At 51.8% G+C, this 115,343-nt stretch carries 113 protein-coding genes and 1 pseudogene (2 of these 114 only partly in view); 34 read left to right on the forward strand and 80 right to left on the reverse strand.

Going from position 1 to position 115,343, the window contains the following annotated elements:
* Window positions 1–341: the 3' portion of a GNAT family N-acetyltransferase gene (locus BM025_RS11245; RefSeq protein ID WP_085848137.1), read on the forward strand. Its footprint begins 118 nt before the window's first position; only the last 341 of its 459 coding nucleotides appear in the window; its start codon lies off the left edge, out of view; its stop codon occupies window positions 339–341.
* On the opposite strand, the gene BM025_RS19200 is transcribed toward BM025_RS11245, so the two are convergent.
* Window positions 342–506, reverse strand: coding sequence for a hypothetical protein (locus BM025_RS19200; RefSeq protein WP_170842178.1), 165 nt, complete (start codon window positions 504–506; stop codon window positions 342–344).
* Between the two features lie 79 nt (window positions 507–585).
* Between BM025_RS19200 and cobN the strand changes: the two genes are divergently transcribed.
* Window positions 586–4,260 (forward strand): cobaltochelatase subunit CobN, encoded by a 3,675-nt coding sequence (gene cobN / locus BM025_RS11250; protein ID WP_085848136.1) that lies wholly within the window; start codon window positions 586–588, stop codon window positions 4,258–4,260.
* Here the strand turns inward: cobN and BM025_RS11255 are convergent.
* The 5 genes from BM025_RS11255 to BM025_RS11275 all read right to left on the reverse strand — a co-directional run bounded on the left by BM025_RS11255 (window position 4,252) and on the right by BM025_RS11275 (window position 8,087).
* Entirely contained in the window at window positions 4,252–4,524 is a 273-nt protein-coding gene (locus tag BM025_RS11255; RefSeq protein WP_085848135.1) for a hypothetical protein, read from the reverse strand. The genes cobN and BM025_RS11255 overlap by 9 nt on opposite strands.
* Before the next feature lie 102 nt (window positions 4,525–4,626).
* The gene (locus tag BM025_RS11260) at window positions 4,627–5,445 is read right to left on the reverse strand and encodes an MOSC domain-containing protein (RefSeq protein WP_085848134.1); all 819 of its coding nucleotides are present in this window, start codon (window positions 5,443–5,445) and stop codon (window positions 4,627–4,629) included.
* Window positions 5,446–5,662: 217 nt separating this feature from the next.
* The gene (locus tag BM025_RS11265) at window positions 5,663–6,313 is read right to left on the reverse strand and encodes an HAD family hydrolase (RefSeq protein ID WP_085848133.1); all 651 of its coding nucleotides are present in this window, start codon (window positions 6,311–6,313) and stop codon (window positions 5,663–5,665) included.
* On the reverse strand, window positions 6,310–6,870 hold the full coding sequence (gene rsmD / locus BM025_RS11270; RefSeq protein ID WP_085848132.1) for a 16S rRNA (guanine(966)-N(2))-methyltransferase RsmD: 561 nt from the start codon (window positions 6,868–6,870) through the stop codon (window positions 6,310–6,312). The genes BM025_RS11265 and rsmD overlap by 4 nt, the downstream gene beginning before the upstream one ends.
* Window positions 6,870–8,087, reverse strand: coding sequence for an NAD(P)/FAD-dependent oxidoreductase (locus BM025_RS11275; protein WP_085848131.1), 1,218 nt, complete (start codon window positions 8,085–8,087; stop codon window positions 6,870–6,872). Before BM025_RS11275 ends, rsmD begins: the two co-directional genes overlap by 1 nt.
* Window positions 8,088–8,164: 77 nt before the next feature.
* Between BM025_RS11275 and BM025_RS11280 the strand changes: the two genes are divergently transcribed.
* Window positions 8,165–8,653 (forward strand): peroxiredoxin, encoded by a 489-nt coding sequence (locus BM025_RS11280; protein ID WP_085848130.1) that lies wholly within the window; start codon window positions 8,165–8,167, stop codon window positions 8,651–8,653.
* Between the two features lie 63 nt (window positions 8,654–8,716).
* Here the strand turns inward: BM025_RS11280 and BM025_RS11285 are convergent, their stop codons facing one another.
* Genes BM025_RS11285 through BM025_RS11315 form a run of 7 tightly spaced genes read right to left on the reverse strand, consistent with a single transcriptional unit; the run spans window position 8,717 to window position 15,447 of the window.
* Entirely contained in the window at window positions 8,717–9,565 is an 849-nt protein-coding gene (locus BM025_RS11285; RefSeq protein WP_085848129.1) for a mechanosensitive ion channel family protein, read from the reverse strand.
* Window positions 9,558–9,866: a 4a-hydroxytetrahydrobiopterin dehydratase gene (locus tag BM025_RS11290; RefSeq protein ID WP_085848128.1), complete on the reverse strand. Its 309-nt coding sequence runs from the start codon at window positions 9,864–9,866 to the stop codon at window positions 9,558–9,560. Before BM025_RS11290 ends, BM025_RS11285 begins: the two co-directional genes overlap by 8 nt.
* On the reverse strand, window positions 9,859–11,046 hold the full coding sequence (locus BM025_RS11295) for a GNAT family N-acetyltransferase (RefSeq protein ID WP_085848127.1): 1,188 nt from the start codon (window positions 11,044–11,046) through the stop codon (window positions 9,859–9,861). Before BM025_RS11295 ends, BM025_RS11290 begins: the two co-directional genes overlap by 8 nt.
* Before the next feature lie 42 nt (window positions 11,047–11,088).
* A complete protein-coding gene (locus BM025_RS11300; protein WP_085848126.1) occupies window positions 11,089–11,847 on the reverse strand; it encodes a glycerophosphodiester phosphodiesterase family protein in 759 nt (252 codons plus the stop codon).
* 3 nt (window positions 11,848–11,850) lie between these two features.
* On the reverse strand, window positions 11,851–12,315 hold the full coding sequence (locus BM025_RS11305) for a RidA family protein (RefSeq protein WP_085848125.1): 465 nt from the start codon (window positions 12,313–12,315) through the stop codon (window positions 11,851–11,853).
* A gap of 25 nt (window positions 12,316–12,340) precedes the next feature.
* On the reverse strand, window positions 12,341–13,720 hold the full coding sequence (locus BM025_RS11310) for an HlyD family type I secretion periplasmic adaptor subunit (RefSeq protein WP_085848124.1): 1,380 nt from the start codon (window positions 13,718–13,720) through the stop codon (window positions 12,341–12,343).
* Entirely contained in the window at window positions 13,717–15,447 is a 1,731-nt protein-coding gene (locus BM025_RS11315; RefSeq protein WP_085848123.1) for a type I secretion system permease/ATPase, read from the reverse strand. The genes BM025_RS11310 and BM025_RS11315 overlap by 4 nt, the downstream gene beginning before the upstream one ends.
* 200 nt (window positions 15,448–15,647) lie before the next feature.
* Here BM025_RS11315 and BM025_RS11320 point away from each other — a divergent pair, with 200 nt between their 5' ends.
* Together BM025_RS11320 and BM025_RS11325 are read left to right on the forward strand one after the other, a co-directional pair.
* Entirely contained in the window at window positions 15,648–16,397 is a 750-nt protein-coding gene (locus BM025_RS11320) for an MlaA family lipoprotein (RefSeq protein WP_244515623.1), read from the forward strand.
* Window positions 16,390–17,004, forward strand: coding sequence for an MlaC/ttg2D family ABC transporter substrate-binding protein (locus BM025_RS11325; RefSeq protein ID WP_085848121.1), 615 nt, complete (start codon window positions 16,390–16,392; stop codon window positions 17,002–17,004). The genes BM025_RS11320 and BM025_RS11325 overlap by 8 nt, the downstream gene beginning before the upstream one ends.
* An 84-nt stretch (window positions 17,005–17,088) precedes the next feature.
* Here the strand turns inward: BM025_RS11325 and BM025_RS11330 are convergent, their stop codons facing one another.
* Window positions 17,089–19,311, reverse strand: coding sequence for a transglycosylase domain-containing protein (locus tag BM025_RS11330; protein ID WP_085848120.1), 2,223 nt, complete (start codon window positions 19,309–19,311; stop codon window positions 17,089–17,091).
* Between the two features lie 266 nt (window positions 19,312–19,577).
* Here BM025_RS11330 and BM025_RS11335 point away from each other — a divergent pair, with 266 nt between their 5' ends.
* From BM025_RS11335 to BM025_RS11345, 3 genes are all read left to right on the forward strand, one after another.
* Window positions 19,578–19,916, forward strand: a complete 339-nt coding sequence (locus BM025_RS11335) for a P-II family nitrogen regulator (protein WP_085848119.1) — start codon at window positions 19,578–19,580, stop codon at window positions 19,914–19,916.
* A 34-nt stretch (window positions 19,917–19,950) separates the two neighbouring features.
* Window positions 19,951–21,270: an ammonium transporter gene (gene amt, locus BM025_RS11340; protein ID WP_085848118.1), complete on the forward strand. Its 1,320-nt coding sequence runs from the start codon at window positions 19,951–19,953 to the stop codon at window positions 21,268–21,270.
* A gap of 177 nt (window positions 21,271–21,447) precedes the next feature.
* A complete protein-coding gene (locus BM025_RS11345; protein WP_085848117.1) occupies window positions 21,448–22,263 on the forward strand; it encodes a lysozyme family protein in 816 nt (271 codons plus the stop codon).
* Window positions 22,264–22,319: 56 nt separating this feature from the next.
* Here BM025_RS11345 and BM025_RS11350 read toward each other — a convergent pair whose 3' ends face one another.
* The 4 genes from BM025_RS11350 to smpB form a co-directional block, all read right to left on the reverse strand.
* Window positions 22,320–23,504, reverse strand: coding sequence for an amino acid aminotransferase (locus tag BM025_RS11350; protein ID WP_085848116.1), 1,185 nt, complete (start codon window positions 23,502–23,504; stop codon window positions 22,320–22,322).
* The gene (sseA, locus tag BM025_RS11355; protein ID WP_085848115.1) at window positions 23,504–24,358 is read right to left on the reverse strand and encodes a 3-mercaptopyruvate sulfurtransferase; all 855 of its coding nucleotides are present in this window, start codon (window positions 24,356–24,358) and stop codon (window positions 23,504–23,506) included. Before sseA ends, BM025_RS11350 begins: the two co-directional genes overlap by 1 nt.
* A gap of 167 nt (window positions 24,359–24,525) precedes the next feature.
* Window positions 24,526–24,825, reverse strand: a complete 300-nt coding sequence (locus tag BM025_RS11360; protein WP_085848114.1) for a hypothetical protein — start codon at window positions 24,823–24,825, stop codon at window positions 24,526–24,528.
* A 144-nt stretch (window positions 24,826–24,969) separates the two neighbouring features.
* Window positions 24,970–25,449: an SsrA-binding protein SmpB gene (smpB, locus tag BM025_RS11365; RefSeq protein ID WP_085848113.1), complete on the reverse strand. Its 480-nt coding sequence runs from the start codon at window positions 25,447–25,449 to the stop codon at window positions 24,970–24,972.
* Window positions 25,450–25,541: 92 nt separating this feature from the next.
* On the opposite strand from smpB, the gene BM025_RS19205 reads away from it, so the two are divergent.
* A complete protein-coding gene (locus BM025_RS19205) occupies window positions 25,542–25,691 on the forward strand; it encodes a hypothetical protein (RefSeq protein WP_170842180.1) in 150 nt (49 codons plus the stop codon).
* 184 nt (window positions 25,692–25,875) lie between these two features.
* On the opposite strand, the gene dapA is transcribed toward BM025_RS19205, so the two are convergent.
* Window positions 25,876–26,748, reverse strand: coding sequence for a 4-hydroxy-tetrahydrodipicolinate synthase (gene dapA / locus BM025_RS11370; protein ID WP_085848112.1), 873 nt, complete (start codon window positions 26,746–26,748; stop codon window positions 25,876–25,878).
* A gap of 191 nt (window positions 26,749–26,939) precedes the next feature.
* Between dapA and BM025_RS11375 the strand changes: the two genes are divergently transcribed.
* A complete protein-coding gene (locus BM025_RS11375) occupies window positions 26,940–28,865 on the forward strand; it encodes a lytic transglycosylase domain-containing protein (protein ID WP_085848111.1) in 1,926 nt (641 codons plus the stop codon).
* Between the two features lie 2 nt (window positions 28,866–28,867).
* Here the strand turns inward: BM025_RS11375 and BM025_RS11380 are convergent, their stop codons facing one another.
* Window positions 28,868–29,749 carry a DMT family transporter gene (locus tag BM025_RS11380; RefSeq protein ID WP_244515626.1) on the reverse strand — a complete coding sequence of 294 codons (882 nt, stop codon included), beginning with the start codon at window positions 29,747–29,749 and terminating at the stop codon, window positions 28,868–28,870.
* Window positions 29,746–30,435 carry a tRNA (5-methylaminomethyl-2-thiouridine)(34)-methyltransferase MnmC2 gene (mnmC2, locus tag BM025_RS11385; RefSeq protein ID WP_085848110.1) on the reverse strand — a complete coding sequence of 230 codons (690 nt, stop codon included), beginning with the start codon at window positions 30,433–30,435 and terminating at the stop codon, window positions 29,746–29,748. Before mnmC2 ends, BM025_RS11380 begins: the two co-directional genes overlap by 4 nt.
* Window positions 30,436–30,511: 76 nt before the next feature.
* Between mnmC2 and BM025_RS11390 the strand changes: the two genes are divergently transcribed.
* Complete coding sequence (locus tag BM025_RS11390; protein ID WP_085848422.1) at window positions 30,512–31,570, forward strand: NAD(P)/FAD-dependent oxidoreductase; 1,059 nt, start codon at window positions 30,512–30,514, stop codon at window positions 31,568–31,570.
* On the opposite strand, the gene BM025_RS11395 is transcribed toward BM025_RS11390, so the two are convergent.
* The 4 genes from BM025_RS11395 to sfsA all read right to left on the reverse strand — a co-directional run bounded on the left by BM025_RS11395 (window position 31,567) and on the right by sfsA (window position 34,474).
* Window positions 31,567–32,100 carry an NADPH-dependent FMN reductase gene (locus BM025_RS11395; protein ID WP_085848109.1) on the reverse strand — a complete coding sequence of 178 codons (534 nt, stop codon included), beginning with the start codon at window positions 32,098–32,100 and terminating at the stop codon, window positions 31,567–31,569. The genes BM025_RS11390 and BM025_RS11395 overlap by 4 nt on opposite strands.
* Before the next feature lie 15 nt (window positions 32,101–32,115).
* Window positions 32,116–32,724 (reverse strand): cob(I)yrinic acid a,c-diamide adenosyltransferase, encoded by a 609-nt coding sequence (gene cobO / locus BM025_RS11400; RefSeq protein WP_085848108.1) that lies wholly within the window; start codon window positions 32,722–32,724, stop codon window positions 32,116–32,118.
* 147 nt (window positions 32,725–32,871) lie between these two features.
* Entirely contained in the window at window positions 32,872–33,714 is an 843-nt protein-coding gene (gene map, locus BM025_RS11405) for a type I methionyl aminopeptidase (protein WP_085848107.1), read from the reverse strand.
* 67 nt (window positions 33,715–33,781) lie between these two features.
* On the reverse strand, window positions 33,782–34,474 hold the full coding sequence (gene sfsA, locus BM025_RS11410) for a DNA/RNA nuclease SfsA (protein ID WP_085848106.1): 693 nt from the start codon (window positions 34,472–34,474) through the stop codon (window positions 33,782–33,784).
* A 45-nt stretch (window positions 34,475–34,519) separates the two neighbouring features.
* On the opposite strand from sfsA, the gene BM025_RS11415 reads away from it, so the two are divergent.
* Genes BM025_RS11415 through BM025_RS11425 form a run of 3 tightly spaced genes read left to right on the forward strand, consistent with a single transcriptional unit; the run spans window position 34,520 to window position 36,997 of the window.
* Window positions 34,520–35,251 carry a competence/damage-inducible protein A gene (locus BM025_RS11415; RefSeq protein WP_085848105.1) on the forward strand — a complete coding sequence of 244 codons (732 nt, stop codon included), beginning with the start codon at window positions 34,520–34,522 and terminating at the stop codon, window positions 35,249–35,251.
* A complete protein-coding gene (locus BM025_RS11420; RefSeq protein WP_085848104.1) occupies window positions 35,251–35,964 on the forward strand; it encodes a GNAT family N-acetyltransferase in 714 nt (237 codons plus the stop codon). The genes BM025_RS11415 and BM025_RS11420 overlap by 1 nt, the downstream gene beginning before the upstream one ends.
* A gap of 4 nt (window positions 35,965–35,968) precedes the next feature.
* Window positions 35,969–36,997, forward strand: a complete 1,029-nt coding sequence (locus BM025_RS11425) for an OmpA family protein (protein ID WP_170842181.1) — start codon at window positions 35,969–35,971, stop codon at window positions 36,995–36,997.
* A 20-nt stretch (window positions 36,998–37,017) separates the two neighbouring features.
* Here the strand turns inward: BM025_RS11425 and BM025_RS11430 are convergent, their stop codons facing one another.
* The 5 genes from BM025_RS11430 to BM025_RS11450 form a co-directional block, all read right to left on the reverse strand.
* Window positions 37,018–37,926, reverse strand: a complete 909-nt coding sequence (locus tag BM025_RS11430) for a LysR family transcriptional regulator (protein WP_085848102.1) — start codon at window positions 37,924–37,926, stop codon at window positions 37,018–37,020.
* Between the two features lie 175 nt (window positions 37,927–38,101).
* Window positions 38,102–40,120 carry an NADPH-dependent 2,4-dienoyl-CoA reductase gene (locus tag BM025_RS11435; protein ID WP_085848101.1) on the reverse strand — a complete coding sequence of 673 codons (2,019 nt, stop codon included), beginning with the start codon at window positions 40,118–40,120 and terminating at the stop codon, window positions 38,102–38,104.
* A gap of 89 nt (window positions 40,121–40,209) precedes the next feature.
* Window positions 40,210–40,596, reverse strand: a complete 387-nt coding sequence (locus BM025_RS11440; RefSeq protein ID WP_085848100.1) for a hypothetical protein — start codon at window positions 40,594–40,596, stop codon at window positions 40,210–40,212.
* Between the two features lie 10 nt (window positions 40,597–40,606).
* Complete coding sequence (locus BM025_RS11445; protein ID WP_085848099.1) at window positions 40,607–41,380, reverse strand: DUF6478 family protein; 774 nt, start codon at window positions 41,378–41,380, stop codon at window positions 40,607–40,609.
* Between the two features lie 187 nt (window positions 41,381–41,567).
* Entirely contained in the window at window positions 41,568–42,200 is a 633-nt protein-coding gene (locus BM025_RS11450; protein ID WP_085848098.1) for a hypothetical protein, read from the reverse strand.
* A gap of 183 nt (window positions 42,201–42,383) precedes the next feature.
* Between BM025_RS11450 and BM025_RS11455 the strand changes: the two genes are divergently transcribed.
* The 3 genes from BM025_RS11455 to BM025_RS11465 all read left to right on the forward strand — a co-directional run bounded on the left by BM025_RS11455 (window position 42,384) and on the right by BM025_RS11465 (window position 45,679).
* Window positions 42,384–43,277 carry a CPBP family intramembrane glutamic endopeptidase gene (locus BM025_RS11455; protein ID WP_085848097.1) on the forward strand — a complete coding sequence of 298 codons (894 nt, stop codon included), beginning with the start codon at window positions 42,384–42,386 and terminating at the stop codon, window positions 43,275–43,277.
* A 63-nt stretch (window positions 43,278–43,340) separates the two neighbouring features.
* A complete protein-coding gene (gene accD, locus BM025_RS11460; RefSeq protein ID WP_085848096.1) occupies window positions 43,341–44,288 on the forward strand; it encodes an acetyl-CoA carboxylase, carboxyltransferase subunit beta in 948 nt (315 codons plus the stop codon).
* 125 nt (window positions 44,289–44,413) lie between these two features.
* Window positions 44,414–45,679 carry a bifunctional folylpolyglutamate synthase/dihydrofolate synthase gene (locus BM025_RS11465; protein ID WP_085848095.1) on the forward strand — a complete coding sequence of 422 codons (1,266 nt, stop codon included), beginning with the start codon at window positions 44,414–44,416 and terminating at the stop codon, window positions 45,677–45,679.
* Window positions 45,680–45,688: 9 nt separating this feature from the next.
* Here BM025_RS11465 and zapE read toward each other — a convergent pair whose 3' ends face one another.
* Window positions 45,689–46,777, reverse strand: a complete 1,089-nt coding sequence (gene zapE / locus BM025_RS11470) for a cell division protein ZapE (protein ID WP_085848094.1) — start codon at window positions 46,775–46,777, stop codon at window positions 45,689–45,691.
* A gap of 113 nt (window positions 46,778–46,890) precedes the next feature.
* Between zapE and BM025_RS11475 the strand changes: the two genes are divergently transcribed.
* On the forward strand, window positions 46,891–48,144 hold the full coding sequence (locus BM025_RS11475; RefSeq protein ID WP_085848093.1) for an MFS transporter: 1,254 nt from the start codon (window positions 46,891–46,893) through the stop codon (window positions 48,142–48,144).
* On the opposite strand, the gene BM025_RS11480 is transcribed toward BM025_RS11475, so the two are convergent.
* The 4 genes from BM025_RS11480 to BM025_RS11495 all read right to left on the reverse strand — a co-directional run bounded on the left by BM025_RS11480 (window position 48,141) and on the right by BM025_RS11495 (window position 50,838).
* Window positions 48,141–48,764 (reverse strand): HAD family hydrolase, encoded by a 624-nt coding sequence (locus BM025_RS11480; RefSeq protein ID WP_085848092.1) that lies wholly within the window; start codon window positions 48,762–48,764, stop codon window positions 48,141–48,143. The genes BM025_RS11475 and BM025_RS11480 overlap by 4 nt on opposite strands.
* Entirely contained in the window at window positions 48,761–49,252 is a 492-nt protein-coding gene (locus BM025_RS11485; RefSeq protein ID WP_370738054.1) for a YaiI/YqxD family protein, read from the reverse strand. The genes BM025_RS11480 and BM025_RS11485 overlap by 4 nt, the downstream gene beginning before the upstream one ends.
* Window positions 49,253–49,274: 22 nt before the next feature.
* The gene (gene mbfA / locus BM025_RS11490; RefSeq protein ID WP_085848091.1) at window positions 49,275–50,252 is read right to left on the reverse strand and encodes an iron exporter MbfA; all 978 of its coding nucleotides are present in this window, start codon (window positions 50,250–50,252) and stop codon (window positions 49,275–49,277) included.
* Window positions 50,253–50,406: 154 nt separating this feature from the next.
* Window positions 50,407–50,838 (reverse strand): c-type cytochrome, encoded by a 432-nt coding sequence (locus BM025_RS11495; protein ID WP_085848090.1) that lies wholly within the window; start codon window positions 50,836–50,838, stop codon window positions 50,407–50,409.
* Window positions 50,839–51,332: 494 nt separating this feature from the next.
* Here BM025_RS11495 and BM025_RS11500 point away from each other — a divergent pair, with 494 nt between their 5' ends.
* Complete coding sequence (locus tag BM025_RS11500; RefSeq protein ID WP_085848089.1) at window positions 51,333–51,674, forward strand: DUF2794 domain-containing protein; 342 nt, start codon at window positions 51,333–51,335, stop codon at window positions 51,672–51,674.
* On the opposite strand, the gene BM025_RS11505 is transcribed toward BM025_RS11500, so the two are convergent.
* The 3 genes from BM025_RS11505 to BM025_RS11515 all read right to left on the reverse strand — a co-directional run bounded on the left by BM025_RS11505 (window position 51,671) and on the right by BM025_RS11515 (window position 54,287).
* Complete coding sequence (locus tag BM025_RS11505; RefSeq protein WP_085848088.1) at window positions 51,671–52,483, reverse strand: C40 family peptidase; 813 nt, start codon at window positions 52,481–52,483, stop codon at window positions 51,671–51,673. The genes BM025_RS11500 and BM025_RS11505 overlap by 4 nt on opposite strands.
* Window positions 52,476–53,861: a leucyl aminopeptidase family protein gene (locus BM025_RS11510; protein ID WP_085848087.1), complete on the reverse strand. Its 1,386-nt coding sequence runs from the start codon at window positions 53,859–53,861 to the stop codon at window positions 52,476–52,478. Before BM025_RS11510 ends, BM025_RS11505 begins: the two co-directional genes overlap by 8 nt.
* Window positions 53,862–53,963: 102 nt before the next feature.
* A complete protein-coding gene (locus tag BM025_RS11515) occupies window positions 53,964–54,287 on the reverse strand; it encodes a hypothetical protein (RefSeq protein WP_244515641.1) in 324 nt (107 codons plus the stop codon).
* A 219-nt stretch (window positions 54,288–54,506) separates the two neighbouring features.
* On the opposite strand from BM025_RS11515, the gene BM025_RS11520 reads away from it, so the two are divergent.
* The gene (locus BM025_RS11520) at window positions 54,507–55,154 is read left to right on the forward strand and encodes a carbonic anhydrase (protein WP_085848085.1); all 648 of its coding nucleotides are present in this window, start codon (window positions 54,507–54,509) and stop codon (window positions 55,152–55,154) included.
* Between the two features lie 5 nt (window positions 55,155–55,159).
* On the opposite strand, the gene BM025_RS11525 is transcribed toward BM025_RS11520, so the two are convergent.
* The 7 genes from BM025_RS11525 to BM025_RS11555 all read right to left on the reverse strand — a co-directional run bounded on the left by BM025_RS11525 (window position 55,160) and on the right by BM025_RS11555 (window position 61,922).
* Complete coding sequence (locus tag BM025_RS11525; protein WP_085848084.1) at window positions 55,160–55,462, reverse strand: hypothetical protein; 303 nt, start codon at window positions 55,460–55,462, stop codon at window positions 55,160–55,162.
* Between the two features lie 64 nt (window positions 55,463–55,526).
* Window positions 55,527–55,742: a hypothetical protein gene (locus BM025_RS18940; protein ID WP_139204564.1), complete on the reverse strand. Its 216-nt coding sequence runs from the start codon at window positions 55,740–55,742 to the stop codon at window positions 55,527–55,529.
* Between the two features lie 363 nt (window positions 55,743–56,105).
* The gene (locus tag BM025_RS11535; RefSeq protein ID WP_085848082.1) at window positions 56,106–57,746 is read right to left on the reverse strand and encodes a DUF4139 domain-containing protein; all 1,641 of its coding nucleotides are present in this window, start codon (window positions 57,744–57,746) and stop codon (window positions 56,106–56,108) included.
* Between the two features lie 208 nt (window positions 57,747–57,954).
* Window positions 57,955–58,977, reverse strand: a complete 1,023-nt coding sequence (locus BM025_RS11540; protein WP_085848081.1) for an aspartate-semialdehyde dehydrogenase — start codon at window positions 58,975–58,977, stop codon at window positions 57,955–57,957.
* Between the two features lie 82 nt (window positions 58,978–59,059).
* Window positions 59,060–59,692 (reverse strand): glycosyltransferase family 29 protein, encoded by a 633-nt coding sequence (locus BM025_RS11545; RefSeq protein ID WP_090875350.1) that lies wholly within the window; start codon window positions 59,690–59,692, stop codon window positions 59,060–59,062.
* A complete protein-coding gene (locus BM025_RS11550) occupies window positions 59,689–60,723 on the reverse strand; it encodes a glycosyltransferase family 4 protein (protein ID WP_085848080.1) in 1,035 nt (344 codons plus the stop codon). Before BM025_RS11550 ends, BM025_RS11545 begins: the two co-directional genes overlap by 4 nt.
* Before the next feature lie 8 nt (window positions 60,724–60,731).
* Window positions 60,732–61,922 (reverse strand): MFS transporter, encoded by a 1,191-nt coding sequence (locus BM025_RS11555; RefSeq protein ID WP_085848079.1) that lies wholly within the window; start codon window positions 61,920–61,922, stop codon window positions 60,732–60,734.
* Window positions 61,923–62,221: 299 nt separating this feature from the next.
* On the opposite strand from BM025_RS11555, the gene BM025_RS11560 reads away from it, so the two are divergent.
* Entirely contained in the window at window positions 62,222–62,416 is a 195-nt protein-coding gene (locus tag BM025_RS11560) for a hypothetical protein (RefSeq protein ID WP_085848078.1), read from the forward strand.
* Between the two features lie 129 nt (window positions 62,417–62,545).
* On the opposite strand, the gene BM025_RS11565 is transcribed toward BM025_RS11560, so the two are convergent.
* From BM025_RS11565 to leuC, 22 genes are all read right to left on the reverse strand, one after another.
* Window positions 62,546–63,253 (reverse strand): YjbF family lipoprotein, encoded by a 708-nt coding sequence (locus tag BM025_RS11565; protein WP_170842182.1) that lies wholly within the window; start codon window positions 63,251–63,253, stop codon window positions 62,546–62,548.
* Window positions 63,250–65,337: a YjbH domain-containing protein gene (locus BM025_RS11570; RefSeq protein ID WP_085848076.1), complete on the reverse strand. Its 2,088-nt coding sequence runs from the start codon at window positions 65,335–65,337 to the stop codon at window positions 63,250–63,252. The genes BM025_RS11565 and BM025_RS11570 overlap by 4 nt, the downstream gene beginning before the upstream one ends.
* Window positions 65,338–65,525: 188 nt before the next feature.
* The gene (locus tag BM025_RS11575; protein WP_085848075.1) at window positions 65,526–67,421 is read right to left on the reverse strand and encodes a polysaccharide biosynthesis protein; all 1,896 of its coding nucleotides are present in this window, start codon (window positions 67,419–67,421) and stop codon (window positions 65,526–65,528) included.
* A gap of 171 nt (window positions 67,422–67,592) precedes the next feature.
* Window positions 67,593–68,204, reverse strand: coding sequence for a sugar transferase (locus tag BM025_RS11580; protein ID WP_085848074.1), 612 nt, complete (start codon window positions 68,202–68,204; stop codon window positions 67,593–67,595).
* The gene (locus BM025_RS11585) at window positions 68,201–69,127 is read right to left on the reverse strand and encodes an NAD-dependent epimerase/dehydratase family protein (RefSeq protein WP_085848073.1); all 927 of its coding nucleotides are present in this window, start codon (window positions 69,125–69,127) and stop codon (window positions 68,201–68,203) included. The genes BM025_RS11580 and BM025_RS11585 overlap by 4 nt, the downstream gene beginning before the upstream one ends.
* Window positions 69,128–69,130: 3 nt before the next feature.
* Window positions 69,131–69,460 (reverse strand): hypothetical protein, encoded by a 330-nt coding sequence (locus BM025_RS11590; protein ID WP_085848072.1) that lies wholly within the window; start codon window positions 69,458–69,460, stop codon window positions 69,131–69,133.
* A gap of 132 nt (window positions 69,461–69,592) precedes the next feature.
* Window positions 69,593–70,036, reverse strand: coding sequence for a cyanase (gene cynS, locus BM025_RS11595; RefSeq protein ID WP_085848071.1), 444 nt, complete (start codon window positions 70,034–70,036; stop codon window positions 69,593–69,595).
* A 25-nt stretch (window positions 70,037–70,061) separates the two neighbouring features.
* A complete protein-coding gene (locus BM025_RS11600; RefSeq protein ID WP_085848419.1) occupies window positions 70,062–71,801 on the reverse strand; it encodes a bifunctional protein-serine/threonine kinase/phosphatase in 1,740 nt (579 codons plus the stop codon).
* 53 nt (window positions 71,802–71,854) lie between these two features.
* The gene (locus BM025_RS11605; protein WP_085848070.1) at window positions 71,855–72,691 is read right to left on the reverse strand and encodes a formate/nitrite transporter family protein; all 837 of its coding nucleotides are present in this window, start codon (window positions 72,689–72,691) and stop codon (window positions 71,855–71,857) included.
* A 37-nt stretch (window positions 72,692–72,728) separates the two neighbouring features.
* Window positions 72,729–73,049 carry a nitrite reductase small subunit NirD gene (gene nirD / locus BM025_RS11610; RefSeq protein ID WP_085848069.1) on the reverse strand — a complete coding sequence of 107 codons (321 nt, stop codon included), beginning with the start codon at window positions 73,047–73,049 and terminating at the stop codon, window positions 72,729–72,731.
* The gene (nirB, locus tag BM025_RS11615; protein ID WP_085848068.1) at window positions 73,046–75,496 is read right to left on the reverse strand and encodes a nitrite reductase large subunit NirB; all 2,451 of its coding nucleotides are present in this window, start codon (window positions 75,494–75,496) and stop codon (window positions 73,046–73,048) included. The genes nirD and nirB overlap by 4 nt, the downstream gene beginning before the upstream one ends.
* A gap of 356 nt (window positions 75,497–75,852) precedes the next feature.
* On the reverse strand, window positions 75,853–76,056 hold the full coding sequence (locus BM025_RS11620; protein WP_085848067.1) for a formate dehydrogenase subunit delta: 204 nt from the start codon (window positions 76,054–76,056) through the stop codon (window positions 75,853–75,855).
* Window positions 76,043–76,825, reverse strand: coding sequence for a formate dehydrogenase accessory sulfurtransferase FdhD (gene fdhD, locus BM025_RS11625; protein ID WP_085848066.1), 783 nt, complete (start codon window positions 76,823–76,825; stop codon window positions 76,043–76,045). The genes BM025_RS11620 and fdhD overlap by 14 nt, the downstream gene beginning before the upstream one ends.
* A 9-nt stretch (window positions 76,826–76,834) precedes the next feature.
* On the reverse strand, window positions 76,835–79,741 hold the full coding sequence (fdhF, locus tag BM025_RS11630; RefSeq protein ID WP_085848065.1) for a formate dehydrogenase subunit alpha: 2,907 nt from the start codon (window positions 79,739–79,741) through the stop codon (window positions 76,835–76,837).
* Window positions 79,738–81,255 (reverse strand): formate dehydrogenase beta subunit, encoded by a 1,518-nt coding sequence (locus BM025_RS11635; protein WP_085848064.1) that lies wholly within the window; start codon window positions 81,253–81,255, stop codon window positions 79,738–79,740. Before BM025_RS11635 ends, fdhF begins: the two co-directional genes overlap by 4 nt.
* Complete coding sequence (locus BM025_RS11640) at window positions 81,252–81,728, reverse strand: formate dehydrogenase subunit gamma (protein ID WP_085848063.1); 477 nt, start codon at window positions 81,726–81,728, stop codon at window positions 81,252–81,254. The genes BM025_RS11635 and BM025_RS11640 overlap by 4 nt, the downstream gene beginning before the upstream one ends.
* A gap of 150 nt (window positions 81,729–81,878) precedes the next feature.
* Window positions 81,879–82,823 carry a DMT family transporter gene (locus BM025_RS11645; RefSeq protein ID WP_085848062.1) on the reverse strand — a complete coding sequence of 315 codons (945 nt, stop codon included), beginning with the start codon at window positions 82,821–82,823 and terminating at the stop codon, window positions 81,879–81,881.
* 339 nt (window positions 82,824–83,162) lie between these two features.
* Window positions 83,163–84,266, reverse strand: coding sequence for a 3-isopropylmalate dehydrogenase (leuB, locus tag BM025_RS11655; RefSeq protein WP_085848060.1), 1,104 nt, complete (start codon window positions 84,264–84,266; stop codon window positions 83,163–83,165).
* A gap of 169 nt (window positions 84,267–84,435) precedes the next feature.
* The gene (locus BM025_RS11660; RefSeq protein ID WP_244515643.1) at window positions 84,436–85,500 is read right to left on the reverse strand and encodes an endonuclease/exonuclease/phosphatase family protein; all 1,065 of its coding nucleotides are present in this window, start codon (window positions 85,498–85,500) and stop codon (window positions 84,436–84,438) included.
* Window positions 85,497–86,378, reverse strand: coding sequence for a hypothetical protein (locus tag BM025_RS11665; RefSeq protein ID WP_306455979.1), 882 nt, complete (start codon window positions 86,376–86,378; stop codon window positions 85,497–85,499). Before BM025_RS11665 ends, BM025_RS11660 begins: the two co-directional genes overlap by 4 nt.
* Window positions 86,379–86,814: 436 nt before the next feature.
* Window positions 86,815–87,420: a 3-isopropylmalate dehydratase small subunit gene (gene leuD / locus BM025_RS11670; protein ID WP_085848059.1), complete on the reverse strand. Its 606-nt coding sequence runs from the start codon at window positions 87,418–87,420 to the stop codon at window positions 86,815–86,817.
* An 11-nt stretch (window positions 87,421–87,431) separates the two neighbouring features.
* Complete coding sequence (gene leuC, locus BM025_RS11675) at window positions 87,432–88,841, reverse strand: 3-isopropylmalate dehydratase large subunit (protein ID WP_085848058.1); 1,410 nt, start codon at window positions 88,839–88,841, stop codon at window positions 87,432–87,434.
* 286 nt (window positions 88,842–89,127) lie between these two features.
* On the opposite strand from leuC, the gene BM025_RS11685 reads away from it, so the two are divergent.
* From BM025_RS11685 to BM025_RS11715, 7 genes are all read left to right on the forward strand, one after another.
* Complete coding sequence (locus BM025_RS11685) at window positions 89,128–90,453, forward strand: mechanosensitive ion channel family protein (RefSeq protein WP_085848057.1); 1,326 nt, start codon at window positions 89,128–89,130, stop codon at window positions 90,451–90,453.
* A gap of 175 nt (window positions 90,454–90,628) precedes the next feature.
* Window positions 90,629–91,027, forward strand: a complete 399-nt coding sequence (gene rsfS, locus BM025_RS11690; RefSeq protein ID WP_085848056.1) for a ribosome silencing factor — start codon at window positions 90,629–90,631, stop codon at window positions 91,025–91,027.
* A 9-nt stretch (window positions 91,028–91,036) separates the two neighbouring features.
* Complete coding sequence (gene rlmH, locus BM025_RS11695; RefSeq protein ID WP_085848055.1) at window positions 91,037–91,507, forward strand: 23S rRNA (pseudouridine(1915)-N(3))-methyltransferase RlmH; 471 nt, start codon at window positions 91,037–91,039, stop codon at window positions 91,505–91,507.
* A 92-nt stretch (window positions 91,508–91,599) separates the two neighbouring features.
* On the forward strand, window positions 91,600–93,126 hold the full coding sequence (gene gpmI, locus BM025_RS11700; protein WP_085848054.1) for a 2,3-bisphosphoglycerate-independent phosphoglycerate mutase: 1,527 nt from the start codon (window positions 91,600–91,602) through the stop codon (window positions 93,124–93,126).
* Window positions 93,123–94,253 (forward strand): murein hydrolase activator EnvC family protein, encoded by a 1,131-nt coding sequence (locus tag BM025_RS11705; RefSeq protein ID WP_085848053.1) that lies wholly within the window; start codon window positions 93,123–93,125, stop codon window positions 94,251–94,253. Before gpmI ends, BM025_RS11705 begins: the two co-directional genes overlap by 4 nt.
* 72 nt (window positions 94,254–94,325) lie before the next feature.
* A complete protein-coding gene (locus BM025_RS11710) occupies window positions 94,326–95,657 on the forward strand; it encodes a S41 family peptidase (RefSeq protein ID WP_085848052.1) in 1,332 nt (443 codons plus the stop codon).
* 57 nt (window positions 95,658–95,714) lie between these two features.
* A complete protein-coding gene (locus tag BM025_RS11715) occupies window positions 95,715–96,191 on the forward strand; it encodes an RNA pyrophosphohydrolase (protein ID WP_085848051.1) in 477 nt (158 codons plus the stop codon).
* Between the two features lie 24 nt (window positions 96,192–96,215).
* Here BM025_RS11715 and BM025_RS11720 read toward each other — a convergent pair whose 3' ends face one another.
* The 5 genes and pseudogenes from BM025_RS11720 to dapE all read right to left on the reverse strand — a co-directional run bounded on the left by BM025_RS11720 (window position 96,216) and on the right by dapE (window position 101,655).
* A complete protein-coding gene (locus BM025_RS11720; RefSeq protein ID WP_090875356.1) occupies window positions 96,216–97,373 on the reverse strand; it encodes a lytic murein transglycosylase in 1,158 nt (385 codons plus the stop codon).
* 191 nt (window positions 97,374–97,564) lie between these two features.
* Window positions 97,565–99,820, reverse strand: coding sequence for a ribonuclease R (gene rnr, locus BM025_RS11725; RefSeq protein ID WP_085848049.1), 2,256 nt, complete (start codon window positions 99,818–99,820; stop codon window positions 97,565–97,567).
* Window positions 99,821–99,939: 119 nt separating this feature from the next.
* Window positions 99,940–100,076 (reverse strand): annotated as a pseudogene (locus tag BM025_RS19750) (TIGR04282 family arsenosugar biosynthesis glycosyltransferase); the annotation flags it as partial.
* A 14-nt stretch (window positions 100,077–100,090) separates the two neighbouring features.
* Window positions 100,091–100,516, reverse strand: coding sequence for a GNAT family N-acetyltransferase (locus tag BM025_RS11730; RefSeq protein WP_085848048.1), 426 nt, complete (start codon window positions 100,514–100,516; stop codon window positions 100,091–100,093).
* Window positions 100,513–101,655 (reverse strand): succinyl-diaminopimelate desuccinylase, encoded by a 1,143-nt coding sequence (gene dapE, locus BM025_RS11735; RefSeq protein WP_085848047.1) that lies wholly within the window; start codon window positions 101,653–101,655, stop codon window positions 100,513–100,515. The genes BM025_RS11730 and dapE overlap by 4 nt, the downstream gene beginning before the upstream one ends.
* Window positions 101,656–101,920: 265 nt before the next feature.
* Here dapE and BM025_RS11740 point away from each other — a divergent pair, with 265 nt between their 5' ends.
* On the forward strand, window positions 101,921–102,979 hold the full coding sequence (locus BM025_RS11740) for a transporter substrate-binding domain-containing protein (RefSeq protein ID WP_085848046.1): 1,059 nt from the start codon (window positions 101,921–101,923) through the stop codon (window positions 102,977–102,979).
* A 1-nt stretch (window position 102,980) separates the two neighbouring features.
* Here BM025_RS11740 and BM025_RS11745 read toward each other — a convergent pair whose 3' ends face one another.
* Together BM025_RS11745 and dapD are read right to left on the reverse strand one after the other, a co-directional pair.
* A complete protein-coding gene (locus tag BM025_RS11745; protein ID WP_085848045.1) occupies window positions 102,981–103,331 on the reverse strand; it encodes a hypothetical protein in 351 nt (116 codons plus the stop codon).
* 61 nt (window positions 103,332–103,392) lie between these two features.
* Complete coding sequence (dapD, locus tag BM025_RS11750; protein WP_085848416.1) at window positions 103,393–104,220, reverse strand: 2,3,4,5-tetrahydropyridine-2,6-dicarboxylate N-succinyltransferase; 828 nt, start codon at window positions 104,218–104,220, stop codon at window positions 103,393–103,395.
* 135 nt (window positions 104,221–104,355) lie between these two features.
* Between dapD and BM025_RS11755 the strand changes: the two genes are divergently transcribed.
* On the forward strand, window positions 104,356–105,222 hold the full coding sequence (locus BM025_RS11755) for an LOG family protein (RefSeq protein WP_085848044.1): 867 nt from the start codon (window positions 104,356–104,358) through the stop codon (window positions 105,220–105,222).
* Between the two features lie 46 nt (window positions 105,223–105,268).
* On the opposite strand, the gene BM025_RS11760 is transcribed toward BM025_RS11755, so the two are convergent.
* The 6 genes from BM025_RS11760 to serB all read right to left on the reverse strand — a co-directional run bounded on the left by BM025_RS11760 (window position 105,269) and on the right by serB (window position 109,618).
* Window positions 105,269–105,466, reverse strand: coding sequence for a hypothetical protein (locus BM025_RS11760; RefSeq protein WP_085848043.1), 198 nt, complete (start codon window positions 105,464–105,466; stop codon window positions 105,269–105,271).
* 34 nt (window positions 105,467–105,500) lie between these two features.
* Entirely contained in the window at window positions 105,501–105,932 is a 432-nt protein-coding gene (locus BM025_RS11765) for a hypothetical protein (protein ID WP_085848042.1), read from the reverse strand.
* A 43-nt stretch (window positions 105,933–105,975) separates the two neighbouring features.
* Window positions 105,976–107,154: a dual-specificity RNA methyltransferase RlmN gene (rlmN, locus tag BM025_RS11770; RefSeq protein ID WP_085848041.1), complete on the reverse strand. Its 1,179-nt coding sequence runs from the start codon at window positions 107,152–107,154 to the stop codon at window positions 105,976–105,978.
* Between the two features lie 120 nt (window positions 107,155–107,274).
* On the reverse strand, window positions 107,275–107,805 hold the full coding sequence (locus BM025_RS11775; RefSeq protein ID WP_085848040.1) for an invasion associated locus B family protein: 531 nt from the start codon (window positions 107,803–107,805) through the stop codon (window positions 107,275–107,277).
* Between the two features lie 181 nt (window positions 107,806–107,986).
* On the reverse strand, window positions 107,987–108,745 hold the full coding sequence (locus BM025_RS11780) for a TSUP family transporter (RefSeq protein ID WP_085848039.1): 759 nt from the start codon (window positions 108,743–108,745) through the stop codon (window positions 107,987–107,989).
* Window positions 108,746–109,618 (reverse strand): phosphoserine phosphatase SerB, encoded by an 873-nt coding sequence (gene serB / locus BM025_RS11785; RefSeq protein ID WP_085848038.1) that lies wholly within the window; start codon window positions 109,616–109,618, stop codon window positions 108,746–108,748.
* 244 nt (window positions 109,619–109,862) lie between these two features.
* On the opposite strand from serB, the gene BM025_RS11790 reads away from it, so the two are divergent.
* From BM025_RS11790 to BM025_RS11805, 4 genes are all read left to right on the forward strand, one after another.
* A complete protein-coding gene (locus BM025_RS11790) occupies window positions 109,863–111,005 on the forward strand; it encodes a phosphoserine transaminase (protein ID WP_085848037.1) in 1,143 nt (380 codons plus the stop codon).
* Between the two features lie 100 nt (window positions 111,006–111,105).
* A complete protein-coding gene (gene serA, locus BM025_RS11795) occupies window positions 111,106–112,698 on the forward strand; it encodes a phosphoglycerate dehydrogenase (protein ID WP_085848036.1) in 1,593 nt (530 codons plus the stop codon).
* 97 nt (window positions 112,699–112,795) lie between these two features.
* The gene (locus tag BM025_RS11800) at window positions 112,796–113,539 is read left to right on the forward strand and encodes a metallophosphoesterase (RefSeq protein ID WP_085848035.1); all 744 of its coding nucleotides are present in this window, start codon (window positions 112,796–112,798) and stop codon (window positions 113,537–113,539) included.
* A gap of 133 nt (window positions 113,540–113,672) precedes the next feature.
* Window positions 113,673–115,343 carry the 5' portion of an ATP-binding protein gene (locus BM025_RS11805; protein WP_085848034.1) on the forward strand. Its footprint extends 522 nt past the window's final position, so the window shows 1,671 of its 2,193 coding nt (coding positions 1–1,671); its start codon is at window positions 113,673–113,675; the stop codon falls past the right edge of the window.

The following is a 115,343-nucleotide window of genomic DNA, read 5'->3' on the forward strand; positions in this document are numbered from 1 at the left end:
ATGCTTTGGCGGCTGACGATGTACGTTTTTTCATCGCACGTGAAGGCGATTCTATATTGGGTGTCGGCGCATTTAAAATCCATGCGGATGATAAATATGGTGAAGTGAAATCCATGTTCACCGCCACGGCAGGTCGTGGAAAAGGTATCGCTGCCGCCATTATGCGTGCGATTGAAGACATGGCACAGGCTGAGGGACTGACGTCACTCAAGCTTGAAACTGGCGATGAATTGGCGGCAGCCGTGCGTTTGTATGAACGCTTTGGCTTTGCACGCTGTTTGGCGTTTGGAAGTTACGAAAACAACGGCGTGAGCGTCTTTATGCAAAAGACGCTCGACTGATCACTTGGCTTTTTTAGCGTCGGCTGCGGCTTTCATACGTGCCAAAAGTTCGGCTTTGGTTTCTTTAACACTAAAGGGGTTCTTTGCAGTCCCTTTGGCGTTGTGCTCATTATGCTTCGGGGAATTCTTGCGCACTTTTGGGGCTCCAGTTTTACCGTAATCCATGAAAATACCTCTTTGATTTGCCCCGCTGATGCCTCAAAGCGCATCATGAAACAAGAGAATACGACAAAGGACGCCGCCCATGCACCTTCTTGCCGCCACCGCTGGTTCCGTTGATGACGGCACGGAAGCCGTCGATCTAAGCCAATCCCCTGCGGATATCGTGGTGATTTCTGCGGCGGACACTGAACTTGCGCTTTTGTCCGAAGCACACGCCAACCTGAAAGATGCACCCAACCTACGCCTTGCTTCCATGATGCATCTGCGTCATCCGATGTCGGTCGATCTGCATCTTGATGACTGCGCCTGTAAATCGCGTTTGGTGATTGCCCGCGTTTTGGGCGGCACGGGGTATTGGAAATACGGCGTGGAACAATACGCGGCGCGGCTGCACGATGCTGGCGTACCAATAGTTTTACTGCCCGGCGATGACAAACCTGATGCTGAACTTGCCGCGCTGTCGACCGTATCCTCAGATCATTATCATGCGCTGTGGTCCTATTTGACCGAAGGCGGCGCCGACAATGCCCGCAATTTCTTACTATACGCGCAGGCACTTTTAGACGGCGGCGAAATGCCGGAAGGCGCCAAGCCTTTGCTGCGCTCAGGGCTTTACTGGCCAGATCAGGGCCTAACCCGCTTAGACACATTGCGCGCGGATTGGACAAAAGACGCCCCAGTCGTGCCCATCGTATTTTACCGCGCTTTGGTCCAAGGGGCCGGCCTTGCGCCAATCAACGGGCTGGTGAAAAGTCTCAGTGCCAAAGGTCTCAATCCGATGCCAATTTTTGTGGCATCCCTCAAAGACCCCGTGTCGGTCGCAACGCTCGAAACCCTTTTCAAGGATGCCCCTCCCAGCGCAATCTTAAACTGCACCTCTTTCGCGGTCGGCACGCCTGAAGGCACGGGCGGACAAAATCCGCTCGCCGCAGGTTTCGCCAACGGCGCCCCCGTGTTTCAAGTGGTTTTATCATCGTCCTCTGAAGACGCTTGGGCAACGGGCACAACAGGTCTGTCAGCCCGCGATATAGCTATGAACGTCGCCCTGCCCGAAGTGGATGGTCGCGTGTTGACCCGTGCCGTTTCGTTCAAGGGCGAGGCCTATTTTGACACAGCAACCCAGTGCCCAATAGCCACCTATAAAGCGAACGAAAATCGCATCAATTTCGTCGCTGACCTCACTGCAAATTGGTGTGCGTTGCGCCACAGTGACACAGCAGATCGCAAAGTTGCTCTGATCCTTGCCAACTACCCCAACAAAGATGGCCGTCTTGCCAATGGCGTTGGGTTAGACACGCCTGCAGCCACAGTTGGCACATTGGGCGCGCTTAAAAACGCTGGGTACTCGGTTGAAAATATCCCCGCGAACAGTGATGCTTTGATGCAAAGTATTCTTGCTGGCCCAACCAATTGGCTGACAGATCGCGCAGAGCGCAGTGGCGGAGAGCGACTGACGCTAAGTGACTATCGCACGTCTTACGACGCCCTGCCCCAAGCTGTGCGCACGCAAATCGAAGACCGTTGGGGGCAGCCCGAAACGGATCCGTTTTTTGACGGAAAATCCTTTGCCCTGTCCATTCTCACTTACGGCAACGCGGTCGTCGGCATTCAACCCGCACGCGGTTATAACATCGATCCGACTGAAACCTATCACGCGCCAGATTTGGTGCCGCCGCACAATTATCTCGCGTTCTATTTCTATTTGCGCAGTGTTTTTGGCGCGCATGCGTTGGTTCACATGGGCAAGCACGGAAATCTGGAATGGCTCCCCGGAAAAGCGACGTCATTGTCCGAAGAGTGCCTGCCAGAAGCGGTGATGGGCCCGATGCCGCATCTCTATCCGTTTATCGTCAACGATCCCGGCGAAGGCACCCAAGCCAAGCGGCGTGCGCAAGCTGTGATTATTGACCACCTGACACCGCCTCTGACTCGCGCCGAAACCTATGGTCCACTGCGCGATTTGGAAGCTTTGGTGGATGAATATTTCGAGGCTTCAGGCGTTGATCCAAGGCGTATTAGTGCCTTGCGCAAAGAAATTTTATCGATGTCATCGGTCACAGGATTAGACCGCGATATCGGCATGACAGGCGATGAAGACGGCGATTTTGCCAAGCTTGATGCCTATCTATGTGAATTGAAAGAAGCCCAAATTCGCGATGGTCTACATATCTTTGGTCAAGCCCCCGAGGGGCGTTTGGCACGCGATTTAGCACTTGCATTGGTGCGCGTACCACGGGGCGACGGCAAAGGGGCTGATGCTTCATTCATCCGTGCTTTGGCTGCTGATTTTGACTTTGATTTTGACCCGCTGGACTGTGATATGTCCCAGACGTGGACAGGCTCTAAAGCTGGTGTTTTGGCCGAATTAGGCTCTGATATTTGGCGCAGTACGGGCGATACAGTTGAACGGCTTGAGCTATATGCAGCACATCTTTTGGACAATAGAGGCGCCTCAATCGGGCCCGCGTCGCAAACTGTTTTAGATCACTTACGCAACACTGTTTTGCCAATGGTCACCGCCTGTGGCCCTGCTGAGATCGCTGGTCTTTTGACGGGGCTTGCGGGCCGTTTCGTACCGGCTGGCCCAAGTGGCGCACCAACCCGCGGGCGTATGGATGTGCTGCCCACAGGGCGGAATTTCTTTTCCGTCGATGCCCGCGCGGTGCCAACGCAAACCGCATGGAAGCTGGGCTGGAAATCCGCGAATCTGTTGATCGAGCGTCACCTGCAAGACCACGGCGATTGGCCCCGTGCGATGTTGTTGACCGCTTGGGGCACCGCCAATATGCGCACGGGTGGCGATGACATTGCGCAGGCTTTGGCCCTGATGGGCGTAAAACCGAAATGGGATCAAATGTCGCGCCGTGTGACCGGATTTGAAATTCTGCCAGCGGGCGTTTTGGGCAGGCCTCGTGTTGATGTCACCTTGCGCGTGTCTGGTTTTTTCCGCGATGCCTTTCCGCAACTGATAGCGCTGGTCGATAGCGCTGCGCGGGCCGTGCAAGAGCTTGACGAAACCGACGATCAAAACCCCGCTGCGGCGCGCACGCGCGAGGGCGAAAGCACGGCACGGGTGTTTGGGTCCAAACCTGGTGCTTACGGTGCTGGCTTGCAGGCGATGATTGACGAGCGCCTGTGGGAAGGCCGTTCTGATCTAGGTGAGGCCTATCTTGAATGGGGCGGCTATGCCTATGGCGCTGGGCGCGAAGGCGTGAAAGACCGCGCCGGATTTGAGGCGCGACTGTCGCAAGTTGAAGCCATCGTACACAACCAAGATAACCGCGAGCATGACCTTTTAGACAGTGACGACTACTATCAGTTCGAAGGAGGCGCGGCCTCGGCTGTGGCCGCATTACAGGGCCAAGAACGGCCTATTTATCACAACGACCATTCCCGTCCCGAACGCCCTGTCATTCGCACGCTTGATGAAGAAATTGGCCGTGTCGTGCGGTCGCGAGTCGTGAACCCAAAGTGGATTGATGGCGTCAAACGTCACGGATACAAAGGCGCATTCGAAATTGCCGCAACTGTAGATTACTTGTTTGCATTTTCAGCCACGACCCATGCGGTCAAAGACCATCATTTCGACATGGTTCACACGGCCTTTATTGAGGACGACGACACACGAGACTTCATTAAGGATCACAATGCCCCCGCGTTGAAAGAAATCGCAGAGCGACTTTTAGAGGCAATGGATCGTGGGCTATGGCGGCCTAGATCGAACTCTGCCCGTACAGCACTTGAAGCTTTACTCTAGCGATGGAGGACAGACGACAATGGCTTTGACCATTGCTTGGTCGCCGACGAGAGACCCCTTTTTAACATCACAACCAGTGGAGCGCACAATTGCTTCATACGCCTGTTGTAAAATAAGCAAGCGTGACGGCGGCGGGAACACCATGTTGACGCGGTGTGCCTCAACCCGGTCGCCATTGATTTCGGAATATACTTTATAGGTGTTGCCAGAGATTTCGATAACATCATGCCCTGCCCTAGAATAGCCCAAGGCAGGACTGTCCATTGCGCAGCCACTCAATACTGCGAGAACGAAAAACACATAAAAAGCGCAATGAACCTGTCCCATTCTCACACTGTTACGCACAATACTTAAGTAAACATTAACCTAGATTAGATTGGACGTTCCGCGTTCCAAAACCGTAACTTCGTCGCCAAGCTTCATTGTGCCTTCGACTTCGATCACAGCATTCTGGCCAAAGATAACTTTGCCGTTGGATGCACGATGCAAGCGCTTGAGTGTCGCTAAAGGTTCATATCGGTCCGTTTGCGTGCCTGTGGTCGGATCTTGGGTCACCATCACGCAGCGTTCGCACGGCTTTACGATGCGCATAACAGCAGTCCCAATACGTATCAAACGCCACTCATCCTCGGCCCATGGTTCAAAATCACCATCGATCATAATATTTGGGCGAAAGCGACGCATCTCAACGGGGGATGTCAGTTCGGCATTAAGCGCTAACAGCGAAGGCATGGTGGAAATCAACAAAGGGAACCCATCGGCAAACCCTGTCGAATGGGGGGTCTTTGTATAGCCCCGCGACACAGAACGCTCACAGGTGTCTGGCATGTAAACCAAACGCACCTCACGTTCCAGCGCGGACGACAAGAAGTGTGCAGCGTAATTTCCAGCATCCTGTACATCATCGATTTGTGTGGAAAAAACATAGGCCGTGGTCGGCGCACCGATGGGCCAAGGGACATCAATGCGCTCGCCATCACAAGACAGACTGATCCCTACATCGGTGCACACCGCGTGAAGATTGGCCAATCCTGGCAGTTCACGTCGAGTGGCCGCAATTCCCGAACTATAGACAACAGCCCAACGACGATCATCATCGATCCCTCGCCGACCTAAATAGGCGATTGCAAGATCGTATCCAGTCATACTTTTTACCGGGTATTTCGTGAGGCGAGCCAGCTTCATATGTCTCTCAGGATATATTTTTTACTTTAGTTTGTAGAGTATAAATGATTCGTCACGTATTTGGCACATGTCGCAATAGACAGGTCGGCGGTTGTGATGTGATCGACGCATCAAAGCGCCCCTATATGGCCATATTGACTGCCCCTACGTCACAAAAGTCCGCAAAAACAGAAAAGCGCGGCGTAAAAACTGCACCTTGGACCTATTCCTAAGGCGCTTACAGCCCGATCATCGCAGGTAAATCGTCCATAGAGGCCAAGTGCTCAGCCCCTTCAGCGATCAAATGCGCACCATCGCCAAAAGTATCAAAACCAAGAGTGCGCATCCCTGCGCGCCGCCCAGCAATCACGCCAGACTGACTGTCATCGACCACAACGCAGTGCTCAGGTGCGACCCCCATAAACGCTGCCGCTTTCAAAAACAGTTCAGGGTCAGGCTTGCCAGCTTTACAGTCATGCGCCGAAAAAATGCGCCCCGTGAGGCGGGCTAAAAACGCAGGATGCGCACCCAACGTGATGTCCATTTTCGCCATCGGCCCATTCGAACCAACAGCATACGGGATACCCGCGGCATCCAGTGCATCAAGAGCGCCTTCGATCCCGTCAATTAAGGGCACGCCCTTTTTCAACCGCTCAAACATTTTTAAATAGATGCTGTCTTTCCAGTCATCAGGTAAATCTGCCCCCGCTGCGCGCGCTTTTTTGGCGACGTTGACCATAGTCATACCAACGTATTCGGATTCGATATGGGGCATCGTCACAGACAGCCCGCACTGTTCGAATTCTTCGCGCAAAAGCTCTAAGGTGGGCGGCTCGCTGTCTACGAGAACACCATCACAATCGAAAATTACCAATTTTGGACGTGTCATTTTGGCTCCAGAAAGTTGATTTTTGTATCGCCGTATGGGCGCGTGTCTAAAAGCGTCAGTGCTTCTGGCACCGTGATGGGCGCGGAATCTTCCCAGACCACAAGAGCGCGCGGCGTTAACCAATTGCCAGATATCGCGGCGGCAATTGCTTTTTCGCCCAACGCCTTTGCATAGGGCGGATCAAGAAACACCAAGTCATAGGGCGCATCAGGATTGGCAGGCAAACGCGTGGCATCCATACGCATCAAAGTGCTGCGATCCCCCGCACGGCAGATTTTGATATTGGCCTCAATCAGGCTTTGCGCCTTGCGCCCGTCATCCACAAACACCGCACATTCCGCAGAACGCGACAAGGCTTCTAGCCCCAATGCGCCAGTGCCCGCAAACAAATCCAGCACCCGCGCATCAGTGACTGCATCGCCGTATTTACCGCCAATAAGCACGTTGAATAGACTTTCACGCACACGGTCTGTGGTGGGGCGTAAATGCGCGCCTGCGTCACCCTTGCCCACGGCGCTTAATGCCACCCCACGATTTTCCCCTGCAATAATCCGCATCAGACTTTGAGCAAGGCTTTAAGATCAGCGTTTGGATCGGCCACCACCATCGTGTCTGCTGTCTTTCCACTTTCAATCAAACGCTTGGCCACCATATAGCCACGCGTGTCCCCCATTGCGTCAATCGCAATAAGTTTCCCGTCTTTGTAGTACCAATGCGACCGCATACCCGCGCCGTCACGCACGACAACTTGGTCATGCCCAATCGACAGACCCGCGATCTGTAATTTTACATCATATTGATCCGACCAAAACCAAGGTTTAGGCGTGTATTCTACATTTTGCCCCAGCATATTTTTGGCAACAATTGCACCTTGATCAATCGCATTCCCAACGCTTTCCAATCGGACCTGAACCCCATTTTGCGGATAAGATGCACAATCGCCCGCAGCATAAATCGACGGATCAGATGTGCGCGCAAACAGGTCTGTTTTGATGCCATTGTCCACTGCGATACCTGCGGCTTCGGCCAGAGCTGTGCCTGGCACAATGCCAACCCCAACAATGACGAAATCAACATCCAACGTACTGCCATCAGACAGTTCAGCCCCCGTCACGCGCGTCTCACCCGTTAAACGATTGAGGCCGACACCCTCGCGAATAATCACACCATGGCTTTCATGTAGTGTGCGAAAGTAATCCGATGTTTCGCGCGAGGCGACGCGTTGCAAGATGCGATCAGACATTTCAACCAAGGTGACTTTAAGTCCCTTTTTCGCGGCAACAGCAGCAGCTTCAAGCCCGATGTAGCCGCCCCCAACGATCAGAACTGATTTGCCCGCAACAAACTCGGGCGCAACAGCATCGGCATCCGCCAAACTGCGCATTGTGTAGACACCGTCCAGATCACCACCAATTGCAGCGGGCAATCGGCGTGCGGCAGACCCTGTTGTCAGAGCCAAAGCATCATAGTGAAGCGTTTCCACGTTGCCACCGGTTTCAAGCGTGATCGTTTTCGCGGCGGCGTCGATGCCCGTCACCAGCGCCGAAATACGTAAATCAATGTTTTCATCTACGTAGTACTGCGTTGGGCGCAAATACAGCCGGTCCAATTCCATATCGCCAAGCAAGTATGCTTTGGACAAAGGGGGGCGCTGATACGGAATGGCAGATTCTTCGCCGATCAACGTGATCTGCCCCTCAAACCCTTGTCCGCGCAATGTGGTTACAATGGATTGACCTGCTTGGCCTGCACCAACAACAATATAGTGGGTCATATCACTTCTCTTCTGGCCTATTTCATTATTGACCCTATATTTTTACTTCAGAATTGAAAAGATAAAGAGGACGTATCATGACCATCTCAATCGGCGACACTCTACCAAAAGCAACACTTCTCTCAATGGGGGCAGACGGCCCAGAGGCCATTGACCTTGGAACAAAAACTGCAGGACGCAAAGTTGTGATCTTTGGCCTACCTGGGGCCTACACAGGGACATGTTCAACAGCACATGTCCCAAGCTTTATTCGCACAAAGGATGCTTTGGCCGCCAAAGGTGTGGACGAAGTGATCTGCGTTTCAGTTAACGACCCCTTTGTTATGGGCGCTTGGGGCGAAGCAACTGGTGCCTCTGCGGCAGGCATCGCGATGCTCGGCGATGCACAATCCGAATTCACCAAAGCGCTGGGCCTTGAGTTTTCCGCACCGCCAGCAGGCTTGATCAACCGTTCACAACGTTACGCACTTGTGGCCGAAAACGGCGTTGTGACAGTGCTTCAAGTCGAAGACAACGCAGGCGAATGCAATATCTCAGCTGGTGAAAGCGTTTTGGACGCGCTTTGAGCCAAACGGCAATTCTATAGGTTTATATAAAAACGCCCGAAGGTAATCCTTCGGGCGTTTTGTTCATTCTTTGATGTTGCGCAATGTGCGTGTGGGGAACGGAATTTCGACCCCTGCCGTGTCGAGCGCTTCTTTTACGTAGCGCTTCATATCCGCTTGGTATTGGAAATACGCACTTGACGGCACCCAAACGCGCACCAAGAAATCCACAGAAAAATCACCCAGATTGTTCACTTGGATAAACGGTTCTGGTTCAACCATTGAGCGTGCATCACTCATAATCGTTTTGCGAATAACCTCTTCAGTCAGCTTCAAATCAGCATCATAACTCACACCAAACGTCCACTCTGCACGGCGTGTGCCGTTGGTCGAATAGTTGGTGATGATGTTGCCCCAAACCTGTGCGTTAGGCACGATGATTTGCACATTCGACAAGTTGGCCAGTTCGGTAAAGTTCAATGTGATGTCTTTGACGGTGCCCGACACGCCCGCCAGTTCCACAAAATCCCCGATCTTAAAGGGGCGGAAAAGGACAATCATCACCCCTGCTGCGACATTGGACAACGTACCTTGCAGCGCCAAACCGATGGCCAAACCCGCCGCACCGATCAGTGCGACAATCGACGTGGTTTGGATGCCAAAAGTGTTGAGCACAAACAGTATGGTAAATGCCAAAATTGCGTACCGCACGATGTTGGCCAAAAAGTTAAACAACGTACTGTCCAGAGCTTCGTACCGCAAACCTACAGCGCGAATTCGGCGCGACGCCCATCGCGACACCAACAACCCCGCCAAAAGCATAAGAATGGCGCCCAAAACGGACCCGCCAACGCCAAGTAAAAATTCAAGCGTTAGAACGTCACCAAGCGTTTTGTCTTGGTAAATTTCGTAAGTCAGTATTTGTTCAAGCATGGCCGGCTGCCTCGTTCATTGTGTGTGCGAGTTTGATATCTTTTTGCGTCAGCCCGCCTGCGTCATGTGTCGTCAACGTGGCCTCAACAATTCTGTAAGTGTAAAGCATCTGTGGATGGTGGTTCATCTTTTCAGACACCAATGCGACATGGGTCATCCAACCAAAAGCCGATGCAAAATTTGCGAACTCAAAGGTTTTCGACATCTCATCTTTGGTTTCAGACAAAGTCCATCCTTTCGGCATATGCGCCAATAGGTCTTTGTGGTCCAGTAGATCGCTTTGGGAATGGCTCTCAGTCATGATCATCCTCTTGCTTGGTGCGTTTAAATGGCCCGTAGCTTGTCAAAATTTCAGTGTCTCGGTCAACGGCGTCGTGCTCGGCCTCTACGAAATCTTGTACTGCCCGTGCAAAGCCTGCATCCTCAATCCAGTGCAACGAATGGGTTGTAGTCGGCAAATAGCCCCGTGCCAATTTGTGCTCACCCTGTGCGCCGGCCTCAACACGCAGCAGCCCATGCGCGATCGCATAGTCGATGGCTTGGTAATAACACAGCTCAAAGTGCAAACAGGGGTGGTGTTCGGTGCTTCCCCAATAGCGGCCAAACAACGTGTCGCCACCGATAAAATTTAACGCCCCCGCCACAGGATTGCCATCGCGCAAAGCCAAGACCAAAAGCACATCATCGCGCAGCGTTTCTTGCACGCAATCGAAAAACGCTCGCGTCAGATAGGGCGTGCCCCATTTGCGTGCCCCTGTATTTTGATAAAACTGCCAAAAGGCATCCCAGTGCTCGGGTAAAATAGCATGCCCCGTCAACTGCACAATCTCGCCGCCAAAACTTTGCGCTTGCTTGCGCTCCTTACGGATGGCTTTGCGTTTGCGCGCGGACAATTGGGCAAGGAACGCATCAAAATCAACGTAGCTCTGATTTTCCCAATGAAATTGCTGGCCGATCCGGTGCAACAATCCCATCTCGCGCCCTGCTGCTGCCTCATCTTCCGTACAAAACGTGATGTGCACAGAAGACAGGCTTTGCGACTTAGCCACATGGACAGCACCCTGCACCAAAGCGGATTGACCGACAGAATCGAACCCTTCGCGACATAAAAAACGCCGCCCCGTTGCTGGGGTAAACGGCACAGCTATTTGCAGTTTGGGGTAGTAAGCCCCCCCAGCGTTCTCAAACGCTTCCGCCCATGCAAAATCGAAAACATACTCACCTTGGGAGTGCCCCTTGGCATACAGCGGAGCAACGGCAATCAGTTGATCATTTTGGCGCGCCCCCAAATACCGTGGAGCCCAACCAGTGCCAGCGCCAACAGAACCTGACACTTCCAAAGCGGTCAGAAATCTGTGTGTGGTAAAAGGGTCAAGCGGTCGTAACGATCCTGGCAAAGAACGCACAGCACAAGCATCCCACTCGCGCGGGTCAAAATCGGCAATACTGCCACTGACAAAGATTTCGACCTGATCATTCATAGCGCACCCTTGCGCCTATAGCTGTACCGCGAGCTGACGGCGTCAAGCAGGAACATAGCCTTCAAAGGTAATATTTTCGGCATGGCGCGCCGCTTCAGCAGCTTCGGCAGCCGTACGAATCGTCCAGCTTAAAATGCGAGCCCCTGCTTCTTTTAGCTCTTCGATTCGTTCTGATGCCAAATCAGTCCACTGATGCGACACAAAACTTGCACCGATCCGCTCATAATCAGGAATTTTGCGCAAATAGGCCCGCGTTGCTTCTTTAAGCAACGGCCAGTCTTGGGGTTTGTAACCACATGTGGTCAGCCCACGCGGGATTTGTGGTGCAGCCTCGGCCATGACTGCCATGGCGTGCGGATTGAATGACATCAACGCGACAGGTCCAATGTAGCCAGTAAGCACGCGCGCCACTTCACGCTCAAGCGTGCCCACATTAGGCCCCATGATTCCGTCTTGATCTTTGATTTCGATCAGCAAAGGCACACGGCCCTTTACGTGATCCAGAACCTCAGCAAGTGTTGGTACGCCAATCTCGCCAGAGCGGAACCGCAACCGGCGCAGTTCAGCAGCCGTGTGTTGCGCGAAAGGGCCGGTGCCTTCGGTCAAACGATTAAGGTGGTAGTCGTGAAACACCATCGCTTGGCCGTCTTTGCTTTGCTGGATATCGATTTCGATACCGAACCCTTTTTCAATCGCGGCATCAATGGCTGCGAAATTGTTTTCGGCACGCCCATTGGCTTCGTCATGCAAAGCACGGTGCGCGATTGGCGACTTAAGAAAAATATCGGGAAGGGTTATCATAGCTCAAACCACCTCAAAAATAGCTTCGATTTCAACAGAAACACCCATTGGCAATGACGCCGCGGATACGGCAGAGCGTGCATGACGGCCAGCGTCACCCATCAGCTCAACCATCAAATCAGACGCGCCGTTGATCACTTTTGGCTGCTCGATAAAGTCTGGACCAGAGTTCACGAACCCAACCATTTTGACAAGACGCTTGATCTTGGAAAGGTCGCCGCCAGTCGCAGCTTTCGCTTGCGCCAAAAGCGACAAAGCACAAGTCCGTGCAGCTGCAGCACCTTGTTCTACTGTCAGATCGACACCCAACTTACCAGTGATCAACCCGTCAGGTCCGTTTGAGATTTGGCCAGACACATGCACCAAGTTCCCTGCCTGAACAAACGGTACATAATTGGCCGCCGGCGCAGGTGCGCTGGGAAGAGATAGGCCAAGCTCGGTCAGTTTCGCTTCGATGGAGTGTGTCATATTTCGATCCTAGTCTCAGTCATGTTCAGTCTTCGCGAAAGGCGCGCACAAAGTAATCCAGTAATGGTTTCGTCAGATATGCCAAAGGCGTACGTTCGCCTGTCGACATATAAGTTTCAACCGGCATACCAGGAATTAGCACAGATCCAGCGGGGAGCAAGCTGCGCTGCACCTCGTCTATCTGGATTTCCGCCAAGTAATAACTGGTCTGAGCCGCATCATCGGTAAATGCATCCGCCGACACTTTGGTTACAGAGCCGTTTATCTCAGGTGTGGTACGACTGTCAAAGGTGGAAAATCGCAAACGTACAGGCTGCCCCGGATAGACCTTATCAACATGGATAGGGCTGATGCGAGATGCGACGACCAAAGGGCGGTCTTGCGGCACAAGATAAAGCACAGGCGCAGCCGGTGTCACCACCGCACCAGGACCAAATACCGCAAGATCATAGACAACGCCGGAAACAGGCGCACGCACATCTAAGCGCTTTAATTGCTCTAACAAACTGGCGCGTTGTTGACGCAACTCTAAACCACGCGCTTGAATGTCACGCAGCGTGGTGATGGCTAGTTCCCGGCGGTCTGAGCCAAGTTTGAAGACTTGCAAATCTATTTCAGCGACTTGGGAACGCACCTGCGCTTCGGATGCCAAAAGACTGCCAATTTGCCCCGTCACGTCGGCCTGTTCACGGCGCAAAGAAATCACGCGGCTTTGTTGGGTCAGGCCCCGTTTAAGTAAAGCATCTTGAGACTCCAAATCCTCACCGATCAAGGTCAACTGTCGTTCAAGCGCGCCACGCTGTGCTACGATCCCGTCAATCTGAGCTGCGGTTTGAATACTCCGCTTGCCAAGCTGTTCGATTTCCTTTTGCGCTGTCAGCCGGCGCGCGACGAACAAATCTTGTTGGCCAGCAATCAAGCGCGCCACATCTGCGTCAACTGTGCCGCGCCTTAAAAGTTCGTCAGGCAACGCAATCGTATCAGTGCCATCACGCTCGGCCTGCAGCCGCGCCGCACGGGCCATCATTTCGAACAATTGCCCTTCTGTGATGGCCAAATTGCTTTCAATATCACGCCCGTTGAGCGTGAGCAAAAGTTGACCAGCCTCGACCAAGTCGCCTTCGGTCACATAAACGCCAGCCACTTCACCGCCATCGCGATGAGCCACGACTTGGCGGTTTTGTTCGACTTGGACTTGCCCCGATGCGACGATAGCGCCGTCGATACGCGCAAGAACAGACCATAGGCCAAAGCCGCCAAACAATAAAATGATACAGGCAAGTCCCACCAACATTGGCCCGCGAACGGACCACGCTTGCACGGCACTTGCGCCCTCTGTTTGGGGTGTTGGCACAGGTGCTGTACCGATAGATGTGTCGATTTGTGTTGGAAGCGTTTGGATCATTGCACGCCCCCTGGTCCAACTCTACGCGTAATATCTTGGCTGTTTTGCACCACATCGTTGAGCACTTTATCACGCGGACCAAAAGCGCGCAGGGCACCTTTGTCGAGCACCAGTAACTTTTCACATTCTTGAATAGCAGAAGGTCTGTGTGCCATGATCAATACAGAGCCTCCCTCTTGTTTGTGACGGCGAATAGCAGCATTCAGCGCGACGGACCCGTCGTTATCAAGATTTGAATTGGGTTCATCCAAAATCACAATAACAGGCGAACCGTAGAACGCCCGCGCAAGGCCAATGCGCTGCAATTGACCCCCAGACAACATCCCACCGGCCGAGGATACCTGTGTCTCGTACCCCTTTGGCAACGACAGAATCATGGCATGGGCATCTGCCTTTTGCGCGGCAGCTACGACAGCAGCGGCATCCGGTTGTGCGGCTAATTTGGCGATATTTTCCGCGATGGTTCCATCAAAAAGGTGCACCCGTTGCGGCAAGTAACCGATATAGCTGCCCAACACATCAGGATCGTATTGATCAAGCTTTGCACCATCAAGCCGAATAGAGCCACCAGAGGGCGCCCAAACATTGGTCAAAGCCCGTGCAAGTGTTGATTTTCCAGACCCTGATGGGCCAATAACCCCGATCGCTTCGCCCGGCAGCGCTGTGAATGTCACCAGACGCAGCGCAGCTTGGGCTTGTCCAGGAGGTATCACAGTGGCGCAAGCAACGTTCAAGGCGGCAGTCGGGCGCGGCAGAGGCATCCGCGGAGGATCTTGGGTTTGCGTGCCCAAAAGCTCGGCCAAATTAGACCACCCCAAAAGCGCGCGCTGCACAGCGCTCCATTGTCCGATCATTAAATCGACAGGCTGCAAAGCACGGCCAAGCAAGATGGAACTGGCAATCATTGCCCCCGGCGACACTTCGTGCTGCAACACCAGCCACGCCCCCAACGCCAACATCGCAGATTGCAAAAACAACCGCAGCGCTTTGGACATTGCCGTAAAAGTCATGGTGATATCAGCCGCCTGAACGCTGTGAGCCATTGCTATTTTGCGCGTTTGAAACCACCGGCGAAACGCAGCACCTTGCATGCCGAGAGATAGAATGGCTTCGGCTTCGGCGCCCAGACGGCTTGCCATCTGGGTAGACACCGCATCCGCACGTTCCGCAATCGCTTGTGGATGTCGTGACGCCGTCCGGTTCAGCAACGTAACCAGCACCAAAACAGCACCGCCCCCCACAGCCAAGTATCCTAAAAACGGGTGAAACACCGCGATGCCAAACAAGAATACCGGCACAAATGGCAGATCAAACAAGGCGGCCATCACAGGCGAGGCCAAAAGGCGTTGGATAGAACTGAGATCATCCATAGGGCTGGCGCTGTCGTGCTGCCCAGTCGACGCACTGCACATCGATGCCACAAACACGCGCTCTTCTAAATCGGATTGAAACCGCGCCCCAATGCGCGTGAGCACACGCGAGCGCACCCCATCCAACAGGCCCATCATCAGGTACATAAATCCAACGATGGCAAAAAGCGCCACCAAAGTGGCCTCTGATCCAGATCCCAAAACCCGATCATAGACCTGCAACATAAATAGCGGCCCAGTCAGCATCAAAGCATTCAGGCAGAGCGAAAAGCCGCCAATTGCCATATAAAGGTTACGCGATCGCTTGCGTATCTGTGTAAGTTCTTCTTTACCTTGGCGTATCTGATCCTGCGTCATCAGGGTGCTTAGCTCACATTTTTAGTTTTTCGCGAAAAGTTGCCACGTTTAAGTGGTGTCCGCGTCAAACACTGTTGATTCTGTGTCACAGGATCGTACAGCACAGTATGTTAATATTGGGCTTTCGCTGAAGAATGACTATCTGGCACCTATATCTAAGTGGCTCTAAGCTACAAACGCATGTAATCGGAATCAGACCAGTGAAACACACCATACTCATATTGAGCGCAGGGCTCGCCCTATCCGCGTGCAGCTCACAGGCACCGACCTCTGCGGTAAACGATCGGCACGAAGCACAAAACCGCATCGTTTACGAAGACAACGTCAAACTGGACCGCGCTGTAATCAAACCGGTTGCCGTGGCGTATGGCACAGTTTTACCTGATCCGGTGCGCAAAGGGTTGAGCAATGTGTCTGAGACCTTGGGCTTGCCCGGCGTTGTGGTGAACGATTTACTGCAATTCCAGCTTGGTGACGCCCTGCACAACACGGCACGCTTCGCGCTCAACGCGACACTTGGGATCGCCGGCTTGTTTGATCCTGCATCAGAAATTGGGCTTGATGAGCGTGACAGCGACTTTGGCGAGACCTTGCATGCTTGGGGCGTTGGCGAAGGTCAGTATCTTGTGCTGCCCGTCTACGGCCCCTCAACAAGCCGCGACGCCATTGGTCTTGTCGTAGATATCGCAATGAACCCGCTCAGCGCAGTGGCTGATACTAAGGTTGCAAACGCATCGACAGGGCTCAAAGTGGCGAGTATCGTCGACACACGCTATCGTTATTCTGACCTATACGAGTCAGTGATATACGACAGCGCTGATGGTTACACACAAATGCGCCTATCATACTTAGGCAAACGACGCTTCGATCTTGGCACGGTGAGCACACAAGGTGACACCGAGGCGAGTGCAAACCCCTCTTATGATCTTTACGAGGATTTTTATGAATAACATGTTCCCCTCACGCCCCGCCTTGTTGGCCCGTCGTAAATTTTTGACAAGCGCTCTGGCTGGCGTAGCTGCATTGACTGCCATGCCGCGTTCGGCCTTGGCATTTTCATCTGCCGAAGCTGAAGCGTTGATCACCAAGGCTGTGGCAGACATCAACAGCATCATCAATTCCGGCAAATCAGAATCCAACATGTACCGTGATTTTGAAAAAACATTGTCCCGCTACGCGGATATGCCAAACATCGCCCGCTCGGCGCTTGGCCCGTCTGCACGCTCGGCATCATCGGCACAATTGAATGCATTCACCAGCGCATTCCAAGGCTACATTGCCCGCAAATACGGTTCGCGGTTTCGTGAATTCATCGGCGGGAAAATCGAAGTGCAGCGCACACAAAAAATCAATTCGATCTATGATGTGTCTTGCGCAGCCATTTTGCGCGGTGAAGCACCTTTTGCAATCTCGTTTATTGTGGCGGACAAGTCAGGCAAATTCATTGACTTGGCCATCGAAGGCATTTCTTTGCTGAAATCCGAGCGCGCCGAAATTGGTGCGCTGCTCGACAAAGCCGGTGGCAATATCGACACGCTGACAGCCCGCTTGTCATAAAGCCCCTTAGGCTTAACACTTATGAAAACGGCGCGTCTTGGACCCAAGATGCGCCGTTTTTATTTGGTCTGTAAAACACCGTCTCTAGTTTTTACCGCCAAAGATAGACGACAAAATATCCCCCAAAACGTTTTGGGCTTTATCACCTGATGGACGGCCACTGTTAGACACGCTTGGCGACGTGTTGGCAGGAATTTGTGGCGGGGCAGAAGGGCGCAACATCGGCAACGGATTGGCTGGCTGGCCGGCATGCACGCGCTTCATAGTTTCATGCCAAATATCAGCGGGTAAACCGCCCCCCGTGACCCCCGTCAAAGGGGAATTGTCATCATACCCCATCCAGACCCCCACCACGTAATCAGCGGTAAATCCCATGAACCACGCATCGCGTGCCGCTTGGGTCGTGCCTGTTTTGCCTGCAACTTCGACGCCTTCCAAACGCGCCCGTGCGCCCGTGCCATTTTGCACGACATTGTACATCATATAGATCAGTTGCTCTGCAGAAGCTGGTGTGATGACCCGCTCGCCAAGCCCGCCATCTTGCCCCATAAGCTCGTCCGTTTCGCCCTTGAGGCGCAATGAACGCAAACCATATGGCGTCACAGACGAACCGCCATTCAAGATGCCAGCGTACGCCCCAGTCATTTCCAACAACGTGGATTCAGATGCACCTAAAGCCAAGGCTGGCCCCTGCGCCAAATCGCTTTCAATGCCAAACATCTGCGCCACCGTACGGACATTTTCCAGCCCCACATCCATCGCCAATTTGACTGCCGGAATATTATAACTGTGCCGCAGTGCATCTGTGACCGTCACCAAACCATGAAATTTGCGATCATAGTTTTGCGGCGACCAATCGCCAGAACCCGGAATTTTGACTGTGATGGGTTCATCCAGAATAGGGCTGTCATATGACCACCCCATATCCAAAGCTGTGGCGTAGACAAAAGGTTTAAACGCAGACCCCGGTTGGCGGTTGGCCTGTGTCGCGCGGTTAAAGCCGCCCGTAATGCCGCGCAGTTTGCGCCCCCCCACCATGCCGCGCACAGCGCCATCCGCACTCATGATCACGATTGCAGCTTGGGCTTTTGACCCTTCTTTGACTTTGTTTTCGAACACCCATGTCAATGCGTCCTCGGCAGCGGTTTGCAGGCGCGGGTCAAAGGTCGTGTCAATCACCACATCTTCGGTAGTTTCACGCGTTAAAAAGTCAGGTCCGGCCCCCATAACCCAATCTGCAAAATACCCACCTGCGCGCTGCTCGGCCGCATCTGAGAGCACAGCGGGGTGCGCTTTGGCATCGGCCCGCTCGGCGTCTGTGATGTAGCCCTGTTGATTCATCAGCAGCAATACAATGCCCGCACGTTCTTGCGAACGTTTCAGGTTACTGGTCGGCGCAAAACGTGACGGCGCAGTCAAAAGACCCGCAAGCATTGCCGATTCTGCAATGTTCACTTGGGCCGCTGATTTACCAAAGTAGCGCTGTGAGGCCGCTTCAAACCCATTTGCACCAGCGCCCAAATAGGCACGATTCATATAAATAGATAGAATTTCATTTTTGGAATAACGGACTTCCATTGCCATCGCATAGACGGCTTCTTTGATTTTGCGCACCATGCTGCCTTGGCGGCAATCGGCCTCATAAGCCGTTTGATTTTTCCACTCTGTCGGGTCGAACGGCACCCCAAGACACAAAAGTTTTGCAACCTGCTGGGTCAAGGTCGATCCACCGTGACCAGACAAAGGCCCTCGCCCTTCAGACAAGTTGATTTTTACGGCCGACGCAACACCACGCGGTGAAACACCCAAGTGCTTATAGAACCGCTTGTCTTCAGTCGCGACGATAGCATTTTTCAAATAGGGCGACACGGTGTCTGCGGTAATCTGCCCCCCGAACTGTTCACCACGCCACGCAAAGACAGCGCCTTCGCGGTCGGTCAACGTAACTGAGCCGCGTGCGCGCCCATCCAGCAATTCTGAAAAAGGTGGCAGTGTTGTGTAGATATAAAAAATCGCCAACCCCAAAACCACAGCGCCAGCCAAAGCCACGCGTGAGAATGTAAGCCAGACCAAGCGCAGCACCCAGCGGATCAATCCACCAAACACCCGTACAAAGATATTTGAAGACCGTTTGGGCGCGGATGCGCGTCGAGTAGTTTTTCTAGTGGATTTAGTTCTAGCGGTCTTGGGTTTTGCGTTTGAGTTTGAGTTTGAGTTTGAGTTTGCCCGCGTTGCAGCAGGATACCTGCGCTCTGCAACCAAGCGCTTTTTACCACTCCCTCGGCCTGTGCCACCTTGTCCTGCCATGTTACCCGCTCAATCGTTTTTTATACGTTGCCTGCACAATATAGAGGCCTTGTCCGAATGTTGAGGGGAATCGCTCACGCTTGTCTGCTTTATTTTTAGATTAATTTTTAATCGTAATGCCTAAAATGTATAATTTTTGAGCACAATTGCCTGTTTTTGACTCGCATCTAGACCGCCTATTCCTTGTGCGCTCGCTAGGAACAGCGTTGATCTTAGCCAGTGACTGTCTGAGCCGACAGCACCCGACTAATCGGAAGGGGAAAAACGTGAAACTAATTATCGCAGCCATCAAGCCATTTAAGCTTGAAGAAGTCCGCGAAGCACTGACCAGCATTGGCGTGCGCGGAATGATGGTGACTGAGGTTAAGGGCTTTGGCTCACAATCAGGTCACACAGAAATTTATCGCGGTGCAGAATATGCCGTAAACTTTGTGCCAAAGGTGAAACTTGAAGTCGTTGTGGCAGATGCCATGGCAGAACAAGTTGTCGACACCATCGCGGCCACGGCCAAGACCGACAAAATCGGCGATGGCAAAATCTTTGTTCTCGACGTGGAAGGCGCAGTGCGCGTCCGTACCGGCGAAACCAACGACGACGCCATCTAAGCGCGCAAGATTGAGACAAAAAGGGACACCCCACATGAAACTCACCAAACTCATTCCGGCCTCACTGGTTGCCTCCGCGCTGCCTGCTGTCGCCTTTGCTCAGGACGCTGCGGAAGTCGCACCTGACATCAACCCCTATATCTTTACCACGTTGCTCTTCCTTATTGGTGGCTTCTTGGTGTTCTGGATGGCAGCTGGTTTTGCCATGCTCGAAGCGGGCCTTGTACGTTCTAAAAACGTTGCAACGCAGCTGACCAAAAACATCTCGCTCTTTGCGATTGCATCCATCATGTACTGGCTCATCGGCTACGGCATCATGTACCCAGGCGAATGGGTGATCGAAGGCGTCATGGGCCCATGGTTCGCTATCACATCACTTGAACCAGTTGGTCTTGCTACGGCAGACGCTGCCCTTGATTACGCTTCAGGCGCATCTGACTTTTTCTTTCAGTTGATGTTCTGTGCAACCACAGCGTCCATCGTATCTGGCACACTGGCTGAACGCATTAAATTATGGCCTTTCTTGATCTTCACCACGGTCTTGACTGGTATCATTTACCCAATCGAAGCATCTTGGCAGTGGGGCGGCGGCTTCTTGTCTGAAATGGGTTTCTCTGACTTTGCTGGTTCCACATTGGTTCACGCAGCAGGCGGTTTCGCGGCACTTGCAGGTGCTATCGTTCTCGGCCCACGCATCGGCAAATACAAAGATGGCAAAACTGTTCCAATGCCTGGCTCTAACTTGGCGCTCGCAACATTGGGTACGTTCATCTTGTGGCTCGGTTGGTTCGGCTTTAACGGCGGCTCACAATTGGCTGCTGGCACAGTTGGCGACATCACTGACGTGTCTCGCATCTTTGCAAATACAAACATGGCGGCTGCTGCCGGCGCGGTTGCTGCACTGATCCTAACACAAGTCACATACGGCAAAGTCGATCTGACAATGATCCTCAACGGCGCACTTGCTGGCCTTGTATCCATCACAGCTGAACCATTGATGCCTTCTTTGTTCATGTCTTTGGTTATCGGCGGTATCGGCGGCGTGATCGTTGTCTACGCAGTTCCAATGCTAGACAAAATGAAAATCGATGACGTTGTTGGCGCTATCCCAGTTCACTTGATCGCTGGCATCTGGGGCACAATGGCTGTTCCACTTACAAACGACGGTACATCTTTTGTCACACAGGCAATCGGCATCATCGCAATTGGCGCCTTTGTGTTCATCACATCCTTGGTTGTTTGGCTGATCCTCAAAGCATTCGGCGGCATCCGCGTCTCAGAAGAATCTGAAATCATGGGCCTCGACAAAGCAGAGCTCGGTATGGAAGCTTACCCTGAGTTCTACAAAGGCTAATCCCCTTTAAAATCAAATTTGAAAGGCCCGGACAGAGATGTTCGGGCCTTTTGTTTTGATCTAGTCCTTGCCGCACTTAACATCGTGCATCTCAACCAATTCTCAATAAATTTTACGGATAGTCTCCTTGTCTATTGTCGGCAGGTGCCCACGCACCACCAAAACAAGGAGGTCAGAATGGCCCTAGTCCACCGCGTGCTCGGCGCACATTTACTTTTGTTCATTGCTTTGGGCTCTGCCGTTGCAGAACCCAGCTCGACCATCGGTGGATCTTTGCTTTTTCAAAATCGCGGTATGCTTGCACCACTGGGGCGATCAGCCCCTTTAATTCTAGCCTCGTCCCAAAGCTCCAGCCTTGTTTCAACAAAGGCCAATTTGGGCTTTTTGGCGCCCTTGCCACCACGCCCAAACCCCATATCCAAGCCGGCCTTAGCACAGACATTGACTACTTTGTCAGCCCCAACTTATGTGATGACGGCTGCAAGGCGTGGGCTTTACGCATCGCCCAAAGCTGGCACATCGGTTGAAAAAATTCGATACATCATCGGCCAAGCAGAATCGCGCCGTGATGGCTATGACGCTGTCCAGCATGGTGCAAAAATACGTCCTGCAAAACGACCCACACAAATGACCATTCGCGACATATACGCATGGATCAAAGCCACACCGGGCCAACCCCATGCTATCGGGCGGTATCAGTTTATCCCCAAAACGCTCAAACGCCTTGTCACAGAGCTTGGGGTGCCTCAGAGCGCCCCCTTCACGCCTGAGCTACAAGACGCCCTGTCTGACATCCTACTGGCGGACGCAGGCCTGCACGCATTCCAAGCAGGTCAAATGAAGCGACATACTTTCATGCACAATCTGGCAAAAATCTGGGCCGGCCTGCCGACATCAAGTGGCAAATCTCACTATCATGGTCTTGCCGGGAACAAGGCTTCAATCACGTGGAAAGCCTTTGATGCGCAAATGCGCGATATTCAGTCGGGCTAAATTTAACAAAAAAGGCCCTCTTATGAGGGCCCTTTTACATCATTAGTGCAGCACGTTTATTTGCAAGACTTGGCAATGGCTTCCGCCAAAAGTGGCACAGTGGTTGGGTTTAAGCCCGCAATATTCATCCTGCTGTCAGACACCATGTAGATCCCAAAATCTTCGCGCATTTTTAGCACTTCTTCCGGTGTCGCACCAATCCGCGAAAACATCCCACGGTGTTGCGCAATGAAGTCAAAACGGTCTGAATTTGTCCGCTGGCGCAATTCTTCAGACAACTGCGTGCGTAGGCCAAGCATGCTCAAACGCACAGTTTCCAGTTCGTCTTTCCAATCTGCAGTCAACGCGTCATCCGTCAGAACGGTCGTCACCAAACGCGCGCCGTGGTCAGGCGGGAATGAAAATGCGATGCGGTTCAGGTAGTTCATATTCGCTTGAGTGTTCGGCGTAATCGAAGCATCTTCTGAAATCGCCATCAAGCAACCAACGCGTTCGCGGTACACGCCAAAGTTTTTGGAACACGAAGCGGCAACAAGCATCTCTGGCAATTTCGATGCCAAAAGACGGGTTGGGGCAGCGTCTTCTTCCAAGCCATCTCCAAAGCCTTGGTACGCGATATCAACCAAGGCCAACGCACCCTTGTCAGCAATCAGATCGGCAACTGTACCAAATTGTTCAAGCGTCAAATTCGCGCCAGTTGGGTTGTGACAGCAGCCATGCAACAAAACCATGTCGCCCGCTTTCACCCCTTGAAGGCTGTCCATCATCGCATCGAAATCAACGGTACAGGACGCCTCGTCAAAGTATGCGTATTCGGTGTTTGGCAAACCCATGAATTTCAAAATCGCCAAGTGGTTTGGCCATGTTGGATTCGACGTCCAGACAGTCACATCAGGATTGGCTTTGCGCGCCAATTCAAACGCTTGACGAATTGCGCCTGTGCCACCGGGGGTCGCAATCGCAGCAACACGAGAGCCCTCGACAGAATCAGCCAACACCAAATCGCGCATTGCTTTGCCAAAAGCAGGGTCGCCAGGCAGACCTGTGTAAACTTTCGTCGTCTCGTTATCCCAAACCTTTTTGCTTGCGGCACGAATGGCGCGCATCACAGGCGTGTTGCCAGCACCATCTTTGTAAACGCCAACACCCAAATCGATTTTCGTCTCACGCGGATCTTCACGGCACAGCGTAATAAGCTGCATAATTGGATCAGGGTTTTGTGGGCTTAGATTGTTCAGCATCATGCTTCTCCTGTTGCGACTTTCAAATCGCCGTACATGCCCCACTCCGCCCAGCTTCCATCGTAAAGCGCATGCTTTACTCCGATCCGCTCAAGCGCGAGGCTCACAATGGCAGCAGTCACACCCGAGCCACAGGTCGTGATCGCTGGTTTGGTCAGATCGACGCCAGCTGCCTCAAACATCAGACGCAGTGCACCGGGGTGTTTCAAACTGCCATCTGGGTGCAGCAAAGACCCATAAGGCACATTGCGCGAATTGGGAATGTGGCCTGCACGCAAGCCAGCACGTGGTTCAGGTGATTCCCCCCGAAAGCGCGGGCCAGATCGTGCGTCGATGATGGTGTGATCGCCAAGCTTTGAAGACGACGCCACCTGGGTAACATCACGCAGTAACTCAGCACGCGGCGCGGCCACCATGTGTCGATCACGAATCACGGGAAGTTCGGTGGTCAAAGGCCGTTTTTCGGCGATCCATTTGGGCAATCCGCCATCCAAAACGGCAACTTTTTCTTGGCCAAAATACTTAAACATCCACCAAATACGTGCCGCAGAAAACAACCCAGCGCCATCATAGACCACAACTTGGTGTCCATCACCGATGCCGAGCGCACGCATGCGCGACATAAACTTTTCAACGGGAGGCACAGTGTGTGGCAAGCTAGAGCGCGCATCTGAGACATCATCAATGTCGACAAAACGCGCACCTTGAATATGCCCACTCAGATACTCAGCCTTAGCATCTCGGTTCATGTCGGGCAAATACCAAGACGCATCGATCAAACGCAGATCGGGGTCTTTAATATGTTCGGCGAGCCATGTCGTTGACACGAGTGTTTTCGGATCGTTATGAGGCATATCTCGGCCTTTAAATTGGGACATCTTCGCATAGCGCTCTGCCTCGTTTCATGCAAGACACGAGACCGCCCAAAGAGGTGTTTCTAGCTCAACTTGACCAAATTCCACCTTAAAACGCAAAAAGGGCGCGCTCGACAGCACGCCCCCTGCTATTAACGTAGACTCAATTAGCCTTTGTTCATTTGTGATTTGATCAACCCGACAACAGCCATCAAGACACCTCCGCCAACGCCGCCGCCTGCAACGCTTTGAACGATGGCGCCAAGATCAACACCACCTGCGCCTGTGGCTACAGCTGCGCCCATACCACCGGCACCAAGCATGCCCAAAAGCTGCCCACCAAGACCGCCACCGACGATACCAGCAACAGAGTTCCCAAGCGTGCCAAGATTAAGCTTTGGTGCCAACTTGCCAACGGCATTGCCGCCCACTGCGCCAGCGATCAATTGAATAATAATTTGTTCCATAGTCCGTTCCTTCACCCGAGCCTTATATTTAGATGCAAAGCGGGCTCTCGCCTTGTTGATCTAACCTTAGGACAGACGGGGCGCGCACAGATAGGGGAGAAACCCTATGGTTTTCCCCAGTTTTCAACGAAACGGCAGATTAATTTAGGAATTATTGCGCAGCAAACGTGATTTTTGACGCGCCCAATCACGCTTGGCATCTGACGCACGCTTGTCGTGGTTTTTCTTACCTTTAGCGACGCCAAGTTTGATTTTGACACGGCCCTTATGGTTGAAATACATCACCAACGGCACCAGCGTCATACCTTCGCGCCCAGTCGCTTGCCACAGTTTGGACAGCTCGCGCTTCGACACAAGAAGTTTACGCTTGCGACGCTCTTCATGTGGGAACATCGCTTGCTGATATGGCGCGATATAGGAATTGGTCAACCACAGTTCCGCGTCATCAACAGAGGCATAGCTTTCAGCGATATTAGAGCCACCGGTGCGTAGGGATTTCACCTCAGAGCCAGACAAAATAATGCCGCACTCTATGTCACTTTCAATGGCATAGTCATAGCGTGCGCGCCGATTCTCGGCGATCACCTTGTAGTTCTTTTCTTCTGCGGTCTGTTTCTTTGCCATAATATGCTTCAAATAGGGCATCCACAGCACAGTGTCCACTGGCGCGCGGCGTGCAGCTTTACCATATTCGACCGAAAATGGAGCCCCAGCCTATGTTCATTCAGATTTTTGTCGGCAGCTGTCTTATTTTACTATCTGTTTTGGTCGCTACACTCGGTTTTTTGGTGTTTGAAATTATTTTAAACCGTGCACATAACATGGCTGATCAAAGAACCGCACAAGCCCAAACTGGCGGCTGTTAAGCAGGATCTGCGCCACCAATAGACTGCTGAACATCGGCATGATGACCGCGTTGTTGATGGAAGTGCTGCGAAATCGATTGGACGCTTTGCACCCGACCAAATTGCACAAGCCCTAAAGCCTTTTTCAAAAGGCCACAAAAAAGGGAGCCATCTGGCCCCCTTTTTAAATCATATTTAGCCGCGCTTAAATCAGACCTGCAAATTCCATTGCGGATTTGATCTGCGCTTTGGTGTCATCGCTTACGGGCAAAAGTGGCAAACGCACCTCTTCAGAGCATAACCCCAAAAGCGACATTGCGTACTTCACGCCACATAAACCGGGCTCTACAAAAATGGCTTGGTGCAAAGGCATCAGTTTATCGGTGATCTCAAGCGCCAGTGCATAGTTACCAGCCAGCGTCGCCGCTTGCATTTCGCTGCACAGTTTCGGTGCAACGTTGGCGGTCACAGAAATACAGCCCCGCCCACCGTGCGCATTAAAGCCCAATGCGGTGGCATCTTCGCCGGACAGCTGCAAGAAATCTGTACCGCAAGTGATACGCGTCGCCGCGACCCGTGCCAAATCACCTGTCGCGTCTTTGACGCCAACAATGCGCGGCAACTTAGCCAAAACACCCATGGTTTTAGGTGACATATCAACAATAGACCGACCTGGAATATTGTAGATCACAATCGGAATATCAGCCGCATCATGGATGGCTGTGAAATGCGCAATCAACCCTGCTTGCGTGGGTTTATTGTAATAAGGCGTCACAACCAAAACTGCTTCGGCACCAACTTTGGCAGCGTGCTGTGCCAAATGAATGCTTTCAGCCGTGTTGTTCGACCCAGCGCCCGCGATCACAGGCACGCGGCCTGCAGCGGTTGCAACGACAGCTTCGACCACTTGCTCGTGCTCAGCGTGAGACAAGGTAGGGCTTTCACCTGTTGTGCCCACCGGAACAAACCCATCTGTGCCTTGCTCGATGTGCCACTCAACCAAACGTTTGAGGGCGTCAAAGTCCACTGAGCCGTCCTTCAACGGCGTCACCAGGGCTGGAAATGACCCTTTAAACATTGTGCGCTCCTTTTCGTTTGTTAAGTTGGACGACTATCGCCCGCGCGGGACTGAATCGCCCCTATGAATATCACGCGGAAACTACTCGCCTTCGCGCAGAATGCCAAGAATGTGTATTGCGACTTAATGCACAAGCGTTACCTTTGTTGCAAAACGAACAAAAAAACGAGCACGAGAGGCAGACTTCCGCAATGATACGCGCCATTTACACCGCTGTTTTTATAGCATTTTCCATGCCAGCACTCGCGCAACCTACAGATGCAGACGCATTGCGCGCAGCTTACAAATTTCGTGCATTGGGGGACTGGGACAGCGCCAAATCGCAGGCCACCGGCCTTGGGCGTGATGTAATCGACTGGCACCGCCTGCGCGCAGGCAAAGGCACCTTCGACGAATATCGTACCTTTTTGCGGAAAAATGCAGATTGGCCCGGCTTGCCGCTTTTGGCGCAAAAAGGCGAAGCTGCGATTCTCGCAGACGCCGATCCACGCCAAGTCATCGATTATCTCACCGCCTACCCCCCCGCCACCGCGACCGGCGCTTTGCGGTTGATTGATGCTTATGAAGCCACGGGAGCCAAAGGGGATGCGGCAGCGCAGGCTGTAATCACATGGCGCGAATTGCCCCTGTCAGATACTCAAGCGCAGAGTTTGATAGATCGCTACGGGGACACCGTGACCGACCATGTCACAGCCCGAATGCAGCGTGCTCTTTGGGATGGCAACTACACCGAAGCGGCCAGCATTGCGCCACTGATGCCCGAAGGTTGGGACAAAGTCGTCGCCGCGGTCCAAGCCGTGGCCGAAAACAAAAACGGCATGAACACTTTGATCAATGCCACCCCCAATACTTTGGGCGGCACTCCTGTTTTAAATTATGAACGCTTTGTCTGGCGGGCGAAAAACAGCAGCGCCGATAATGCCGTGACATGGATGCTGCAACATTCGACCAGTCGAGATGCCTTAGGCGTACCTGAAAAATGGGGCGATCGCAGGCGGTCTTTGGCACGGCAAATGATGCGTGATGGCAAGTCCCGCATCGCCTACTCGGCTGCCTCGCGCCACTATTTGCAGCCCGACGAAGACCACTACGCTGATCTGGAATGGCTGTCTGGCTACATCGCGTTGCGCTATCTCGACGATCCAGCCCGCGCCTTAGATCACTTCAACCGCTTTCGCATGTCCGTCAGCACCCCCATTTCACTTGGGCGCGCAGGCTATTGGGAAGGCCGCGCCTTAGAAGCTTTAGGGGCCAAAGATGATGCCGCGGCAGCCTATGCCTTTGGGGCTCAGTTCCAGACATCATTTTATGGGCTTTTGGCAGCCGAGCGCGCGGGTCTTGCCATGGATAAAAACCTGATTGGTGAAAGGCAATTTCCGCCCTATGCCCAAGCGACGTTTATGGGCTCAAGCGTGCTGCAGTCAGCCTTACTATTGTATCAAGCTGGCGATGCGCCTCTCGCAGCGCGGTTTATGCGGCATTTGGGCGAAGCTTTAACACCACAAGAATTAGGTCAACTCGGTGATCTAGCGCTAGATACAGACCCGTATATCGCAGTACTTGTTGCCAAATTTGCGGCTGACCAAGGCGTCGTGCTGAACCGCGCATATTATCCCATGCACGGGTTGGAAAAAAATGCCTTGCCTGTGCCTGCAGAACTGGCGCTGTCCATTGCGCGACGCGAAAGTGAATTCAACCCAAATGCGCGGTCCCATGTGGGCGCCGCCGGATTGATGCAGTTGATGCCAAAAACAGGGCAAGACATGGCCGACCGCGTCGGTTTGCCAAAATTCACGCCTAACGATCTGTACGACCCCGCAATCAACGTCCGGCTTGGGTCTGAATATTTGGCGAAACTCATAGAAGATTATGGCTATAACATTCCTCTGATTGCCGTGGGATACAACGCAGGCCCCACGCGTGCAAACAGATGGATCGAACAATATGGTGACCCAAGGTCCAACCAGACCAACGTCATAGATTGGATCGAACACATCCCATTTCGCGAGACGCAAAACTATGTGATGCGCATCGCTGAAAGTGTGCCCGTGTACCGGGCGCGTCTCAGCGGGAAAGTGCAGCCTATCACCCTATCGAAAGACCTGCAGGCGCGATAATCCTAGCGCCTGCTGCGTGCTGCAACCATTTGCGCACGCACCAAGGCAAACACACCCGCGCCCACCACAAGTCCTGCCCCAAGCGCCACGTTCAATTTAATCACATCGCCAAACACCAAAACGCCCAAAGCCGAGGCAAATGCCAGTTGCAGGTATGCAAAGGGCTGAATTGCCGAAGCTTCGGACAACTCGTAGGCGCGGATTAAAAGATAGTGACTCATCGTGGCCAAGCCACACAAAATCAACATGAGGCCCCAGTCCTTTGGCGCCATGGGCACCCAAAACCAAACGCCGATCAGTGTCATCACAATCGCCCCAGAAATACCTGTGTAAAAGAACGTCACAGACGCGGGGTCTTTGCGCGCGACATAGCGATTGAGTAGGCCGTATAGGGCAAACATCGCGGCCGCAGCCAACGGATAAATAGCTGCCGGCGACAGCACGCCACGACCAGGCTGCAAAATAATCAAAACACCGACAAAGCCCACAGCCACAGATAGCCACCGCCGCCAGCCAATTTTTTCACCCAAAATCGGTCCTGATAAAGCCGTGATCAAAAGTGGGTAGATCGCAAACATCGCGTGACTTTCAACAAGGCCCAGCTTTACAAACCCAATCACCATTACAATCACTTCAAGCGCAAGCAAAGCACCGCGAAAAAACTGTAGCTTAGGCTGCGCAGATCGCATAGCTTCTCGCAGTCCGCCAGAGGAACGCGCAGACCACAAAATGACAAATCCGGCGAAAAACCAATAGCGGATCATCATCGTCATATAGACGTTGTATTCCCCCGCAAGATATCGCGATAGCCCGTCTTGTGTGGCAAAGAAAAACATGGTGATGACCATGATCCAAATGCCTTTGGCGCTCTGCTGTGCGCTCACGCGAGATGTCCTGTTTCAATGCCGCGCAGACTGCCGCAACTCATATGACGTTTGCGACCAAAGCCCGTGACACGCGAGACATCAAAACCCGCATCCCCTAAAGATTTGCGTACATGGCCGGCCGCTGTGTAGGTCGCGAATGTACCGTCTTTAGCCGTATGCACACCAACCTCAGCCATTAAATCCGCTCCCCAAAGTTCGGGGTTTTTGGCAGGTGAAAACCCATCCAAAAACCAAGCATCAGCTTTAGAATTCCACGTACTTAATGTCTCACGCGCATCGCCAAGGATCACTTCGACTTCGACGTTTTCAATCTGAAACTGACGTAATCCTTGCGTCCATGCCTGCAGCATAGGGTCGGCGATCGCACGCGCTTCGGGAAACGCATCCAATGCAGTGCGCATGTCACCTGCATCCATAGGAAAGGCTTCAAAGGATGTGAATTTAATCATTCCTTCGCCTTGCCACATCAATGCCAACGCCAACAGATTAAGCCCCGTTCCAAAGCCAAGCTCGGCCACATGGAACCCAGCGTTCAAACGCGCAGGCAAATCGTTGCCCGCCAAGAACACGTGGCGGGTCTCTTCTAGCCCAGAGGCTATAGAAAAATATGGATCATCGAACTGGCTCGAAACGGGAATGCCCCCGTCACGCCATTCGATGGCAGCTGTCTGGTGATTGGTCATGGGATGTCTTAGATAGGAAATATATTGCCAGACCATGCGCGGGACGGCGACGAATTTCAATGAGCAAAAATCCACTATGTGCAGTGCAGACATCACAATTTATGGCGCCGGTGCCTTTGGGCTTTCAGCCGCTTTTGAGGCACAAACGCGAGGGGCCAAAGTGCGTGTCATTGACCCCAACGGGGTTGGGTTTGGCTCATCAGGAGGCATCGTCGGCGCACTCGCTCCGCACACGCCTGAGCGCTGGGAACCCAAAAAAGAGTTTCAGCTTGCAAGCCTGTTGATGTCGCGCGAACACTGGCCTCGCATTGAAGACATAAGCGGGGTGTCTACGGGGTACGGTAACACAGGTCGTTTGCAAGCCATCCCGAATGACCACCAATTGGACCTCGCTCGCTTTCGCACCGGATCGGCGGAAACCCTATGGAAGGGACTAGCGGAATGGCGTGTGGTTTCTGCCGCTGAGGCTGGTGACTGGGCACCGGAAACGCCAACTGGCTGGCTTGTCCATGATACTTTATCGGCGCGCATCAACCCTGCGCGCGCATGCGCTTCGCTTGCTGCTGCGATCATTGCCCAAGGCGGAGACATTGTGGCGGATGCCCAACCTGAGGGAAAAGTGATCCATGCAACCGGTGCTTGGGGGCTTTATGAGATGTCTAAGCGATTGAACCGCGAAGTGGGTAATGGCGTCAAAGGACAAGCCATTTTGTTGGCCTATGATTTGCCAAATGCGCCGCAAATTTTTACGGGCGGCGTGCACATCATTCCGCACAATGATGGCACATTGGCGATAGGATCAACGTCAGAGCGCTACTTTGAAAACCCACAAGACACCGACACATTGGCTGACGACCTTTTGGCGCGCGCAATTGCTGCAATGCCTCAACTGGCAGATGCCCCTGTTTTAAAACGTTGGGCGGGCGTGCGTCCGCGTGCCTACACCCGCGCGCCGATGATGGGCGCTGACCCTGATCGGCGCGAAGAGTTCGTGTTCAACGGCGGGTTCAAAATCGGCTTTGGCATGGTACCGCTGGCCGCGAAAAAATTGATCGATCTGGTGCTTGAGGACCGCGATACGATCCCCGAAGATTTTAAAGTCGAACGATCCCTAGTGGGCCCTGCCTTTAGCTAGGTTGCAGCCTTTCTCAACGCTGCCATAAGCTTATCAAGCCCCGCCTGTGATTGTTCGTCAATCAAGTCACCTTGATCATCAAAGGCTTTAAACGAGCTGGCAATCAACACTTCTGGGGCTTGCAAAAGATGCGCGTTAAAGGGCGTCATTGCCCAGCGCAAAGAGTATTGCGTACGTTCGCCACCAGAGCGCCCCGCAGCCGCGGACATGATCGCAACAGGTTTGTCAGTCCAAGGAGACACCCCCGTGCGACTGACCCAATCGAGCGCATTTTTCAAAACGCCCGAAATCATTTTATTATATTCAGGCGTTGAAATGATCACAGCATCCGCAGCTTGAATTTGTTCGGCCAATGTCATGACATTGTCGGGAATACCCGCATTTTCGATATCGCCACTGTAGAGCGGCAGGTTCAAATCTGCGAAAGTGAATTCACTGTCACCAAATGATTTTGCCGCCGCATTCACCAGCATCGTGTTGGTTGAAGCTGCGCGCAAAGATCCCGAAATTCCAAGAAGTTTTAGTGTCATAGCAAATCGCCCTTTCTAGAATTCAACGCCAATTTGTGCTTTCACGCCAGATCGGAACGGATGTTTTATAAGTTCCATTTCGGTCACCAAATCGGCGGCCTCAATGAGTTCTTCTTTGGCATTGCGCCCCGTCAAAACCACATGGGTGAGGGGCGGTTTTTCAGCCTGCAAAAATGCGACAACTTCGTTCACGTCGACATAATCATAGCGCATAGCGATGTTGATTTCATCGAGCAACACCATACGATTGTTCTCGTCGCGGATAAGCTCTTTTGCCTTGGCCCAAGCCGCTTGCGCCATTTCGATATCACGCGCTTTATCTTGGGTTTCCCACGTAAAGCCTTCGCCCATGGTGTGGAAATCACAGACATCTGCAAAGTGTTCGGTGATCAGATTGCGCTCACCGCAGTCCATTCCGCCTTTGATAAATTGCACCACAGCGCATTGCATATCATGGGCGATACAGCGAAAAATCATTCCAAAAGCGGCAGACGATTTGCCTTTGCCTTTACCCGTATGCACTATGATCAGACCTTTTTCGCCTGTCTTGGTGGACATGATTTTATCGCGGGCGGCTTTCTTTTTCGCCATCTTAACGGCGTGGCGTGCGTGATCTTCGCTCATGGGACTTCTCCTAAATCGGCTGACTTAGAACCTGCCCCGCGCAGGCAAGAATGGCAAGCTCACACGACATACTTACATAAAATCCATATCAAAAAGGGTCAGCCCACTTCGGACTAACCCTTTTCAAAATACGATATTCAGATCGCTTTAGAACGCAGGGAAAAACTTACCTTCGGGCGACAAAGTGAAAATTTCAAACCCAGTTGCCGTAACACCGATAGAATGTTCAAACTGCGCTGTCAGTTTTTTATCCACCGTGATCGCGGTCCAGTCGTCTTTCAGCACCTTGGTTTCAGGGCGACCCAGATTGATCATGGGTTCGATGGTGAAAAACATGCCTTCTTCCAGCACAGGTGCCAGATCGCCCGCACGGCGCGGCGGCACATAATGCAGCACGTTGGGCGGCGAATGAAACACACGCCCAAGCCCATGACCGCAGAAATCTTTCACAACGCTCATGCGGTTTTTATGCGCATGGGTTTGGATCGCACTGGCGATATCATCAAACGTGTTGCCGGGTTTTACCGCTTCGATGCCAAACATCAGCGCGTCGTGGGTGACGGTGATCAAACGCTCAGCGAATTTCTTGGCTTTGCCAGCGATGTACATGCGGCTGCTATCGCCGAACCAGCCATCTTTAATCACTGTAACATCGATATTAACGATATCACCCTCAAGCAAAACATCGTTTTTGCGGCCTGGAATTTTCGCGCCAGGAATACCGTGACACACCACATGGTTCACAGAAATGCACGATGCATGTTGATAACCTTTGTAACCAATCGTGGCAGACACAGTGCCAAGTTCAGTGACGCGGCGCGTGATGAAGGCATCGATTTCGCCCGTCGTAGCACCGGGGCCGACCAACGTGCCAACCTCGTCCAAAATTTGCGCGGTCACCTGACCCGCGGCATGCATGCCCGCGTAGTCAGTTGGTTCATAAATGCGAATGCCATCTTTGGTGATGCGGCCATGATGCGTGTCGTTCACATCTGTCTCCTATTTGCGATGCGGGTGATATAAGCCCATTAGGCCAAAAGTGCCAGAGTTTAGGTTGTCACAGGCGTGCAATGGCTTGCGGGGCCAAGACAACCTCTTGGGGTGATACTTGAATCTGCCGCACTATAATCTCAACACCCGCCTGAATAGCGGCATGTTCTGCTGCAGCATATGCCGGATCAATATCGGCAGCGGGCGCGAAGTGTGTGCAGTCATCACGGCTAACAAGATACAGCATCACAGCGCGATCACCGGCTTGCACGCGCTTGACCAATTCACCCAAGTGCTTTGTGCCACGCAGAGTTTTACTGTCAGGGAATTCGGCAAGACCCGTCTGGCGCGAAAGAGTGACAGATTTCACTTCGACCCATGTTTTAGCACGGTCATTCTCAATCAAAAAATCCACCCGAGAGTTGTCGCCGTATGGTACTTCTGCTCTGACATCTCCAGTCAAACTAGAGACCAATCCAGCACAAAGAGCTTCTTTTACCACTTTATTTGCAATGCCTGTGTCGACCACGACCATAGCGGTGCCAACCTCAATCAAACGTAGGCCGTATTTGAGTTTTTTCTTAGGGTCATCATTGGGCTCGACCCAAACTTTTAGCCCCGCATCGCTCATCCCCATCATGGAGCCGGGGTTCGGACAATGAGCGGTGACCTCGCGCCCATCCGCAAGTCGAATATCAGCCAAAAAACGCTTATACCGTTTAAGCAACGTCGCGGGGATCAGAGGGGTTTGAAAGCGCATGCCCAAGCACTATACCCAATACAGGTCTCACTCAAGGAACACGATATGCCAAACCCAACCGCAGCGATGCTTGTTATCGGTGATGAAATTTTATCAGGGCGCACACGCGATGCGAATATGTATCATCTGGCAAATGAGTTGACCAAGATCGGTATCGATCTCAAAGAAGTGCGTGTTGTATCCGATGATAAAGATGCAATCGTTTCTGCAATTCAATCTCTAAAACAAGAGTTTGATAGCGTATTTACCTCTGGCGGGATCGGTCCAACCCATGACGACATCACCGCCGATTGTGTTGCCCAAGCCTTTGGCGTCAGTATAGATGTGCGCCAAGATGCCTATGATGTGATGGCCGCGCATTACATCGCGCAAGGATCAGAATTCACAGAAACACGTATGCGCATGGCGCGCATTCCCGATACAGCAACGCTGATCGAAAACCCCGTGTCTGTCGCGCCAGGGTTTAAAATCGAAAATGTGCATGTTATGGCAGGTGTGCCAAAAATATTCGAGGCGATGGTGGCATCCGTGCTGCCCACTTTGATAGGTGGCGCACCACTCAAATCACAAACTTACCGCATTGAACGCGGCGAAGGCATTGTCGCTGCTCCGCTACGGACACTGGCAGAAAAATACACCGACCTGTCCATCGGGTCATACCCGTTTCAAAAAGACGGCGCATTTGGCACCAACATCGTGATCCGCGGCGCGGATGAGACGGGCGTGAGTGCAGCAATCGCCGAACTGATGGCAATTTTTCCAAACAACGGTGTGTAATGACCGCACCTGACCTTTGGCCTGCGATTGATGCAACATGGCCTGCCGCGACCCAAGTGCAACATGGTCCCTTCATGTGGCGTGAAGGCGCAGGAGGCGGCAGCCGCGTGTCTGCCGCGCGTGCTATAAATCGTGTCGATTCTACAGATTTAGACGCCATTGAGCGCAAATTTTCAGATCAAAACCGCACCCCGTTGTTTCAACTGCGCAAGAAAGACACTGCCTTTGATACCCTACTGGCCGCACGCGGTTATGTAATCTCGGACCCAACCCTGTGCCTGATCGCGCCCACTGATGCTTTTGTGCCTCCGCAATTTGAAACAGCTTATGCCTGTTGGCCGCCCATCGCGGTTCAACGTCAAATTTGGCATGCGGGCGGCGTTGATACATCCAAACTGAATGTCATGGCGCTAGCAACCAGTCCTAAAACCACATGGCTTGCGCGTCATGGCGAAACCCCAGCCGGAACGGCGTTTGTTGCCACATTTGGGTCGATTGCAGTGCTCCATGCACTTGAAGTTGCGCCGACGTGCCGTCGCAGTGGTGTTGGTGCCACGCTCATGTCCCATGCCGCGTATTGGGCCAAAGACAACGGCGCGACCACACTTGCGGTTTTGGTCACACGCGCGAATTCTGCCGCACTGGCGCTGTATTCTTCGCTTGGAATGCATGAGGCGGACCATTACCACTACAGGCGAAAGGGGCAGATTTAACGCCATGCCGATACACACGACGCCCATCGCCAAAATCAAACGTGCCCGCACAACGCTTAAAAGCCGCTTTATAATATTATCGCTCGGCTTAGCCGCATCTTGGTACGCGCTCATGGGGGCGAACCCTGCTGCTGCACTGGACTTTGCCCTGCCAGAAAATGCCGTGCAAAGAGCGCAACGCACAGAAGTCGCCACATTGCAGCCGCTGCCATCAGGTGTATTTTCGGGCCCAAACACACCATTTTTAGACGCCGAAGGCCGCGTAAGCCATGCCGCCTACAGCCTTACATCCACAAGTCTGACTTCATTTCAATTGATCGCACCTTTGCGCGCGCAACTGGAAGAAAACGGCTACAACATTCGCTTTGCCTGTGCCGACACTGTGTGCGGTGGATTTGATTTTCGGTATCTTTTGGACCTTTTGCCAGAACCGCAAATGCACATCGACCTTGGGAACTATCAATATCTTTTAGCCCGGCACCCAGATGGCGATGTCGCAGCGATTGTCACCAGTCGCGCCCGCACTGCAGGGTTCATTCACATCACGCAAATCAGCCCCAATGATACAGGCGCAGTTACGGTAGAACCACCAACAGCAGGGTTGCCTGATGCGGCGGACACCACATTGACGACAAATCTGCCTTCGCGCGGCTCTACAGGTTTGATCAGAGAACTAAATGCACGCGGCGCTTTTACTTTGGATGATCTCACATTCGAAACCGGCTCTTCTGCGCTGGGCGACGGTCCATTCAAATCTTTGCAGCAGCTGGCCCAATACCTGATGCAGACGCCCGAGGTCCGTGTCGTATTGGTGGGCCACACAGATACGCAAGGCGAGCTAGACAGCAACATCGCTTTGTCGCGCAAACGGGCCGCGTCTGTTCAAGATCGTTTGATTAAAACCTATGGCGTTGCTGCGCGACAGTTGTCTGCCGAAGGAATTGGATTTTTGTCTCCACGCGTCAGCAACGCGACGAAAGACGGCCGAAATACAAATAGAAGGGTTGAAGCCGTCTTGGCCACAACCCCCTAATTTTCAAAATAGACTGTCGCTTAAGACCAGTTTTCTGGACCTTTATCGACAAAAGCATGTGCCAGAAAATCAATGAACGCGCGCACTTTTGGCTGGGTAAACCGACCCGGAGGGTAGACCGCGTACACGCCTTGGATCTCTGCTGGCAATTCGGGTATCGCCTCTTCGACCAAACCTTTTTCCAACGCATCCGCATAGAGAAAAGAAGGCAAATAGGCGATACCAAGCCCCGAAATACAAGCGTTAAGCAAAGACTGGCCATCGTTCACAGTCAGCCAACCTGCCGTGCGCACTTGACGCTTTTCACCAGACGGAGCCGTGAGTTTCCACACTGCGGAATTGGATTGGTTTGAATAATGCAAAAGCTTGTGATCGTTCAAATCATCAATTTTTTCAGGTCGGCCATATTTTTCAAAGTATGCAGGGCTGCCAACCATGCGCTTTGTTGTTTCGGTCAATTTGCGTGCCCGCAGGGTGCTGTCTTCCAGTTCACCAATGCGCACAGCCATATCAAAACCTTCGGAAATCAATTCGACGTAGCGGTTGTTGAGCACCATGTTGACAGTGATGTCAGGGAATTCAGATAAAAATTCACCGAGCACAGGCGAAAGATGATTGACCCCAAAATCTGTTGCAACTGAGATGCGCAATAGACCCGAAGGCGCTGATTGCATCGATGTCACCAAAGCGTCCGCTTCGCCTGCGTCATTCAAAACGCGCCGAGCGCGATCATAATATGCAAGACCGATCTCTGTTGGGCTAACACGCCGCGTCGTTCGATTCAGCAAGCGTGCACCAAGTCGGGCCTCTAGCGATGAGACGTGCTTAGAAACCGCGGACTTTGAAATCCCCATTTTCTTGGCTGCGTCTGTAAAGCCGCCTTGGTCCACCACGGTGGCAAAGGCTTCCATTTCGGTTAATCGGTCCATTGGCGTGCTACCTACATCCTTGTGCTCGTTACACAGAGGGTATGCAGGTGAAATTGGGCAACAATGGGGAAGCCGCAAGACAATAGCGTGTTGATGCCGCGATAGTTGGCTTTTTGGAAACAAATCTGCACAGGTTGTAGGCAAACCCCACAGGGCCGCGTAAAACAGGCAGGTATTAAAGTGTGGCGGCCAAGCGGGCGCCTTGGTCAATGGCGCGCTTGGCATCAAGTTCTGCCGCGACATCTGCCCCGCCGATCACATGTGCGGTGCGACCTGCCTGCTCAAGCGTGTCGGCCAAAAGGCGATTGGGGCTTTGCCCCGCGCATAAAACAATGGTGTCAGCTTCAATAAACTGACGCTCATCCGCTTTGGTAATCCAAATGCCCGTCGGCGTGATTTCATCATAGGTTGCCCCACCCATCATCTGTACGCCCTTCATCTGCAACGTGGCGCGGTGGATCCATCCCGTGGTTTTGCCCAGCCGCTTGCCCGGCTTTTCTGCCTTGCGTTGCAACATGGTGACGTGGCGCGTGGGCGCGTCTGGTTTTGGTCCTTCAGGCGACAATCCACCGCGATCAATCTGCGGGTCAGTGATACCCCACTCTTGTTTCCAATCGGCAATGTCCAAGGTCGGGCTTTCGTCTGTAACCAAAAACTCACACACATCAAAACCGATCCCACCTGCGCCAACCACCACAACATTTTGGCCAGCTTGCGCAGTGCCGCGCAAAACATCGACATATGAGACAACATTGGGGTGACTCTGTTGTCCGGCGATTTCAGGATCACGCGGCGTGATGCCTGTGGCAATCACAACATCATCGAACTGTGCCAACACATCGGCTGTCGCCTCAGTGTTCAAACGCACAGTTATATCCAAGCGCGCGACTTCGGCCTTGAACCAATCCACCAAGGCGTGAAATTCTTCTTTGCCTGGGACCTGACGTGCCAAATTGAGCTGCCCCCCCAAGGCGCTGGATTTATCAAACAAAGTCACTTTATGCCCGCGACCGCTGGCGGTCATCGCAGCCATAAGCCCCGCAGGCCCAGCGCCAACGACAGCAATCGTTTTCACCGTTTGTGCAGGCGCATAGACCAATTCGGTTTCGTGACAGGCGCGCGGGTTCACCAAACAAGACGTCAGTTTGCCACCGAATGTATGATCCAAACAAGCTTGATTGCACGCAATACAAGGCGCAATCTCATGCACTTTGCCAGCTGCGGCTTTGGCAACAAAATCGGGATCAGCCAAAAATGGACGCGCCATCGACACCATATCTGCGCAGCCCTCGGCCAAGACAGATTCCGCCACATCGGGCATATTGATACGGTTCGACGTGATGACGGGAATGGACACTTCGCCCATGATTTTTTGGGTAACCCAAGAAAACGCGCGGCGCGGCACAGAGGTCGCAATTGTGGGCACACGCGCTTCGTGCCAGCCGATACCCGTATTCAAAATCGTCGCACCAGCGGCCTCGACTTCTTTGGCCAGCATGACAACTTCATCCCATGTCGATCCATTCGGAATGAGATCAATCATTGAAAGACGATAGATCAAAATGAACTCAGCTCCCACGGCTGCACGCACACGTTTCACGACTTCAATCGCAAACCGCATCCGGTTCTCATAGGATCCGCCCCAATCGTCATCACGTTGGTTCGTGTGCGTGACAAGAAACTGATTGATCAAATACCCCTCAGAGCCCATCACCTCGACCCCATCGTAGCCCGCCTGTTTGGCGCGCGCAGCAGCGATGGCAAAATCAGCAATCTGTTTTTCAATGCCTGCGGCATCCAGCTCTGTGGGTTTAAAAGGCGAGATAGGCGATTTGATCGGCGATGGCGCAACGCAATTTGGCCCATAGGCATATCGGCCCGCATTCAAAATTTGCATCGCGATTTTGCCGCCCTCAGCATGAACACGGTCCGTGACGATACGGTGGTTTTCGATATCTTGATCGGTAAACAGCCCCGCAGCACCGGGATAAACGCCGCCTTCCACGTTTGGAGCCATGCCGCCTGTGACAATCAGGCCCACACCGCCTGCAGCACGCACACCGTAAAATTCGGCAACCGCGTTCCAATCCTTGCGCTCTTCCAACCCGGTGTGCATCGAGCCCATAAGTGTGCGATTGCGCAAGGTGGTGAAACCAAGGTCAAGCGGTGCCAATAGATGTGGATATTGTGTCATGCTGCGTGTCTCCCTTGTGACCAAGATGCACGCGAGAGCCACCCCATGTCACGCGCTACGCCGCGTCAAAATACACAAACCTGTTGCGCTCAATTGGCGCCGGTGTCGACGCAGTGACGCCGAAACGCACGTTTTAGCATATCCAACTCGGCACGCAGCAACGCCATTTCAGCACGCATATCATCCGCCAACGCTTCGCCCGCGATGATAGAAAAATGTGCCAATTTTGCGCCTGTGTCACGATTTGAGATTACAAAAACCTGCACCCCATCGCTGATCAATTCAGCAGGCAGCGCGACACGAAAGAACCAAACGCCCGCACGCTCAGGATCTTCATCCAGCACATGCCCAGAGACTGGCTGATCAAGATGCGTCACCTCAAGATCGGGCAACGCGCGCGCGTCGTCAGGCACGTGCAGTTCACCTTCCCAAATGCCAGCATGCAAACGCGTTTTGACAAGTCTGATATCATTCATAGCCATGTCCTTATAACTCTGCGCGCGGTCGGCGTGACACTGTCAGATCCCGCAGATAAATCTGATTCATTTCTGGACCTTCAAAAATGAAGTCGATCCATACTTTTTCTACACGCTTTTCATTCAGTTTTGTGTAGGCCAGATCAAATTCGACAAACGTTTCTTCGCCATTAAGCGGGATATCACGCACAACTTGTTCTAAATTCGGCCCATGTTTGACATTCAGGCGCGCCAGAACTTCAATTGGGCGTTCCAAATCCATAGCGCAATCAAGTCGCAAAATATGGCGTCGGCTCAAGCCTTCGCATGCATCATCGGGCAAATCGACGGCCAGCGATAAAAAACTGCCGTCAAACCTAAAAACATCCAATCGCAGCCCAAAGGGAGCAAGATCTTGCTCGGACGTATTGCGTACCTGACGAAAGGTCATTTCCGAAATTCTACAATCATGAAACACGGTGCCTTCCAAACCAATTTTTGCCTTGGTCGAAACGGATGACGCGCCACTTGGCGTGATCGGACCGCGCCAAATTTCCGGGCGATAGGACCACTCGGTATAAAGCGGTAATTGCATCGCGGTTGTCCCAATAAAGGGCAGCGCCAAACGTCCGTCTGCTTCAAACAAAAACCGATCAAGTTGCTGGCGCATGTCACGCGCTTGGTTGCGCAGCCGACGCAAATCCCCAAGCCTAAGAGACGGTGCCTTTCGTGCCCATTTGGTCCAGCGCCGCTGCGCTGAAGCATTCAAGGTGCGTTCTATAAATTTACCCGTGCGCGACGTCATATTTGTGTGTCAGCCTTTGTTTTTGTCGCGCGAATCCACGCCGTTTCATGTCGCATTTGAAATGCTAGCCCTGTTCGGTCTGCCTTTTTAAACGCAAAGCCTATGAACACTTTGGCAGATAAAGGTTTCATCTCAATCAATGTGATAAAATACTAGAGTTTGATTCCAAATTCGCAACAATCAGATGTCACTGTGGTGCATTTTCGACTTTTAAGCGTCGCGCAAGCTCTGTGACAAGTGCTTTTGCGCTGGGATTAGGCGCTGGCATGTTTGCAAAAGGCGCTGCAGTCAACGTCACCAGCCGACCACTGATCACAGTAAACGCACGCCAATCATCCCCAGCCAGCCCTTTGATGGTAGCAGGAGAAGAATCGCGCGCATGTAGAACCAAAATATCGTCGGGCAGAATTTCTGAAGTTGCCGAAACGGTGTCTGGATCGCCAGATCGTGACAAAGTGCTACGCCCTTGGGTGGTGGCAAAAAAGCTATCTAGCGCTGCGGAGGTAACGCTTTCAGGACTATCAAGCGGGCCCGATAGAGCTGCCGTAACCATTACCGAACGGGCCGCATCAGACGGTTTTTTCTTGCCGCGCAGAGCCGCACAATCCGCCATCAGTACAAACCCGATGTCTGGCGTATCTTTCAGTGACGCCGCATCGATACAAAACCCTTGTGGAGCAGTCACAATCAAGCCACTGGACGATAAAAGCACCGAAGGTGGCGTCGTTTTTGAATTAGAGCCAAACTGCGGCATTGCCATCTGGCATCCACAAAGCCCTGCCAAAGCCAACAAGGCCAAACTCAATTTTTTACGCACCATAAAGATATACACTCTCAGTCACGGTTGTTCAGATACAGGGCACAAGACCCCTGCAAAGATTGTCATCACGCGGTGCGTCTGTGCGCCGCCGCGCCCAATTCTGCCCCTAGGCGCACCACACAGTGCCTGATATGTGCACACAAAGGCTCACAAATAAAGCCATCGAAATTTTGAGGACGAGTCATGCGATACAATGCCTACGCGAAAATGTTGACCTCTGCAGGCAAACAAACGGCTTATTGGCGTATTGCCGCCGTCCTTGGCATCTCATTTTTGGTGACTGTACTGGTAACACCGATCTGTATCGGATTGATCGGAGGGCTGTCACCAAACATCAGGGCCTTTAGCCAAACTGAAACAGGGTTTGAGATAGGCACCTCACAAGGCGGATTGTTTGTGATTTTGGCAAGCTTTGCATTGCTGCTTGTGGCAACTGTTGTGCTGGCCAAGCGATTTGCAGACCGCGATTTGCGCGACATCACCGGCCCCGCCCCTCAGTTGCGTACGCAATTTATTGTAACATTCAAATGGATGCTTGGCCTCACAGTTTTGATGATTTTGGTGCCGTCACCCAACCTCGTCAACGAAATGCAAGGCCAGATGCAAATCGGCGCTTGGTTGATGTGGATGCCACTTGCCATGACGGGCCTTGCAGTGCAGGTCACTGCGGAAGAAATGTTTTTCCGTGGTTACCTGCAAACCCAGTTGATTGCAGCCACGCGGTCTTATTCCAAAGGCATGGTCTTAGCCGCGCTTTTGTTTGGAATCGGACATGTTTCCACTGAAATTGAAGGCATCGCCGCCGTTTTCCCTGTCATTTGGGCCGTACTGTTTGGCCTTGTCGCAGGCGATTTAACCGCGCGCAGTGGCACACTTGGCCCTGCTATTGCAGTGCATTTCATCAACAACGCAATGGCCTTGCTCATAGCGCCCCCCATGGGGCAATTGTCAGGTTTCGGCCTGTGGACTCGCGACATAGACCTCAACACAGCCTATTCCGATCCATGGATTATCTGTTTTGAAGGCCTAATTTTGCTCATTACATGGCTCACGGCCCGCATTGCACTCAAGCGTTGATTGCATTTCCTGCCCGCGCCCCTTATTTGAAACCTAACGCAGACTTCGGCCAAAGGCTTACGCATGAACTGGATTTCCAACTACGTCCGCCCGACAATCAACTCGCTCTTTTCGCGCAAAGAGACGCCTGACAATCTGTGGACCAAGTGCACAGAGTGCGGCACTATGTTGTTCCACCGCGAATTGGCCGACAATCTGAATGTGTGCACCAATTGCGATCACCACATGCATATCACGCCACGTGCGCGCTTTAAGGCGCTGTTTGATGGCGGTATCTTTTCTGAAATTTCTGTGCCTGCCGTGCTCGAAGATCCGCTGAAATTCCGCGATCAGAAAAAATACCCTGACCGCATGAAAGCCGCACAAAAAACGACAGGTGAAAAAGACGCAATGTTGGTGGCCGAAGGCGAAATCGGCCGCACCCCCGTTGTCGTAGCCGCACAGGATTTTTCCTTTATGGGCGGGTCAATGGGCATGTACGTCGGTAACGCGTTTATCGCGGGCGTCGAGCGTGCAATTAAACTTAAGCGTCCCTTTGTGATGTTCTCGGCAGCTGGCGGCGCACGTATGCAGGAAGGCATTTTGTCTCTCATGCAAATGCCACGTACCACTGTTGCTATTGAAATGCTCCGCGAAGCAAACCTGCCCTACATCGTTGTGCTCACACACCCGACAACAGGCGGCGTGACAGCGTCTTACGCGATGCTGGGCGATGTCCAAATTGCAGAACCCAACGCACTCATCTGCTTCGCTGGTCCACGCGTGATCGAACAAACAATTCGTGAAAAGCTACCTGAGGGCTTTCAGCGCGCTGAATATCTTTTGGATCACGGCATGCTTGACCGCGTAACGCACCGCACAAAGATGAAAACCGAACTGGTCACCATCCTACGTATGCTCGGTGGGTTGCCCCCCGCGATTGTGGCCGATCTGCCCTCACCAAGTGCAGTGACAGCCTTGCCTGAACCAGACAAGGCACCTGCGACCAAGAAAGCCACAAAATCTAAATAATGTGCAGCGGGCGGGGGCCTAGGTCGCCCTTGCCCGCACACTTCTGACACGCACAAACGCAGTCTGCCGTCACCAAGATTGCCTGTGCAAATCCCCCCATTCATAGTCACCTTCGAGGTCCCCGCATGAGTTCCGATGTCATTCTTGATCGCCTGATGTCCCTGCACCCCAAAGTCATCGACCTTGTGCTGGACCGCGTGTGGCGATTGCTCGGCGCGCTGGACAATCCCCAAGACAAACTGCCCCCTGTGATCCATATTGCTGGCACCAATGGCAAAGGGTCGACCCAAGCCATGATCCGTGCGGGCCTTGAGGGCGCGGGCAAATCGGTTCACGCATATACGTCCCCTCATTTGGCACGGTTTCATGAGCGTATTAGACTGGCAGGCACACTGATCAGCGAAGATGCGTTGCAAGAGATTTTGGAAGAATGCGAACGTGCCAATGGCGGCGAAACGATCACCTATTTTGAGATCACCACAGTCGCTGGAATTTTAGCTTTTTCGCGCACCCCTGCCGATTTTACTTTGCTGGAAGTTGGGCTAGGCGGCGTTTTGGATGCCACCAATGTGGTCAACAAACCTGCCCTGACAGTGATCACGCCGATCTCGATCGATCACACGCAATTCTTAGGTGACACGATCGAACAGATTGCGACTGAGAAAGCGGGCATCCTCAAACGCGGTGTGCCGTGTATCGTTGGCCCGCAAACGGACGCAGCCCTTGAAGTCATTGAAGCACGCGCGGCACGTCTTGGGGCGCCATTGTTGGTGTACGGTCAACATTGGCACGTCGGCGAAGAAAACGGCCGGCTTGTGTACCAAGATGAAACAGGCTTGCGCGATTTGCCGCTGCCGCGTTTGATCGGCAAGCACCAAGTGCAAAATGCAGGCATGGCTATCGCAGCTCTGCGCCATCTTGATATGGGCGATGACGCCCTAGAGGCCGCCGTGACACAAGTCGAGTGGCCCGCGCGGATGCAGCGCCTAAAAACAGGCCCTTTGATTGAGGCCGCGCCTTTGGGTGAATTATGGCTGGATGGCGGACACAACCCTGCCGCAGGATTAGCGCTGGCAGAGGCTATGGACCGCCTGCCCAAACGCCCGACCCATTTGATTTGCGGCATGCTAAAAACCAAAGACATCGCGGGCTATTTACGCCCGATGGCGCGGCATGCTCAAACACTACACGCTTTGTCTATTCCAGGGGAAACCGCGACACTTAGTGCAGATGAAACGGCTCACATTGCGCGCAGTGTTGGTATAGATGCAGAGCAAAGTGACAGTGTACTCAGCGCTGTAAAAACCATCGTCAAGCGCGATCCAGAGGCTCGTATTTTGATTTGCGGATCGCTGTATCTGGCTGGCGCCATTTTACGCGAAAATGGTTAACCCAGAACCTTAGGCATCCGCATCCTTGGCCCAATCTTTGTCCTGCATTTCACGCAACCGCGATGCTGTGCGTTCAAATTCAAACACACCTGCGCCCTCGATATATAGGCTTTCAGGCTCATCCACGGCGCTGGCCACAACACGTACCTTGGCTTCATAAAGCGCATCAACCAGTGTCACAAAACGCTTGGCCTCATTAAAATTACCGCGCCCCAAACGCGGGATATCTTCAATGATCAAAAGCTTCACCGCATCGGCAATCGCCAGATAATCCCCAGGGCCAAACATTTGCCCGCACAGATCCCAAAACGTTGCCCGTGCGATACCATTGTGGAACTTGGGCAGAACCACATCGCGGCCCTTCACCCTAATTGTCAGGCTTTCTGTGGCCGCGCCGGTTAGATCATTCCAAATCTCATCAATGGTTGCGCGAGTGTCAGCATTGATAGGACTAAAATACACTGGCGTTCCGGTCAAACGCCCCTGACGATAATCAACAGGCGAATGCAGATGATGCACTTCAAGCTTGTCTTTGATGATGTCGATAAAGGGTAAAAATAACTGCCGATTTAGGCCGTTTTTATACAAATCGTCCGGCACTCGGTTTGATGTCGTAACGACCGTAACACCCCGCGCAAACAGCCCTTCGAATAAGCGCCCAACAATCATCGCATCAGCGATATCCGTGATCTGCATTTCGTCGAAACACAACAACCGTATATCTGCGGCCACCTTATCGATGACCGGCACAATCGTGTCAGAGACGCCCTTTTTGCGGGCCTCGAAAATCTGGCTCTGCACCTCTTGCATAAAAGCATGAAAATGCACGCGCCGCGATGGGACGGGCGAATGCTCATGAAACAAATCCATCAACATAGATTTGCCACGACCGACACCGCCCCAAATATACAAGCCCTTGGCGGCAGTCGGCTTTTTACGCCCGCCAATCAAAGATAAAAGCCCACGCTTGCCCATTGATGCTGTACTCAGTTCAGCATGCAAGCGATCGAAAAGCGGCAAAATGGCTTCCTGTGCGGGGTCCGCACGCAGCGTTCCATCCGCCACACGGGCTGTGTAAATCTGTGTCAACGTGTTCATGTCGTATCCATACCCCCCCAGTCACCATAAGAAAAGATGATGTGAACCATGCCAATAATTTGTTTGACTTGATGCGGCTGCGCACGAATAGAGAGACCTCAAAGGAGACACCTATGCCCAGCACGCGCGCGCCCCTCATCACCCCCGTCTTGATCGCGGGGTGTGCTGTTATCTTAGTTGGGTTTGCCATTCGGGCGTCCTTCGGAGTTTTTCAAATTCCAATCGCAACGGAATTCAATTGGCCCCGCGCCGAGTTTTCCATGGCAATCGCGATTCAGAATTTGTTTTGGGGGATCGGGCAACCAATTTTTGGGGCTTTAGCCGAACGCATAGGTGACCGCAAAGCGATCATCATTGGGGCGATTTTCTATGCCGCAGGTCTGGTGCTGTCTTCGTTTTCAGTGACACCCGAGGCGCATCAATTTTTTGAAATGCTTGTTGGTTTTGGGATCGCAGGTACAGGATTTGGTGTTATTTTAGCCGTCGTTGGACGCGCCGCATCGAATGAAAATCGCTCGATGTCGTTGGCAATCGCAACCGCAGCAGGCTCTGCTGGGCAAGTGTTTGGTGCGCCTTTGGCAGAATGGCTTTTGAACTTTATGGTGTGGCAGCAGGTTTTCGTTGTATTTGCCGCAGCTATCCTTGCCGTGCTTTTGGTCTTGCCCATGATGCGTTCCCCGCAGCTGGCAAGCAAAGCCGAACTTGAAGACAGTCTTGGCCAGATTTTGGTTAAAGCCTTTAAAGACCCAAGTTACACTTTAATTTTTCTGGGCTTCTTTTCTTGCGGGTACCAACTTGCTTTTATCACCGCGCATTTTCCAGCGCTCGTGACCGAAATGTGCGGCGCAATAGATCCAACCGGCCTATTGGCCAATCTGGGCATAACCTCAACTTCAGCACTTGGGGCGATTTCAATTTCATTGATCGGAGCAGCCAATATTGCAGGGACTTTGTATGCTGGGTATCTGGGCAACCGTTTTCAGAAAAAATATATCCTGACAGGTGTTTATGTTCTACGCGCCATTGCTGCCATTTTGTTTATCATGCTGCCAATCACCCCAGCATCCGTGTTAGTTTTCTCGCTCGTGATGGGAGCTCTGTGGCTGGCAACTGTACCGCTAACTTCGGGTCTTGTTGCGCATATTTACGGGCTGAAATACATGGGCACACTCTATGGGATCGTGTTCTTTTCCCATCAACTTGGCGCGTTTTTAGGCGTCTGGTTGGGTGGGCGGCTCTATGATATTTACGGCGACTACACTGCTGTTTGGTGGGTTGGAATCGCCGTTGGTATTTTTTCTGCCGTCATACATTTACCGATCAAAGAAGTGCCCTTGGGGAAAAGGATCGCCAAAGCTCGCCCCTAAAGACCTGCTTCGGCTTTGGTCAAAAGTCCCTCTGACACCAGCTTTTCGGCCCAACCTTTGGAGCCTTCGAAAAGATGTGTTTGCCAACCACGGCTGGCCGCCATGTTGATATTGTCGATCCGATCATCCGTAAACAGCATGCGTGCTGGGGCCGTCTTTTCGCCAGCCTCAACCATGTCATAAATCAACCTATGCGGCTTCACGCAGCCCATGCGACCCGACACGTAGGTTTGGTCAAACTCTGTTAAGAATGGGTATTTCGTTTCTGCGAACTCAAAGCTTTCAATCCCGAAATTGGTCAATGCAATCACGCGGATACCTTTGGTCCGTAAGGCACGCAACAAGGCAACCGAATGAGGAATCGCCGGCGCTGCCATTTTGATCCAATCGAAATACCACATAAGAATTTCATCGTGAAACTCAGGGTAGTTTTTAGCGGCAACTTCAATAGTTTCGCGAAATGGTGCCCCGCGATCTATTTGATCATTGATATCGTGCAGATCTACGGCTGCAAACATATCCATGCGGCGTGCCTTGCCGATCACCGCATCATAGTGGCGCTCGGGTTGCCATTCGATCAGTACATTTCCAATGTCAAAAACAACGGTCTCAATCGTCATGCGATATCCCTTTTGGCGGCCTGAACTGCGCGCTCCAATGCGTCTAGGAACCGTGAACGATCCGCTTTGGAAAAAGGTTTTCCGCCGCCTTGGCGAAAGGGATCAGCAGCACGCAGGTCAGTCATCAAATCACGCGTTGCCAGCACATTGCCAATGTTCGCCGAGGTGAGTGGCTCACCATTATGTTTGAGTACACGCGCACCAGATTCGACCACCTTCGCAGCAAGCGGAATGTCCCCAGTGATCACCACATCGCCCACTCCTGCGCGATCCGCGATCCACATATCCGCCACGTCAGGACCATCTGGTACAAAGATCATTTCAACATAAGGATTTGCGGAAGGGCGTAAGCCGCCATTGCAAACCAAAAGACATTGCATCTTGTGGCGCGTCGCAACCTTTTCTGCCTCGTCTTTTACAGGGCATGCATCCGCATCGACATAAATTTTGGGTATCTTTGGGGGCGTGGTCAAAGTGGTATCCGTCACAGTGGTCTCCTTTGGTGCAAGTTTACCCGCCCCCAATCAAAGCGCCAGCGGCAAAAACCAACCCGCCCCCTAAAACGACCTGAAAAACGGCCCGCATAATCGGCGTTTCCATGTATTTATTTTGAATCCAAGCAATGGCCCACAGTTCAATGAACACAACAAAGAAGGCCGTAATCGTCGCAGTCCAAAAATCTGGAATCAGATAGGGCAACGTATGGCCCAAGCCGCCAAGCGTAGTCATAACACCCGCAGCAATACCACGTTTAATCGGCGACCCGCGCCCTGACAGCTGACCATCATCCGATGCAGCCTCGGTAAAGCCCATAGATATTCCCGCGCCTACTGAGGCAGCCAGTCCAACCAGAAATGTTGTATGAGTACTTTGTGTGGCGAACGCCGTGGCAAAGATCGGCGCAAGGGTGGAAACGGACCCATCCATCAGTCCCGCCAAACCCGGTTGCACCCACGTTAAAACAAACTTGCGATGTGCGTCACTGTCCTCGGCCTCCTTACTGCGTCCGCCAAGGTGCTCCTCCATCAGCGCGCCCGCTTTTTTATCATGCCCAGCCTCTGCTGCGGCAAGTTGGCCAAGTAATGCACGCGTGTCTGCATCCTTGGTTAGCGTTACAGCTTTGAGATAAAAGGCTTCGGCGGCTTGTTCCATTCCTCGCGCCTCTGAACGGATACGTTCAAGAGATAGGTTTTCGATCAGCCAAACAGGTTTGCGGGCATAATATCCTGACACATGTTCACGTCGGATCATGGGAATCATATCCCCAAAACGTTTTTGGTGAAGCTCGATCAACAGCACTCGGTGCGCATCTTCCTCTTGCGCCATCTCATCAAATACCGCTGCGCTGCTGGGGTACTCATCGCGTAAATTGTGGGCGTAGGTTCGATAGATGCGCGCGTCATCTTCTTCAGATGAAATCGCGAGAGCTAGGATGTCTTGTTCAGACAGATCCGAAAATCGTTTTCGTTGTGCAAATCCGGGGATCATGATGGCATCCTTTTTAGAACGGTTCTAATATACCACTTCAGCGCGGCTGCGCAACTCTTGTCGTAACACTGCACGCGCAACACCCCTGCTGCACAAAATACCTAGCAGGTTGCGCAAAATGGCTAAACCTTGATGCTATTCAGGCAATACGCGCCTACATCCGATACTCAGAGTGACACCCTTTGCAAGAGCCGCCGATCGCCTCCATCGCGGCTCCGATAGACCCCGCATCAACAATCGATACAGCCTCAGCCGCAGCAGTCATCGCATTGGCCTTGGCGACAAAATCATCCCAGTTGGTCCAAATCTCAGGCTTTGCTTCGCTCATCGGGTCCGTTTCTTGTGCTTCAAACAAAGTCGGTAACATCGCCGACTGTACAGCAACAACATCGACCGCAGCCTCAGCCGCAGTAGCATCAAAATCGACAGAGCCTTTCGCCATATTGCCTAATGTTTTCATCGCACCGCCAATCGCTTTCATCGCATCCATGCGGGCCTGAACTGCTGTATTTTCTACAGCAGCATGTGCGACGGCTGCTATTGAAAAGCTCAGAAAAAGTACGGAGGCCGTAAGTAGATTTCTCATAAATATCTCCTATGGAATGTTACGCGACACAAATATGAATGAAGCTGGCTATGCCAAAATCCATCCCGACACCTAAAACAGTACCGCATCTGCCGCAAAACAAAACTCACAAATTGACAAAACATCACAGACCGAGCGTGCAAAGGTATCGAATTGTGATGCAGGCTATACTGGGAGCAATGCATGCGCCCTGCCGAAAGGTGCCAGCATTGTCCATACGAAAAGCCGAAGCAGGGTTACCTGCTTCGGCTTTTGGGTACTGTTGAGCGAGATCCCCGAAATCGCGAACTGGGTGGGGGCTATTAAACCGCGACCCCGGGGTAAGCGTTCTCGCTCTGTATCTAACTTTGCTCGAAAAAGCAGGCGAAAAAAGGGAGTTAAAAAGGAAACCTACAGTTCTTTTTGCGGCAATACTGAGGCACAACCAAATCAAGCTCTATAATTCTCAGACCTAGTATCTTGATTTATTAGTTTTTCGTCTCCAAAATCTAACGATGACAGCACCAACTCCCTTTCCCAGCACCAAAAGCGCATATGAAAAAGTCGCCTTTGATCGTCACGAACTCGGCACGATTCTTGGTCTCTATGGCCAAATGGTCGCCGCAGGGGAATGGCGGGACTATGGGATGTCATTTTTGAAAGATGTCGCCATCTTTTCTGTCTTTCGCCGAACTGCAGAACACCCAATGTATCGTATTGAGAAACGTCCACGCCTGCGCGGGCGACAGGGAATGTATGCCGTCATCGGAATGGATGGTCAGATATTGAAACGCGGACATGACCTGCGCAAAGTCTTACGGGTCTTTGACCGCAAACTCATTCGTGCCGTGGACTAAATCCGGCGGTGCGCCGTGACGCAACCATCCCCTTGCGCTTCGATCCGTGCAATCGCTTTGCCAATCGGTTCATAAGCAACCGCCATATGATGTGCATTTGCATGAATGAGCGTTTCATCATCAACGCACAGTGCGACATGCCCTTGCCAAAACACCACATCCCCACGCTTGTACCCGCCATTAGCATCTGCACCCAACGCCATTTGCTGGTCACTATCGCCAGGACACGGCATCTGGCACGCAAGCAACCCAGCTTGTACCAAGCCGGAACAATCAATGCCAAAGCTAGAGTTTCCGCCCCACAGATATGGCGTGCCAAAAAAGAGCTGTGCAACAGTGACAGGATCTGAAAACGGGCGGTCAATCAAACGTACATGCGCTTTGGGAATGAATTGCCCCGTATCAGTTTCCACGAATTTGCGCCGCTCATCGATCACACGCAAGCGCGCGCCAAAGGGTAAACTGGCACGCGCTTCAGACTTGAAATCATCTTTGGGATAAAGGTGGCTTGCACGCGCTGAAATAAAATGAGTTGCCTCAAACGCAAACCCGAGATCCCCCTCAGCTATATATCCAACATAGCCATCTCGTGCGGCGCGCCCAAAAGCCCAGCCTTGATCGCGCTCTATAACATCGAACATCTCGCCCATCACCAATTGCCTTGTGCGCGCACCGTTTGGGGCGATGCGCAAATCTGCCACTGGCTTGGAAACGGAAACGGGCGTTGGCACGACCTCTGCTTGCCCCTGTGCGGCAAATCCTGCAAGTGCCACACGCATATTCGCAGGTATCAGACGCGGATCATTCATACCCAAGTAAATCCGGCAAGGCTGCTAAAAGTGCGCGCGCGCCCATGCCAACCCCGCCTTTCGGACGGCCTGGCAAAGCAGACGGACACCAGCCATAAATATCAAAATGCATGTAGCGCGGCGTGTTCGTCACAAAGCGGCGCAAAAACAGCGCAGCCGTTATTGATCCTGCCATGCCACCTGCAGGCGCATTGTCGAGATCCGCAATACCGGGCTCGATCAACTTTTCATATGGGTCCCAAAATGGCATTTGCCAAACAGGATCGCTCGCGGCCTCAGCCCCTTTGACCAGTGCAAACGCATCGCTTGCTTCAGTCACATAAAATGGGGACAAATCAGGGCCAACAGCGGCACGCGCCGCTCCAGTGAGCGTGGCCATGGACACAATTAGATCGGCATCGTCTTCATCAGCCAAAGCCAAAGCATCTGCCAGAACCAAACGCCCTTCGGCATCTGTATTGTTAATTTCGACAGTCAAACCTTTGCGCGATTGTAATATATCTTGCGGGCGAAACGCGTTGCTTGAGACTGAATTCTCAACAGCAGGGATCAGCACACGCAACTGCAGCGGCAAATCCAGCGCCATAATCATATGAGCCAGCCCCAGCACAGTTGCAGCGCCCCCCATATCTTTTTTCATCAAGCCCATAGAGGAACCCGGCTTGAGATTCAGCCCGCCCGTGTCAAAGCATACCCCTTTGCCAACCAACGTCAGTTTGGGCCCTTGCGTCCCCCACCGCATGTCAATCAAGCGCGGCGCGCGTGATGATGCACGGCCAACAGCGTGGATCATGGGGAAATTTTCAGCCAAAAGTGCGTCGCTTTGGACGGTCGAAATCTGTGCATCGAATTCGGTTGCCAATTTGGTTGCGGCAGCTTCAAGCTCACTTGGCCCCATGTCTGAGGCTGGCGTATTGATCAAGTCACGGGTGAGAAATTCACCTTGAGCAATCGCCTCTAGCCTTTGAATGTCCAGACCACTTGGCGCAACAAGCTGTGCTTTTGGCACTGCCTTTTTTGCGTACCGATCAAAAACATAACCAGCCAAAAGCCAGCCCAAAACCTGTTGCTCCAGCGCGGCCCCTGTCAGCGTTGTGACGAGGTGATAAGTACCTTCAGGAAGCTTTAGGCGCACATCGGCAAGTGTAAAGCGCGTTCGTTTAAGGTCTTGGTCCGTTCCAAGCCCTGCAACGACGGCTGCGATCCCTTGCTCTGCTGGCAAAATGCAATGACTGCCCACCACACCAGAAAACCCATTAGCGTTGAGCCAAGAGGCTGCGCGCTTGGGCTGAGCAGCTATAAAATCGTCAACCTCGCTTTGCATCAATAGATATAAAGGCAAAGAGGTATCGGTTGGATCGGTGAAAAAAATTGGCATTGGACAAGCTCATATGGGGGTTTTCGCCCAGCCTAGCCTATCCAACGCCACCTGCAAGCCGGTTCGCTAATCGGTAACCAAAACTTCGTTTGGGCCTACCACTTAAACGGAATCGCCTTGCAAATCCCATACAGCCAAAAGGGATTTCTGGCCAATCCGCATCAACCGATCAACAGTCGCGGCCAAAGCCGTACCATCATCTCGTGTCGCCAGTGTATTTACATCTGCCGCAACCCGGGCAAAGGTTTCCATTCCGATTTGTTCAGAAATAGCGATCATTGATCGCGCTGCTCTTTGCATTTCATCAAGCTGCCCTTTTTTGTAACAGCTTTCAACTTTGGCCAAACGCACGGCCAACTCTTCCATCGCACGCGATACAACTCCGTCGGCACCTGTCTCCCCAAGCTGAGAGTGGAGCTGGTCCAAACGTTCTCTATCAACATGCACGACCCCTTCGGGCCGTAGTTTTCTCACCACCATCATTATACCCCAATTTGTGCACGCCCCCACGCGCTGTAGCCTCATGTTGCCTCAAGAAGTTCAAGAAAAGGTTTAGCCAAAACTGTTTTTCCCTCGAATTCCATTCAAACTCTCATTACATTTGATAGAAACTTGGACACCAACGTTTCAGGAGACCGCACACTGATGCAGTATGTCAAAAACTTACCCACCTATATGGTTCAACGCTATCTTGGCTGGAAAGCCACCACATATGCCGAGAACAAAGCTTGGTACCGCCGCCTAGCGGATGAAGGGCAGCGCCCCCGTGCAATGATTATTTCATGCTGTGATTCACGTGTGCATGTCACATCAATCTTTGGCGCAGACGAAGGTGAGTTTTTCATCCACCGCAACATCGCCAATCTGGTGCCGCCATTTACACAAGATGGCGATCACCACGGGACATCTGCGGCTGTCGAATATGCGGTCACCGCTTTGAAGGTTGCCCATGTTGTTGTCTTGGGGCATTCAAATTGCGGCGGCATCAAAGGCTGTCACGATATGTGTGCTGGGCTTGCCCCAGAGCTTGAGGAAAAATCTTCGTTTATCGGACGGTGGATGGATATCATGCGGCCAGGATATGACCGCATTTCATCTTTGCCCGAAGACCAGCGCACACGCGCCCTTGAAAAAGAGGCCGTCCTTGTGTCGCTCGAAAACTTGATGACCTTTCCTTTTGTGCAAAGCGCAGTCGAAGATGGCAGCCTGTCTTTGCATGGCTTATGGAACGACATCGGTGATGGGTCTTTACATCAATACGCCCCACAGTCGGGAACGTTTGTTCCAGTTTAAGCAGCCTACGCCGCCAGCTGTCTCTTTTTGGAAACTGCAAGGTCTTCGGTGAGAACAAAAACATCATGCAAAGCGGTTGCAGCGTAATCAACTGCAACCGTGCCTATACTCGGCGCGCTGATGGCTGCAGATGCTTGACCTGACTGAGAACGCACGAACATTGCTTTGGGGGCACGTGGCGCAGAGCGTTCTTCCGCATCGTCCCGATCAAGACTTTGCTCTTCGGGAAAAAACATCGCCGATCCATTTGTATATGCGGTCAAAGCGGCAATACGGTTTGCACGCGCTTTAGCGATAAAATCAATCATATCGATTTCCTTTATAATTTCGTATTGCGCGGCATGATTGGCCTGCGCTCAGTGCTATGTGGCGCTACGGGGCACTCACAAGACGCGCTCCCAAATCTGGGCGAAAATCATCTGTGCTGTGCCCCCTGCCAAGGGGCACCACATTTGTCTCGCGTGCTGCACGGGTGAGATTATGGTTCGCTGGGCGCGTGATTAATTTGGCAAAACTGACATCCCACACTCGGACACTTATGCCCAATGCATCGATGATCTGGTTGGTACTTGTCATTGTGTTGATCATGTTTCCATCCTCTTGTTCCGAGCCCCCCAGAACCCTTGAAGACATGGGACCACAAACGCGCAAAAACACGTACAGATGGTTGAATAGAATTTTAAATACTGGCCAAAAATTGGTAGGGTTCACAAAAAAAAGTTCATTTATTGAAGTTAAAGCAATGACTTAAAGCGGATTAATCCGAAAGTTAAAATTCAGTATATCTGCACGATCATGGTAAAAATTGATTCAGAGATATGGCGCGTAAGGGGCAGCAATATGGCAGGCCTGCGGCGTGCTAGAAATGCTCATCTAAAAACGCGAATCGGCGATGCTCCACAACAGAGCACCGCCGAAAATTGTTGTTTAATGCCTCACTATAATCTGGGATTACCGCAAGAATTTTCCCTCGGGCCAGCGCAGGTTTTCATCCAATGTAATGCTTTTTGTCTCACCCGCAGGCAGATCAAAGTTCCATGTCAGCACACCGCGACGATCATCGGCAGTCTGTTCGGACGGCATCGGATCAGCGCTCCACTCAATCGTAAGGTCTGTTTGTTCAGATACAGAAACGCGGTCCACCACCTCAATAGGCCATGAACGGCTTGTCAGGTTCTCAACATCAATCCGAACGCTAGATGTACTTTCATTGGATTTGGAAATAAATCCGCGATCCCCCTCATTGCGATCTAAAACAACACGCGAAACTTTGATGCCATCAATCGCTCCGAACGCCATTTCAAACTCAGATCCGTTTGGTTGCATCTCAAAATAGCTTTGACCAATCAAAGCGCCATCACGAAACAATTGCATATCACCGGGCAGCAAAATTGCACCACTGTCATTGGTAACCTCGGCCACAAGATACCCCGTTTGGTCATACAATGGCACTGCACGTACAGAAAGTTCAGGCTCCAAAGATACACGAGCGAGCGCAAATTCAGTCGCGCCATCAACCGCCGAATACAATGTCGCAGGTGATCCATATTCATAGGTCAAGCTCAAACCATAGGACTGCTCTTGCGCAACATCCATTTCCATCGCAACCATAGAACTGGTTTCCATGGATCCTGCATCAGATAAAAGAACGCCGCGCGCCTGCTTTTGCGCAATGGGATCACCGATCCAGCGCAGGTATTCAGGAACAATACTTGGCTCAGTCCGGCGCGATGGCCGCTCCGTTGAAAAGCTTAAATCCACATCAATCCAAGGCTCACCGGTGGCTTGGGTCGCCAACATTGACCGATCAAGTGTCACGGTATTTTCGACTGTGTCCACATGCGCCTTATAGGTCGGGCGCCAAGAGGCAGCAGCGGTGTCATAGTCAAACGTCACATCCACATCTGCAGCCTGAGCGAGATCAACCTCAAGCGTAATCCGCGCACGCATCGGTGTGTTTGACGTGATCTTTTTCAGCGCGGCTTTGGCATCAGCGAGCTCTTGTATGAGGCCTTTCAAGCCATCACGCGCCTCCTCAGCACGGGCTGTCGCGTCTTGCATTGCCAGACGAGCCTGCAAGGATTGTTCGCGAATGGTCAAAGCAAGCGCTAAGATATCAGCGGCGGCGGCACCATCCGGTGCTGTCAAACCATTGATGAATTTCAACGAATCTTCGGCAGCGCGGGCTTCCAGTTCGATTGCCAAAACAGCGCGCTCTTCCGATTTCAACTGCGCCTCAAGCGCGTCGACCTTTTCATAGGCTTTTTGAGCCTCGGGAGACCGCATACCGTCTGTTTCGTTCGCAACCTCATTCACGATCGTCACAGGACCAAGCGTTGCTTGTGTCACCCGTGCTTGTAGTCCCTGCACCGCTGCGGTTTCATGCGTCACAGGGATATCAAAAAACGTGATTTGATGCTTGCCCGCGGGAACAGGCACCGTCGCTTGGCGCGTTACATGTGCGCCATTTGGGTACAAAGTGGCAGCAGTGATCGTGCTGTGTGCTTCAAAACTGTCGGCCAGAACTGCGCAGGGCACAAGTGCAGTGGCCGCTGAAATGGCGAATGTCATTGATATAAATTTGGGGATCATGTCTTCCTCCGACTGGTTGAAGGAAGTGTTCTATGTCGTGAGGTTGATCGCAAGACACGAGATTGTTCTGATGCCCGAAAAGGCGGTTGATTGCCGATTCTTAGACACATTCTCGCCTATGCGTTTTCGAGGCACTTGTTACAGCTGAAACAAAAAAGGGCGCCATAAGCGCCCCTTTGTTAAGAATTTCATCACCCGCGCATCGCGATTAGCCTTTTTTCAGCACACGACGGCCAAGCAACTCAGCGATCTGAACTGCGTTCAATGCAGCGCCTTTACGCAGGTTGTCGGACACACACCACATGTTCAGACCATTCTCAACTGTGACGTCTTGGCGGATACGTGAAATGAATGTCGCGTAATCACCGACACATTCAACAGGCGTGACATAGCCACCGTCTTCGCGTTTATCGATCACCAAAATACCTGGGGATTCGCGCAAGATATCGCGCGCTTCGTCTTCATCCAAAAACTCTTCGGTCTCAATATTGATCGACTCAGAGTGGCCAACAAACACAGGAACACGCACACAGGTCGCTGTGACTTTGATGGACGGATCGATGATCTTTTTCGTCTCAACGATCATCTTCCATTCTTCTTTGGTGTCACCAGAATCCAAGAACACATCGATGTGCGGGATCACGTTAAACGCAATCTGCTTTGGGTACACCTTGGCTGGTTTTTCCTGACCTGGAACGTACATGCCTTTGGTCTGGTCCCACAACTCATCAATTGCGTCTTTGCCAGAGCCAGACACAGATTGGTACGTGGACACAACAACGCGTTTGATTTTGGCGCGATCATGGATCGGCTTCAACGCAACAACCATTTGAGCGGTCGAACAGTTAGGGTTGGCGATGATATTTTTGTTAGAATACATCATGATCGCGTCTGGGTTTACCTCAGGCACAATCAATGGAATTTCAGGGTCGTAGCGGTACAAAGACGAGTTATCGATCACGACACAGCCAGCTTTCGCCGCTTTGGGCGCGAATTCTTTAGTTGCCTCAGAACCGACAGCAAAGAGTGCCATGTCCCAACCCGCGAAATCAAACGTCGCAAGATCTTTGGTCTTCAGGGTTTTATCGCCGAAAGAAACTTCGGTGCCGAGAGATTTGCGTGATGCAAGCACCGCAATCTCGTCTACAGGGAACTGGCGTTCATCCAGAATGTTCAGCATTTCGCGACCCACATTGCCTGTGGCGCCTACGACGACGATTTTATAACCCATGAGGGGCACTCCTTATGTCCAATGACAGCAGTTGGAGATAGCAATTTGTGCGGATTTGTAAAGGCAGAATCCTTGATGCACCCTATTCCATAGGGTGAAGCGCAACCCTAGGGTCTGTTTTGATCACTGCATGCACAAAGTCGCTCTCGCTAGAGAAATCATGCGGCACATCTGTAGCATCGCGTCGGCCCGACAGCGAGAGACTGGAAAAAAAGTCAAAACCAAACAAATGGATTTCCGCGGCATCCGTTGTACTTAAGAAATCAACAAGCATCGCGCCTGTCGTGGGTTGCGCACCAAGTTGTGCTTTCAAGTCTTCGTATCGCGCCTTGGGAAACAAGACGAAGCCAGATGTCTGCGCCATCCAATATTTCAAACGCTTGCGCTTGTGAGACATCCAAATCAAACGCTTGGCCCCCAATGCATTGAATGCGTCCGACGACACAGACGAGGCAAGCGCAAGCCAATCGGTCCGCGCCCCGTGACTTTCAATGCTCGGCATTGGTGCGCGATTGATGCGGATCACAACATCACACGCATCTATTTGGCTGCCCTGCGTCACCTCAGCCAAGGCGCGCGCATTTCCAACAAGGGCAACACGTTTGCCCGCAACCTCGCCTGCCAACTCCGCCAATGATGCAGCGCCAAGCCCCAACACAGCATCGTCATTTTGCCATGCGGCAAGACGGAAACGACAGGCACGCAGCACCGTCACGCCAACAGCCTATGATAAATATCGATGAGTGCATTTGCTTCGCGCTCAAGCGAAAACTGTGCTTCCACGTGAGCACGTGCAGCTTCGGACAGGCCGGATTGATCTGCGCTCAACAGGCGTTGTGCAGCTCGCACCATCGGCGCGACCTCGCCAATCGGCACGATTTCACCAGCTTTTGTACTGATAATTTCCGAAAACGCGCCCACATCTGTCGCCACGACTGGCACGCCGCAGGCCATTGCTTCAAGCGGCGTCAGACCAAAGCCTTCCCAGCGCTGTGGGGCTACATAAAGATCAAGCACCCGGTACCAATCCGCAATCTGATCGACAGGGACTTCATCAGGAAACACAACACGATCACTCAAATTATTTTGAGCGATTTTAGTTTTCAAACCAGCAAGAAACTCTTGATCCTTGGGCAATGCACGCCCGAGCACAACAGCAACCAAATCAGCATCCGTTTTGGCCATCTGGATGAATGCATCAATGAACAAATCTGTACCTTTTTGTGCGCGAATGCGACCAAAACAACCGATGATTTTAGCGTCCGGCAGATTCAGTTTATGGCGCAAAGCAGAGCGAGATTCCGTGTCTATCGGGGTGAAATCAGTCAAATCGATACCATGCAAAATGACATCGCAAGGTCGCTCAAGATAAGTTGCCGTTTTGGCAGACGTCGCTACGATTCCATCCATTTGGCCGATCAACCACTTCGTGTAGCCTGAATGTTTGCGCTGCGACGCAGATGTAAACAAAAGCTTCAGCGGCTGGCGAAAGATGTGTTTCAACACCAGCCCTACCAGCATTTCAGTGTTACGTCGGGCATGCCACACACGGCGCTTACGCTTCAAAAACGGCAACCGCCACACTGGAATATAGGGCACATGCGCGGGCAGTCCTGCCCCTGTCGCCACAATGGGAATGCTTTTAGATTGCACAGGGACAAGCCGCACAATGGTCGCCGTCACGCCAGACAATCTGCGTTTAAAGTTAGGGGCGATGACCAGAATATCACTCAGGCGCTGTTTCATAATTTGCGTTACCCTTTTTGTTCTCGACTAAAGGCATACACCAAACAGCCCAAAGCCAAAACGACCGAAAAGAATCCGAAAACGGTCGCATAAGGCGCGGCGGATGTAGCGTCTGGACCTGATGTATAGGCAAAAGCCCGCGCTGTTGCGAATTGAAATACGCCAACGCCACCGATGGAAAACAAATTGATTAATGTCACGCCGCGACCTGTCAGATGCACAGGCAGCAATGTGCGGCCATGGTTCATAATTTGACCATAAGCTGAGCCGAAAAAGCCAATGCCCACGAGCAAAACAGTGGTCAATAAAATGCTCTGCGTTCCGGCTCCAATCCAAAGTAAAACCAAAAACACCAATGCAATCAATGTACCACCTAAGACAATAACCTTACGGCTGCGAATAATACGCTCCACAGGACCAAAAGCCAGCGCCCCTGCGATCATTGATAAAGCCATAACAAAAGTCACGCGACCAATGCCGTCAACATCCAACCCGTAGACATCCGATAGATAGCCCCCGGCCCAACTGCCCCGCAATCCCGCCGAAGGGGCATAGGCAACTGCAGCCATGATCAAAATAGGATACAGAGGCCAAATTTTCGCAAGATCGCGCAATCCACCGCCAGATATTTTCGAAGATGGGTCAAGCGCGGGTGGGTCTTGCACAAATTTATACAATGCAAGCGCAACAAGCCCTGTTACCACAGCCAACACCACGCACACGCTACGCCACCCAATCAACGACATTGCCAATGACAGCGGCACACTTGCAGCAAGGTTTCCTAAAGTTCCCAAACCCACGACGAGCCCGGCCAATGTACCGAACTTGTGAGACGGCGCGCTGCGGGCAAAAATATAAAAGGACGTCATCAAAACAGGGGAACAGCCGATACCGATCAACATCATCGCAGCATAGATACCCCAAGGGCCTTGTGCAGATGCAAATACCAATGCTCCGCCACCGCCGCCCAGCACCAAGAGTATTGTGGCCATCTTTCGCGGTGATCCGTTGTCCAAAAGCCAACCCACAGGAATCTGCATTGCCGCAAAGGTCAAGAACCACAACCCCAAAGCGACAGACACTTGATCTGCGTTCAAACCGATGTCGGCTTTAAGAACCGGTGCAAACACCGCAAGACACGCTCTATAAAATTGGCTCAGGCTATATGCAATGATAAGCCAAAATAGGCTGCTCCCCATGGTGCGCTCCTTATGTATTCCAAGTTCGATTGCCTGAAATCAAATCATCTGTCCACATAGAATCGCCCCAAAGAGGGGATTGCAAGGAGCACCTTGGGGCTGCAGTTTTTTGGGAATTTACATCAACTTAGCCATCAGATGGCGTCAAACCGCCCAAATTGTGCTCTATGGGACACTACTTGCCCCCCCCTCCGCATATGGATAATAAATTTAGGGTTTATATGTGCAAAATAATGTGCCACATCTTTCTTGATCTTGGCGCAGTAGCCGAGTGAATACCTCTTGATGGAGATTTGGTTATGAAAAAAGTTATCCTTGCAGCAACTATCGTTGCAGCTTCCGTGTCAGCTTCTTTTGCTGGCGGTTACTCTGAGCCAGAAGTTGTGGCTGTTCCAGTTGTAGTTGAAGAAGGTTCTTCTTCTTCACTCGGCGGCAGCACAGCATTGCTTTTGCTCGGTGCAGTAGCACTTGCAGTTGCTTTGTCTAACGACTAATCGATTTCGGGCTCACGCCTGAGAAGTTCTAAAACGGCGTCCCAAGGGGCGCCGTTTTTTTATAGTCACTCGACATGTAAAAGGCCCACTCACTGGTGGGCCATACATTAGATATTTCACAAAAAATGCTTAGTAGCGCAGTCGGCGAAACACGATATTGCCAATGCTTATACCAGCCCATTGAATGGACTGAACCATACGACTGCTGCTGTCGATCCAATAGGTATTTGAAAAATCAAATGTCTCATTGAGCTGACAACGCTCAGTCACGACTTGTGCCGAGACAGAAATTTCGCCTGAGCTCACTTGATCCACACCGCCAAGAGCGATCTCGCAGCGCACCACCAGACGTTCTGTTTGGTCTTCGCCATTTAAAAATCTATAGTTTTTTTCAACTGATCCGGCCTGGCGAGATGCTATAAGTCGTGCAGCACCCCCATCTTCGACAGACATTAAATCGCCGCCAAAACCCCGTGTGGCCGTCAAAACACCTGAACTGAGCGTCGTAGATTTGCTGTCAGATGAAATCCAAGTCACGTTTTGGCCGTTTTGACCGTAGATGGCCGAAACCGCAAAGCCACCGTTCTTTTCCAGCAAAATGAATTGCAACGGCACGTCAGGAATAGCTGCCATGGTGCTCTCAATCACGGCCAATGGGTCTGGCGCTGCCGCAGTGGCGCCTTTCTTGCCCGTCAGGCGCGACTTGGCAAGCTGAGCCAATTCTTTGACAGTATCGGTCCCTCGGCTCGCCTGTTTGTCGTTTCCGCAAGCAGCCAGAGACATAGCAAGAGCGCACACAGCACCGAGTGTGGCAACGCCTTTAAATGAAATACTCATCGCCAGAAACGCCCCCATTGCTGCTGGACGTCCGCCCCTTGCATACCACGCACGCGATCGTACAGACGCCCGTCTACATTCAGCCGCGCGCCGCCATCACGGGTCAAAGATTGAATGACAAAATCATTTCTCTCAGTGGTTGGGGTACCTGCGAACCAAGCAGAGGGCACTGTAATGCGAATCCCCTTATCGAAAGATCCGTCACCAAAGTCATCAAACGGCACATCAGTCAGAGTCGCATAGGCCCCGACACGCCAGCCATTGTTGAACTCTCGATCAACAGACAGCGTCGTCCCCCAATCGCCAGCAAGATAGCGCCCAACGTCAAGACGTCCATGAAACCCACCATCAAATGCGTAATAGGCCGACACGTGCCCAGTCACAGTGTCATAGTCCTGAAAGTCAAACGTATCTTCAAAGTCGCGTTGTACGACGTAATTCACTTCTGCGCCCAAAGCGAAAGAGCTATTTGGTTTTTTCCAAAGCAATTCCCCAGAAACACCACCATACATAGCTTCAAGATACCCAACCGTCACACGACCAAACAAGTTTTCGGCGGGTCGGTTGTACCAATTCGCGGTCAATTTTTCGACTGAAAGCCGATTATCATAGTCGGGCAGGCTTGTACGTACAGCTGGTAAGTTCGAATCGCTTATATCATCGCCCCCATCAGAAATATCGTCTGATATCCGGTAAGATGCCGCTGCATCAAAAGAAAATCCTGGCGCGACTTCATAACTAATTTGCCCGCGAATACCGTAGTCCAATTGCACAGAACTTTTCGGATCAAAGATAGAAACAGCAGCATACGGTGCCACGGACCACAATTTTTGCGGATACACAGTTTCAACCGCAACCATTGGATCCCGATCCAAAGTCAACGGGTCAACAAAGCTTGCAGCCTCCAACATTTTGCGGGCAGGTTCGAATTCATAGGCTTCCAATTTGGAGCGCGGCAACACGGTGGAATGAACAGGAACGCCATCAAGTACTTCAGTCAACACAAAGGTTTCAACGGATGGCGGGAAAGACCGCGTCATCATTCGCGCCAGACGCCCAATCGCCTGCGCGTGAGCGCCATACCGCGTGTTGCGAAACTGAACCTCGGCGCGCGTAGCGGTCAATGACATGGCTTCCAATACCAAACCTTCAGCTGCCATCGCTTGGCCGAGTGCAGACCGAATACCACTGGGATCACCCACCTCAGTCACCCATTCACCAGACCAACCAATGGGATCGGATGCGCGACTCGGACGGGGACGAACAGGAAGCGGTGCAGATTCAAGTCCACCTGAAACCTTTGGCGATTTGGGATTCAATCCCGTTGAAATCTTCAGACCAACTTCATCTCCGTGTAAAAAGAACGCTGTGAGAGAGGTATTTTGGCCCAACTTATAATCCAAGCCAATGTTGAAAGGCGACTTGTGCATAAATACGCCGCTTTCTTCTTCGGCGGTGTACGCATCAGAAGAATATTCAGCAAGAACAGTCAGCTTGTCGTTGACTTGATATGTCAGGCCACCAAAGGCAGCAACATCGCCGCGAAACCACTGATCAAAATTCGGTGTGCCGCTTGTTTTATCTTCGATATCATCGCGACTTCCGAATGACACACCGAGAGGCTGGTAACTGCCAAGCCGCCCCCAGCCTAAACCACCCGTCACGCGCAGTTTGTCACCGAGAGATTTGGTTGCAACAATGTACTCACCACCGAATACATCTGTACCCATGAAATCTTGTAAACCGATAGCCACGGCAGGCCGATATGTCCCTTCGTTCAGAAGCAGATAGCTAATATCAAAAGAGCGCCCCCAATAGGTTTCAGAATCGTCACCGAAACCTTTGATGCCAGTGTAACGAAAACTACCAGATAGACGAGGTGCCATTTGGAACGTCAACGTGGTCCGATTAACGTTGCCAAAATTTGTGTAACTCAATGCCAGCTGTCCATCTGGAGCAACTTCTGCCGTTGGCATCTCAACAAGCCCTGGGCGCCCCATCGCATTGAGTCGAGTGGTGTTCAAGTCTTGCGTGGCACCCGAAGTTGCAAAGCATGCCCCCGCAAGAGCAAAGCTGGTTGTCATAATTTTATGCTTAAAGAACACTATCTCACCCGTTTTTAGCTTCGAGGCATCATAACAAAGAATACCCAGCGGCCCACTCGATTTTTCAATGAGCGCCAAACAGGGTCAATTAAGCCCCAAATCAATTTTCAGGCGTGTCTTTTCAGCCGCAAGCCGGCCACAGCATCAAAGGACCAATGCGTTGCGCTCTAAGTCGCAACTTCACGCATCATCATGTCGTTTGATATGCGGGGGTCGTGATAACCATCAACGCGTTCGCGCACCACTTTACGCACATACGCAGCGTTGGCCGTGCTCACCGCAATCCTCAGATCGCGTAACATGCCCGCCACCTCAACCTCACTCAACATTGCTTCTTCTGCGCGCATAATTTTAGAATTAGCAGTGGCGCATAAATTGCCATGATCCAGCAAAAGTTCTTCGTATAATTTTTCGCCAGGACGCAAACCTGTCACGATAATCTCGATATCGCCATCTTCGAAACACGCTGTTTTAACAGTGCGACCTGACAACTCGATTAAACGATGGGCGATTTCCATTATTTTTTGCGGCTGCCCCATATCAAGAACGAAAACATCCCCCCCTTGCGCATATGCACCAGCCAGCAACACAAGGCGCGTCGCCTCTGAAATGGTCATGAAGAACCGCGACACTTCAGGGTGTGTGACCGTGACGGGGCCACCCGCGTCAATTTGCTTTTGAAACAAAGGCAAAACCGACCCTGACGAGCCAAGGACGTTTCCAAAACGCACCATGGAAAATACGGTGTCTGGCTTGCGTGACTGTATATCTTGGACAACCAGCTCAGCCATACGTTTCGTCGCCCCCATAATATTTGTAGGGCGCACGGCTTTATCCGTTGAAACCAAAATGAAGCGCTCGATTTTGGCGTCAGCAGCCGCATCAGCAACAATTTTAGTCCCGAGCACATTGTTGCGCGCACCTTCTAATTCGTTGCCTTCGACAATTGGCACGTGCTTATAGGCCGCCGCATGAAAAATGATGTCAACATTTTGCTCGTTAAGGATTTTCCGAACACGCACGGAGTCTGTTACGGACCCCAAAAAGCTTTTCACCTGAACATTGCGTTGTTCGGCTAAGCTTTTGAGCTCAAGATCGATTTGATATAGGTTGAATTCACTTTGATCTAACAATACAATTTTTGTAGGTTTGCACTCTAAAATTTGTCGGCACAGCTCAGACCCGATTGACCCACCAGCCCCTGTAACCATCACAACGCGGCCAGCATAGCTTTGGGCGATTTCCGGCGTTTCCAAATCCACAGCATCACGCCCAAGGATTTCATCGGGGCTGACAGTACGAAACAACGCTTTGTCGCCGCGCCCAACGAGTAGGTCCTCAAACGATGGCAAAACACGGACTTCAACACCGAGGCCTTTTAGTTGTTCAATGATGGCGGCGCGGCGCGCTTTTGCACTCTCTGGCAATGCAACCAAAACGACTTCTATTTTATGATATGCAAGGTTTTCTACGATAGTTTTACTATCCAAAACAGGGATTCCACCAATCGCCATGCCACGTAAGTGAAGGTTGTCATCCAAGAAAAAGACGGGCCGCATTTCGTGGGATTGACGTAGCGCTGACGCTAATTGAATACCTGCTGCACCGGCACCGAAAATTGCAACAGGTTGGCGCAGTTGAATTCGATCGCGAATTTTCGACAAAACCGCGATTGCTGTGGCCCGCAACCAGACACTTCCACAAAAGAAAACGCCACCAAATATAATGGCTTTTGCCAAGAAGCCCGCGACACCTAAAAATGCAGTCGTGACAGAAAAAAGACATCCAAGGCAAAATGAGGCAAGAGCAATTTTAGACACATCTCGCGAGTTGAACATAACAAGTTTGATCCGATGCAGTTTAAAAAACATCAGAATTACAGTCCCAAAAACCACCATTGAAGGCACCAAAACCACAGCAATAGGAAGAGTCAAAAACACACCAAGGTCGCCATGCAATTTGAAGGCCACGAATAATGCAGAAATCATGAGGATCGTATCAGATACGATTAAGATGCTACGCACATAGCCGCGTGGCAATGTTGTCAAACCTTGTGTCAGCATATCTGTTGAACGTTTTGCAAGTCTTCACCAATACTACGTAAATTCCTTAACCGCAGTATTGTCTATCAGTCGTAAAAATATGTTTAAGGCAGCTTTCATTTGCGCACGCTTCATGATTGAAAAGCTAAATACTGCGCCTCAACATGAGAGCTTAAAGCCCAAAGTATTCATCTATAGTTTAAGTGATTTTGGCCAAATAGTTTCAAGCATGATGCGCATATCAAAGCAAAGCGAACGATGGTTTTGATAGATCAAATCCAATCGCGCCTTGCGTGGAACACAAGCGCGTGCATACACCGCATCGGTCTCGGGTGAGGTGCTGCATCCTGCCAAAAGCATTTCTTCGTGCCGATGATAGCGCACCGATGCCAACCCTGTAATGCCAGGCCGCGAAACCAAAACCTGCGCGTAGAGGTCAGGGAACCTTTCCACATACTCGCGCAACGGTGGACGCGGCCCCACAAAAGAAATGTCACCGCACAAAACATTCCACAATTGTGGCAGCTCATCCAATCGCGTTCTTCGCAAAAAGCGTCCGACCGGCGTGATCCTATCCGCTTTATCTGCACCCGACACGCCACGGTCGTGTTGCACGGACTTCATCGTGCGAAACTTTATCAAGTAGAACTCTTGATCTGGCGACCTCATACGTTCTGATAAATAGAAAATCGGACCTCCATCTTTGAGAAAAATGAGCAGAGAAATTCCTAAAATTATAGGGCCCAGAATGCACATCAAGATCAGAGCAAGGCATAAATCAAATAATCGTTTTTCAATCGTCATCTCGCCCCCAAAGCAATACGCCACTGGCCGATGATGTTCGAAGGCGCGCTGTCAGCGTTTGTGACCAGCACTAATTCTTCAAGCAAGCTACAATTCAGCGCAATGTCTTGTAAAGGTGACGCTGCAACATAGCGCGCTTGCCAGTCAATACCCGCAGCATCCAGCAGGGCATTCATCGATACACTTTGAGGCGCTGCAACATTAATCACATCCGCAAGTAGCCCTGACTGCTGCGCCAAACCTGACAACACAAATGCCAAACTTTGCGGGCCGATATAAGATCTGCGCGGCCCCTGCCCATCAGGAAATATATCCAACACGACAGGCGCATCGCCTTGCTGCCACAGCGCAGCGGAGCCAAGCAAAGCGTCAGCGCCGGCTACGTTGCCTATACGTAAAAAGCATAGATCAATCCCAAGTGTATTGGCGCGAGCCCGACATACCTTTTCCATCTCACACTTGGCCACACCATAAGCATTGACTGGTTCAAGGACATCAGATTCATGAAAAGGAACACCATGCCCTGCACCATAAACAGCAGAGGAAGACGCAACGATAACCCGCCTCACATCAATAGAAGCGGCAGCATTGAGCGCCTGTTCAACCAGTGTCACATGTGCGGTCAGTGCGCTTTCATTCGTCTGACTTGCCTTTTGCGCATCACCCAGAAAGACAAAGAACCCATCAATGTCACCGAACAAATCAGTGTGCCGCAGCAAAGGGTCTAATACTGAGAAATCAGGCCAAGTAAGTGTATTTTTCAGTTCAGGCATTTCGTGCCGAAACTGCCAATCCACCTGCAAATTTCGCGCGTCACCCAAAGACCAAACGGCACGTAATAGACGCCCAATTCGGCCAGATGCGCCTAAAAAGATGTACCGGTAAGAATTGCCAGCGTGAGGGGCTTTATGAGAATTTAACATTGGCTACACATCGATGTCTTGCGCAGGGCGCGAGATCAGCACCGAGCCACGTACATCAAGCGCACTGAGGTCAGACGTCTGCGGCAAACGTCCCGCAGAGACGGCATCGCCAAACAAACCGTCAGCAATCGCAATACCGACAAGAAAGACCGCGGCCGAGACACCGTTTATCAAAGATCCGCGGCCACGCGCACCGTTTGACCCATCTGAAACTCGCGCTTTTGCAACACCAAGTCGTTCGATCGCGGGCAGAGACCAAAAATCTTTACCAGACAGAAGGGACACTTGTTCCTCAAGTGTCATATCATCGACAAGCTGCTCTACCGGTTTCAACGCCGTATCCTTGTAAATCAGTGACCCGCTAGACGGCCATGTAAAGAAAATCTAACTTTAGGTATTTTGGTAGACCAAAGAGGTTACACAGTTTTCACGCTTTTCGCGGTCAAGATACAGGGCGAGGTCCAGCTACCACGCGTTGTATTGTAAATATTTACCAGACATTTCAATTTTAACTCGGTCACCTTTGGGATGCTCGACCCGGGTCAGCGACATATCGAAATCAATTGCAGACATAATCCCATCGCCAAATTTCTCATGGATAAGCGCCTTAAGAGTCGGACAATACACACCAACAATTTCATAAAAGCGGTAAATGCAGGGATCGGTTGGCACAGCCTGATCCCAAACTTTGGTTGGGCTTTCCTCTAGGACTGAAATTGCATCATCAGACAGGCCTAAAAGCGCGCCAAGGGCCGCCGCTTTATCAGCAGGAAACGCATTCATCCCCATGCATGCGGAATGCGTGAAAATCGGGCTCATGCCAATCGCTTCAGCGATACCTTCCCACGTCAGGTCCGCTTTCTTTTTGGCTGCGATAATTTGAACTGTTACGTCTTCTTTCATAAGCATGAGATACTCCTGTTACCGTTAAGATTTAGTCAAAAGCCAATGTGGCAAGGATAAGACTCAAGAGAGCCAAAACCCCACAAAGTGTTTTCCAAAACCGCTCTGGATTGCGTTCTGCAAGCGGCACGTGACGACGCGCGCTGTAACTGACTGAAGGTGCACGCAGATTGGCTCCAAATTCTGACAGCGCATCATGGCGGCGCGCTGGATCAGGGTTGACGGCTTTGGCCAAAGCATCATCCAGCCAAGCGGGCATAGGATGTGCATCATCACGCGCATTGCGATACCGCAGTCGCAATTGATCACGCGTATTGCGCACTTTGCCAACTTGCGTGCCATAGGGCAGCGTTCCCGTAAGCATCTCGTATGCGATCACACCCAGCGAAAACAAATCAGAGCGCCAGCTGACCGGAGCGCCAGAAAAATATTCAGGCGCGGTGTATTGCAATGTGCCAAGAATTCCATCCTCTTCGCGCAAAGGTGCAGCCTCTTGCACACCCGCGACATAAGTCGCGCCGAAATCAATAATTTTAACAACGCCATCAGTGTCGATCATAATATTTTCGGGCCGCAAATCTTGGTGCAACATTTCACGTCGATGAAATGCGCGCAGACCACGTATCACCTGTTCTAAAATATCGCGCACTTGCTCAAAGCTTGGCTTAGGGTTGTCTTGCATCCATTGACGCAAGGTCTGACCTTCGATGAAATCAGTGACCACATATAGACCCGAACGTGGCCCAATAAGTGCGGGTGCGCCCAAAACATGTGCGTTATCAATTCGGCGTGCTATCCAGTCTTCCATCAAAAAACGCCGCAAACCATCAGCGTCATCTTTCAAGTCTGAAGCAGGTATTTTTAAAGCAACTTTTTCACCATCAATGGTTTTGGCGAGGTAGATATGTGAGCGGTGATTGGCGTGCAATTGTCGCAAAATGGTTAGTCCATCTATGACAGCGCCCTCGCGCGGCAAAGGTGGGATTGGTAACGTTTTTGCAGCCATATCAAATTGGGTCTGATCCCCATTGGGCAGCGCTTCAATCCGTACAATCTGAACCGTCAAATTGTCAGAACTTCCCGCGGCAAGCGCGTCGTCCAATATTTTTTGGGCTGCAGCCTCCAGTGTTGGAGACTCAAGAATAACATCGGCGACGGCACGTGAGTGCCAATGTTCATGCACGCCATCTGTCGTCAAAACAAACACATCACCTAGCGCGATTGGTTCGCACATATAGTCGATTTCTACATGAGATGCCGCACCGATCGCCTTTGACAAAACAATTTCGCCAGCGCCCAAAGACACATGATGATCTGCAGTCAGAGGCTCTAAACTTTGACCCGAAAGTCGCCAAATACGGCTATCGCCAACATGAAAAAGATGCGCGGTATGGGCTTTGAAAACCACAGCAGCCAAAGTGCAAACATGGCCATGATCCACGTCATACAGGCCTGCGAAGCCATTCTGCGCATAAAGCCAAGCGTTGGCGGCAGATATCACACGAGACACTGAGGTTTTAACAGTCCAAGCGTCTGGTGTGCTGTAGTAATCGGTCAAAAGACTTTTAACGATTGTCTGAGATGCTATCGAAGAAACCTCAGACGTAGAAATTCCATCAGCAAGAGCCACCGTGATGCCCTTAAACGACAATGCGCGTTCGTCAGGAACGAGCGCGCCATGAAAGTCTTGGTTGCGTGACTTTTGTCCAGCACTAGACGCCTGACCAATACTGACCGAAAGCGAAGGGGGCGTGGACTGTTCATCAAGCAAAGCAACCAACTTTCAAAAGAGTAATCCAGCCCAATGGGCCGGATTAGGGTCGATTATTCTACAGTTGTTCCAACAGCGCCAGAAACATTACGCTTAGGGGACGTTTTGAAATGGGTTGCGTAAATCATGCCGCCCACGAACGTCAGACCACCAACAAGGTTGCCCAAAACAACAGGAATTTCATTGTAGATAAAGTAGTCCGCCCAAGTGAACTGACCGCCAAGCATAATGCCAGATGGAAACAAGAACATGTTCACAATCGAATGCTCAAATCCAAGGTAGAAAAACACAATGATAGGCATCCACATCGCCATGATTTTACCTGAAACAGAGTTGGACATCATCGCCGCCACAACACCTGTCGACACCATCCAATTGCACATGACAGCTCGAATAAAGACAGTCAAAAGACCTGCCCCGCCAGCCGCAGCATAGCCCAATGTCCGCGCCTCACCGATTTGACCAATTTTTACACCAACCGCGTTTGGTTCCGCTGAAAAGCCCATGGTGAAAATGATCGCCATGAAAACGGCTGTGGTCAGCGCGCCCGCAAAGTTACCACAAAACACAAGGCCCCAGTTTCGAAAAACACCTTTCCACGTCATCCCTGGGCGTTTGGCAATCACCGCCAAAGGCGCGAGTGTAAAGACGCCCGTCAACAAATCGAACCCCAAAAGATAGAGCATGCAAAACCCTACGGGGAACAACAAAGACGCCACAAGGAAGTTGCCTGTGTTGACCGCAATGGTCACCGCAAAAGCAGCAGCCAATGCAAGGATCGCGCCGGCCATGTAGGATCGTATCAAAGTATCCTTGGTAGACATGAGAATTTTGGATTCGCCGGCTTCGATCATTTTCGCAGCAAACTCGGCTGGTTGCACATATGCCATGTGATTTTGTCCCTAACTTATTTTCTGAAAATTTGGATCAAAGGCCCAAAAGAACGGTGCCGTCCTCGACCTTGATCGGGAAAGAGGCTGTTTGCCCTTCGTCGGCACCTTGTGCGGTGCCTGTTTCAAGTGAGATGACCCAGTTGTGCAAAGGGCATGTGACGCAGCCGTCATGCACGATCCCTTGGCTCAGTGGGCCGTTTTTGTGTGGGCACTTATCTTCCAGCGCAAACACACGATCATCAGTTGTTCGAAACACGGCAATGGTCATGTCGCCATTTTTGACACAGCGCGATCCTTGGCGTGGAATATCGGTGACTTGGCCAATTGCGACCCAGTTTTGGGATTGAACATTCATTCTGCCGCCTCCAGTTTAAGATCAGCCATGGGAGAAAACTCATGCGCCTCTGCGCCAGCAACGCGCTCTGCCCAAGGGTCGATCTGCGCGAATTTCTGTGAGAATAAGAATTGCTTGTAGTACTCTTTGCGGGCGTCGTGATCGTTCATGATGACGTCTTGAATGTGATCGTACCCAACGCGGTCCGCCCATTTGTAAATCCGCTCAAGATAAAAACCCTGATCGCGGTACATCTGTGTCAAAGCGCCCACATATTCGAGCACTTCTTCTTCGGTTGCCACTTTGCCCAAAGGCGTTGTGCCTTGGATATGCAGACCAGCGGCGCCGCCGTACAGAATTTCGAACCCGCTATCAACACAGATGATGCCGATGTCTTTACAGGTGCTTTCCGAACAGTTGCGCGGACAACCAGAGACAGCGAGTTTGAGTTTTGCAGGTGCCCATGATCCCCAAAGCAGGTGCTCTAATTTGATGCCAAGGCCTGTGGAATCTTGCGTGCCAAATCGACACCAATCCTGCCCAACACATGTTTTCACTGTGCGCAAACCCTTGGCGTAAGCCGCGCCAGAAATCATGCCTGCATCGTTCAAATCTTTCCAAACGGGCAGCAGGTCTTCTTTTTTGACGCCAAGTAAGTCGATCCGTTGACCGCCTGTCACTTTGACCGTTGGGATCTCGAATTTGTCTGCAACATCCGCAATCGCACGCAACTCATCAGGGGTGGTCACACCACCAAACATACGCGGCACAACCGAATAGGTACCATCTTTTTGAATGTTCGCGTGCACACGTTCGTTGATGAAACGTGACTGCATATCATCGACATATTCACCCGGCCAATCGGATACGAGATAGTAGTTCAACGCGGGGCGACATTTCGCACACCCCTCTGGCGTGGACCATTCCAAATCTTGCATGACAGCAGGAATAGATTTCAATTCTTTCGCTTTGATCAAACGGCGCACGTGACCGTGGCTGTGCGCGGTACAACCACACATACCTTCAGCGTCTGGCAAGGCAAATGCGTCCCCCAAGGTCAGCGCCATCACGCCCTCGACAAGTCCGGTACACGTGCCACAGGACGCAGACGCTTTGGTATGCGCCCGCACATCGCCCAGCGTTGTCAGCCCGCCGTCTTGGATGGCTTTGACGATCTGGCCCTTGGAAATACCGTTACAGCCACAAATTTCTGCATCATCGGACAGATTGGCAATCGCGGCCAATGGATCGCCACCACCGCCACCTTGATAGGCTTGGCCAAAAATCAGCGTATCGCGCATCTCTTGGATGCTGTCACCTGATTTAAGCATCTCATTGTACCAGCCGCCATCAGCAACATCGCCGTACAAAACACAGCCGATGATTTTGTCGTCTTTGATAATCACACGTTTATACGTACCGCGCATCGCGTCACGCAAAACAATGTCTTCGCGGTCAGGACCTTCGCCAAATTCGCCCACAGAGTACAAGTTCACGCCTGTGACTTTAAGCTTGGTTGGCGTTTCAACATGTTTAAATTCAGCATCACTTGGGCCACTTAAATGCCCTGCAATCACACGCGCCATTTGATACAAAGGTGCAACAAGACCGTAGACCATGCCGCCGACTTCAACACATTCACCAACAGAATAGATGTTCGGATCAGAAGTGCGCAGGGTCGAATCTGTGACAATCCCGCGCCCCACTTCAAGACCCGATTCAGCAGCAAGCTGAGTATTTGGGCGAATGCCAACAGCCATCACAACCAGCGAGGCATCGATGACACGACCATCGGCAAGCTCGACACCTTCGACTTTTTCCGTGCCCAAAATCTGTTTGGTATTCGCTTCGCACAGCACCTCAATGCCACGCCCTTCCAACTCACGTTTCAGCAAAAACCCAGCAGCGGGATCAAGCTGACGTTCCATCAAAGATGGCATCAGGTGGATCACGGTGACATCCATACCCTGCATTTTCAGACCAGCTGCTGCTTCCAAACCAAGCAAGCCACCACCAATGACAACCGCGTTGCCACCCTTTTTGGCAGCTTCCATCATGCCATGCGTGTCGTCTAAATCGCGATAGGCCAAAACGCCTTTTAGCTTGTGCCCAGGCAATGGGATGATGAACGGGTTTGATCCTGTTGCGATCACCAACTTGTCGTAAGGTGCCGTGATGCCGCCCTCTGAGGTGACCGTTTTGGCCTCGCGGTCGATCTTGGTGACCTTTTCACCACGGTGCAGCGTCACGCCATGTTCAGCGTACCAGTCGTCGGAATGAATGATGATATCTTCGTATGTTTTCTCACCCGAAAGCACAGGCGACAACATGATACGATCGTAATTGACGCGTGGCTCGGCATTAAAAATCGTGACCTCGTAGGCATCGCCAGCTTCAAACAGATGCTCTAACATCCGGCCTGGCGCCATGCCATTTCCAACCACAACTAGTTTGAGTTTTTGTGTCATGTACACGTGTCCCGTTTTCGGAAACTGCACGTTGGGAAACAGGTATCAAGCAAAACGGACCGCATCCCTGACCTTTTAACAAAGATCACGTGCAGCGCCGTTGCTGCGCTCTCATCCGAGAGCAAATATCATTGGTGCCACGTCATTGTGGCTGGGCGTCTTCACCCTTGCTACCTCAAGCAATGCGCTCGATCACAATCCAGATCAAGGGAACGCGTTTTCCATTTGCAAAATTTAGCAGACTTTTGCGAATAGTTTATCCAGCGCCTAAAAAATACACGGAGCAAACACCCCTTCGATACATAAATAATCGCATTATCGTTCGCGAATCTAAGAGCGCGACTCGCCCAAGACGGTCATAGACGGTGGCTGGCTTGAACAACAATCTCATCGAGCCCCGTACCGTCACTTGCCACAAAAGCAATCAACTGCGCCTTCATCCTTGGGTCCCAAAAATCAGAAATGTGGTCTGCCACTCCCTGTGTCTGATCAATTTTAGGTTGTGTTTTGAAAAATGCAGCAATCTGGTTGGCCATACGGATCATGCTATCTGGCGACATCTATGTCTCCTGTTTCTATACGCAACGGATGAGAAAAAACATCAAAACCCTGCCCGCGCGCAAAAGCCGCAAGGGTCACACCAGCCTTATCTGCAACATCCACAGCAAGGGCGGTCGGGGCGGAAACTGCAATCAAAACGGGGCATCCGGCCATGGCCGTTTTTTGCACCATATCGACGGAAATGCGACTGGTTATGATAAATGCACCGCTGCGTGTATCAATACCCGCACGCGCCAAGGCCCCGATAACTTTGTCCAACGCATTGTGCCGTCCGATATCTTCGCGCACCAACACAACCCCCTTGCTGGGCAGTAAAAACCCAACGGCATGGACCGCACGCGTAGCATCATGCAGCGGTTGCTGAGCGCGCAACTGCACGCTGGCGGTGCCAACGTCTTTGGCTGTCAAAAGCCCCCTAGATAAGGGCAGGACCGGTAAAGGGCGCATCGCTTCGCTCAAGCTATCGATCCCACATAACCCGCACCCAACTGGACCAGCCATGTGCCGCCGCCGCGCGTCTAAAGCTTGAGATTTTTCCGGCGTTAACCAAAGCTGCGCCTCAAGGCCCGTCTCATGTGTCGCAATATCCAAGCGTTCGATATCAGATACCTGCGAAATAAAGCCTTCGGTCAAAGCAAAACCATAGGCGAAATCTTTCACGTCTTGCGGACTCGCCATCATCACAGCCTGCGTCGTGCCATTGCACGTCAGCGCGACGGCAACCTCTTCGGGCAAACAATGCCCCGCCATATGTCTAAATGTTTCCATGCGCCCGCTTTACTCTGCCGCAGGAATGACGCGGCGCGACTGCACGGCTTGCGATGCATAATCTGTTTGCCAGTCACTTGGCCCATTTGACAGACTCACTTGTACGGCTGTCACCTTGTATTCGGGGCAATTGGTTGCCCAATCGGAATAGTCCGTAGTGATTACATTCGCCTGCGTATCGGGATGGTGGAACGTGGTGTAAACAACTCCTGTGCTGACACGATCAGTGATCTTCACGCGCAAAGATGTCTCACCCGCACGCGAAGTCAGCCGCACCCAATCTCCATCATTGATCCCCCGCACTTCAGCGTCATGAGGATGCACTTCTAGCCAATCTTGATCATGCCACACAACGTTATCTGTTCGCCGCGTTTGCGCACCAACATTGTATTGCGACAGGATCCGTCCTGTAGTCAAAAGCAACGGAAAACGCGGACCTGTACGCTCATCAGTGGCGATGTATTCAGTGACCATAAATCGCCCTTTACCACGCACGAAGCCACCGACATGCATCAATGGGGTTCCCTCAGGATGCTCAGCGTTGCAAGGCCATTGCACCGACCCTTTGTCATCCAAAAGCTGATACGATACATGCGCAAATGACGGCGTGGTCGCGGCGATTTCATTCATGATCTCGCTTGGATGTGTATATGTCCAATCCGCCCCCATCGCATTCGCCAGCATTTGGGTCACTTCCCAATCGCCATACCCATTGCGCGGGGCCATAACTTTGCGCACGCGATTGATACGACGCTCGGCATTGGTGAAAGTACCGTCTTTTTCCAAAAACGTCGATCCGGGCAAAAATACATGAGCGTAATTGGCGGTCTCGTTCAAAAATAGATCATGCACGATGACGCATTCCATAGCTGCTAAACCAGCAGCGACATGTTTAGTGTCTGGATCGGATTGCAAGATATCTTCGCCCTGACAATAGAGCCCTTTAAAGGTGCCATCGACAGCGGCATCAAGCATATTCGGGATACGAAGCCCTGCTTCAGGGTCGATTTTCACCCCCCAAAGGCTTTCAAAAACATCGCGCACATCGCTATTTTTCACATGACGATACCCTGGCAACTCATGCGGAAAAGATCCCATATCACAGGCACCTTGCACATTGTTTTGCCCCCGAAGTGGATTCACACCAACGCCTTCGCGGCCAATGTTTCCAGTCAACATGGCAAGGTTAGCGATAGCCATAACGGTTGTGGACCCTTGGCTGTGCTCTGTCACCCCAAGCCCATAGTAAATCGCACCATTTCCGCCGGTGGCGAACAAGCGCGCTGCGGCGCGCAGTTCACCCGCATGGACGCCAGTCAACAACGTCGTGGCTTCGGGGCTATGCTTGGAATCAGAGACAAAAGCGGCATAATCAAGAAATTCATCCCAATCGCAGCGTGTGCGAATATAGTCTTCATCCATCAAACCTTCAGTAACGATTACATGCGCAATCGCAGTCACCACGGCAACGTTAGTACCGGGGCGCAGCGGCAAATGGTGGGCGGCAGAAATATGCGGGGACTTCACCAAATCAATACGGCGCGGATCAATCACGATCAGCTTAGCGCCTTGGCGCAAACGCTTCTTAAGGCGTGAGGCAAAAACCGGATGGCCATCCGTTGGATTAGCCCCAATAACCACCACCACATCGCTGTGTTCAACACTGTCAAAGTCCTGTGTTCCCGCAGAAGTCCCGAATGCTTGCCCCAACCCATACCCCGTCGGCGAATGGCAAACGCGCGCACAGGTGTCGGTATTGTTATTGCCGAATACAGCCCGCGCCAATTTTTGCACCAGATAGGTTTCCTCGTTGGTGCAGCGGCTTGACGTAATCACCCCGATTGATTTTTGCCCGTATTTTTTTTGCAAGCTGCGCATCTTTTTTGCGGCAAAGCCAAGAGCGTCATCCCATGATACTTCGCGCCATGGCTCATCGATGGTATCGCGGATCATGGGCGAAGTAATGCGATCACTGTGGCTGGCGTAGCCATAGGCAAAACGACCTTTGACACAGGAATGTCCGCGGTTCGCTTTGCCGTTTTTATAAGGCACCATACGCACCAAAGTATCGCCGTTCAATTCAGCTTTAAACGAACAGCCAACCCCGCAATAAGCGCAGGTTGTCACAACAGATTTGGTAGGTGTGCCCAACTCAATCACTGATTTTTCTTGCAGCGTTGCAGTTGGGCAGGCCTGCACGCAAGCTCCGCAACTCACGCAATCAGACGACATAAAGTCATCCAACTTGGTGCCCGCAGAAATACGGCTATCAAAACCGCGCCCCTCCATCGTCAATGCAAAGGTACCCTGAACTTCTTCGCAAGCCCGCACACAACGCGAGCACGCGATACATTTGGAGGGCTCATAGGTGAAATACGGATTACTTTCGTCTTTCGGCATGTATTTCGGGTTTGGCCTCGTCGCAGTGCGCGTCACAAAATGCGTATCTTTTGCATTGTACCGCACATCACGCAGACCAACGACACCAGCCATGTCTTGCAATTCGCAATCGCCATTGGCCGCACAGGTCAGGCAATCCAAAGGATGATCCGAAATGTAGAGTTCCATCACCCCTTTGCGTAGCTTTTGCACTTTTGGCGTTTGGGTTTTGACCACCATGCCCTCGGTCACCGGCGTGGTACACGACGCAGGCAAACCGCGTCGTCCTTCGATTTCAACCGAACATAAGCGGCATGATCCAAAGGCTTCCAAATTGTCAGAGGCACATAGTTTTGGTACCGCGATCCCAGCTTCTGCAGCGGCGCGCATCACCGAAGTACCTTCAGGCACCGTGACCTCAAAGCCATCAATCACCAATGTGACAGGCGTGCCGAATTTGGCAGGTGTCCCCATGTCGCGATCATCTTGCAGGCCCGTTTTGCCAGCCTCACTCCAAGGGATTATGAAATCTTTCATGTCGATGCCTCCACTTTTGAGACGAAATCATCGGGGAACTGCGTGAGCGCAGACATGACAGGATAGGGGGTAAACCCGCCCAAAGCGCAAAGCGACCCGTCTCGCATCGTATCACATAAATCGGTCAAAAGCTCTTTCGCAGTCGCGTCCCCAGCTGCGATGCGATCAATCGTTTCAACCCCACGCACAGCGCCAATCCGGCACGGTGTGCATTTTCCACAGCTTTCTATTGCGCAAAATTCCATTGCAAATCGCGCCATTGATAGCATGTCCGTTGTGTCATCAAACACCACGACACCAGCATGGCCAATCAATCCGCCAGCGGCGTCAAATTCTTCATAACCGATCAATGTGTCGAACTTTTCAGGCGGCATATAAGCCCCTAAAGGTCCGCCCACTTGAACCGCTTTCACCGGTTTACCTGATGCCGTACCTCCGCAAATATCAGTGATCAATTCACCCAAAGGGATGCCAAAAGGGACTTCAAACAGTCCGCCATGTGCGACATTTCCGGCGATCTGCAACGCAGTCGTTCCACGTGAACGCCCAATGCCGAAATCTTTGTAAAACGCGGCACCTTTTTCAAAGATGACAGGCACCGTTGCAAGAGACAAAACATTATTCACCACCGTGGGCTTTCCGAACAAACCTTCAAGTGCAGGAAGCGGTGGTTTAGCCCGTACAACACCACGTTTGCCTTCCAAAGAATTCAAAAGTGATGTTTCCTCACCGCAGACATACGCCCCTGCGCCGACGCGTACTTCGAGATAAAAAATGCGACCCGAACCAAGTACATTTGCCCCCAAAAGCCCCACATCCAACGCCTGCTTGATGGCTTTGTTCATTACCGACATGGCATCAGGATATTCAGAGCGCAAATAAATGTAGCCTTGCGTGGCACCGACCCCGAGCCCTGCGATGATCATGCCTTCGATCAGACAAAATGGATCACCCTCGATCAACATACGGTCAGCAAACGTACCGCTGTCCCCTTCATCGGCATTACACACAATGTATTTTTGATCGGCCTTGGCCCCCAGCACGGTGTTCCATTTGATCCCTGTAGGAAATCCAGCACCGCCACGTCCGCGCAAGCCAGACTTAGTAACCTCATCTATGATATCTTGCTCCACCATGGATAGGGCGCGATTGAGCCCCAAAAGTCCGCCCTGAGCCTTGTAATCTTCCAAGTTCAACGGATCGATCACCCCACACCGCGCAAAGGTGATCCGTGTTTGTTTAGCGAAAAAGGGAATATCCTCGACCGCGCCCAATGATGATAAAGTTCCATCCAAAAGCGCGGGAACATCGCAGAGTTGCACAGCGCCATAAGCCTGCCGTCCCGTGCCTCTGTCAACTTCAACCAAAGGTTCCAGCCAAACCATGCCACGCGATCCGTTACGAATTAACTCGATTTTCAACCCACGGGAATTTGCTTCATCAGCAACAGCTTGGGCAAGCTCATCTGCCCCTAAAGCTTTGGCAGCACTGTCTAAGGGAACATAGATTTTCATACGTCCACCTCTTCCAAAATTTGCGCCATGCGGCCTGTGTCAACACGACCTATGACCTTGCCGTCCACCATCGCAGCTGGGCCGCAAGCGCAGAGCCCAAGGCAATACACAGGCTCAATGGTGACAGATCCGTTGGCCGTGGTCCCGTGCCATTGTAAGCCGAGTTTTGCCAAAGTGGCCTCGGCCAAATCATTGGCACCAACCGCTTGGCACGCCTCTGCACGGCAAATTTTGATAACATGCCGGCCTGCGGGTGCCCCTTTGAAATCATGATAAAAAGACAAGACACCATGCACCTCAGCAGCACTGATATTCAACGTTTGCGCAAGCAGTGGAACTGCGGCCTGAGGCACATATCCGAATGTGCCTTGCAGATCGTGCAACATCGGCAAAAGCGGGCCCTCTCGTGATTGCGTTTGTGCAATTATGTCCAAAATCGCCGCATCTGTCGGCTGGTCATGAGGGGGGCGCATCGCGTGTCCTTTGTACTGTTGGCTTAGATGAGCACGCCTGGGCCCTCAATTTCAACCATCAACTTAACGAAACAACGCATGCCCTGATGTGCAAATTTTTATGATCTAAAAGCCATTCCATGCAAAACCTCGCACAACCCAGCCAATTTCTTATTTGACCTTTACACGTCGCAAGAACGGCGAAATTCGAAAAGAGGCTGCAGATGAGGCGCGTGAACGTGTTCGCAAAACTGGTGTGTTTTTCGATGTACCACTTTTGGCTTCGCGGAACACGATATATAGACCCGACATAATGATGATGCTCGCTCCGAGAATAGTGGCCATATCAATGGATTCACCGAAGAAAAGCGTACCAAAAATTGTGGCCCAAATAATTTGTGAATACTGCATTGGGGCGACGATGGCCGCCTCGGACGCTTTATAGGCGATGATCAAAAAGACCCCTCCTGTGAAGCCAAGCAACGACAGCGCACCGATACCACCAAGGTCGTTAATCGGCATCGGTTTATAGGCGATGGTCATCAAACCACCCATGATCACAAAATTTGCCACCATAGGATACAGCATCAGCACAACAGTTCGCTCTTCACGGCCAACTTTACGCACGATAATCGACGCAAGCCCGCCGACAAAGGCACAGGTCAAAGCGGCAAGGTGGCCCAATGTGAATTCTGTAGCACCAGGCCTAAGCACCACGAACACTCCGATCAATCCCACAACTACAGCGCCCCACCGGTGCACCCCAACGCGTTCACCAAGTACAGGGATAGAGAGAATTGTGATAAGCAGCGGCGTGGCAAACAAAATGGCATAAACTTGGGCGAGCGGCAAAACCGTAAACGCATAAAAGGCACACATCGCGTTTGTCGTCGCGCAGGCAGTTCTCAACGCAGTCCACCACGGGTGAACAGGGCGTAAATGACCAGATGTTTTGTCACGCATCAGCATGAAGGTCACGAGCGGAAAGGAAAACAGCGTAGAGAAAAAGATCATCTGAAACGGCGAATAGGACACGCCCAGATATTTAATCACAGCGTCATGACTCGCAAAAACAGCGAAAGCGAATAGAGCGTAAAAAGCACCGGAGATATTCATATGCTGTCTTTCCGAGATATCAGTTGGCAGTAACTGAATATGGTTATTAATTTGTTGCAAGTGTTCTTTACGCGTGCCTCTCTGGCAAGAGCACATCACATATCATGCATAAAAAATACACGGAAACACACGACCTGCGGCTATTGCGGCGCACATACGGCTTTGACGCTCACAAATAAAACGCGCTACGCGTTGCAGTCCACCTCAGGCGCCGCGCCTTTACGATGGATGAAATCCATCGTGTATCGTTTGCTTGGGGGGCCCGAAGTTTTTTGACTAAGACGATAAAAGCCGAGACACCATTTCCAGCGCCTCGGCCTTGTGCATTTTCACAGTATCTTAAAGGCTTGCAGTCAAAGCCTCGATGATTTTATCACCCATCTCGGTTGTCGAAATAGCGGTAACGCCCTCTTCGCCAAGCAAGTCAGCTGTGCGCGCGCCGCCAGCCAAAACAGTCTCAATCGCTGTTTCCAAACGGGTTGCTTCATCGCCTTGGTCGAATGAATAGCGCAGCGCCATTGCAAAGGACAAAACACACGCGATTGGGTTTGCTTTACCTTGGCCAGCAATATCTGGTGCGGAACCATGCACTGGTTCGTACATGGCTTTAGGGCGGCCATTCGCCATTGGCAGACCCAAAGACGCGGATGGCAACATGCCGAGCGAGCCAGTGAGCATCGCTGCGCAATCAGACAGGATATCGCCGAACAGGTTGTCGGTCACGATCACGTCGAACTGCTTTGGCGCACGTACCAACTGCATCGCGCCGTTGTCAGCGTACATGTGCGACACTTCAACTTCGGGGTAATCGACAGCAACTTCATTAACGACATCGCGCCACAAGATGCCCGATTCCATCACGTTGGCTTTTTCCATGGAACACAAACGTTTGTCGCGCTTCATCGCCAATTCGAACGCAGCGCGTGCAGCGCGTTCAATTTCGCTTTCGGTGTAGCGCTGGGTGTTGATGCCCACGCGTTCGTTGTTTTCTGTGAAAATACCACGCGGCTCACCAAAGTAGATGCCCGAGGTCAATTCCCGCACGATCATGATATCGAGACCGGCAACGATGTCTTTTTTCAGCGATGAGAAATCGGCCAAAGCGTCAAAACACTGTGCAGGGCGCAAGTTCGCGAACAGATCCATTTCTTTACGCAGACGCAAAAGGCCACGCTCAGGCTTTACGGAAAAATCGAGATCGTCGTATTTTGGACCACCCACAGCACCAAGCAAAACAGCATCTACGCTTTGCGCTTTTTCCATGGTCTCGTCAGAGATCGGCGCGCCGTGCTTGTCGTAGGCAGCACCGCCCACAAGATCGTGAGACACGTCAAATTTAAGGCCGCGTTTGTCACCGAACCAGTCGATCACTTTGACGACTTCCGCCATCACTTCAGGGCCAATACCGTCACCGGGCAGAATGAGAATAGATGGCGTGCTCATGTCGTGGTTTCCTTGTATCAAAATGTTGATCTCGCGTACCCGACAAGGGTCGAAACGTCAAGGAATGGAACATTTTAGACGACATAATATTGAGGCTACACAGCACCATAACAAACCATGTGACATGCATAATCAAAGCCACATCTACGGCACAGCTTTGCGCCGAGCCTTATGGCCGCGCAAGGTCCACCCAAACAAGGCCATGCCGAAACAAAGGCCCTTCTGCGTTCGAAGAATTTGACCATTCAACACCTGTCGCAACGACAGTAAACTCAGCAGACGGCAAAACATAATCCACCCGTAGGTTGCCCGGAACAGGATCATCCCAATCCGCGGTATCAAGCGCGGCATCGCCCGTGTGCGTGTCATTGGCAATACTTGCGGCAAACTGTGCACGGGGCTGAGGGTCTTGCAAGCGCGGGTCTGCCAAAAGCTGTTGCATATCTGCGTGGTGGCCTCCTCCATCGTTTGGATCAAGGTTGGCATCACCGAGAAAAATGAATGGACCAGTTGGTGCGGGCGTATCGATCCGACCATCCAAATAGTGTCGCCAAAACGCAATCTCATCAGCATTGCGCCAACCATTGCGGTCCTCATCCCCATCGAAAACAGGTGTGGTTGCATAGAAAGCCAACAAATTAAGAGATTTCAGCCCCCATGTGATCGGCACATCCCAATGGCTGCTGGAAGACAAGCGTAGGACATCTAAATCTTGCGCATCAAAATACGAATTCGGCAAACGCGCGTCCGGCAAGTCACGCCACAGCAACGTTGAAAAGTCGCGTAAGCCATCAACATCAATGGGCAAACGCGACAACAAAGCGAGTCCGCCTTGTCCATGAAATGCACCAAAAGACTGCGCGTCTTGTTGTTCACCCAAAATACCGTTTTTATTCAAATCACGGCCAGTTGCCAAACCTGCATTACTTATCCGACTCAAGACATAGGGGTACTCTGCACCAGCTTGAGTGAACGCCGCAGCAAGCGCGCGTGCCGTATGACCGTCAAAATCAGTATCAATGCCCGTGAGCAAAATCACATCTGGATTGATGTTTTCAATATGAGCAATCGCATGTGAAACCTGTGCATCCTTGCCGGATAAAATATCGCGGACCAACAGCCCCGGCCCTTTGCGCGACAACTCAGGATTCCACGTCGCGACACGCAGAACATCTTGTGCAAACAGCGCATTTGGTAAAAGAAAAAAACAAAAGATCAGCGCTGAGCGGATCACGCTGGCATATGTTCAAGATCAGAGGCCGCATAAGCTTGGCGGCGCTTGCCTTCGATCATATGCGCGATGCGGTGCATCGCAATCCCGCGCATAAACAAAGAGGACGGCAAAAAGGCCCAAACGGCAACAGTCCAAATCATCGACTGATAGTTCCCAAGCGCTATAGCGCCAAACAAGTTTGAAGCAGATTGCAAAACAAATGGAATGACAAACGGTAATGCAAACCCCAGCACCGTATTAACCCTTGCGTCACGCTTCAAACGCGACACAACATCACCGCCAGCGGTGGGGTCAAACGTCGGCAAATTAATCCAAACGTTGAACGATCCTGATGTCGACGGCCAACGCCGTTGCTGCAACAACAGTAAAAAAATCGACAACGAGATCAGCGAAGAGAGGTAGGAAATTCCCGCGCAGACACGCATGAGATTGACGTGATAATCTCCGGAATTTTCAGGCAAGGCGAGCACCATAAGCCGCACGGGCGAATACGGGAAATCCAGCACAAAGCCGATCAAAGCACCAACAGCAGTGACAAACTCACTAATAATCGTTGGTTCAGAGGCACCCTTACAAATTATTGTCAGCAGAAAGATAGTCGCAAAAAGCGATAGAAACCGCACACGATTGAATGGCGGGGCATCACGAAATTCAACAAGACCAGGGTAGGCAGACAAATATTCGAAAAAGGTCAGCGCAGCACCAAACAGCGCGACAAGCGCGACAACTTGAGCAGAGTCAGGTGACACGTTTGGAAGCATCATAGACGGCGTGACGATCAACGCCACGACAAGTATAGCACGCACGAATGCGCCGACCACACGGTTCACCACTGTCCATTTCCCTTCAAACTGGCCGTGCATGATACGATGCCACACACTTTTTCCATTTTGACTTCGCCAATAATGGCGATCCGCCTCAATATTGCCCAATTTTTGCCTTTTTTCATCAATTTCAGCAAGTCACCCTTAAGGTTAACAACAAGATTAAGGCCGTTTCGTGGACAAAGCGGTGCGATTTTGCATCATTGGCCCGAAAAATTAGCGCAAATTATGTTCACGACACTACATATAGATCCAGCTGCGCATCTCACCCAACCGCATTCAATACCATTAACCATCAATCGCGCGCTTTAACATGACGGCATGCAAACGGGCGTGCACCAAATGTCCCAATCGACAGTATTTTAACGGTAACTGCGGCGCGGCGAATCTATTCCGGTGAAGTCCTTGAAATGGATTTAATCGGCAGCGTTTGGTGAACGAAAAACGGCGACCAAATTGGCCGCCGTTTTCAATTATTATACCGTTAGGATTAGACCCAAGGGCGCGCTTGCTGCATTGATGCTTCGAACGTTTCAATAGCGGCTTTTTTCGCCATGGTCAGGCCAATGTCATCGAGACCTTCAAGCAAGCAATGCTTTTTATGTGCATCAACTTCAAACGGGAATTCTTGACCATCTGAGGTGGTCACGACTTGACCGATAAGATCAATGGTCATCCGCGCATTGGACCCTTTTTCAGCGTCAGACATCAACACATCGACAACCTCTTGTGGCATCACGATTGGCAAGATGCCGTTCTTAAAGCTGTTGTTGTAAAAGATGTCTGCGAAAGACGTAGAGATGATGCATTTGATGCCAAAATCCGCAATCGCCCAAGGGGCGTGCTCGCGTGATGAGCCACAGCCGAAGTTATCGCCTGCAATCAAAATTTCAGCAGAACGGTACTGAGGTTTATTGAGAACGAAGTCTTCAATCTCAGTGCCATCACGGTTGAACCGCATCTCATCAAACAGGTTTTTGCCAAAGCCTGTGCGCTTGATAGATTTGAGGTGCACTTTTGGGATGATCATATCAGTATCGATATTCACAAGTGGCATCGGCGCAGCAACGCCTGTGATTTTTTCAAATTTTTCCATAATGCCTCTCCTTACATCAAATCACGAACATCGGTCAGACGACCGGTGAGTGCAGCGGCAGCAGCCATGCCAGGGCTGACAAGGTGCGTACGACCTTTGTACCCTTGGCGACCTTCAAAATTGCGGTTCGATGTGGATGCACACCGCTCGCCTTCGGCCAATTGATCGGGGTTCATCGCAAGGCACATAGAGCAGCCCGCCATACGCCATTCAAAACCAGCGTCTTTGAAAATCTGGGCAAGACCTTCTTCTTCGGCTTGCGCACGCACAAGACCAGAACCAGGCACGATCATAGCGCGCATGCCTTCTTTGATCTTTTTGCCTTTGAGGATTTCAGCAGCAGCACGCAAATCTTCGATACGACCGTTGGTGCAAGAGCCGATAAAGACGGTGTCGATTTCGATGTCTGTCAATTTTTGACCAACTTCGAGACCCATGTAAGCGATAGAGCGTCGAACGGCTTCAACCTTACCACCTTCAAAGCTTTCGGGCGCGGGCACAACACCGGTGATTGGCAGAACGTCCTCAGGCGAGGTGCCCCACGTCACAACAGGCTGAATATCTTCGCCTTTGAGTGTCACAACCTTGTCGAATACAGCACCTTCGTCAGTGAAGAGTGTTTTCCACCACGCCAAAGCTGCATCCCACTGTTCACCTTTTGGCGCATGTGGGCGACCTTTGACGTAAGCATATGTAGTCTCATCAGGTGCGATCAGACCAGCGCGTGCGCCGCCTTCAATCGCCATGTTACAAACCGTCATGCGTCCTTCCATGGACAGATTGCGGATCGCTTCGCCTGTGTATTCGATCACGTACCCAGTACCACCACCGGTGCCAGTTTCGCCGATCACAGCCAAGGTAATGTCTTTCGCGGTCACACCGGGTTTCAGCTTGCCAGTGATTTCCACTTTCATGTTCTTACCCTTACGCTGGATCAGCGTTTGGGTGGCCAGAACATGTTCAACTTCGGACGTGCCGATACCGTGGGCAAGCGCGCCGAATGCGCCATGCGTTGCTGTGTGACTGTCACCACAAACAACGGTCATACCGGGCAAAGTCCAACCTTGCTCAGGGCCAACGATGTGCACGATGCCTTGGCGCACGTCAGACACAGGGTAGTAATGCACGCCGAATTCTTTGGCGTTGGTGTCGAGCGCTTCAACTTGAATACGGGACTCTTCGTTGGCAATCACGCCAGACACACGGTCCAGCGTTGTCGGAACGTTGTGATCCGGCACCGCGATTGTTTTGTCGGGCGCGTGCACTTTACGGCCAGTCATGCGCAGACCTTCGAAGGCTTGTGGCGATGTCACTTCGTGAACGAGGTGGCGATCAATGTACAACAGTGTTGTGCCATCTTCAGCTTCGTGGGCTACGTGTGCATCCCAGATTTTGTCATAGAGTGTCTTCGGGGCGGTCATGTCGCTCTCCGTGGATTGTCAAAAGGAAAAGTCTGCGTGGTTTTGGGCACACCATGAGGGCGTGCAAAAGCTGTCCTTAGCCCCGAAGTCGGGCAAGCACCGAGAGCGTCGCACCATGAAACCGCCAAGGCAGTCGTGCGCGATCATCCATATCAAAAACACGTTTCATAGGGCTTCACATAAAGGCTTCCGCTGAGTCTCGCAAGGCTTAGCAGCGCCAAACCTACATATCCCCTACGCTCTGCTTGCCCGCACAACCACTGCTGTGCCATGCTGACCGAAAAGGATGCGTCGTTTGGAGCCAATACAGTTCACCGATATTCTGACCACGACCGGGGCTGATGCGATTGACTTTGTCAAAAGTCTCAGCCGCAAATGGCAGTTTTATCAATTGCTTATCTTGCTTGGCACCCTAGGCGTTTCGCTGCTTTGCGCCCACTTTACCCGCTTGCGTTTACGCACATGGATGCGCACGCTGGAAGGTCGCCCCAAATGGCAACTCCGATCTTTATTACAAATCGAAAAACGGCTTTGGCTCATTCTTTGGCTGGTGATGCTTTGGGCGATCTATGTCGTGATGCAAGAAATCACATGGCCCTCACGGTCCTATCTGATCGGCATTGTCGCACGCCTGACAACGGCGTGGTTGCTGGTTGGCTTTGCTGCACGTCTGGTGAAAAACCGGCTCGTGCGACGCTTGGTGACATGGGCGCTTTGGATCTACGCCACACTTTACTTCCTAGGGTTGCACCTGCGTGCGGCTGCCTTTCTTGATTCCATTGCGATCAATTTAGGCGGGCTTGACTTGTCTTTGCTCACCGTCATGAAAGCATTCATTCTCACTGGAATTTTGTTCACATTCGCACGCACGACCTCGGTTCAAGCCTCCAACAGAATCCGCAAAAACGAAGATATTTCACCGTCAATGCGCGTGCTTATGGTGAAAATGCTGCAAGTTGGGCTCTATGGTGCCGCTGCTTTTATGGGGCTGAAAGCCGTAGGGTTTGATCTAACGGGGCTGGCAGTCTTATCTGGCGCCATCGGTGTTGGTCTTGGGTTTGGTTTGCAAAAAGTTGTGTCAAACCTTGTGTCAGGCATCATTATTTTGCTCGATAAATCCATCAAGCCCGGTGATGTGATTTCGCTTGGCGAAACCTTTGGCTGGATCAATACTTTAGGCGCGCGCTATGCCTCAGTGGTGACGCGGGACGGCAAAGAATACCTGATCCCGAATGAAGATTTAATCACCAACCAAGTGGTGAACTGGTCGCATACCAACGCATTTGTACGACTCGATATTCATTTTGGCACGGCCTATGGTGACGATCCGCATAAAGTGCGCGCTGTTGCCATTGCTGCGGCCAATTCCGTCGAACGTATTTGCAAAGACAAAGCCACTGTGTGCCACATCGTTGGCTTTGGTGACAGCGCTGTGGATTACGTTTTACGGTTTTGGATTGTGGACCCAACAGGCGGGCTGACCAACGTGCGCGGCGCTGTCTATTTGGCCCTTTGGGATGCGTTCAAAGACAATGACATTTCCTTCCCCTTTCCTCAGCGCGAAGTGCGATTGTTAGAGGATGCAGATAAAAAAGCGGCACTGAACGATTAGAGCAACCCCTGCTTGGCTGTACCCCCTTTCCAAACCCGCGCAGAGTATATAGATACGCCCGCTGAACACCTGCATAGTGCAGGCACCCTGAGAGCGTTGAGAAACCTGTCTTTCGGTGCTACAATAAACACACGCCATCGTCGGGCATTTATCGGCGACTTAAAAAGGGTCAAACATGACTGACGCGACGACTGAGACATCCGAACCAACCTTTGGCGGCAAGCTGATGCTGGACTTTATCACTGACCACCTAGAAGCAGAAAAAGCAGAAGACATCGTAATCATCGATCTGGCTGATAAATCATCCATGGCCGATTACATGGTCGTCTGCTCTGGGCGCTCTGCGCGTCAGGTCGGCTCTCTGGCCGAAAAACTGTCCGCAAACCTCAAAATCGACCACGAAATTTTCTCGCGTATTGAGGGAAAAACAGCTGGCGACTGGGTGCTTTTGGATGCAGGCGATGTGATCGTCCACATTTTCCGCCCAGAAGTACGCGAATTCTACCAGCTTGAAAAAATGTGGCTGTCCTCGGATGAGGCCACAGCCCTGATGTCAGCGCGTCCTGAATCTTAAGGATTTAAAATGCGCGTTCATATTTGCGCCATGGGGCGGCTTAGATCTGGCCCCGAGGCGACATTGATCGACGACTACACCACACGCTTTGATCGCAGCGGGCGGCCCTTGGGGCTTGGCCCGCTGACCATCCACCAACTCGAAGATAAAAAAGGCGGCGGCATGAAAGCCGAAGCTGAAATTATCAGCCGCGCAATTCCAAACGGTGCTTTGATTTGCACAATGGATGAACGCGGCAAAGTGCTGTCCTCTCCTGATTTCGCAAATAAACTGGGTGACTGGCGCGACAACGGACGCCAAGACGTGGCCTTTGTCATTGGCGGCGCAGATGGTATTGATCCATCCTTGCGCGCGCAGGCTGATTTTTCAATTTCCTTTGGTAAAATGGTCTGGCCGCACATGCTGGCTCGCGCCATGTTGACAGAACAACTTTACCGCGCGGCCTCAATCTTGGGTGGATCGCCCTATCATCGGGTTTAATCCGCTATTTTTCGCCCTTATATGTCAGTAGTGGTTCACCACAGACACGCAGCGCGCTAGAACAGGCGCAAGTGCAACACGAGGAGTCGATCATGTCCACACCCAAACCTGTCGTTTTATGTATTCTTGATGGCTGGGGACAGCGTGATGAAATCGAAGGTAATGCCCCCGCGCAAGCCAACACGCCAGCCTATGATCGGTTGATGGCGACCTGCCCACACAGCAGCTTGATCACCTTTGGCCCCGACGTCGGATTACCCTCAGGCCAGATGGGCAACTCGGAAGTGGGCCACACCAATATCGGCGCAGGCCGTGTTGTGGCGATGGACCTTGGGCAAATTGATTTGGCGATTGAAAACGGATCGTTCTTTGAAAACAAAGAAATCGTTGCCTTCGCCCAAACCCTTAAAAAGACAGGCGGCACCGCGCATTTGATGGGCGTCATTTCCGATGGCGGCGTACACGGTCATATCGTGCACACCTTGGCCGCAGCCAAAGCCCTTACAGATCACGGCGTCCCTGTTGTCATTCATGCCATCACAGACGGGCGTGATGTTGCGCCTAAATCTGCCGATACATTCATGCCGCAACTGGTCAAAGGCCTGCCCAAAGGGGCGCGCGTTGGCACAGTCATTGGCCGCTATTTTGCGCTTGATCGCGACAACCGTTGGGAACGTGTATCCCAAGCTTATGAAGCCATTGCAAACGCCACAGGCATTGAGGCAGCGGACACAGCCATTGACGCAGTAACCGCAGCCTATGCGCGTGATGAAAACGATGAGTTTATCAAAGCCACCGTGATCGGCGATTATGCCGGTGTTGAAGATGGAGACGGTTTTTTCTGTCTCAACTTTCGCGCTGACCGCGCCCGCGAAATCTTGGCGGCTTTGGCCCAACCCGATTTTGATGGGTTTGAGACAGATGACCGCCCAGAGTTCGCAGCTATACTGGGCATGGTGGAATATTCCAAAGGTCACAACGCCTATATGAAAGCCGCCTATCCGAAAAACGAGATCATCAACACGTTGGGCGAATGGGTGGCCAAGCAGGGCAAAACTCAATTCCGACTGGCTGAAACTGAAAAATATCCGCATGTGACGTTCTTTTTGAACGGCGGCAAAGAAACCGCTGAAGTCGGCGAAGATCGGTTTATGCCGCAATCGCCCAAAGTGGCGACCTATGATTTGCAGCCAGAAATGAGCGCCCCAGAGGTGACAGCAAAATTTTTGGAAGTCATCGATGCAGGCTACGACTTGATCGTCACCAATTACGCCAACCCTGACATGGTCGGGCACACAGGTGATCTAGGGGCCGCAATAAAAGCGTGCGAGACTGTCGATGCTGGCCTTGCGCAAGTCATGGATGCTCTGGAACGCGTGGGCGGCGCAATGATTGTCACCGCAGATCACGGCAACTGCGAAACGATGATCGACCCCGTGACTGGCGGCGTGCACACGGCACACACCACAAATCTTGTACCAGTTGCACTGTTCAACGGGCCTGCAGGGGCGACACTGCGCCAAGGCGGCCGGCTTGCCGATTTGGCACCTTCACTTTTGGATTTGATGGGGATTGAACAACCCAAAGAGATGACTGGTGAAAGTCTGATTCAACGATGAGGCTATGGCGGGCAGCAGGGCTAGCTTTTGGACTATGTGCAGCACTTTCTGCACAGGCCCAAGACACGAGCCCTGCTGCCTTGGCCGAAGCCGCGCTAGCACAATTCGAAGATGCACATACAAAACTTGAGGCTGCACAAGCCGCAACAGATCGCGTAAAGGCGCTAACTGGCGTCATTTATGCCTATGAGAGCGGATTAGAAGCCATGCGCGCTGGTCTGCGCCAAGCCGCCTTGCGCGAAGCCGAAATCGAACGTGCGTTTGAAGATGAAAGCGGACAGGTTGCAACACTGATTGGGGTTTTAATCAACCTGCGCCCCGATGCGTCGCCAGCCGCTTTGGTCCACCCAACAGGCCCTATAGGTCAAGCCCGCGCAGGAATGCTGGTGTCGTCGATCACCCCTGCAATGCAAGCGCAGGCCGAAGAGTTGCGCACCCAACTGCAAGAAGTTTCAATTTTGCGAGAGTTGCAAAGCGAAGCGTTACAGGTGCTTGAGGCTGGCCTCAAAGACGTACAAACCGCGCGCACCGATTTAAGCCAAGCCATGTCCCAGCGCACAGATTTACCGCAGCGCTTTGCGGCGAACCCTGAACGTATGCTTGACCTCATAAATGGATCAGACACTCTGGAATCTTTTGCATCAAGCTTGGCTGTGATGGATGTTGTGGATGGACTGTCAACGCTGCCTGATTTGGATTCAGCCAAAGGCACATGGCCTCTGCCAGTACAGGGCCGCTTGTTGCGTGGATATGAAGAATCTGACGCGGCAGGCATCAAGCGCCCTGGATGGCTTTTGGCCGCGCGACCTTTGTCTTTGGTTGTCACGCCATGGCCCGCCACCATCAGATACCAAGGCGCATTTTTGGACTACGGAAATGTGATCATTCTTGAACCTGGAAATGACGTATTACTCGTACTTGCAGGCCTAGAAGAGGTATACGGAGACATCGGGTCTGTCATTCCAGCTGGAACGGCTGTGGGTTTGATGGCAGGGGCGGCGCCTGATCTGGAAGCCTTTGTCACAAATGCAGAACTAGGGACTGGCGCAGGCTTAACAGAGACGCTTTATATAGAGGTCAGAGAAGGCGGAAAGCCGGTAGACCCGACGCAGTGGTTTACGCAATGAGCTACAGGACTTAGCATTTGGGTTCCTTTGCTGAACAAGAGCTCTTTTGAGAGCTGAAGAGAGGAAAGACGCATGAAGAAATATTTGATGGCAGGCGTGATTGGCGTTTTGGCGGGCACCCTTGTGTCAACGCAATTCGTGGGTCCGCTCATCGCGCAAGAAGCCGACAAGACAAGCAATGTCTATGAACAGCTTGATCTTTTTGGTGATGTATTTGAGCGTATTCGTGCGCAATATGTTGAAGAAGTCGACGCTGAAAAACTGGTTGAATCTGCGATTGATGGCATGTTGTCGTCTCTGGATCCCCATTCGTCCTATCTGTCGCCTGATGACGCAGCTGATATGCGCGTGCAAACATCAGGATCTTTTGGTGGACTTGGTATAGAAGTCACCCAAGAAGAAGGCTTCGTCAAAGTTGTCGCCCCAATTGATGGCACCCCTGCCGACATTGCTGGTGTGCAGGCGGGCGACTTTATCACACAGGTCGATGGTGAAAGCGTTTTGGGCATGACCTTGAACGACACTGTCGCTCTGATGCGTGGTCCTGTTGGCGCAGAAATTGTTATTACAGTGGTCCGCGAAGGCACCGATGAACCGTTTGATATTTCCATCATTCGTGATGTGATCAAATTGACTGCCGTGCGGTCGCGCGTCGAAGGCAATTCGGTCGTTTTACGTGTCACGACCTTTAACGAGCAAACCTATCCAAACCTCAAAGACGGTTTGGAAGACAGCATCAAAGAACTTGGCGGCATGGACAACGTCAACGGTATCGTTGTCGATTTGCGTAACAACCCTGGTGGCCTTTTGGATCAGGCGATCATGGTGTCCGACGCCTTCTTGGAAACGGGCGAAATCGTATCGACTCGAGGCCGTGACCTTGAACAAAGCGAACGCGTTAACGCCCACGCGGGCGACTTGGCCGAGGGGAAACCCATTGTGGTCTTGATCAATGGTGGCTCTGCGTCGGCTTCTGAAATCGTTGCAGGTGCACTGCAAGACCACCGCCGCGCCATCGTTGTCGGAACCAAATCTTTTGGTAAAGGATCGGTTCAAACCGTGATGCCTCTGCGCTCAGACGGTGCAATGCGATTGACTACAGCGCGGTATTACACACCTTCAGGTCGCTCGATCCAAGCGCTTGGCGTGTCACCTGATATCGTTGTTGAACAACCGCCACGCAAACCCGAAGCAGACGAAGCAGACGATACGCCACGCCAGCAACGTACCGAAGCTGATTTGCGCGGATCATTGAACAACGACAGCCTCACCGAGGATGAAATCCTTCAAATCGAAGCAGAGCGTGAAAAGGCTGACCTTGCCGCAAAACTGCGTGATGAGGATTTCCAACTCGCCTACGCCATCGATCTTTTGCATGGCCTATCTGCCATCGGCGATCAATAAGTTACACTGCGGGGGCGCACTGTCCCCGCAATTTACATCCGACCCTGTGGACCCAATATGACACTTGACCCAAACACGCTGCCCTATCGCCCTTGTGTGGGCGTGATGCTTGCAAACAAAGCGGGCCAGATTTTTGTCGGCGAACGCATCGATACCCCGGGTGCTTGGCAAATGCCCCAAGGCGGCATCGACAAGGGCGAAGCCCCGCGTGATGCCGCCCTGCGTGAGTTGTGGGAAGAAACCGGTGTGAACCCAGAACACGTTACCGTGCAGGCTGAAACCACCGATTGGCTGACCTATGACTTACCAGATCATTTGCTTGGTAAGGTCTGGAAAGGCAAATATCGTGGTCAAAAACAGCTGTGGTTTTTGCTGCGGTTCAACAGCACTGACGACAAAATATCCATCGCATCCGAGCACCCAGAATTTGCGCAGTGGAAGTGGTCAAACCCTACGGATTTGGTAGCCGAAATTGTCCCCTTCAAAAAAGACATCTACGACGCCGTGATCCAAGAGTTCGCGGCACACCTTTAAATCAGCGCACCGCATCCCTGTCACCTATCGCAAGTGACCCAAAAGCGTTTGAGACGGATAGCCATCAGGCGTCACGCCGATGGACCTTTGAAAGTCGCGAATGGCATTGACGGTGTTGGGGCCGATAAGCCCGTCTACTTTGTCATCCAAAAAGCCTTTGGTCCGCAATTTACGCTGCATCTTTTTCTTGTCAGCAAAAGAAAGTGGCTGATATCCACGTGGCCATTTTGCTTGAATAGGCGCACCGCCGTTCAGGCGATCTGACAAATGCCCAACGCCGATCACATAGGCGTCGGCTTTGTTGTAACGTTCAATCACGGCAAAATTGTCAAAGATCATGAAAGCCGCACCACTGGCCCCAGCAGGCAGCAAAATGGACCCTGCCCCATAGTTTGGAACCACGGCCCCATTCACGCCGCGCACGCCAAGTTTTGCCCAATCATTGGGTGAACGTTTTATATCACGCCGTGCCAGACTGTAATCAAACCCATTGGGCAGCAGAATTTCCACCCCCCAAGGTTGCCCTTTGGTCCAACCATGACGCGCAAGATAGGCGGCCGTTGACGCCAATGCATCAGTCGGATCATTCGACCAAATATCGCGTTTACCATCACCTGTGCCATCAACAGCAAAAGCCAAAAACGAAGTTGGGATGAATTGCGTATGCCCCATCGCACCAGCCCAACTGCCAGTCATATTGCGCGGGCTTGTGTCACCAGATTGCAAAATTTCAAGGGCTGCGATCAGCTGTGCTTCAAAAAAGCGCCCACGCCGTCCGTCATACGCCAGTGTGGCCAAAGCTTGGATCACAGGCACATCACCACGCGTTGCCCCATAGGCGCTCTCAAGACCCCAAATGGCCGCAACGACCTGTTTATCAACGCCATAAGTTGCTTCGATTCGATCGAGAGTTCGTGCATGTTTACGCATCGCAGCAACACCATTTTTAACCCTTACAGGCGATGCCGCACTATCAAGGTAGTCCCAAATCTGTTTGGTAAATTCAGACTGATGGCGGTCTTTTGCAATCACGCTGGCATCATATGTCACACCACGAAACGCGCGTGTGAGTGTCGTTTCCGAAATCCCCTCACGCCGTGCGCGCGCTTTGAAGCCTTCGATCCAGCGCGACAAGGCCGCGTCTTGTTTGGCAGAAACCTGATCCAAGGTTTTGAACTCCATTCCTAACCCTTGCGGTGCATATTGGCCAAGAGGGCCCGACTGGGCAAGCACCGGGCCAGCCCACAATAGAAAACCACAAACGACAGAAGAGACAAGGCACCGTAACATAATGATAACTCCAACACTTTTCTTACCGTACCGCGATTCCGATAGATCAGAAAACCATGTAAAATTTCACGGGCGGTTTGTTGCTAGCGCCTTTTTCGACTGACCTTTTTCTTAATGCTATCGCGCTTGGCCTTTGCTCTGGCATGCTTGCGTGAGGCGGGTTTTCCGCGCGCACGCCTGTTGCTACGCGGCATCTGCATACCGTCTATTGCAAGAATTTCAAGCTCGAGCCCACCAGTGACGGGCGTGGCATCAGCAACGCGCACAACAACCTTTTGACCAATCGACAATGTCAAACCCGTGTCAGCGCCCATAAGCGTTTGGGTTTCTTGATCATAATGGAAAAACTCAGATCCCATACTGCGTACAGGCGCCAAACCGTCGGCACCCGTTTCATCCAGTTTGATAAACGCGCCAAAACTTTGAATACCTGAAATATGGCCCGTCATCTCGGTGCCGATCCGTTCACTCAAATAGGCCGCCAAATAGCGATCATTCGTATCGCGTTCCGCAATCATTGATCTGCGCTCGGTATCAGAAATTTGTTTGGCCGTGTCTTCCAGCGTCTCAATGTCTTGCGGGCTAAGACCATCATCGCCCCACCCATGCGCAGACACCAAGGCGCGGTGCACGATCAAGTCAGCATAGCGGCGAATGGGCGATGTGAAATGCGCATAAGACCGCAGTGCAAGACCAAAATGTCCATAATTTTGCGGATGATAGTAGGCTTGCGTCATTGAGCGTAGTGTCGAAATATTGATGAGCTCGCTGTGGTCAGTACCAGAGGCCTGCGCCAAAAGGCGGTTCAAATGCGACGTGTGAAGCACCTGCCCTTTGGCCAAATTAAGCCCCGATCCCAGTGCAACCTCGCGCAAAGCATCTAGTTTTTCATCAGATGGCTCTTCGTGCACGCGGTACAAAAGTGGGCGATTTTTATGAAACAACTCTTCGGCAGCGGCAACATTGGCCAACACCATGAATTCTTCAATCAACTTATGTGCATCAAGCCGTTCAGCCAAAGCGACCGAGGACACCTTGCCATCTTCGCTCAAAACAATTTTGCGCTCTGGCAAGTCCAATTCCAACGGCTGGCGGTCTTGGCGAGCAATTTTGAGCGCCTCATAGGCTTCATAAATTGGGTTGATCACAGTCTCCATCAACGGAGCACAAGCCTCATTTGGCATGCCGTCACGGGCTTGTTGAACTTCTTGGTAATTCAATGACGCAGCAGAGCGCATCAAGCCACGCGTGAATTCATGCGAAATCTTCACACCTTTAGCGTTGATTTTCATACGCACAGCGAGACATGGGCGCGGTACACCTTCGTGCAAAGAACATAAATCTCCCGACAATCGATCAGGCAGCATCGGCACAACACGATCAGGGAAATAGGTGGAATTGCCGCGCAAACGGGCCTCTTTATCCAGCGCGGATCCCGGTGTCACATAATAGGCCACATCGGCAATCGCGACCCAAAGAATGAACCCGCCTTGGTTGGTAGGGTCCCTGTCAGCTTCTGCCCAAATCGCATCATCGTGGTCCCGCGCATCTGCGGGATCGATGGTCACAAGTGGCACATCACGCAGATCTTCACGCCCTTTCAGACCCGCAGGTTTGGCGTCATCTGCCATCGTAACAACATCATCAGGAAAGGCGTCTGGAATATTGTGTTGATGAATGGCGATCAATGAAACAGCACGCGGTGCGGTCGGGTCACCAAGGCGCGCCATAATCCGTGCGCGAGGCAAACCCATCCGGTCTTTCGGGCCAGTTTGTTCGGCCTCGACCAGTTCACCATCTTGCGCGCCATGACTTTGACCATTGCGCACCAGCCATTCTTTGCCCGCACCTTTGCCGATTGGCACAACGCGGCCACCTTCGGCATTGGCACGGAAGATGCCTAAGATTTTCTCAGGATTGGTTCCGATTTTGCGAATCAAACGTGCTTGATAGGCGTGATCCTCGCCTTGAACGACCTGTAATTTTGCTAAAATACGTTCGCCGGCACCAAGCGCAGGATCGCCATCTTTGAGCACCATGAGCACACGAGGCTCAGGCCCCACACCAACCCACTCAAGCGGCTTTGCGAACAAGTCTCCGTTTGCATCGGGCTCCAAGATGGCCAAAATGGACACTGGCGGTAACTTGTCAGGATCACGATAGGTTTTGACGCGCTTGGTCAAATGACCCTCGCCCTCAAGTTCTTTCAAGATACGCTTCAAATCGATGCTCGCCGCGCCTTTAATGCCAAACGCTTTCGCGATGTCACGTTTGGCAGTTTTGGTCGGGTTTTCGGTGATCCAGTCTAAGATCGCCTGCTTTGTGGGGATACTGTTCATGGCATAAAACTATCACGGCCTGCGCGGCGGCACCACACTCAAAGCGTGCGAGATTTCATCTGTTGAAGGCGGATCAAATCCTCAAGCGTATCGATATCCATAAGCCTATCTATGCAGGCCAAATCCCACTGCGGATCATCTAAGCGACGATCATCGTCAACGCTTGATGACGAAACCAATGGGCAGCTGGCACCATACCAATGTCTCGCCCAAGTCGCGTTTTCACACGCCCCGGTACGGGATCTTTGACCATCATGATCAACCGGGGCCTCAAAGAGGCGCTACCATGTCGTGATGTGGTATGCCGCCGTCCATATATTCGCCGCCAACAACTGTAAAACCAAGCTTTTCGTAAAACTTGATCGCGTGATTTTGCGCGCCAAGTTTAGCTTGTTCCAAGTGCGGTCTGGTTGAAAGTTCTTGGATGCATGCCTCAATTAGACGCGCCCCAAGCCCCGTGCCACGGTGTGATTTCACCACACAGACACGGCCAATTTTACCAATATCACCGGTTTCATAAAGACGCGCGGTGCCCACAGGCACTCCATCGCTGTCACGCGCAATCAAGTGAACACTTTGATCATCCAAGTCGTCGATTTCTTCTTGAACAGGGACCTTTTGTTCTTGAACAAAAACCGCCATTCGTAGCGCAAGGCAATCGGAAATATCTTCTGTAATAGAAATACTTACAGTCATTTAAAATAGTCCTCAATCACCCGCGTGTAGATGTTTTTCAGTGCTTCAATCTGCCGCACTGGAACGCGTTCATCTACCTGATGCATCGTTTTACCAACCAGTCCGAATTCAACAACAGGACAATGATTTTTAACAAATCGCGCATCAGATGTGCCGCCAGATGTTGAAAGCTCAGGCACCAAACCCGTTTCTGCTGTGACGGCTCGCGCCACAAGATCAACAAATGCACCAGGAGGCGTCACAAAGCTTTCGCCCGATACTTTTGTCGTAACTTGAATATCAATTCCAGTATCTTCGCTCATTTTCGATGCCTTGGCTTCAAACCAAGCAATAAGATCTTCGGCGCGGTGTGCATCGTTAAAGCGGATATTCACTGTCGCACGGCATTCTGCAGGAATGATATTTGTTACGGCGTTCCCCGTATCAAAGGTCGTCACAGCCAAAGTTGACCCGTCGAAATGTTCAGTGCCCTCGTCTAGCGTATGAGATGCGAGTTGATCCATAAGTCGCGCCAATGCTGGCACTGGGTTTTTAGCGCGATGCGGATAGGCAACATGTCCCTGCACACCCTTTGCCGTGAAAAAGCCAGTCATCGAACCGCGCCTGCCAATTTTCATCATCTCGCCCATCGCGTTTGGGCAGGTCGGCTCGCCCACAAGGCAATCTGTCATGCGCTCCTCATTACGATCCATCCAATCCAGCAAAGCGATTGTCCCATCTTGAGCATCGCCTTCTTCATCGCCCGTGATGGCAATAATGATCGCGCCGTTTGGCGGTGTTTGGGTCACATAATCAATCGCCGCGGCTGCGAATGCGGCAACACCAGATTTCATATCTGTCGCACCGCGCCCCCATAGAATCCCGTCTTCGATCACGGCGCCAAAGGGGTCTTTGGTCCATGCCGCTACATCGCCCACAGGCACCACATCGGTATGACCATTAAAGCCCAACGATTTTTCTGCCCCCTTATCACCCCAGCGCGCGAAAAGATTGGGCGTGCCATTTCTGTCCACGCGCGTACAGTCAAAGCCCGCTTTTGAAAGCAAATCTTCCAGCAATAAAAGTGCGCCAGCATCAACTGGAGTGATCGATGGGCAGCGGATCAAAGCTGCAGTCAAGTCTATGGGATCTATGGTCATAAGTACGCTCCTGTTGTGACATGGTTATCGCGCCCCGTGCCCACGAGCAATCACAAGCTGAAATCACATCGATCACATTTGGCCAAGAAGAGACCAAAATGGATATGATGAAGCCTAAGAAATGTGCCAATGCCTAAAGTTGCCTGTTCTGACATCCTGTACGCCATAATTCTAAGGCAAATTCATTGCTTTAAGGTCGTGATCCGCAAAGTCTAATTGCCTAAACTGCTCTTGCTATGGCATACGAAAATGGTTGGGGGACACAATGCAAAAACGACACATAGCGATATTCTTGACCTGCGCTCTTTGGCTTATCCAAGCCAGTTGGGCAGCTGCTGAGGATTTGACAGTTACGACAGTAACGCGTCCGCCGTTTTCCATGGTTGAAAATGGCAAGGATACTGGATTTTCAATAGAACTTCTTGATGAAATAGCGAAAAACCTTGATTGGACTTACTCAATCAATCGCGTTCAAAACTTTTCTGAAATGCTGTCGGCGGTCGAAAATGGCACCTCGGACGCGGCAATCGCTAATATTTCGATCACAGCTGGCCGCGAGGCGGTCATGGATTTCACTCAACCCATTTTCGAAGCAGGGTTACAAATCATGACTCCCTCTGACCCGAACAAAGGGTCAATATGGTCAATCATTTTATCCAAAGATTTGGTTCTCGCGATAGTCGGTGCCTTTGCCCTTTTGCTTGGCTGTGGCATGTTAATGTGGCGCCTTGAACGCAAGCATCAAGAATATTTCGATATGAATGCCCGAGAGGCAATGTTCCCCGCGTTTTGGTGGGCACTCAATTTAATTGTAAATGGCGGCTTTGAAGAACGCCAACCCCGTACCCCATTGGGTCGCATGTTCGGCGTCTTTTTAGTCATTTCGTCTTTGTTTTTTGTATCGGTCTTCGTCGCGCGCATCACCGCTGCCATGACAGTCGATGCCATTCAAGCCAATGTGGCAGACATCAACGATCTTTACGGCAAAAACGTGGGAACACTTTCCGGGTCAACTGCGGGTGATTTCTTAGACAAGCGTGATATCAAATTTGCAGGATACACAGATATCACACTGTTACTTGAGGCATTCGAAATTGGCGCAATCGATGTAGTCGTTTTTGACGCGCCGATATTGGCCTACTATGTGAATTCCCAAAAAGACAACAAAGCCAGACTAATCGGGCAAGTCTTTTTGGCGGAAAACTACGGCATTGCTTTGCAGTCCAATTCAGTCCTATCAGAGCAAATCAACCAAAGCTTGCTGGAACTGCGTGAAAATGGCACCTACGATCGGGTCTATAAAAAATGGTTTGGCGCCAGATAGATTAAATCTCGCGCGGACCATCTCCGAAAAACGGGGTCATTTGCGCAACCACAACCGAGTTCTCATCAAGAGCGCGCTGCATCAAGGCAATTTCATCTTCTGAAATATCGTGACCTTCGGCCAAACGTTCTTCGAGCGTCCCATATCCCGTAACATCCAGCGGCGCGAGATCGGCTTGCTTCAAAAGCGCAACGGTTTCACGCACGGCTTCGGCTTCATCCACGCCTGAGGCATAGATCATAAGCGCACCGCCCGTTGCGTTTTTAGGTAGGCCGTCGTCTTCCTTGCGCCCTACTTCAACAAGAAGAGTGTACGCTTTTTGGCGGGACGGTTTTTTCACTTTTTCGGTCATGAGACAGTCTCTTTCAAATAGAAAACGCCCGCACATGGCGGGCGCTTCAAATATCATTCTATCAGTCGCGCAGCAAATCGTTAATGCCTGTTTTAGAGCGTGTTTTCGCGTCAACACGTTTCACGATCACAGCACAGTACAAATTCACACCGTTTTTCGACGGCATAGAGCCCGCCACAACAACCGAGTATGGAGGCACTTCGCCGTACATCACTTCGCCGGTTTCGCGGTCAACGATTTTCGTAGATTGACCGATAAAGACACCCATACCCAAAACCGCACCTTCGCGAATGATACAGCCCTCAACAACTTCTGAACGTGCGCCGATAAAGCAGTTGTCTTCGATGATGGTCGGCCCCGCTTGCATTGGTTCAAGAACACCGCCGATGCCAACCCCGCCAGACAGGTGCACGTTTTTGCCGATTTGTGCACACGATCCAACAGTGGCCCATGCGTCGACCATGGTGCCCTCATCAACGTAGGCCCCCAAATTCACGAATGATGGCATCAAAACAGCGCCAGGTGCGATGTAGGCTGATTTGCGAACAACACAGTTTGGTACAGCACGGAAACCCGCTTGTTTCCATTCTGCAGCACCCCAGCCTTTGAATTTACTGTCAACTTTGTCCCACCAGCCAGACCCTTGTGGTCCGCCAGAGTGTTCTTCCATATCTTTGATACGGAATCCCAAAAGAACCGCTTTTTTGGCCCATTGGTTGACGTGCCAATCACCACTTTCCATTTTCTCAGCCACACGCAACTTACCGCTGTCGAGTGCGTTGAGCGTATCTTCGATGGCATCGCGAGATTCGCCCGTTGTCGCAGGCGTGATTGTATCACGTGCGTCCCAAGCGGCTTCAATGGCGGTTTCGAGGTGTGCGTTGGACATATCTGTCTCCCAAGTGGTCATGGAATATCTGTTGCATGAGGCTATAGTCTGTTGAAGACGCGCACGCAACGCACAGCTGATTTGCGCCAAACAGAAACAAGGCCCAAAAGGGCACGACTCCATTGAGGAATGCAAATGTCAGATCAAAAAGACCACACACACACACGACGTCACCCATTGCGCGATAGTCACCAAGACATCAATTCAGCGCGCCACATCCCCGACACACCCCAAACGCGCTCTCCGGCATATGCTTTGGCATTTTCAGACGAAAATTTCATGTGTCGTGATGAGCTTAGACCTGTGCGCCTCCAACTAGAGTTGCTCAAGCCTGAGATGATGATGGCAGAATACGGCGTCGAAAGTACGATCGTTTTATTTGGTGGCGCGCGCATTCCAGAGCCGGCAAAAAAAGAAACGGCACGCACCAAAACGTTAGCGGACCTTTCCAAGTACTATGACGAAGCACGTAATTTCGCACGCATTATGACCGAACGCGCCAAACAAAACGGCCACCGCGAAGACGTTATCGTGACCGGGGGCGGCCCCGGCGTGATGGAAGCCGGAAATCGAGGTGCAAAAGATGCGGGCGGCGTTTCAATCGGTCTCAACATTGTATTGCCGCATGAACAAGCGCCAAACGAATACGTGACACCCGACCTGTGTTTTAACTTCCACTACTTTGCGGTTCGGAAAATGCATTTCTTGATGCGTGCCAAAGCAATCACGATTTTCCCAGGTGGATTTGGAACCTTGGATGAAATGTTCGAAGCGCTCACATTAATCCAAACGGGGCGTATGAAACGGATTCCATTCTTACTGTTTGGAAAATCGTTTTGGGAAAAAATCATCAACTGGGAGGCTCTGTCAGATGCAGGTACAATTTCAGCTGAAGATCTCAAGCTGTTTCAGTTTGTCGAAACTGCTGAAGAAGCTGTGCAGGCCATAGATGATTGGCAAGGCGCAAACGAAAAGCGCGATTCTTTGCCCGGCAGAGACTAAAATGTTATTTTCGGTTCTTTGCACAGCGCGAAGAACCGAAAGCCAACTACATGTGTGACGTCGACACTTTTGAGACATTTACGCGTTCACTGTCAACGGATTCAGACAACCCCAATGCCAATCTCATATAGTAGCTGAGTGCCATTTCATGAACGATATCGCCAATATTTTGACCTGTCTCGCGTGCAAGAAGGTGCAGTATTTTGGCGGTGTTTTCGGGGAGAAGTAATGTCATTTTTTCCATAGGCTTACCCTATGTGATTCCTGTTGAAGTATGGTTAAAGCCCTAGGGTCATTTGACCAAGATGCTGGCGTTCCAAATGCCTGTGCCCATGATTTGGAAACGGTGCACCGAATCGCTTCATAAGCGTAGCATAGGGCTGACCAATTTCAGATGCTTTGCACAATCGTTCGCCTTCGACGATGCGCAAAATTAACCCGCCGCCTCGTTCGGCCAATTCATAACCTTTGGCTCGCAGGCCTTCTTGTAGGTCATCCCAATCTTGAGCGTAAGAAAACTCATGCGACAGATAGGCCTTAAGACCCAATGGTTTGCGAGGGCCAGAATATGCCAATGCAGGGTGACAGGGCTGACTGGCCTTGGCCAAAATGTCACGAATATAACTTCCGACAGGCATCTGCCCACGAGATGCAGCACGCTCAACAGAGCGCGCAAGGTCATCATCGAATCTGATCTGTATCCAATCCATGCCCGTATATTTGTTCAGGCATGGTTAAATTTCCGTTATGATCTTACAGCCCTGCGTCTGCTTCGATTTGTTTGCGTGACTTACGCACACGCTCCGTTTCAGATTTAAGCTGACCACATGCAGCCATAATATCTTCGCCGCGAGGTTTGCGTACAGGCGAAGCGTAGCCTGCATTATAAATAATATCGGCAAAGGCGCGGATACGATTGTTAGACGACCGTGTATAAGGCGCGCCGGGCCATTCGTTGAAGGGAATGAGGTTGATCTTGGCAGGGATGCCTTTGATCAATTCAATCAGGCGATGCGCATCTTCGTCACTGTCATTCACTCCGTTCAACATCACATATTCAAATGTAATGCGCTCGGAATTGGACACGCGCGGATAGGCGCGCAGGGCATCCAGCAATGCTTTGATATTCCAACGTTTGTTGATTGGAACCAACGTGTTGCGCACCTCATCGGTGGTGGCGTGGAAAGAAATAGCCAGCTGACATCCAATCTCTTCGGCTGTGCGAGCAATTTCAGGGACAACCCCAGAAGTCGACAACGTGATACGACGACGAGACAGCTGAATGCCCTCAGGGTCCATCGCGATATTCATCGCATCGCGCACGTTCTCAAAGTTATACAAAGGCTCCCCCATGCCCATCAAAACGATGTTGGACAACAGACGGGATTCTGTATTTTTGGCACCCTGTTCAGGCCATTCATTCAAATCGTCCCGCGCCATCATAACTTGGCCGATGATTTCGCCAGCCGTGAGATTACGCACAAGCTTTTGCGTGCCTGTGTGACAGAAAGAACAGGTCAAAGTACATCCAACTTGCGACGACACGCAAAGCGTTCCACGCCCCTCTTCAGGGATATAGACCACCTCGACCTCATGCCCGCCAGCGATGCGCACAAGATATTTGCGCGTGCCGTCCTCAGACACTTGTTTGGACACGACTTCGGGAACGGCAACCTCAAACGAGGCTTTCAAATCTTCCCGCAGAGATTTTGACAGGTTGGTCATCGCATCAAAATCGCGCACCCCCCAGCCATACATCCACTGCCAAAGTTGTCCCACACGCATCTTTGCCTGCTTTTCAGGCGTCCCGTGTTCGATCAAAACCTCACGCAAACGGGGGCGCGTTAGACCAACGAGATTGATCTTTGCGCCAGCGTCAACTTTGCGCGGAATGGTCAGGACATCCTGTGTGATCGGTGCACTGGGTTGCATGATGAGTCTCTTTTCAACTGATGAAGCCGCTCTCGTACAAGATTCTTGGTCATCTTTAAAGGTAAATGAAAAAGGCCCCCGATTGGGAGCCCCTTAAAGACTGAAGCTCTTTAAATCTTATCAACCACAGCGTTTGGACGCATCTTCGACTGAGGCTGTAAAACCCAAAAGCGAAAACGTGTCTTTGGTGATCGTCCCACGCGCTGAACGCCCTGTCAAAATAGCCGAGGCCCCGCGCTTCATAGCCGCGATGATACGTGCATCGTCTTCGCTGGCCGCTGCCCAAGCGGTTTCACCATCGACGAACAATGAAAATTCATCACTGCCGATTTCAAGTTTGACCTCAGAACCCGATGCAAAAGGATATCCGCCCACAAATGACACTTGGCCTTTCACGCCGTTAGAAGGCGCATAGGTCAAGAACAACAAAATTTCAGAGCGCGTCACGGATTTGATCCGACCAGCGCTGTCTGTGTTTATAGTTTCTCTGGGTTGTGACACCGCCCAGCATTGTTTCGTTGGACTGTTTTCTTCGTACACATACCAATCGGTGTTGCTGCCAACTTTGTTGGTGCTCTCTTGTGCCTGCGCGCCCAAGGCTGCGATGGCAAAGATTGTGCCTAGAAATAGTTTGTGGATGGAAAAGCTCATTTATTCGCTGCCTCTGTCTAACGCGGCCTATGTTTGTGTCGCCTGTGCCATCTTTTCACACGGCTTAAAAGCGACTTTGGCCTGTTTTCAACTTCTGTAGTAACAGTAACGTAATCCTGCCGAATTGTGAAAGACCCTTGGCAAAAATTCGCTGAAACGTGATGTGCCGTCTGCGACAGCGCTAAAGCCAATCCCACATCAGCCGCAAAGCCAAAGCAGCGGAGGCTAAGACCAATACAGGCTTGATCAATCGCGCACCGATGCGCGTTGCCAAACTAGATCCCAAATAAGCCCCTGCAATCTGCGCAGCGCCCATCGCGAGGCCCAGCATCCAAAAAGGCTTTGCAACCAAGATAAACCCAACAAGCCCACCTACATTTGATGCAAAATTCAACAGCTTGGTGTGGGCCGTAGCTTTCAAAATACCGTAACCTGCCAATGTGACAAACCCGAGCATGAAAAACGCACCGGTTCCTGGCCCGAGCAAGCCATCGTAAAACCCCACCAGCGGCACAAGCGTTGCGGTGAACACAAGTGGCGTGATGCGTTGCACTTTGTCCACATCATCAAGGCCGGGCTTAAAGGCGAAAAACAAAGCGATAAAAATCAGCAAAAATGGCAAACCGAATCGAATGACATCTGTCGGCAAATGACTGGCCAAAATAGCGCCTAAAGCCGCCCCAACAAACGCAAGCCCCGCAGGCAGCATCTGTTTGCGCAAATCCACATGCCCCGCACGCGCATAGGTGATCGCGGCCATACCTGCGCCAAACAACCCTTGGACCTTGTTGGTGGCCAGCGCTGTAATTGGCGGCACACCAGCCAGCATCAAAGCCGGCACAGTGATCAGCCCACCCCCTCCAGCGATTGAATCCACAAAACCCGCAACAAAAGCGGCCCCCATCAAGATGAGAACAAGATCAGCGGACACTTCAAACATTTAAGCGAACTCGGATTTGGCATAGCCTTGGATGTACAAAAGCGCGGTCAGGTCGCCATGATTGATGCGAATATCACATTCGGCGGCGACCGAAGGTTTCGCGTGTAAAGCAACACCTGCACCAGCAAGACCAAGCATCCCAAGATCATTCGCCCCATCACCGACAGCCATCACATCGTCATGGGACAGACCAAGACGTGCAGTGATGTCTTTAAGCGCCTGCACTTTGGCTTCGCGGCCAAGGATGGGCATCCCCACAGTGCCGCTGAGTTTGCCATCCGCAACATTGAGTGTATTGGCGCGGTTCTCGTCAAAGCCCAACGTTGCGGCCACATGACCCGTAAACGCTGTAAATCCGCCAGACACCAAAGCCGCATAAGCGCCGTCACGTTTCATAGTTGCCAGCAATTCCTTACCACCGGGCATAAAAGTGATGCGGGTATCGATGACCTCTTGGATCACGCTTTCAGGTAGGTCTTTGAGCAATCCAACGCGTTCTTTCAAAGCGCCATCAAAATCTAATTCGCCGTTCATCGCCCGCGCCGTAATATCTTTCACCCGCGCGCCAACGCCCGCCACATCGGCCAGCTCGTCAATGCACTCTTGTTGGATCATCGTGCTGTCCATGTCTGCCAGTAGCATCTTTTTCTTGCGGGCATCTTTGGGCAAAACAATCAAATCGATGCCCTCGGATTGAAGCGCAGACCAGACATCCCACTGATTGGCAGGCTTTTCGCCAATCATAAACTCAGCCGCTTCGCCAGTGGCCAGCCACTGCGCATCGCCACCACCCCAAGCATTGCGCAGCGCCTCAACAGCTTCACGAGACAAAGACGGATTGGCAGGAGAGGTCAAAAGCGTGACGATATACATGGGTTCATATCCAGTCGTTTAGGTTTGGCTGTCTATCGCATGACAACAACGCTCTGCCAAGTCCACGATCTGCGCGCTCTAATATGTACGACCTATTTCGCTCAGTTCACACGGGGTTTACCTAGATGAGATGAAAACGCACATCACCTGCAAATTATCGTTGCATGAATCGCAATCGAGGATTAAACGCGGCGGTGGGACACCTCTCCCCAACGAGAGGCTTATATCTGGAAGGATACCAGTAATGGCTATTCAAGCTCCGGCCACGCGGCCGGCTAATCCGCGTTTCTCTTCTGGCCCTTGTGCCAAAATCCCTACATTTTCGCTCGAATTGCTTGCCGATGCGCCACTTGGCCGCTCGCACCGTGCTGCTGTTGGTAAATCCAAACTGCACACAGCCATCGAGACAACCCGCGAAATCTTGGGCATCCCAGCAGACTACAAAATCGGCATCGTTCCTGGCTCTGATACGGGCGCAGTTGAAATGGCAATGTGGTCGCTTTTGGGTGCACGCAAAGCAACTATGGTTGCATGGGAATCATTTGGTTCCGGTTGGGTCACTGATGTTGTGAAACAACTCAAAATCGACGCAGAGGTCAAAACCGCTGACTACGGTCAGATCGTTGATTTCGCTGAAGTTGATTTCGACACTGACGTTGTGTTCACTTGGAACGGCACCACATCTGGTGCCCGTGTACCAAACGGCGACAAAATTCCAGCGGACCGTGACGGTTTGACCATTTGCGATGCGACATCTGCAGCGTTCGCGATGGACCTGCCTTGGGACAAACTCGACGTGACCACGTTCTCTTGGCAAAAAGTGCTGGGCGGCGAAGCGGCGCACGGCATTATCGTTTTGTCCCCACGTGCTGTTGAGCGTCTTGAATCCTACACACCAGCATGGCCTTTGCCGAAAATTTTCCGCATGACCAAAGGTGGCAAGCTCATCGACGGTATCTTTAAAGGTGAAACCATCAACACGCCCTCTATGTTGGCAGTTGAAGATTACCTTGTGGCACTTGATTGGGCGAAATCTGTGGGTGGCCTCAAAGGCATGATTGCCCGCGCTGACGCAAATACAGCCGTGATTTCAGCTTTCGTTGACACACACAATTGGATCGAATTCTTGGCGGCTGATCCTGCGATCCGTTCCAACACATCTGTCTGCGTCAAATTCACCGACACGCGCATCACAGACGGCGCAGTGTTTGCCAAAGCCGTTGCAAAACGTCTTGAAGCCGAAGGTGTCGCTTTGGACATCGGTGCGTACCGCGATGCCCCTGCTGGTCTGCGAATTTGGTGTGGCTCGACTGTTGAAACCTCGGATGTTGAGGCGTTGATGCCTTGGCTGAACTGGGCGTTCGAAGCAGAGATCGCAGCACTTTAAGTTATCGCGTTTGACCGCATAGCTTGCAGGACAATTCAAAGGCGGCCAATGGCCCTGGCCGCCCCCCCACAGAATTCATATAATGTAGGAGCCTCATATCATGGCACCCAAAGTACTCGTATCCGATAGCCTTTCTGAAACAGCTGTTCAGATTTTCCGTGACCGCGGCATTGAAGTTGATTTCGAACCAGCGCTCGGCAAAGACAAAGACGCGCTTGCTGCCGTGATCGGCAAATATGACGGTCTGGCCATTCGCTCTGCCACCAAAGTGACACCTGCTTTGCTTGAGCACGCCACGAACCTTAAAGTCGTTGGTCGCGCTGGCATCGGCACAGACAACGTTGACAAAGAAGCGTCTTCCAAAAAAGGCGTGATCGTTATGAACACGCCTTTCGGCAACATGATCACAACAGCCGAGCACGCGATTGCGATGATGTTTGCTGTTGCGCGTCAAATCCCAGAAGCCTCTGCGTCTACACATGCTGGAAAATGGGAAAAATCCAAATTCATGGGTGTTGAGCTGACCGCGAAAACACTCGGCGTTATCGGCGCAGGCAACATCGGCGGTATCGTTTGTGACCGCGCCCGTGGCCTGAAAATGAAAGTGGTCGCATACGACCCATTCTTGTCCGCTGAACGCGCTATTGAAATGGGTGTTGAGAAAGTTGAGCTTGACGATCTGCTCGCACGCGCTGATTTCATCACGTTGCACGTGCCGTTGACAGACAGCACACGCAACATCTTGTCTGCTGAAAACCTGGCGAAAACCAAAAAAGGTGTGCGCATCATCAACTGTGCCCGCGGTGGTTTGGTCGACGAAGAAGCGCTCGCTGAGCTGCTGAAATCCGGCCACGTTGCTGGTGCGGCTTTGGATGTGTTTGCTGTAGAACCCGCCAAAGAAAACGTTCTGTTCGGCCTGCCAAACGTTGTGTGCACGCCGCACTTGGGAGCGTCTACATCTGAAGCACAAGAAAACGTGGCACTGCAAGTGGCTGAACAAATGTCCAACTACTTGCTCGATGGCGCTGTTGAGAACGCGCTGAACATGCCATCCATGTCTGCTGAAGAAGCCAAAATCATGGGTCCGTGGGTCACATTGGCTGAAAATCTTGGCTCTTTCATCGGTCAAGTGACTGACGAAGCCATCAAAGAAATCAACGTCACATTCGACGGCGTTGCAGCTGAGATGAACCTCAAAGCTTTGGAAGCGGCTGTCATCGCGGGCATCATGCAAGCAGCAAACCCTGATGTAAATATGGTGTCTGCCCCTGTAATTGCCAAAGAGCGTGGCATCCAGATTTCCAAAACAACACAAGACGCGACTGGTACGTTTGACGGCTACATCAAGCTCGACATCCAGACTGTTGAAAAGCACCGCACCATCGCGGGCACAGTGTTCTCTGACGGCAAGCCTCGTTTCATCCAAATTAAAGGCATCACCATCGACGCTGAAGTTGGTGAGCACATGCTCTACACAACCAACCAAGACGTTCCTGGTATCCTTGGCAAACTAGGTACACTTTTGGCCGAGCACGATGAAAACATCGCGAACTTCACTTTGGGTCGTGCCAAAGCTGGCGGAGATGCGATTGCTGTGACGTTCTTGGACACACCAATCAAAGCGACAACGGTTAAGGCGCTCAAAGACAGCGGCCTATTCCAACACGTGCGCCCACTGCATTTCAAAGCGTAAATTCGCATCGTTACAAAAAGATCATCACATGATTTTAAAGGGCCGCTGGACATTCCGGCGGCCCTTCGCTTTTGTAACACCAAAACAGGAGACGAACATGCGCATCTACGCCATCGGTGATATTCACGGCCAACTCGATATGCTCAAAGCCGCACATGCGCGCATTGAGGCAGACAAACTTCGCGTTGGTGATTCTGATGCGCAAATCATTCACCTTGGGGATTACACAGATCGTGGGCCAGACAGCAAAGGTGTGATCCAATATCTGATGGATGGCATTGCGGCTGGCAAACCTTGGCTGGCCATTCGTGGCAATCATGACCGCATGTTCACCCGCTTTGTGTCCCGTGGCATTGCCCATGATGACAATATTAAATCAGGAAAAAGCTGGCTCAACCCATCACTTGGCGGCCAAACAACACTGGCATCCTATGGCGTGGCTTCAGAAGATGGTATGTTTGAAACCGCTCATTTGGCGGCTCAAAAAGCCGTGCCCTCGGAACACATCGACTTTATTGAATCCCTACCGCTGACTCTGCAATTCGGCGACTATGTCTTTGTGCACGCAGGTGTACGCCCCGGCGTTGCCTTGGAAAACCAAGACGAAGAAGATCTGATTTGGATTCGTGAAGGCTGGTTAGACTTTCATGGGAAATTGCCTTGGATGGTGGTCCACGGGCATACAGCACTTGATGAACCCACCCATTTTGGCAATCGCATCGATATCGACAGTGGTGCTGGATATGGCAACCCATTGACCACCCTTGTGATTGAAGGTGGACATCAAGAGGTCGTCACCGAAACTGGGCGCATCCCCTTGATGCACATCAGACCCATGTAAACGACTTATATGCGAGGGGAGGTGACTGTTCTCTCGCATTTTCCACATTTTATTAAGAATCTTTTCACCCTGTTCCGCCAATCTGGAACAAAGACCGCGATTATATACGTGGCAGGGAATGAAGGGTTCAGACATGTCACTCGATACACTCGCGCAAGAACGGCGTGCCCGCTTGGCCGCTGAGCGCTTGCTTGAACTCAAACAAGCTGAGTTGTTCCAAGCAAACAAAAAGCTATCTATTCACGCACGTAGCTTATCCGATGAAATCATCGTCAAACGGGAAGAAACCGAAGTTCTCAAAAACGAGAACTTTCAAGTGCTGGAAGATTTAGACAAGGCAAACACAGCCGCATTCATAGCAGAACGCCGCCTTTGGGATTCGATTGAAACCATCCAAGATGGCTTTGCCGTGTTCGACCCTGATGACATTATGATTGCTGCAAACCCTGCATACCTGAATATTTTTGATGGGCTTAAAGATGTACGGCCGGGCATTTCTTATCCAGAAATATTAAACATCGCTGTCGAAGAGGGAATCATCGATATCGAAAGTATGTCACGATCTGAATTTGTCGAGGCTGCCCTAGACCGCTGGCGTGCGCCCGTGCGCGAGCCCCACACAATTCGGCTTTGGAACAACCAGTTCATCAAATTGGTCGATAGACGATCCGCAGATGGCGATATGGTGTCGCTTGGGCTGAACATCACAGATTCCATGCGCCACGCCACACGCCTAAAACAGGCAATACATAAAGCCGAAGCCGCCAACCGCGCAAAGTCTACGTTCCTCGCCAATATGAGCCATGAAATTCGCACTCCGATGAATGGTATGGTGGGTATGGCAGACCTGATGAGCGAAACAGATTTGAACGAAGAGCAAAAAATCTACGTCGACACCATCAAAAGTTCAGGTGAAGCGCTTTTGAACCTCATCAATGATGTCTTGGACTTCTCCAAAATCGAAGCCTCCAAACTTACGTTACACCCGATACCTTTTGACCTTGAACGCAGCATTCAAGATGTGATCGTGCTGTTGCAACCCGTGGCAAAACAAAAGGGTATCGAGCTGATCATTGACTACGATATGTTCATGCCGACACGGTTCATCGGCGATCAAGGCCGCATTCGTCAGGTGCTGACCAACCTCGTGGGCAACGCAGTTAAATTTACTGCGAAAGGTCATGTCATCGTGCGCATTGTCGGCCTGCCTGAAGATGATGGAAAACGTCAACGTGTGCATTTTTCAATCGAAGATACAGGCATTGGAATCGCCACAGAAATGCGCACCCATATCTTTGGTGAATTCAATCAAGTCGAAGATGAACGAAATCGTAAATTTGAAGGCACAGGTCTGGGGCTTGCGATCACCAAACAACTCGTTGCACTTATGGGCGGGGATATCTGGGTCGACAGCGAAGAAGGACACGGGTCCTGCTTTGGGTTTAAATGCACCTTGGATGTCGTGGAAGATGATATCGCGGCTCCCCCCTTACCTGCCTGGATGCATAAGGCGTATTTGATTGATCACATCGATGCCAATTGCGCCATTTTGGAAAAACAACTCACAGCGCTTGGCTTTGAAGTTGTGCCATTGGATACCGCCCAAAACCTTTTGGAAACGCCTCTGGACGGCGACATCTATCTGCTCGACAACAACTTGCCTGACACAGATATGAATAACTTGATCTTGGAGTTGCGCGCACGCGGCGTTACGGCACCGATCCTGTTGATGACATCTGGTCCAGTTTCGGCGTCCACGCTTGAAATTGACGGAACTGCTACGCTGCAAAAACCACTTTTGCGC

The sequence above is a fragment of the Pacificibacter marinus genome, assembly GCF_900109555.1.
Lineage (GTDB): Bacteria > Pseudomonadota > Alphaproteobacteria > Rhodobacterales > Rhodobacteraceae > Celeribacter > Celeribacter marinus_C.

Coding starts and splice junctions, on each gene's coding strand:
- BM025_RS11345 (WP_085848117.1), top strand. CDS start 21,448: ATGGCCCTAGTCCACCGCGTGCTCGGCGCACATTTACTTTTGTTCATT.
- BM025_RS11280 (WP_085848130.1), top strand. CDS start 8,165: ATGACCATCTCAATCGGCGACACTCTACCAAAAGCAACACTTCTCTCA.
- BM025_RS11465 (WP_085848095.1), top strand. CDS start 44,414: ATGAGTTCCGATGTCATTCTTGATCGCCTGATGTCCCTGCACCCCAAA.
- rlmH (WP_085848055.1), top strand. CDS start 91,037: ATGCGCGTTCATATTTGCGCCATGGGGCGGCTTAGATCTGGCCCCGAG.
- BM025_RS11255 (WP_085848135.1), bottom strand. CDS start 4,524: ATGGACAGTCCTGCCTTGGGCTATTCTAGGGCAGGGCATGATGTTATC.
- BM025_RS11745 (WP_085848045.1), bottom strand. CDS start 103,331: ATGACCGAAAAAGTGAAAAAACCGTCCCGCCAAAAAGCGTACACTCTT.
- leuB (WP_085848060.1), bottom strand. CDS start 84,266: ATGAGCACGCCATCTATTCTCATTCTGCCCGGTGACGGTATTGGCCCT.
- BM025_RS11430 (WP_085848102.1), bottom strand. CDS start 37,926: ATGGACCGATTAACCGAAATGGAAGCCTTTGCCACCGTGGTGGACCAA.
- BM025_RS11480 (WP_085848092.1), bottom strand. CDS start 48,764: ATGACGATTGAGACCGTTGTTTTTGACATTGGAAATGTACTGATCGAA.
- fdhF (WP_085848065.1), bottom strand. CDS start 79,741: ATGAAAGATTTCATAATCCCTTGGAGTGAGGCTGGCAAAACGGGCCTG.
- BM025_RS11300 (WP_085848126.1), bottom strand. CDS start 11,847: ATGATAACCCTTCCCGATATTTTTCTTAAGTCGCCAATCGCGCACCGT.
- BM025_RS11330 (WP_085848120.1), bottom strand. CDS start 19,311: ATGGCAGGACAAGGTGGCACAGGCCGAGGGAGTGGTAAAAAGCGCTTG.
- BM025_RS11740 (WP_085848046.1), top strand. CDS start 101,921: ATGCAAAAACGACACATAGCGATATTCTTGACCTGCGCTCTTTGGCTT.
- BM025_RS11585 (WP_085848073.1), bottom strand. CDS start 69,127: ATGTTAAATTCTCATAAAGCCCCTCACGCTGGCAATTCTTACCGGTAC.
- BM025_RS11450 (WP_085848098.1), bottom strand. CDS start 42,200: ATGGTGCGTAAAAAATTGAGTTTGGCCTTGTTGGCTTTGGCAGGGCTT.
- BM025_RS11325 (WP_085848121.1), top strand. CDS start 16,390: ATGAATAACATGTTCCCCTCACGCCCCGCCTTGTTGGCCCGTCGTAAA.
- rsfS (WP_085848056.1), top strand. CDS start 90,629: ATGACTGACGCGACGACTGAGACATCCGAACCAACCTTTGGCGGCAAG.
- BM025_RS11395 (WP_085848109.1), bottom strand. CDS start 32,100: ATGACACTAAAACTTCTTGGAATTTCGGGATCTTTGCGCGCAGCTTCA.
- BM025_RS11685 (WP_085848057.1), top strand. CDS start 89,128: ATGCGTCGTTTGGAGCCAATACAGTTCACCGATATTCTGACCACGACC.
- serA (WP_085848036.1), top strand. CDS start 111,106: ATGGCACCCAAAGTACTCGTATCCGATAGCCTTTCTGAAACAGCTGTT.
- BM025_RS11705 (WP_085848053.1), top strand. CDS start 93,123: ATGAGGCTATGGCGGGCAGCAGGGCTAGCTTTTGGACTATGTGCAGCA.
- BM025_RS11560 (WP_085848078.1), top strand. CDS start 62,222: ATGAAAAAAGTTATCCTTGCAGCAACTATCGTTGCAGCTTCCGTGTCA.
- BM025_RS11570 (WP_085848076.1), bottom strand. CDS start 65,337: ATGACAACCAGCTTTGCTCTTGCGGGGGCATGCTTTGCAACTTCGGGT.
- BM025_RS18940 (WP_139204564.1), bottom strand. CDS start 55,742: ATGATCAACACAATGACAAGTACCAACCAGATCATCGATGCATTGGGC.
- BM025_RS11730 (WP_085848048.1), bottom strand. CDS start 100,516: ATGACTGTAAGTATTTCTATTACAGAAGATATTTCCGATTGCCTTGCG.
- dapA (WP_085848112.1), bottom strand. CDS start 26,748: ATGTTTAAAGGGTCATTTCCAGCCCTGGTGACGCCGTTGAAGGACGGC.
- smpB (WP_085848113.1), bottom strand. CDS start 25,449: ATGGCAAAGAAACAGACCGCAGAAGAAAAGAACTACAAGGTGATCGCC.
- dapD (WP_085848416.1), bottom strand. CDS start 104,220: ATGTCCAACGCACACCTCGAAACCGCCATTGAAGCCGCTTGGGACGCA.
- BM025_RS11780 (WP_085848039.1), bottom strand. CDS start 108,745: ATGTTTGAAGTGTCCGCTGATCTTGTTCTCATCTTGATGGGGGCCGCT.
- BM025_RS11760 (WP_085848043.1), bottom strand. CDS start 105,466: ATGGAAAAAATGACATTACTTCTCCCCGAAAACACCGCCAAAATACTG.
- BM025_RS11350 (WP_085848116.1), bottom strand. CDS start 23,504: ATGCTGAACAATCTAAGCCCACAAAACCCTGATCCAATTATGCAGCTT.
- zapE (WP_085848094.1), bottom strand. CDS start 46,777: ATGAACACGTTGACACAGATTTACACAGCCCGTGTGGCGGATGGAACG.
- dapE (WP_085848047.1), bottom strand. CDS start 101,655: ATGACCATAGATCCCATAGACTTGACTGCAGCTTTGATCCGCTGCCCA.
- BM025_RS11765 (WP_085848042.1), bottom strand. CDS start 105,932: ATGGATTGGATACAGATCAGATTCGATGATGACCTTGCGCGCTCTGTT.
- BM025_RS11565 (WP_170842182.1), bottom strand. CDS start 63,253: ATGAGTATTTCATTTAAAGGCGTTGCCACACTCGGTGCTGTGTGCGCT.
- BM025_RS11710 (WP_085848052.1), top strand. CDS start 94,326: ATGAAGAAATATTTGATGGCAGGCGTGATTGGCGTTTTGGCGGGCACC.
- rsmD (WP_085848132.1), bottom strand. CDS start 6,870: ATGCGGATTATTGCAGGGGAAAATCGTGGGGTGGCATTAAGCGCCGTG.
- BM025_RS19205 (WP_170842180.1), top strand. CDS start 25,542: ATGTTCATTCAGATTTTTGTCGGCAGCTGTCTTATTTTACTATCTGTT.
- BM025_RS11790 (WP_085848037.1), top strand. CDS start 109,863: ATGGCTATTCAAGCTCCGGCCACGCGGCCGGCTAATCCGCGTTTCTCT.
- BM025_RS11455 (WP_085848097.1), top strand. CDS start 42,384: ATGCGATACAATGCCTACGCGAAAATGTTGACCTCTGCAGGCAAACAA.
- rlmN (WP_085848041.1), bottom strand. CDS start 107,154: ATGCAACCCAGTGCACCGATCACACAGGATGTCCTGACCATTCCGCGC.
- BM025_RS11295 (WP_085848127.1), bottom strand. CDS start 11,046: ATGAATGATCAGGTCGAAATCTTTGTCAGTGGCAGTATTGCCGATTTT.
- accD (WP_085848096.1), top strand. CDS start 43,341: ATGAACTGGATTTCCAACTACGTCCGCCCGACAATCAACTCGCTCTTT.
- BM025_RS11510 (WP_085848087.1), bottom strand. CDS start 53,861: ATGCCAATTTTTTTCACCGATCCAACCGATACCTCTTTGCCTTTATAT.
- BM025_RS11445 (WP_085848099.1), bottom strand. CDS start 41,380: ATGACGTCGCGCACGGGTAAATTTATAGAACGCACCTTGAATGCTTCA.
- amt (WP_085848118.1), top strand. CDS start 19,951: ATGAAACTCACCAAACTCATTCCGGCCTCACTGGTTGCCTCCGCGCTG.
- BM025_RS11720 (WP_090875356.1), bottom strand. CDS start 97,373: ATGGAGTTCAAAACCTTGGATCAGGTTTCTGCCAAACAAGACGCGGCC.
- BM025_RS11715 (WP_085848051.1), top strand. CDS start 95,715: ATGACACTTGACCCAAACACGCTGCCCTATCGCCCTTGTGTGGGCGTG.
- mbfA (WP_085848091.1), bottom strand. CDS start 50,252: ATGATCCCCGGATTTGCACAACGAAAACGATTTTCGGATCTGTCTGAA.
- serB (WP_085848038.1), bottom strand. CDS start 109,618: ATGTATATCGTCACGCTTTTGACCTCTCCTGCCAATCCGTCTTTGTCT.
- BM025_RS11415 (WP_085848105.1), top strand. CDS start 34,520: ATGCCAAACCCAACCGCAGCGATGCTTGTTATCGGTGATGAAATTTTA.
- BM025_RS11605 (WP_085848070.1), bottom strand. CDS start 72,691: ATGGCATATGTGCAACCAGCCGAGTTTGCTGCGAAAATGATCGAAGCC.
- BM025_RS11555 (WP_085848079.1), bottom strand. CDS start 61,922: ATGGGGAGCAGCCTATTTTGGCTTATCATTGCATATAGCCTGAGCCAA.
- BM025_RS11520 (WP_085848085.1), top strand. CDS start 54,507: ATGCAGTATGTCAAAAACTTACCCACCTATATGGTTCAACGCTATCTT.
- leuC (WP_085848058.1), bottom strand. CDS start 88,841: ATGACCGCCCCGAAGACACTCTATGACAAAATCTGGGATGCACACGTA.
- BM025_RS11635 (WP_085848064.1), bottom strand. CDS start 81,255: ATGAAAATCTATGTTCCCTTAGACAGTGCTGCCAAAGCTTTAGGGGCA.
- BM025_RS11440 (WP_085848100.1), bottom strand. CDS start 40,596: ATGAATGATATCAGACTTGTCAAAACGCGTTTGCATGCTGGCATTTGG.
- BM025_RS11525 (WP_085848084.1), bottom strand. CDS start 55,462: ATGATTGATTTTATCGCTAAAGCGCGTGCAAACCGTATTGCCGCTTTG.
- cobO (WP_085848108.1), bottom strand. CDS start 32,724: ATGAGCGAAGATCACGCACGCCACGCCGTTAAGATGGCGAAAAAGAAA.
- BM025_RS11495 (WP_085848090.1), bottom strand. CDS start 50,838: ATGAGAAATCTACTTACGGCCTCCGTACTTTTTCTGAGCTTTTCAATA.
- BM025_RS11425 (WP_170842181.1), top strand. CDS start 35,969: ATGCCGATACACACGACGCCCATCGCCAAAATCAAACGTGCCCGCACA.
- cynS (WP_085848071.1), bottom strand. CDS start 70,036: ATGCTTATGAAAGAAGACGTAACAGTTCAAATTATCGCAGCCAAAAAG.
- BM025_RS11285 (WP_085848129.1), bottom strand. CDS start 9,565: ATGCTTGAACAAATACTGACTTACGAAATTTACCAAGACAAAACGCTT.
- BM025_RS11275 (WP_085848131.1), bottom strand. CDS start 8,087: ATGACCCACTATATTGTTGTTGGTGCAGGCCAAGCAGGTCAATCCATT.
- BM025_RS11315 (WP_085848123.1), bottom strand. CDS start 15,447: ATGACGCAGGATCAGATACGCCAAGGTAAAGAAGAACTTACACAGATA.
- mnmC2 (WP_085848110.1), bottom strand. CDS start 30,435: ATGACCAATCACCAGACAGCTGCCATCGAATGGCGTGACGGGGGCATT.
- BM025_RS11420 (WP_085848104.1), top strand. CDS start 35,251: ATGACCGCACCTGACCTTTGGCCTGCGATTGATGCAACATGGCCTGCC.
- BM025_RS19200 (WP_170842178.1), bottom strand. CDS start 506: ATGGATTACGGTAAAACTGGAGCCCCAAAAGTGCGCAAGAATTCCCCG.
- BM025_RS11620 (WP_085848067.1), bottom strand. CDS start 76,056: ATGTCGCCAGATAGCATGATCCGTATGGCCAACCAGATTGCTGCATTT.
- nirD (WP_085848069.1), bottom strand. CDS start 73,049: ATGAATGTTCAATCCCAAAACTGGGTCGCAATTGGCCAAGTCACCGAT.
- sfsA (WP_085848106.1), bottom strand. CDS start 34,474: ATGCGCTTTCAAACCCCTCTGATCCCCGCGACGTTGCTTAAACGGTAT.
- BM025_RS11475 (WP_085848093.1), top strand. CDS start 46,891: ATGCCCAGCACGCGCGCGCCCCTCATCACCCCCGTCTTGATCGCGGGG.
- fdhD (WP_085848066.1), bottom strand. CDS start 76,825: ATGGAAACATTTAGACATATGGCGGGGCATTGTTTGCCCGAAGAGGTT.
- BM025_RS11360 (WP_085848114.1), bottom strand. CDS start 24,825: ATGGAACAAATTATTATTCAATTGATCGCTGGCGCAGTGGGCGGCAAT.
- leuD (WP_085848059.1), bottom strand. CDS start 87,420: ATGGAAAAATTTGAAAAAATCACAGGCGTTGCTGCGCCGATGCCACTT.
- BM025_RS11535 (WP_085848082.1), bottom strand. CDS start 57,746: ATGATCCCCAAATTTATATCAATGACATTCGCCATTTCAGCGGCCACT.
- BM025_RS11505 (WP_085848088.1), bottom strand. CDS start 52,483: ATGAATGATCCGCGTCTGATACCTGCGAATATGCGTGTGGCACTTGCA.
- rnr (WP_085848049.1), bottom strand. CDS start 99,820: ATGAACAGTATCCCCACAAAGCAGGCGATCTTAGACTGGATCACCGAA.
- BM025_RS11310 (WP_085848124.1), bottom strand. CDS start 13,720: ATGATCCAAACGCTTCCAACACAAATCGACACATCTATCGGTACAGCA.
- BM025_RS11755 (WP_085848044.1), top strand. CDS start 104,356: ATGTCAGATCAAAAAGACCACACACACACACGACGTCACCCATTGCGC.
- BM025_RS11435 (WP_085848101.1), bottom strand. CDS start 40,120: ATGACACAATATCCACATCTATTGGCACCGCTTGACCTTGGTTTCACC.
- cobN (WP_085848136.1), top strand. CDS start 586: ATGCACCTTCTTGCCGCCACCGCTGGTTCCGTTGATGACGGCACGGAA.
- BM025_RS11580 (WP_085848074.1), bottom strand. CDS start 68,204: ATGACGATTGAAAAACGATTATTTGATTTATGCCTTGCTCTGATCTTG.
- BM025_RS11775 (WP_085848040.1), bottom strand. CDS start 107,805: ATGAGCTTTTCCATCCACAAACTATTTCTAGGCACAATCTTTGCCATC.
- BM025_RS11640 (WP_085848063.1), bottom strand. CDS start 81,728: ATGCGCCCCCCTCATGACCAGCCGACAGATGCGGCGATTTTGGACATA.
- BM025_RS11550 (WP_085848080.1), bottom strand. CDS start 60,723: ATGAAACAGCGCCTGAGTGATATTCTGGTCATCGCCCCTAACTTTAAA.
- BM025_RS11260 (WP_085848134.1), bottom strand. CDS start 5,445: ATGAAGCTGGCTCGCCTCACGAAATACCCGGTAAAAAGTATGACTGGA.
- BM025_RS11375 (WP_085848111.1), top strand. CDS start 26,940: ATGATACGCGCCATTTACACCGCTGTTTTTATAGCATTTTCCATGCCA.
- BM025_RS11265 (WP_085848133.1), bottom strand. CDS start 6,313: ATGACACGTCCAAAATTGGTAATTTTCGATTGTGATGGTGTTCTCGTA.
- BM025_RS11290 (WP_085848128.1), bottom strand. CDS start 9,866: ATGACTGAGAGCCATTCCCAAAGCGATCTACTGGACCACAAAGACCTA.
- nirB (WP_085848068.1), bottom strand. CDS start 75,496: ATGACACAAAAACTCAAACTAGTTGTGGTTGGAAATGGCATGGCGCCA.
- gpmI (WP_085848054.1), top strand. CDS start 91,600: ATGTCCACACCCAAACCTGTCGTTTTATGTATTCTTGATGGCTGGGGA.
- BM025_RS11305 (WP_085848125.1), bottom strand. CDS start 12,315: ATGACACACTCCATCGAAGCGAAACTGACCGAGCTTGGCCTATCTCTT.
- BM025_RS11800 (WP_085848035.1), top strand. CDS start 112,796: ATGCGCATCTACGCCATCGGTGATATTCACGGCCAACTCGATATGCTC.
- BM025_RS11575 (WP_085848075.1), bottom strand. CDS start 67,421: ATGCTGACACAAGGTTTGACAACATTGCCACGCGGCTATGTGCGTAGC.
- BM025_RS11390 (WP_085848422.1), top strand. CDS start 30,512: ATGTGCAGTGCAGACATCACAATTTATGGCGCCGGTGCCTTTGGGCTT.
- sseA (WP_085848115.1), bottom strand. CDS start 24,358: ATGCCTCATAACGATCCGAAAACACTCGTGTCAACGACATGGCTCGCC.
- BM025_RS11645 (WP_085848062.1), bottom strand. CDS start 82,823: ATGAATATCTCCGGTGCTTTTTACGCTCTATTCGCTTTCGCTGTTTTT.
- BM025_RS11540 (WP_085848081.1), bottom strand. CDS start 58,977: ATGGGTTATAAAATCGTCGTCGTAGGCGCCACAGGCAATGTGGGTCGC.
- BM025_RS11500 (WP_085848089.1), top strand. CDS start 51,333: ATGACAGCACCAACTCCCTTTCCCAGCACCAAAAGCGCATATGAAAAA.